The following is a 112,575-nucleotide window of genomic DNA, read 5'->3' as shown; positions in this document are numbered from 1 at the left end:
GCGAGTGGCATAGACCACCATCTGACCATTTGGCGAGAAGCTAGGTGATTCGTCCAGGCTGGTTGGCGTCAGGATATTGGTCACACCTGAGCTAATATCCTGTACAGCCACTTTATAGTTACTGCCACTTGGACGATGAACCAATGCAAGTTTCTTACCATCTGCACTTAAGGTTGCACGGGCATTAAATGCGCCACGGAAAGTCAGACGTTTGGTACTTTCATTATTAAAATCATAGCGGTAAATCTGCGGAGAACCACCACGATCTGAAGTAAAGATAAATGATTTTCCATCCGGCGCATAACGTGCTTCTGTATCAATTGCGCTATCGTTGGTCATGCGTTTTAACTGGCGTGTTTCCAGATTCATCTGATAGATTTCCGGGTTACCATGCATAGACGCCGTAAATAGCATGCTCTTGCCATCTGGAGAGAAGCTTGGTGCACCGTTTAATCCACGGAAGCTGGCCAGCTTTTCACGTTGACCAGTCGCCAGATCCTGTACATAAATGGCCGGACGTTTGGTTTCAAAAGATACATATGCAATTTTTTTCGCGTCCGGTGTCCAGGCAGGTGACAGGATTGGATCACGTGAAGTCAAAATGGTCTTTGGCTGTTCACCATCCGTATCGGCAATCTGCAAGGTATAACGCTGATCAGGCGTTGCCGGGTTACGCAAGACATAAGCAATACGGCCAGTGAAATCTCCCGGAATACCAGTTAATGCCTGATAGATGGCATCACTGATCATATGGGCTGCCTGACGGGTACGTGATGCAGGAACAGTCAGCAACTCATTCAATAAGTATTGACGTTTTTCGACATCATACAATTGATACTGAATGCTATAAGAACCATCCGGATTGGTTTTGGATGAACCGGTCACCACATAAGGTACGCCTGCAGCTGCCCATGCTTCAGCATTTGGCGAATTCAGTTGTGCTGTAGCAGGTAAATTCTTCGAGGCACTGGCAAATTTTCCAGAACGATTCAGGTCATTTTCCACCACCGGATAAATACTCTGATCCTGGCTAAAAGGCACAATGGCAATTTTAGGGGCAGCTTCAGGAGCTTTGGTAATTTCCAGATGCAGTTGGGCCTGAGACTGGGTCGCAGTGACGGCACCCAAAGTGGTCATGATTGCAAGGCAGAGTAGGTGTTTGCGTGTCTTTTCCATCATTCGTTATTTACTCAAATCAACGGAGTTATTTATAAGTGATTGGGCTACATCATTGCATGGATTTATGCGAAATAGACCACGAATTTATCATCAAACTGTTATATCACTATGGAGAGTGATTATTATTTAATCTGTTTCAATTGAAGTTTAACTCAAAAAAAACAGCCATAACACTTTTTCTTTATTATGGCTGTTTCTTATTAATGAGCTGTAAAGGTTGAAGTAAAACTTCGTGCTTCACGGCGTGCATCCGGATCTGAAGGCATTGGATAAGGTGCAGCAGCACGTACTGCCGCTTCTACACTGGCTTTCATATCTGGATCACTGGCACTCACCACCACAGAAACCACAGAACCACTATCGCTTAAAGTGACCCGAGCAGTCGCTTTCTGGCCTGAAGAGCCCACTGGGGTATCCCATGCACGTCTGATTTTATTTTCGAAATCACGTTTTGCAGTAGAGGCAATTCGTTTAGATTCCGCTTTTTTCTGTGCAGCTTCTTCAGCAGCCTGTTTGGCTGCAGAGGCTTTGGCATCAGCTTCTGCCTTGGCTTTCGCATCTGCATCTGCTTTAGCCTTTGCCGCAGCGTCAGCTTTATGTTTAGCATCCGCCTCTGCTTTAGCTTTTGCAGCGGCATCAGCTTTATGCTTGGCATCAGCATCCGCTTTGGCCTTCGCAGCCGCATCAGCTTTACGTTTAGCTTCGGCATCTGCTTTAGCCTTCGCAGCCGCATCAGCTTTACGTTTAGCTTCAGCCTCTGCTTTGGCTTTTGCCGCAGCGTCAGCTTTATGCTTGGCATCAGCATCCGCTTTGGCCTTCGCAGCCGCATCAGCTTTACGTTTAGCTTCAGCCTCTGCTTTAGCTTTTGCAGCGGCATCAGCTTTACGTTTAGCTTCGGCATCTGCTTTAGCCTTCGCTGCCGCTTCAGCTTTACGTTTAGCTTCGGTATCTGCCTTGGCTTTTGCCTCGGCTTTTTGCTTGGCGGCTAAATCAGCCTTTTTCTGCGCTTCAAGTTTGGCTTTTTGCGCAGCATCGGCTTTACGCTGTGCTTCTACTTCGGCCTTACGCGCTGCCTCAGCTTCAGCCTTAGATTTTTGTGCAGCCTCTGCTTTGGCTTTGGCAGCAGCCTGTTTTGCCTGTTCGGCGGCTTCAGCACGTTTTGCAGCTTCGGCTGCTTGTTGGGCAGCCTTGGCTTGAGCAAGCTCTGCTGCTTTTGCTTCTTGCTGAGCTTTTTGAATATCGATCTGTGGGGGTGCTGGTGCAGGCTGCGGTGCCGGAGGTGCCGGTGCAGCTGCCGTTGGAACCACAGGCGCGGGCTCTACACTCGGTTCAGCAGTTTGGGTAATTTCTTCTGCAATATTTTCATGTGCAGTTTCTTCAAACTCGGTTTCTTCACGAGTCACTGGCTTGAGGTCTTCAGGTTTAATTAAGACCGTTTTAATCTGTTTTGGCGGTTCAGGTGGCTTACTCATGCCCAGAAAAAGCAGGCCCACCAAAGCAACTGCATGGATTCCTAGCGTAAACCCAATTGCAATTGCTTTCTTCTGAAACGGTGGTTTCTGATAATTTTTCATACTTTATTCTAATGGCTTGGTTAGTAAGCCCACTTGGGATAAACCGGCATCCTGCAGGCTTGACATCAAGGCCATCACATCGCCATAAGGGCGAGTAGTATGACCATTGATCACGACATTTAGGATCTTGTTTTCACTTTCAGCAGTGCTTTGCGCTTCTATCAAAGTCTGCGTCAAAGCCTCTAGGGTGACAGGACCTGTGGTCTGATTTTTATATTCCAGAAAATAAGTACCATCTTCTTTTAAAGTGACAATAGTAGGCGCATCTTTGGATTCGATTGGCAAGCCATTGGCCTGCGGCAAATCGACCTTGATGCCACTGGTAATCATTGGGGCAGTCACCATGAAAATGACCAGAAGTACCAGCATTACATCGATGTAAGGCACTACATTCATGTCACTTTTCAGTGGTTTTTTAATACGCTCGAAGCGTCCTGAACGTTGAATGGCCATTAGTCATTGTCCTGCGTAGCGCCCACAGATTGACGTTGCAGTAGTGCCACCATTTCTTCAGCGAACAGAGCACGGTCAGAGTACAGTGCTTCACCTTTAGATGTGAAATGGTTAAAGGCTAAAACCGCAGGAATTGCAGCAAATAAACCAATCGCCGTTGCAATCAGGGCCTCTGCAATACCAGGTGCGACAGTGGCCAAAGTAACCTGATCGACATCTGCCAGACCAATAAAGGCATTCATGATGCCCCAGACGGTACCAAACAGACCGACATAAGGAGCGACTGAACCAATACTGGCCAGCGCACCCAAGCCTTGTTCCAAATGTCCCTGATCACGACTTAAACCCACACGCAGAATACGTTCAGTTCCTTCAATTGACTGGGCAGTTGGAGCATGGCGTTTTTTGAGTTTAAGGAACTCGCCCAGACCCTGATAGAAGATATCTTCCAGACCAGTACGTTTGGAATTGAGCTGGGCATTGTTATAAAGCGTCTTGAGTTCGGCACCTGACCAGAAAATTTTCTGGAAACGATCGTCGTCAGCCTGAGCCTTTTTATAGCTCATGGTTAACTTGGCAATCAGATACCAGCTGTACAACGAGGCTAACAGGAGAGAAAGCATCACCAGTTGTACGACAGGGCTTGCTTGTAAAATAAGATCTGAGACTTGAAGAGATGATTCTAACTGAGTTGCCATAGCTGTTACGTGTGCCAATAAATTTTTTTAGTCTTGTTCCAATTCTTTTTGAATTAGTTCGCGGATTTCATCCGGGAGTCGACGTGGTCGCATCTCTGCACTGATACATGCCAACTCAACCTCACCTGATGCAAGCATGATTTCACCACGATAAATATTTTGTTGCAATACAAATGATGAAGCTTTACATGAAATGACACGTGCAGTCACGGTAATCAGGTCATCCATGAGGATTGGGCGCATATATTTGACGTTAATTTTGTGCACAACAAAGTTGTAGTCGGACTGATGCCAGTAGTGACTCACTCCGGAAGCACGTAACCATTCAGTACGGGTACGTTCCATATAGCGAATATGGTTAGCGTGGTAGACAATGCCACCCGCATCAGTATCTTCAATATAGACGCGGATATTGAATTCAAAGTGATTCGCCATAGTTTTGTTCCATGCAGATTTTACGAAATTATTGCTTGTTTTTAGAGGCTGGAGCAGGCTTAGAATTTGCCTTATTCATTCCAAAAGTCAAGCAATTTAGCGCGTCAAAGTTTAGCACTGTGAGCTTTGAGACCAATGGCACAAGATGTCAAATCTGGATGGAGTAGGGGCTAAGCCAGTACGGAACGGCCAATTGCTTATTAATACGGCGAAGTAAAAGCATGAATGAGACCAGTCACTCATGCTTGAGGAACTAAGAATCAGCTTTTGTTATTTTGTTTCCAGCTTGCTTGTACCTGATCAGCCACTTTCGGATAATCCAGAATAAAGCGGATATGACTTTCTACGCCGGTTTTTAAAGTCGCATCATCGACTATAAAATTCGGGTTATGGTTCGGTGCTGCTTTGGCTGGATCCTGATCTGCTGGCGTTGCACCTACGAACACAAAGAGCGATGGCATCAGCTTGCCATAATACGCGAAGTCTTCACTGGCACTGGCATTGTTATCAAGTAGATGCAGTTTATTTTCACCGTTCACTTTAGCCAGAGTCGGGCGCATCAACTCGGTCAAGGTTTTATCATTGGTGGTAACAGGTGCATAAGGTGCAATTTCTACTTTGACTTTGACATCATTGGCTGCGGCATTGTGTTCCAGCATTTTCGGCAAGTCTTTTAAAATACCTTGACGGACATCTTCACTATTAGAACGAATCGTACCGACCATATTCACCTGATTAGGAATTACGTTTCCTGTGGTACCCCCCTGAATACTTCCAATACTGACCACGCCCATGCCTTTGGTTAAATCAGCTTTACGACTTACCAGACTTTGTAAATTATTAATCATTTGTGCAGAAGCATAGATGGGATCACGACCTGCCCAAGGCATTGAACCATGTACCTGATGGCCATCTACCTGAATACGTAAATGATCCGCGCTATTGAGAATCGCACCATCTTTATAGAAAATATTGCCGCTTGGCATACCAGCCATCACATGCATTCCAAAAATGACTTCAGGCTGGGGATTCTTGAGTGCACCATCGGCAAGCATTTTACGTGAGCCGATCTGATCGCCTTGGCTAAAGTTATCAATATCTGCACCGCCTTCTTCAGCAGGCTGGAATACAAATACCACGGTTCCGGCAATCTTATCTTTATTGGCAGCGAGCACTTTGGCGGCACCTAGTAGCATTGCAGTATGCGCATCATGACCGCAGGCATGCATCACATAAGTTTCCTTACCTTGATAAATGCCTTTCTGCTTGCTGGCAAAAGGTACGGCTGCCATTTCCTGGATCGGCAAGGCATCCATATCTGCACGTAATGCCATGACTGGGCCAGGTTTTGAACCTTTTAAAACGCCGATCACACCTGTTTTGGCATAACCTTTACGTACTTCAATGCCATAAGACTTTAATTCTTTTTGTATTAATTCCGAGGTTTTAAATTCCATATTGCCCAGTTCAGGATATTGGTGAATATGCTGGCGTAGTTTGATGGTATGCGCTTCGGCTGCTTTAACTGATTCATCTACCCAATCTGCTAAAGCTAGTTGACTACAAAATAGAAGAGGGAGACAAAGTGAAAGCGTCTTATGCATGTTCATATCAGGGAGAACCTTAAAAATCTGAATAGAGTTAAAGTGATGCCTGAGGATTACATAATGCACTACATTTGACCAAAACCCTCTGAGTATGGGTTTCATACCTTTTTGGTACATTTATTTTTAGTACTTGCTGATAAAGGGAATTTTACAGAGGTAGATATTGTAAAATTATGTAATTATAAAAATCTAATGGTCTATTTTATTTAAAAAAATTCAAATGAATAGGGAATTGTTGAAGGAAATTTATATCTGATTTAAAAAATCTCTTATTATATAATTTTTAACTATCCCTCTAAGTTAAATACTATTTTGGCATTAAAGTTGCTTTGGTTATTTCATAATTATTATTGATAGAATTTTTAAAAGAAATAGCCTAAGTATTTGTTTGAAGGGCAATAATTATATAGCTAAATAAACTACTTAATAATAAAGATTTGAGTTTGTGCTTTTGGAGCTAATTGATTGCAGTAGTCAATTAGCTCTTTTTCTTTGCGATAAAAAATGGCTAAGCCAAAAGAATTTTATCTTTACTTTGGCTCAGGGGGCGTCATGCCAAATTGTAAATAAGCCATATTGGTCGCAATACGACCGCGCGCAGTACGCATCACATAACCTTGCTGAATCAGATAAGGCTCAATCACATCTTCCAGAGTACCTGAATCTTCTGCCATTGCTGCTGCCAAAGCTTCTACACCCGCCGGGCCACCATCAAAGCGTTCCAATAACATCGACAGGTAACGACGGTCAAGCGTATCCAGGCCATCTTTATCCACGTTCAACATATCTAATGCACGTTGAGCCATTTCCTGAGTGACTTCACCTGTGCCTTTGACTTGAGCATAGTCACGTACACGACGTAATAAACGATTGGCAATACGCGGTGTACCACGTGAACGACGTGCAATTTCTTTTGCGCCATCTTCGGTCATTGGCACATCCATCAAACTCGCAGAACGTTTCACGATATGGGTCAGATCATCAACCGAATAGAATTCCAGACGCTGCACAATCCCGAAACGGTCGCGTAGTGGAGAGGTGAGTAGACCAGCACGTGTGGTTGCAGCGACCAAAGTAAATGGTGGTAAGTCCAATTTAATCGAACGGGCAGCAGGGCCTTCACCAATCATGATATCCAGCTGGTAGTCTTCCATGGCTGGATAAAGGATTTCTTCAATCACGGGTGACAGGCGGTGAATCTCGTCAATAAATAGAACATCACCTTCCTCAAGGTTGGTCAGCATTGCCGCCAGATCGCCCGCACGTTCTAGTACTGGGCCAGAAGTCGATTTCAGGTTACCCCCCATTTCACGGGCAATAATATTCGCTAATGTCGTTTTACCCAGACCCGGAGGTCCAAAGATCAGGGTATGATCGAGAGCTTCAGCACGGCCACGGGCTGCACCAATAAAGATTTCCATTTGCTCACGTACCACAGGTTGACCGATATAGTCATCGAGGGAAGTTGGGCGGATGGCACGATCAAAATGATCTTCGGGTTTTTCAGAACCACTGATGAGACGGTCTTGCATATCTTTTGAGTCAATCTCTATGGTTTATTTGAGGTGAATAAAGTCATAGCCTCAAAATGCATTAAAAATTCAGATGCCATTGTGTAGGCGTTGTCTTACTTTTGAAAGATCAAAAGTAACAAAAATCTTTTTGTTGAGTTGAAGGTACGTCCTGTACCCCAACTCAACTGGCGACATGGATGTCGCCAGTTGAGTTGAAGGTACGTCCTGTACCCCAACTCAACTGGCGACATCCATGTCGCGAGTAATTTATATAAATAGGAGAATAAACAGTCTTATTTAAAGTAAAGTCATTTTCCTATTATCTATTCATCGACTTTAATGCAGCACGGATGATGTCGCTGGCTTCGGTAAATTCACCTTTAGCTGCATTCACCAGTTTTTGCGCTTCAGCCGGTTTATAACCGAGAGACTGTAATGCAGCTTCCGCTTCAGCCATGGCTGAATTGCCCATAAACTGAATTTGTGGAGCTGTCGAATTGCTTGGAGCAGTGCCCGCAGACATGGCTTTAAAGCGGTCGCGCAGTTCAATCATCAAACGTTCAGCCGTTTTTTTGCCGACTCCAGGCACTTTGACCAAGGTATTTACATCTTCATTTTCAACAGTATGGATCAGCATCTCAACACTTAAAGTTGAAAGAATGCCAAGTGCCATTTTCGGGCCAACGCCGTTCACTTTTAATAAAGTGCGGAAAATGGTTTTTTCCTGAGCATTTAAAAAACCATACAGTAATTGTGCATCTTCACGTACGGCCAGATGTGTCCACAGGGTAATTTTCTGGCCTTTTTGCAACTGGCAAAAAGTGGTAAGCGGCGTATCAATTTCATAACCTACACCATTCACATTTAATAATACAGTCGGTGCTTCCAGCGCCAGCACTTCACCAATCAGGCATCCAATCATCTTTTGTCATTACTCAATTCAGTTTTGCAGCATAGTAGTCAGCATTTTCAGGAAAGGCAAAATCTCCTTCTGCAAAACAGGTGATTTTGCTGCAATAAGCATCTAATCTAGCCAGATGTTTTATAACAATCCGGCTTTATTGCCTTGCAATTCCTGTGACAGGTTATAAGCCTGATGATCCGAAAATTTCGAGATAATATCCAGCACCTGCATGATATTGTCATAATGGCTGTCTTTAAAATTCGCCCCTGAACGTTGCAGAATCGACATTAAACGCTGTTCTTTAAAACTCAGGTTTTTATGCGGTGTGGTCAGAGGAATAAAAGCATCCAGAATATTTTGCAGACTTTGATGGGCAATGATTTCTAAGCCTGCTTTCTGTGGATGTTCAAAAATCTTGTCACGTGCCAGTTCTTTGGCGCGATTAATACCGCTTTCAATATCTGATGAACAATACTGCAATAAAGTGCCTTGTAACTGGCCAGATAGAATCTGGTCATGGTGACGTGCAAAAGCAGTGGTCACTTCATTCACCAGACGTTTCATCACACGGCCACGCAGTGCAGCAATTTTCTGTTGCCAGGTCGTGTCAGGCATGCCGATTTCAGAAGGCGTGCCATAATCTCCGAGCAGATTTAAAAATACCGGTTCCACTTCAGCATAGCTGAGTATGTTCAAGCTGATGCCATCTTCTAGGTCAATCAGGGCATAGCAGATATCATCGGCTGCTTCGAGTAGATAGGTCAGTGGATGACGACAATATCGATACTCGCCGAGCTGGATTAGTCCAAGCTCTTCCGCAATTTGCTTTAAAATCTCTTTTTCTGCCTGATAGCAGCCAAACTTGGCGCGGCTACTGGCAGGCAAATCTACTTGTGATGCCATGGTTTTTGACAGCCACGGATATTTTAAATAAGCACCTAAAGTGGCATAGGTCAGGCGCATGCCACCATCATTTGGATGATAGTCAATTTTGGTAAGCAGGCGCAGGCCTTGGGCGTTACCTTCAAACTGACGTACATCTGCTTCCTGTTCAGGACTTAAATCTTTTAAGAAGTCAGTATGTGATACATCATCAAACCATTCCCGGATCGCATATTCACCGGCATGGCCAAAAGGCGGGTTACCAATATCATGCGCCAAACAGGCAGCTTGAATGATGGCACCTACATCAGCGGGTGACACCCAAGGGGGAAGCTGATCTTTAATTTTCTCTGCGGCCAGCATCCCTAGCGAGCGGCCAATACAGGAGACTTCCAGTGAATGCGTCAGGCGAGTATGAATACCATCGTGCTGGGTTAAGGGATGCACCTGGGTTTTACGGTTGAGCTGCCGGAAGCTCTGGGAAAAAATAATACGGTCATAATCTTTGTGGAACGGGCTACGTGCCAGTTCAGTGCTCTGCTTTTTACTACCAATCCGAACTGTCGAAAGCAGTTCCAACCAACGCATTTGAGTCATTTATCATTATTCAGTTCTCTACTTTCTGCATCATGCCAAAAAAGAGCGTAAAGCACTAGGGCAGTGCGACATGAAATGTTATTTTGAATTAGCTTAGCTGAAATACAGCGAAAGATTGTCAATTTGGTGACAGGATTGAGCCAGCAATTTCAGGCAAATTACCACCATAATAAAATCAATTTGCAGACCAAATATGACCACAGCACAAACTACTCAACCAAATATTTTACTCATCGTCGCTGATGATCTGGGCTTTTCTGATCTGGGTGCATTTGGTGGAGAGATCCAGACACCACATTTAGATGCGATTGCCCTGGAAGGATTACGTTTAACTAATTTCCATACTGCATCGACCTGTTCAGCCATCCGTTCCATGCTGCTTTCCGGCACAGACCATCATCTGGCAGGATTGGGTTCCATGGCCGAAGCCATACGACCTGAACAGAAAGGTCAACCGGGTTATGAGGGGTATTTAAATGATCAGGTTGCGGCTCTACCGGAACTGTTACATGATGCAGGCTATTACACCATCATGTCTGGAAAATGGCATCTGGGCTTAACTCCACCGTTTTCCGACACGCCGTGGTTTTGAAAAGTCATTTACCTTGCTCCCGGGTGCAGCCAATCACTATGCGTTTGAACCGGATATTCCAGAAGAAGAAACCCCGGAATTGTTGAAAGTGATTCGTGGGCTCTATGCAGAAAATGATGAATACATTACTGCATTGCCGGAAGATTTTTATAGTTCAGACTATTTTACAGATCGCTTGCTGAGTTATCTGCAAGATGATGAGAGTCGTGCAGAACACCCATTCTTTGCCTATTTACCATTTTCAGCACCACACTGGCCTTTGCAAGCCTACCCAGAAGATATTGCCAAATATAAAGGTACGTATAATGAAGGTCCTGAAGTATTACGTCAGAAGCGTTTAGCTAAAATCAAAGAGCTCGGTTTAGTAGGTAAGGATGTTACGATTCATCCAGTATTGGCAAAAACTAAATTTTGGGACAGCTTAACGGATGAAGAAAAGCAGTTCTCGGCACGTACCATGGAAGTCTACGCAGCAATGGTTGATCGCATGGACCAGAATATTGGTCGTGTGATTAAACATTTAAAACAGACTGGTCAATACGACAATACCATTATTATTTTTCTTTCGGACAATGGGGCAGAAGGTGCGCAGCTGGAAGCATTACCAGTCTTTGGTCCTGATATTGAGACAGTGATTGCCAAATATTATGACAATCGTCTGGAAAATATTGGCAAGGGTAATTCCTATGTCTGGTATGGTGAGCATTGGGCACAGGCGGCCACAGCGCCATCTCGACTTTATAAAGCGCATACCAGTGAAGGTGGAATTCGTACACCGGCATTTATCAAGCATCAGGGCTTTGCACGTCAAAATGGCATCAGTCATGAGTTTTTAACGGTGATGGATCTACTGCCTACTTTACTGGAAACATTAAATATTCAGCATCCGGGACAGCAGTATAAAGGTCGGAAACTGGTGACACTACGTGGTAAAAGCATTCTGCCGTATTTGCAGCAACAGCAGGCCTATATTCATGCTGAAGACCATGTCACGGGTTGGGAACTCTTTGGGCAGAAAGCCTTACGCAAAGGGATTGGAAAGCCTTGTTTATTCCTGCACCGAATGGCCCAAACAAATGGCAACTCTATAACCTGGCAGAAGATGTCGGTGAAACAGATGATCTGGCAGAGCGTTATCCAGAAAAATTACAGGAGCTGCTGGCCGACTGGAAAGTTTATGTACGAGAAAATGGTGTGATAGAAATTGAAGGCGGGGGAATTTTATTAAATAAAACTGCTTGAGCTAATCTTATTAGGGTATCGAATTTCAAAAATAAACGGATATTCGTGAGAATAAACTAAAAATAAAAAACAGGTCAAACGGCCTGTTTTTTTATAAAGCAATAATTTTGATAGAAAGTAAATCTTAATCTGTAAGCTGAATAGTTAGGGTGTGTTGACACTTTTAGCTTAAAAAATAGCGAAGTAGTAAAATCAAATCGCCAAACCCAATTTTACTATTCGCCATGCCTCGTACCATGCTGACAGATCAACACTGGCAAAAGTTGAAAACTATTTTGCGTAATTTATCTATTCATCACAACTCAAACTTACGTAATTTTATTGAAGCTATTCTCTATAGAATTAGAACAGGCTGTCCGTGGCGAGATATTCCTTCCTATTTCGGTCAATCAAACTCTATTTTCAAACGTTTTAATCGTTGGTCAAGCAGCGGTAAGTTGCTTAGATTATTCAAATTATTAGCATCATGCCCCGATATGGAGTGGATTTTTATTGATGGCTCTCACGTACGTGCTCATCAACATTCTGCCGGTATAGCGAATCAATCCATTTCTAAAAGTGTAGGAGGAAACTCCTCAAAAATACATTTGATTGTTGATGCAAATGGCAATCCTGTTGATTTCATGATTACCGATGGAACCACACATGACGTCAAAGTTGCACCTAACTTAATATCAACATTAGACTTAAAAGAGACAAAAGTGGTCTGCGCAGATAAAGGCTATGATTCAGAACCACTGCGTGAACAGGTCAGAAAAACAGGGACTAAAGCGAATATACCAAAGAAAATAAATAGCCAATCGAACAATGATCATATGGACTGGTATTTATATAAAATCAGGCATTTAGTTGAAAATATGTTTTGTAGATTAAAGCAATTTAGAGGAATAGCTACTCGATATGACAAGCTCAAAAGAAATTATCAAAGTGCTGTTGCCTTAGCCTGTATACTTTTATGGCTACCTTTATAGGTTTAATTATGAACAGTAAATGTCAACAGACCCTAATATAGTTGATCATTATTCAGACAGATGGCAAAAAGCAGCGCAGCTACCTATTTTTGATCAAGAAATAATAAAGAAGTCAATCCCTGGCTCATTTTTATTAAAAATAGAGATTAAATTTTAAACCGCTTGATATAATCAATAGTGTTGAAAAATAATACAAAATTTTTAAGTTGAATTATTCTTGACGGGTTTTAATTTTTCTTTAAAAACTTGTGTTAAGCTGTGCGACTACATTCAATTTTCCTACCTGAAAATAAACGAAATATTTTAAAAGTCCAAGATATTTCAGACGTAGTTTTCTGATTTGACATCTAGCCGATTTCCTTATTTCACAGTAGAATATGCGCTCTCTCAAGTCACATTGTGGCATGGTCGCTCGATCATCCCGTGGAGCCAAAATCAGCATGTTTATCGTTGCCGGTGCACCTGCACATTCTTCTTTTAAGAAAGCTCAACTACTCACACGTTTATCGTCAATTAGTTCTGTTCAATCACTAGAAAGTCAATTTGTTTATCTTTTTGACCAAGCGCTCAACGAGCAACAACAGCAATCCGCTTTACAGCTTCTCAACGATGGTCAATCATTTGAACTGCGCCAGGCTGCAAGTGATGAAATCCAGATTCTGGTGACACCGCGTGTCGGCACGATTTCACCGTGGTCATCAAAGGCAACTGATATTTTTGCCAACTGTAATACACCGGTTCATCGTTTAGAACGCGGTGTTTTGTTTACTTTGAAGGGCGAAAAAGAGCTTTCTAAAGAAGCATTACAGATCTTGCATGACCGCATGACTGAAAGCGTTTTCAATGCGATTGAAGATGCTGCAGTATTATTTACTGAAACTGCTCCGAAACCTTTGAACTCGATTGATATTCTGGGTCAAGGTAAAGAGGCATTGGTTAAAGCCAATAATGAATTCGGTTTTGCGCTGTCTGAACAGGAAATTGATTACCTGACAGAGGCATTTACTAAACTGGGTCGTAACCCGAACGACATCGAACTGATGATGTTTGCTCAGGCAAACTCAGAGCACTGCCGTCATAAAATCTTCGGTTCTGAATGGACGATTGATGGTGAAGTTCAACCATTGTCATTGTTCCAGATGATCAAAAATACCTATAAAGAATCACCAACAGACGTATTGTCGGCTTATAAAGACAACGCATCGGTGATTGTTGGTTTTGATACGCAACGTTTCTATCCAACTCAAGAAGATAACGGTCAACACGTTTATAAATACAAGAGTCAAGCCGCTCACATCCTGATGAAAGTGGAAACTCATAACCACCCAACAGCGATTGCACCATTTGCTGGTGCCGCAACAGGTTCAGGCGGTGAGATTCGTGACGAAGGCGCGACTGGTCGTGGTGGTAAACCTAAAGCGGGTTTAACTGGTTTCACCGTATCTAACCTGAATATTCCTGGCTTCGAACAGCCTTGGGAAGAAAACTACGGCAAACCGTCACGTATGGCATCTCCATTGCAGATCATGATTGAAGGTCCATTGGGTGGCGCAGCGTTTAACAACGAATTTGGTCGTCCAGCGCTGACTGGTTATTTCCGTACTTTCGAACAAAACGTCAATGGCGAAGTGAAAGGCTTTCATAAGCCAATCATGATCGCGGGTGGTTACGGTAACATCCGTCCAGACCACGTTGAGAAAGATGCTATCCAGCCGGGTGATCTGTTAATCGTTCTAGGTGGTCCAGCCATGCTGATCGGCCTTGGCGGTGGTGCAGCATCTTCTGTAGATAGCGGTAAACTGGGTGAGAACCTGGACTTTGCTTCGGTTCAACGTGAAAACCCGGAAATGGAACGCCGTTGTCAGGAAGTGATCGATACTTGCTGGCGCATGGAAGATGGAAACCCAATTGTTTCTGTACATGACGTCGGTGCGGGTGGTATTTCGAATGCGATGCCTGAGCTGGTAAACGATCATGAGTTAGGTGCAGTACTGGATCTTCGTAAGATCCCATCGCTTGAGCCAGGCATGTCGCCAATGGAAATCTGGTCAAACGAAGCGCAAGAGCGTTATGTGCTTGCGATCCGTCCAGAATCTTTACCATTGTTTGAATCTATCTGTGCACGTGAACGCTGTCCGTTTGCGGTACTGGGTGAAGCAACTGAAGCACGTCATCTGACTGTTGAGGATCCATTGTTCGGCAACAAGCCTGTGGATATGCCAATGCAAGTGATGCTTGGTGGTACACCACGTATGAGCCGTTCATATGAAACTGCTCCGCGTAAAGGCGATGACTTTGATGCGTCTAAAGTCACTGATCTGAAAGATGCGATTTATCGCGTGATCAAGAATCCAACAGTTGCATCTAAATCATTCCTGATCACCATTGGTGACCGCTCGATTACCGGTATGGTTGCACGTGATCAAATGGTTGGTCCATGGCAGGTTCCTGTAGCAGATGCTGCAGTAACGACTACCAGCCTTGTCGGTTACACGGGCGAAGCAATGGCAATGGGGGAACGTCCACCAGTTGCATTGTTAAACCCAGCGGCTTCTGCACGTTTATCAGTTGCTGAATCGATCTCGAACATCATGTCTGCGAAGATTGATCAGATCAGCGACATCAAACTGTCTGCAAACTGGATGGCGGCTGCAGGTCAACCGGGCGAAGACCAAGCCTTGTTTGAAGGCGTAAAAGCCATTGGTATGGAAATGTGTCCAGCGCTGGGCATTGCAATTCCAGTCGGTAAAGACTCATTGTCAATGCGTACCACCTGGAATGACGAAGGCGAAGACAAATCTGTTACTTCTCCAATGTCAGGCGTGATCACTGCATTTGCACCTGTAACTGATGTTCGCAAAACATTAACCCCTGAGCTGAAAAATATTGAATCTGTACTGGTTCGTATTGATCTGTCTAAGGGTCAGTTCCGTTTAGGCGGTTCGATCTTGGCTCAGGTATACAAAGCAATTGGTTCAGTGACTCCTGATGTCGATAGCTTTGATGACTTCAAAGCATTCTTCGCACTGGTTCAAGACTGGAACAACCGTGGTCTGATCAAGGCTTACCATGACATCGGTGATGGTGGTTTACTGGCAACTGTTGCGGAAATGATGTTTGCTGCACGCCTAGGCGTAGCGCTAGAAGACCAATCAGTTGAAGCATTGTTCGCTGAAGAAATCGGTGCAGTTCTGCAAATAGCGAAAGCAGATTGGGAAGCATTACAAGCAGAAATCACTACTTCTACTCTAAAAGATGCGATCTCTGTAGTAGGTACAGTGAACAGCTCTGACCAGTTATCTGTAAATGGTTTAGTACTTGACCGTGCTGATTTACAAGTCGCTTGGACTGAAGTTTCTCATCAAATCCAGCGTCTGCGTGACAACGTAGAAACTGCAGATCAAGAATTTTCGTTGGTTACTGACAAATCACACAAAGGTTTGATTGCTCAACCGACATTTGATCTGAACGAGCAAATCGAAGCGCCGTACATCAATTCACGTCGTCCAAATATGGCAATTTTGCGTGAACAGGGTGTGAATGGTCATGTAGAAATGGCAGCAGCATTCGACAAAGTCGGCTTCAATACTGTTGACGTACACATGAGCGATCTTCTAGCTGGCCGTATCAGCCTGGATGACTTCGAAGGTCTGGTCACATGTGGTGGCTTCTCTTACGGTGACGTATTGGGTGCAGGTGGTGGCTGGGCGAAATCAGTATTGTTCAATCAGCAACTTCGTGACCAATTCGAGAAATTCTTTAACCGTCAGGAGACCTTCTCTCTAGGGATCTGTAATGGTTGTCAGATGCTGTCACAATTAACTCCACTGATTCCAGGTGCAGATGCTTGGCCTCGTTTCCATCGCAACAAGTCAGAAGTATTTGAAGCACGTAGCGTTAATATTCGCGTAGAGAAATCTCATTCTGTATTGCTAGAAGGTATGGAAGGTTCAATTCTTCCAATCGCTGTGGCACATGGTGAAGGTCGTGTGGTTGCATCAGCTGAAAGCATTGCTGCATTGAATGCCAATAACCAGGTGATCATGCGCTATGTGGATAGCCAAGGTAATGCGACTGAGCAATATCCATTGAACCCGAATGGTTCGCCTGAAGGGATCTCTGGTGTAACTTCGAAAGATGGTCGTGCGACGATCCTGATGCCACACCCTGAGCGTAACTTCCGTGCGATCCAGCACTCTTGGAAACCAGAAGACTGGGATCAGGACGGTGCATGGTTACGTATGTTCCGTAATGCGCGTAAGTTCATTGGCTAATCTGATTTAGCTTCAAAAAAGGGTCGCAGTAGCGGCTCTTTTTTATTATTAGAATTTTAAGTGACCCAGCAAAGCTAGAAAAATCATTTACTTTTGTTTAGACTAGCTTCATCAATTGCCACCAGTGGGTGGCTTTTTGCTTTTTAAGCAGTTTGAAACATTTATTTAATTTTCTCCCGCTGAACTGGTTTAGATTTTGCTTTTATATCTGCACAGAAATGATATTGTGTAAATAATGCACAATATTTATGCACTTTAAAGGAAAGATGGTATAGATCAGTTCAGTATCAACACTCAAGAATGAGGTGATGACATGGCTAAGACGCTCAGAATAATGGATAGAACAGAATTACGTCAGAAAGGTTGGTGGTTATTTGGTTTTGTTGTTGGCCTACAGGTACTGTTCTTGGTAGGTAGTTATTTGCTACAGGGTTCTTGATCAACAGATTTAAAAAAGCCACCGAGAGGTGGCTTTTTCATTTTTAAAATTATATATTTGTTGAAAATGGGTGAAAAATATAAGATGGATAATCAGGAAAAATTAATAAAAATAGAAACTATTCAGAATTTACTTATAGCTCGTGCTACAGGTAGTAATGAAAATACTAGCGAATATGAAACTTTAAGATTCTATTTATTAAAAGAAGCTGATATTAAAAATTTATTACCAAAATACATTCTAACGTGTAGAAATCTACAGCAATTTTGGCAATTTATTAAATTTGAATATGCAACATATGCTGAAAGACGGGATTTCATTTGGAAGTCCTTTCAACCCATATTAGAAAAACTAGAATTTAGTAGTGAAGTCCCTTCTGATCAAATTATAAAGAATGTCGTTCAAAATATAGATTCATATTATATCCATACAATCTGGAACAAAGCCTTAGAAAGAAGAACGACTGATCCAGATGGTGCAATTACTCTGTCTAGAACTCTTTTAGAGTCAACATGCAAACATATCCTAGATGAGCTAAGTGTAGAATACGGTAATGCTCCAGATATAAACCAGTTGTATAGATTAGTCAGTAGTAATTTAAACTTGTCTCCATCACAGCATACAGAGCAGATATTTAAGCAAATCTTAGGTGGCTGTAGTGCGATAGTTGAAGGTTTAGGCTCATTAAGAAATAAAATCAGTGATGCTCATGGTCAAGGTAAAAATAATGTGAAGCCTTCTCCTAGACATGCTGAGTTTGCAGTAAATTTAGCAGGAACAATGGCAGTTTTTTTATTTTCTACTTGGGAAATGAAAAAAGAAAAGACATAAAACAGACTACCTTTTGATGGTCTTTGACAGGATACTTACACAGCCAGTTGAATTTCCTTTAACCTCACCTTCAGCGTATTTTCATAATCAAACTGATCATTGGTACTATCCTATAACGCCAAACTACATAACCATCCGGACGAACCAGAACTGCCACAGATTCATGAATTTCAGACTTAGCAATCCAGGTGCTATACACATCATGAGAAACAATCCGAATCACATCCAAATATGGCAAGTTCAGTGATTCAGCTGCCTGACCCCCGCTTTCACCCGATTCAGTGTCGAATACTGTGTCATGCAAGACACCATGTGTAAACTTGATACAGGCATAAATGTATGAGGGGGCAAAATCTAGCCATGTATAAAAGGTAGTTATATGAGTATTAGCATAAGCTATTGATCTATTAATATTTTCAATATGTTGGCCTAAATCGTAAGATAAGTACCTATTTTTTGAAGTGAGCAATCTATGGAACTTAGACATTTACGCTATTTTATTACCGTGGCGCAGGAGCAGAGTTTCACTAGGGCTGCTGAAAAACTGTTTACGGCTCAACCTTCTTTAAGCCAGCAGATTAAAGATCTGGAGCAGGAAATTGGTGTTAACCTGTTTGAACGTTCTTCACGAAAAATACAGTTAACCCATGAAGGCAAAGCCTTTTTAATCTATGCAGAAAAAGCTCTGGAAAATGCCAAATTGGCTGTTGCATCAGCACGACAGGTGGCCCAGCAGAAAAATAATCAGATTCATATTGGCTTTCTGAATGTTGCCGAACTAAAAGTTATGCCACATATTTTGGCCAAGCTGAAAAAGACCATGCCAGATTTAAAAATTCATCTGCATAGCCTGTTCTGTCTGGAACAGCTTCAACATCTAAAAAATGCTGAATTAGATCTAAGTATTACCCGTTTTCAGCTGGATCATCCGGATTTTGAAAATATCCATTTATTGACGGAACAAATTCACTTGGTTGCAGCCAAGCATTTGCACCCAACCGATCGGATACTGAAATTACAGGAACTAAAAAATCATACAATTATTATGTGTGATCAGAATGCATCACCCATATTTTACGAAAGACTCAATGCCTTGATGTCCTTTGATCAGCTAAAGCATGATCAGGTGCTGTGAACGACCAATGTGCTACAGCATATTAACCTGATCAATATGGGGGTGGGTTTTAGTTTTGCTCCCGATTATCTATTACGTTTCCTGAATGATGAAGTGAAAGTGATCCAGACAGATCGACCTTTACCCCAGGTAGAACTATATGCAACATTTAACAAGAAATCTCAAAATCCAGCATTGAATATTATTACCGACGCCCTTAACAATACGGTAAATGCTTGAAAAAATTGTAGGGATATATGCTTAAACTGATTTATTACGTACCAGATGAAAACCTGGAGGAAACCAAGAAGGCCGTCTTTGCAGCAGGTGCGGGTGGGATTGGTGAATATACCGATTGTGCCTGGCAAGTGCTGGGAACTGGACAATTTAAGCCGCAGCAAGGCGCAGATCCTCATATTGGGGAAATCGGCCAATTGGAAAATGTGGAAGAATGGCGGATCGAAATTCTTGTACCTGATGAAAAGGCGGTTGAAGTGGCTAAGGCTCTAAAAGACAGTCATCCTTATGAAGAACCGGCATTTGAATTTATCCAGCTCTTAGATATAAAAGTTTAAATTTTAGAAGTGATATAAACCGACGGTGCATTAGTGTTGATGTGCCGTCTATATATTAAAAACACCTAATCTGCTTTTATTATTATAAAATTTATCAGAACAACTTAAATAAAAGAATAAACTAAGGAGTATAACAATGCAGTTGCCAAAACCGCTGAGCATCATACGGCTTTGTTGCATAAACCTAGCCTAGAAAGATTATTCAGTCCTATAATTTCAATATGAATAAACCTGCTCCTAAAATTTATCGTATAACCAATTGGTCTTCATATAACCGAGCACTCATTAATCGTGGAAATATTGCCATTTGGTTTGATCCTGCTACGCAATGGTATGCCCCATCAAAAGGCAAACAAGGACGAAATCAAACTTACTCTGACACAGCTATCCAATGTTGCCTAATGATTAAATCTCTCTTTCGATTGTCCTTACGTATGGTCACTGGCTTTGTTCAAAGTCTCATCCATCTTTGTGGGTTAAATTGGGTAGCGCCAGACTACACTACAATTTGTAGACGACAACAGCGTATTGATACTACGATTGGCTATCAAAAAAGTAGTGATGGACTACATCTACTTGTCGACTCTACTGGCTTAAAGTTTATAGGTGAAGGTGAACGGAAACGAAAGAAACATCAGCCTGAATATCGTCGACAATGGCGCAAACTTCATATTGGTATTGATATGCCGACACCTTGCAAATACGTGCAGTACAGCTCACTACAAATAATGTGAGCGATTCACAAGTACTCGATGATTTAGTTACTCAAATTCCTTTAGACGAACGAATTGATTCGGTCTATACCGATGGTGCTTATGATACGAAGTACTGCAGACAAGTCATTTTAGATCGAGATGCACATGCGGTCATTCCACCAAGAAAAAATGCGAAGCCATCGAAAGATAAAAAGATGGGCTCGCTAGAACGCAATGAATTGCTTCGAACAATTAAGCGTTTAGGAAGAACTATTTGGAAGAAATGGTCAGGCTATCATCGGCGAAGTTTGGTTGAAACCAAGATGCATTGCATCAAATTGTTGGGGGATAAACTCAGTGCGAGAAATTTTCAAAGCCAAATCAATGAGATTCATGCACGTGTGGCAGTATTAAATAAATTTACGGACTTAGGCAGACCACATACCCGAGTTGTCACTTAAATTTGAGTAGATATGAGAAATCTTTACTTTTAATTCTTTGTGCAACAAAGCCTTTTTCTAATATACTTAATTAATCGACATCCATGTCATCAAATATTAAGTAAATTAATATTCTTAAATCCTTTAAATACTATTTTTAAACTCAAACCTTCTGAATAAACAGCTCACGATCAAAACGATACTGTGGGAAGAACACACCATCTTTGGCACGTTCACCAGCACCAATCACCATCACTGGATATTGCTGGTCATTCAGATCTAGAAGTTCACGAACCATTGGTTCATCGAAGCCTTCCATCATACAGCTATCAAAACCATAAGCACGTAAAGCCAGAACCAGATTTTCACATGCCAGTGCTGTGGTTTTACTTGCCCATAGCTTGGCATCGGCTGGACTAAATGCAGAAACTGGCATTTGTTTATCGAGTGTACGAGCTACTTTGAAAGCAACTTTCTTAAAGTTACCAAAGGCATTCAAATAACCGGTCTTGTAGTTGTAGGGAATGTACTTATAGTACTTTTTAATGGCTGGAGGCGCCTCAGGAAATGGAAACTCGCTGATATTCAGTTTTGCCATTTCATCTATACGGTCAGTACGTGCCACACAGACAATCAGCTCTGAAGCCGTTTTAGCAGCAAGCTGGCTCATACATGCTTTAACCAGACGTTTTTTCTTGGATGGGTTCTGCACCACATAAAAAGTCCACGGCTGCAGGTTTGAGGAGTTTGGCGCCAGCAAGGCTAAATCCAGACAGGCATCGAGGACCTCGGCAGGAATTGGCTTTTTGGTAAATTTACGTACAGAACGGCGGCTTTCGATGACCTTTCGGAAATTGTCTACATCAATATCCTGAGGAGCAGGTTCATAATAACGTTTCTTTTCAGGATTTGAACTATCGGTTGTTTGAGAAGTCGTTTGGTAGTTTTCATTATTCATAAGCTAGATTCTTTCAAAAAAATAAAAGATTGAGGCAGTCTAAACTGCCTCAATTAAAAGATAAGTTTCAGAATTAGTTGAATTGTGTGAAATCAGGTTTCCGTTTTTCCATAAAGGCCTGAACAGCTTCCGTCATTTCAGGTGAACCCACACGTTTCATAAATATCTCAGCTTCATCATCAATACACTCGATAGTTTCAGCCAGATTATGCTTCATCAGTGCTTTGGTTTGTTTAATAGAAGCCAGGGGTAAAGCAGCAAGAGTTTTTGCCTGTTTTTCAGCAGCAGCATAGACATCTTCTTCAATGCTATTTACCAGACCTGCACCCAATGCCTTTTCACTATTAAACCGTTGTGCAGTAAGTAACAGTTCAGCTGCTTTATGATAACCCGCTTGTTGTACCAGCAGCTTGCTTGAAGCACCTTCAGGCGACAGGCCAAGGCTAACAAACGGAATCTGGAACAGGGCAGTATTGTCACTATAAACCAGATCAGCATGCAGCAGAATCGTTACCCCGATCCCAATCGCAACGCCACGAACGGCAGCAATTAAAGGCTTGGAAAATTTTGCAGCGGACTTCAACAGCACAAAAGGAGGGGTATCGCCAGCCTTACCTTGTAGAGGCGTCTGAATAAACTTCATGAAGTCCTGCATGTCATTGCCGGCACTAAAGTCTGCATCCTGACCACGTAGAATCACGACACGCACACTACTATCCTGATCTGCTTCATCCAGTGCCTGTGCGATCCATAGATATAGTTCGCCGTAAAGCGCATTTTTTGCCTCAGGACGGTGAATGGCTAAGGTCAGTACGCCATTGTCTAAATTCGCATTTAAATGCTGATGCGGTTGTTGAATACAGCTCAGTGTCATCGTACTATCCTTGCTTTATTAATATGAATTTATTGGCGCTTATTATGTCGCAAAAAATTCCCTGTGGCATAACTGATGCGTTCATAAAAGTAAGATGTGCTATGAAGTATAAATTTGATTACCTAGTGTTTATTGGTCGTTTTCAACCTTTCCATCTGGCCCATATGCAAACGATTAAAATTGCCTTGCAGCAAAGCCAGCAGGTGATTCTGGCATTAGGCTCAGCACAGCAAGAACGCAATATTAAAAATCCATTTCTAGCCACTGAACGTGAAGAAATGATCCTGTTGAATTTTTCTGAAGCAGATCAGAAGCGCATTAAATTTGTCCATGTCATTGATGTCTATAATGATGAAAAATGGCAAAAACTGGTGAAATCGCTGGTGTCTGAAGTAGTTGAACCAGAAGCAAAAGTTGGTCTAATTGGACACTTTAAAGATGAATCTTCTTATTATTTAAGTTTATTCCCTGAATGGGAAATGGTGGAACTCGATAGCTTGGTCGGTGCAATTTCAGCGACTCCTTTACGTGAAGCGTATTATCGCGGTGAAGTGGTGGAATCAGCTTTTCCTTTAGGCACCAGTGAATTTTTACATAAATTTAAAAATAATGAGATTTATCAACAATTGGTCAACAAGTTTGAACTAAATGATAAAACAAATCTGGGCTGAAACCGTTTTAAGGTAGTGAGTTCATTTGATTGTTAAGGATGAACACAATGAATCTATTGCTGAAACATATAGCTTATGCGGGCGCTCTATCTGCTATGTGTATATCGGCTGCGTATGCTAAAAGCTGGACATTGACGCCTCAAAGTAGTGTCGGCTTTAGCATTAACTCCTTGGGTTTGAATGTTGTAAAGGGAAATTTTCAAGAGTTCAAGGCAACCATGCAGTTTGATCTTGATCGGCCACAACAGTCATCTACTGAGTTCACTATGCAGGTCGATAGCCTAGAGGTTTCCAAACCTAGCCTTAAAAATATGATTATGGGTGAGGACCTGTTTCATGCATCTCGCTATAAAACAGTCAATTTCAAAAGTACGCAGTTTAAGCCAAATGGTACGAATCGTTATCAGGTCATGGGTCAACTCACTCTAAGAGGTGTTACTCGACCAGTGGTATTCGATACCACGCTGACACCGAACAAGGGTAATCCTAATTTACTCGATGTGAAATCCACCACGGTGATTAATCGTTCAGATTTTGGGATGAAGAAAGCCACTGCAGGCGTGGGTGAAAAAGTTAATATTCATTTAATGGGACAGTGGAAAACCCAATAATGTGATATTCAATTTCTGTGAATTCGGCAGGACACAATAGAACTGTTTAATGAACTGGATTATTCATACATTGTTCTGCCTGTTCCAGAATGACTTTGGTTAACTGTTTTAGAGCGGGAGACTGCTGTTTCCAGTGATGCCAATATAAAGGTACATCACAACTGCATTCAGGTAGTATCTCGATCAGTGTCCCATTTTGAATCCGGTCCGCAATTTGATAGTCCGGCACTAAACCGTATCCTAATCCTGAAAAAATAGCATCCGCAAAGGCGGTCGAGGAGGGGATATAGTGAAAAGGAAAACATTGCTGGTTTAAGCCAAATTGAGCCAACAGTAGATGGCTATGTAAATGATCCTGATCATTATAAATCACAGCGGGTGCCTTACGCAGTGATTCCCGGTGAATGCCTTGTTTAAACCAGGAATGCACAAAGGCAGGTGTTGCGACCATTCTATAATGCATCTGTCCAATAAAATGAGCCTTACAGCCCGGCATGGCTTCACTTTCACTGCTAATACAGGCATTGACTTGACCCTGCTCTAGAAGCTTATGAGTTTCACTTTGAACAGCAACCTGAAGATTCAAAGTAATTTTCTCTGCAAGCAGAGTGGTGTTCAGACAGGGAAATAACCAGGTCGCAAGAGAATCCGCATTTACCGCAATATGAATCGAGCTAAATTCTGCTTTATTTTGACCATTTAATTGCTGGATCAATTGCTGCTGTAACAGGCGTTGATGCTGCAAATAATTCAGTAAGGTTTGACCGGCATTGGTCACTTTACAAGGACGCTCACGTAGCACCAGAACTTGCCCCAAATCTCTTTCCAGATTCTGTACTCTTAAAGTGACTGCTGAAGCCGTAATATTTAATACTTTTGCGGCAGCATCAAAACTTTGGGTTTCTGCGACGGCTAAAAAAGCATCACAGTTTTTAGAATTAAGTGGCATAGTTTACCTAAATAAAATTTAGTCTGAATGATATTTTCCTAATTATATTTAATTGAAAAGAATAACATAGATAATGATCTCCATCTTTATAATTCCATGATATTCCAATGTTAAATGCATATATACAAGGTCTGGCGGTAGGCTTTAGCCTGATTATTGCCATTGGTGCGCAAAATGCTTTTGTATTGAAACAGGGCTTGAAACAGCAGTATGTCTTTGCGATCTGTATGTGTTGTGCCTTATCTGATGCGATATTGATTTTTGCTGGTGTTCTGGGATTTTCACAATTGATGCTGGTCAATCCGCACTGGATCAATATGGCGAAATATCTAGGCGCGACTTTTCTGGCGATCTATGGCGCTCAGCATTTTTATCAGGCCTGGAAGAATGAGCAGCGTCTGAACACAGATCAAAAAGATGTGCCTTCTTTATATAAAGTTTTGCTGATTTGTTTGATGCTGACCTGGCTCAATCCGCATGTCTATCTGGATGCTTTGGTCTTGATTGGTTCCATCTCCACCCAATATTCCAATGCACAGATACAATTTGCCTTAGGAGCGATTAGTGCGTCCTTTGTATTCTTTTTTGGACTGGGCTATGCAGCACGTTATTTGCAACCTATTTTTCAGCGACCACAAGCCTGGAAAATATTGGATATACTTATTGGCTGTGTAATGTGGTCGATTGCGGTTTCTTTAGTGAACTGAATTATTCTTTGCAGCAACTCTAAAGAAAAAGGCATGATATTTCTATGCATGCCTTTTTGATTCTATGAAACACCTTAAGCAGCCTGTAAAGCTTTCAAATCTTCTAAAACCTGTTCAGCATGGCCAGCAGCTTTCACCTTACGGTATTCTTTGACCAGTTTGCCATTATGGAAAATGAAGGTAGAGCGCTCAATGCCCATCACTTTCTTGCCATACATATTCTTTTCTTTAATGACATCAAAGTGTTTACATAACACTTCTTCTTCATCGCTGATCAGATTAATGATCAGATTCTGTTTTTCAGTAAAGTTCTGGTGCGCTTTAACCGAATCACGTGATACGCCCAGAATAGTCGTATTCAGTGCATCAAACTGATCTTTTAAACAAGAGAAACCGACTGCCTGAGTGGTACAGCCAGGTGTCGAATCTTTAGGATAAAAATAGATAATTAACCATTCTGCATCCAGTTGGGCCAGATTAATTTCACCTGTAGTGGTCGGAAAAGTGTGCTCAGGTAAGCTGATCTCAGACATGATCTCTCCAATTTTTCTAAATTTTTTCAAAAAAATAAGCCACATTATAGTGGCTTATTCTAGAAAAATATCCGTCAGGATTATTTCTTTTGAGCGGCTTTATTGGCTTCTGCAGCAAGTGAGTTTAATTTACCTGCGAGCTGTGGGCCTACACAAGACTGCACATTCTGGCTTTGTTTTTTAACAAAGTCTAAAGTAGCAGGGTTTTTCTTCTGGTTAATGGTGCTTTGAATCTGCCATTTCTGAGCTTGAGTCAATTTACCTTCTGCATCCACTTCACATGTACAAAGCTTATTCACATCAGACTGAGTCAGTTTTTTGTACTTCACTGCCTGTTTGTAGGGAATAGCGCAGGCTTTAATTAAACCGTCACGCACATTTGAACTGCTTCCAGCATTTTTCATGGCAGTTGTATATTCTTTTTTCATCGCCTCAAATTCTGCTTTTGCCTTAGCTTGATCATTATTTGCAAAAGATGCAGTTGAAAATAGGGCAGACAAAGAGAGTAGGCTAGTCGCAAGTAATTTGGCTTTAATATTCATAATATGGATTTATAACCTTGATCGATTTTAAAGGTAATAACGTGTCGGGTCTTCAACACCTGCATCAGCAAAACCTTGCTTGCGTAAACGACAACTGTCACATGTTCCACACGCACGTCCTTGGTCATCTGCTTGGTAGCAAGATACCGTTTGACTGTAGTCTACGCCATGTTCTAGGCCTAAGCGAATGATATTTGCTTTGGATAAATGTAACAAAGGTGTTTCAAATTTCAGGGCTTGACCTTCAACACCGACCTTGGTTGCAAGGCGTGCCATATTGGCAAAAGCTTCAATAAATTCCGGGCGGCAGTCTGGATAACCTGAATAATCCACCGCATTAATCCCGATCACAATTGCCTCTGCACCGAACACTTCTGCAGCGGCCAAAGCATAAGATAAGAAGATGGTATTTCGTGCAGGCACATAGGTTACAGGAATACCTTCCTGCAATTGATCCGGTACCTCAATGCTATGATCAGTAAGGGCTGAGCCGCCCAGGTTACCTAAATCAATATTGATGACACGATGTTCTACTCCCGAGCGTTGAGCCAGCGCACGAGCTGCATCAAGTTCTGTAGTGGAACGTTGGCCATACATAAAACTCAGTGCGATACATTCATAGCGTGCCTGCGCCCAAGCCAGACAGGTTGTTGAATCTAATCCGCCAGATAACAATACAATGGCACGAGGGCGCATAACAAATACTCCAATATAGTAAATTTACAAAAATTAACGACCAGTTTCATCATTCCATAACAACTTGTGCAGCTGCAGCTGGAAACGAACAGGGAGATGGTCTTCTAAAATCCATTGAGCCAGATCACGTGCCAATTGTGGCAAGCGCGCAGCTCCTTTTTCAACTGCAAATGCAGGGGAGAACCAGACCGTGCTGACTTTTTCATTTAACTGGTACTGTTCTACCTGCTGTTTTGACCATTCATAATCTTCACGATTACAGATTACAAACTTAATCTGGTCATGCTGAGTTAAATGATCCAGATTTGTAAGCAAATTTCGTGCAACTTCACCTGAAGTTGGTGTTTTTAAATCTAGAACTTTGGATACACGTGTATCCACTTTAGAAACATCTAACGCACCACTGGTTTCTAAAGAAACTTCACAGCCTAAATCTGCAAGTCGTTGCATCAGAGGTAGGGCGTTCGGTTGCGCTAATGGTTCACCACCGGTTACACAGGCATAAGGCGTTTTAAAATCAAGCGTGGTCTGGATGATGTCATCTAAAGATTTGCGTTCACCACCTTCAAAAGAATACGTAGTATCACAATAGGTACAGCGCAGCGGACATCCGGTTAAGCGAATAAATACGGTCGGTAAACCTGCGGTATTGGCTTCACCTTGTAATGAATAGAAGATCTCCGTAATGCGTAAGCCCGCAGACGGATCAGAAACTGGAATTGCGGAAGATCGAAGCGTATTCATAACAACATTAACCACTGAAAAATAAATAACAATGTATAAAAATAAAAATCCCTACGATCATTGCTGACCGTAGAGACGAGGAGCGGTTGAAGCTCCGAGGAACACAAATGTTTCCTCTAAGTTAAGACATCTTAGTCTTCGCGTAGCAGATCGTTCAGGCTAGTTTTAGCACGAGTTTTCGCATCTACTTTTTTCACGATTACAGCTGCATATAAGCTGTATTTACCACATTTAGATGGCAGGCTGCCTGATACCACAACAGAACCAGCAGGTACGCGGCCATAATGGATTTCGCCAGTTTCTCGGTCATAAATCTTGGTAGATTGACCAATGAATACGCCCATTGAAATGACAGAACCTTCTTCAACGATTACGCCTTCAACGATTTCAGAACGTGCACCGATGAAACAGTTGTCTTCAATAATTGTTGGGTTAGCTTGAAGCGGTTCAAGAACACCACCGATTCCTACACCACCTGACAAGTGAACATTTTTACCGATTTGAGCACATGAACCTACAGTTGCCCAAGTATCGACCATCGTACCTTCATCTACATAAGCACCGATGTTCACATAAGAAGGCATCAGTACCACGTTTTTCGCCTGGAAAGAACCTTTACGCGCTACCGCCGGAGGAACAACACGTACGCCAGCAGCTTTAAACTGCTCATCAGTCCAGTCAGAGAATTTAGTATCTACTTTGTCGTAGAAGCGAAGATCACAAGCTTCCATTGGTTTGTTATCGTTTAATTTAAATGATAACAATACCGCTTTCTTAATCCATTGATGAACAACCCATTCACCTTCGATTTTTTCAGCAACACGTAAAGTACCATTGTCCAGGCCAGCAATTACTTCCTCAACTGCTTGACGGATTTCAGCAGGGCAATCTGCTGCTGTGAAATTCGCACGGTCTTCAAACGCTTGTTCAATGATTGTTGAAAGCTGAGACATGATCTTCCTTCCAGAAAAAAATTTCCGATATTTTACACTATATTGCTCTAAAAAGATGGAAAACTAAGAAGGGTGCTGAATTAAATTCGCAAGTAAAGTGATTAGTATCATTTTCGTATTTTAGATATGTACAAACATTGTTTAAAAAAGGCTTATCATTCAACAAGAAAAATTAATATGTATCAAAAAATAACAAAAGCCCAGCAAAACACGAATAAAAAATATTCATTGGCTCCTTTATATTGAGCTCATCACGAATAACTAATGATGAAAAAAAAGTTCTTTTGAGGAGAGAAATAATGAAAGCTTTATATCAACTTTTAGCAGTATCCGTTCTAGCTGCCACAGCTGGATCTGTCATGGCTGCTGATGAGACAATCGTAACAGATGAAGGCGTAGCTGAATTCTCTTTCTTTAAACCTGCAGCTGTTCGTGCTGAAGTCGGTACTACCGGTTACGGTGGCGCGATCTCTTGGAATGCTAACCCTTATGTAGGTGTTACTCTAGGTTATAATGGTGGTGATATTTCTTGGACTGATGATTTATCAATCAATGGTACAAAATATGACCTAGATATGGATAATAACCTGACTTACTTGAATGCTGAGATTCGTCCTTGGGCGAACTGGTTCTATATGGCTGCCGGTGTAGCATATATTGATAATGATTACGATCTATCTCGCCGTATTGGTAGTGGTGAAACTTTAAGCATTGATAACAATGACTATCAACTTGCTGCTGGTGCTACAGAAGGTCGTGTAAATGGTAAGTTATCTTACAAAAATAATATTGCTCCGTATGTAGGTCTTGGTTTCTCTCCAGCAATTACTAACCGTTGGGGTGTATTTGGTGAAATCGGCGCATACTACAATGGTAACCCAACTGTGGATTTAACTGCTACAGGTCTTGCACCAGTAGAAGGTTCTCCTAGCGTAGGTACAGCGATTGAAAATGAAGAGCGTAAAATTCGCGAAGATAATAAATATGAATGGTTCCCAGTGGCAAAACTGGGTGTAAGCTTCCGCTTCTAAGCTGTAGCTGCTAAGCCTAATAAAAAAACGAGCTTCGGCTCGTTTTTTTATTTATTAAAAGCTATTGAAAATGATAGCCCAACTTCATACCTAGGATCCAGGCACTGTTATCAGAAACTGCGGATAAACCTGCGATCTGCGGCGTAATAGGTTCGGATAAGGAAATTTCAGGTTTTTGAAACTTTAAATAATATAGTCCTGTAGCAATATCCCAGGTTTCTTGAATCTTATAAAGATGACCTAGTCCGATGCCCCAATAGCCATCACTCGGATTCAGGGTTGAAGCCGGATTTCCTGTACCAGAATCCCATAAGAGTTCGATAGAATTTATGCCAAAAGATGGCCATTGATGAGCAAGTCCGATTTTTCCAGACCATTGATCCTCACGATAATCAATCATCCTGAATGGTTTTACTTCCGGAAACTGTAAGGCCGCATAGTCAATTACAGCGCCAAATTTAGGCGGCTGGATCACGAAATTTTGCCAGTTTGACCAACGCAGCGTGCCATAGAGCGCATTTCGATCAGTTAAAGCTGTCTGAAAATCCAAGTTCACAGACTGTGGAGTTTGAATTTCTGTATAAGGTGCTGGATTCGTACCTACAATAATCGACTCAGTGGTTTTATTGTGATGAGTAATTGCAGAGCGATAGGTCAGTGCGGTTCTAAAAAAATATTCTGGAATCTGATAACTGATTCCAGCAAGCCAGCCCCGAGCGGCATCTCGTTCAAATGTGGCCCGATAACCATTGAATATATAAAATGTCTGTCCGGATAAATATAAATTTCCTTCTAAGCTTTGATAACTTAGCCCTGTATAAAAATTCCAGTTATCGTTTGGTTGAAAGCCAATTAATGAGGTCAAATTATGGCTCTCAAACTGAATGGTAGCAGCCTCAATTGGAAGTGTTGCACCTGCAAAAACAGGATCATAATGATAAGCGATATCTATAGAATAAGGCTGATCGTAAATCAGTCCCCACGACACTTGAGGATTCAACTGGAATTTTAATGCGACATTAGAGATCAATTGGTTATGGACAAGATTTCATGTTGAAAAATCCGTGATGCCTAATTGTTGCAGCTCTTCGGTATGTTGTACCTGACCGCTGATATCAGGGCGAACCCAAGCCAGTGAAACTTCAGCATAATTATTTTTTTCAAAAAACGATTGGATGCTTTGGTTAGATTGTTCAAACGCTGCTGCATAACCTGACCCGGAGAAAAACAAGCCCACGGAGAAAAGAGCAAATTTATTATTGATCATCTTGGTATAATTCAATTTATTATGTACGTGATTATGCTTGATATTTATATTCTTTATCCACTCAAAAAATAAAAAAGAGGCAATACGCCTCTTCAATTTAGAAAGTACAACCCATATTATTCATCTGGATAAGCGACTTTTTTCAGTGCCTTGATATCTGCATCTGGTGAGCATAAAGAAATAAACTCATAACCATAACCACGTAATAAATGACCTTTACGTACTGCAATCCAGGTAGTATTTACCCCAAAAATATCGGTTTTAATCTGTTTCAGACGATAGTCACGTTCTGGATCATAAGCCAGATCATTGACAATGCCGACACCCATGTTGAGCTCGACATAAGTTTTAATCACATCGGCATCCAGAGCTGACATTACAATATCCACATCTACACCGGCTTCTTCAAAGGCTGAGTCGATTTTAGAACGGCCTGTGAAACCACCATGATAAGTAATAATCGGATAGCCAGCGAGGTCTTCAATACGAACCTGTTCTTTGCTATTCAACGGGTGATTTTGCGGCGTAATAATACTGTGCTGCCAGTTATAATAAGGCACACTCGCTAGATTTTCTTCAGTCGTTAAAGCTTCAGTCGCGATTCCGATATCTGCTTCACCCTGAAGAAGCATTTCGGTAATTTCCATTGGACTGGCTTGTTGCAAAATCAGATGAACTTTCGGAAATTCTTTTTTGAACTGATTCACGATTGGCGGTAATACATAACGTGCCTGGGTATGTGTCGTTGCAATCGTTAATGTACCTTCATCGACCTTGTTAAAGTCATCTGCAAGACGTTTGATATTGTCTGCATCAACCAGCATACGCTCTACAATGCCGAGAAGTGCCTGACCTGGTTCAGTCAGTCCTAATAGGCGTTTACCTTTACGGATAAATAGCTGTACACCAAGCTCATCTTCTAAATCTTTAATATGCTTACTGACACCTGACTGCGAAGTGTAAAGCGCGGCTGAAGCTTCAGTTAAGTTAAAATTCTGTCTAACAGTTTCTCGAATAATTCTTAATTGTTGGAAATTCATAATTCTTTACCCTATAAGAGGATGGGGCATTTAAAAGCCCCATCTTGCAGTCTTACGCGACCTGGTTTTCAAATAAATGCAGATTTAATGCACTCAACCAAACAGTTTGATCCGGACGGAATTGATGAGCGCGAGCTTCTTCTGGTGTCAGTGAAATTTCAATCAGATTACCTTGGCGGTCATTCAGTTCCGCAACAACTTTTCCTGCAATCCAGAGTTCACGAATAAACGTGGCCTGAATCGTATTCTCTTGTGGTTGTGCATGAATACGCAGTTCATCCGGGCGAGCGAATACAATGACATTACCCTGAGCTGCCTGTTTGGCGGCATCGAACTGGATACGGTCTTCACCTAGCTGAAGTATGCCGCCATTATTCTGGCCTTCGAAACGGTTAGCTTGTCCCAGGAAGTCAAACACGAATGGTGTTTTCGGTGTTTCATACACTTCACGTGGTGAACCGATCTGTTCCACATTGCCTTTATTCATCACTACGATCTGATCAGCAACTTCTAAGGCTTCTTCCTGGTCGTGAGTGACAAAAATTGAAGTAATGTGCAGTTCATCATGCAGGGTACGTAACCAGCGGCGCAGTTCTTTACGGACTTTGGCATCTAGTGCGCCGAACGGCTCATCCAGTAACAGTACACGTGGCTCAACGGCTAGTGCACGCGCAAGTGCAATACGTTGACGCTGACCACCAGAAAGCTGAGCCGGATAACGGTCTGCCAGGAAGCCAAGTTGTACCAGATCAAGCAAACGGGTCACACGTTTTTTAATTTCTGCTTCTGATGGACGGGTTGAACGTGGGCGTACACGTAGACCAAAAGCCACGTTATCGAATACGGTCATATGACGGAACAGGGCATAGTGCTGGAATACAAAACCCACTTCACGTTCACGTACGTGGACATTGGTTGCATCCTGGCCTTCCAGAATCACCTGACCACCGTCAGCAGATTCAAGACCTGCAATAATACGCAGTAGAGTCGTTTTACCGCAGCCTGAAGGGCCGAGCAGGGCAACCAGCTGACCATCTGGGAAATCCAGAGAAATGTTTTTAAGTGCATGGAATGCACCAAAGTGTTTTTCAATATTTTTAACTTGAATACTCATGTGGGCATTCCTTAAGAAACTGTTGAATCGTCATTACGTTTGTCTTGTTTTTCCTGGCGCAGTTCGACCCAGGTTTTCAGAACCAGAGTCACAATTGCGAGGAGAGCCAGGAGCGATGACACGGCAAACGCAGCACTAAAGGTATATTCGTTATATAGAATTTCGACGTGTAGCGGCAAAGTATTGGTTTCACCACGGATATGGCCAGAAACCACTGATACTGCACCGAACTCACCCATGGCGCGGGCATTACACAGAATTACGCCGTAAATCAGACCCCATTTGATATTTGGCAGGGTCACTTTCCAGAAGGTTTGCCAGCCAGATGCACCTAGTACAATCGCAGCTTCTTCTTCTTCAGTACCTTGCGCTTCCATTAAAGGGATCAGCTCACGTGCTACAAAAGGTACGGTAATGAAGATCGTTGCCAGAACAATCGCAGGAACAGCGTAAAGGATCTTGATGTCATTATCCATCAACCAGCCACCCATCCAGCCTTGAGTACCGAAAATCAGTACCAGCATCAAACCTGCAATAACAGGTGATACCGAGAAAGGCATATCGATAATGGTGGTCAAAATTGATTTACCCGGGAAGTTAAACTTCGCCACTGACCAGGCTGCAGCTACGCCGAATACTACATTCATCGGTACCGCGATCACAGCCGTTAGCAAGGTCAGTTTGACCGCAGATAAAGTATCTGGATGAACGAGGGCTTGCGTATATACGCCAACGCCTTGTTTAAACGCTTCAACAAAGACCAGAACCAAAGGCAGAATCAGGCAGCTTAAAAAGAAGATCAGTGCAATCGCAATCAGGGTATAACGTACCCAGGTCGGCTCACGAGTCGCATCGCGGGATTGCAATTTTTCAGCCAGCGCATTGCTGTTGGTATTTAAACTCATCGTGCAGTTCTCCCGGTACGACGGCTCGCCCAAGCTTGCAATAAGTTAATCAGGAAAAGCATCACAAAGGAAATGAGCAGCATCACTACAGCAATTGTGGTCGCACCTGCATAGTCATATTCTTCCAGACGGGAAATAATCATTAATGGCGCAATTTCAGTTTCAAAGGGCTGGTTACCGGCAATGAAAATCACTGAGCCATATTCACCGACACCACGTGCAAAGGCCAAAGCAAAACCTGTGATCAGTGCTGGCAGCAGAATTGGAAAAATGACTTTGGTGACGATCTGAAAACGGTTCGCACCGAGTGCAGAAGCCGCTTCTTCCAGTTCAGTTTCTAAATCAGAAAGAACTGGCTGTACCGTACGGACCACAAAAGGAATACCGATAAAGATCAAAGCCAGGGTAATACCGATCGGAGTATAAGCCACCTTGATGCCAATTGGATCTAAATACTGACCAATCCAGCCCGTCGGTGCATATAAAGAAGTCAGAGCAATACCGGCAACTGCAGTTGGTAGGGCAAAAGGCAGATCGACCAGTGCATCGACAATACGTTTACCCGGAAAGCTATAACGCACCAGACACCATGCCAGTAACAGGCCAAAAACTACATTAATCAAAGCAGCGATAATGGCTGAACTAAAGCTTAGCTGTAATGATTTCAAGATACGTTCAGAGCTCAGGATTTCCCATAAACCTTCCCAGCCAATGCCGAGTGATTTAATAAAAACGGCAGATAACGGGATCAGAACGATTAATGACAAATACGCTAGGGTAAAGCCTAGAGAAAGACCAAATCCTGGCAGCACTCGGGATCGCTGCGACATGATTACTCCTCAAAAGAGAGAATGCTGGTTAAAGTTAACCAGTGAAAATTAGAAAATAGAATCGGCACAAGCATAATTTGCAGGGACTAAAATGCAAATTTAAAATAATACTTGCTCTCATTAACTTTGCTGATATGGTGCATAGCCTTTTCTGAAATCAAATATTGTTCAATTTCAGGGAAAGGACCAAAACCGGAAGCAACATTGACATGGCCTACAACTCCCAGATTAATCGGTTTGATATTCCAGGCTTTCGCCAGAACCTGGGCATCTTCAAAACTTAGCCATGGATCATTTTCACTGATCAGCAAAGTCGTTGGAGCCTGAATCTTGAGCTGCTGGAAATAGGCGCTGTAATCCGTCTGGCTATCACGGGCAAAACCATTTTCCCCAAAACGTGCCGGATTGGCAGGTGCAACCAGAACCAGATTTTTGACTTTAGTATTCAGTTCAGGATGCTGGGCCAATGATGCCACGCTGGTCAAACAGCCAAAGCTATGTGCCACAATTTGTACATCATCTGGAATGACTTGCAGAGTTTTAACAAATTCTGCGACCCATACATCCAGTACCGGATGATTCCAGTCCTTTTGCTGCACACGAGAGCAACGCATGAGCCGGTGTTGCAGGCAGGTTTGCCAGTGATTGTATTCACTGCCACCCACACCGGGAACAATAAGCGTATGAGTCATGTCGATGCTCCTGTATGAAATCAGCTTAAATTAATTTTTTGCGCTGTTAGCTTTAACGATCTGGTCAAAAACACCACCATTTTCAAAGTGGGCTTTCTGTACTTTATCCCAGCCACCAAACTCCTGATCAATAGTCACCAGTTTTAATGGCTTAAAGACTTGGCTATATTTCATCAGCACTTTTTCATTACGTGGGCGATAGAAGTTACGTGCTGAGATTTCCTGACCCAGTGGTGAGTACAGGAAGTTTAAATAACCTTGGGCCAGGTATTTGTTACCTTTTTTATTGGCATTCTTTTCAACAATTGCCACGGGTGGCTCAGCTAGAATTGACAGGGAAGGAGTCACAATTTCAAACTTGCCCGGTTGTTCACGAAGGGCTAAATGTGCTTCATTTTCCCAAGCCAGTAATACGTCACCGATGCCACGTTCAGCAAAAGTGGTGGTTGAACCACGCGCACCTGAATCAAGTACTTTGGTTTGTTTATAGATTTTACGAACAAATTCTTGTGCAGTTTTGTCGTTACCGCCCGGTAAGTGTTTTGCATATATCCAAGCTGCTAAATAGTTCCAGCGTGCACCGCCTGAGGTTTTAGGATTTGGTGTGATAATCTCTACACCCGGTTTTACCAGATCACCCCAATCCTTGATGCCCTTTGGATTGCCTTTACGTACCAGGAATACGATGGTAGAAGTATATGGTGTTGAGTTTTGTGGTAATTTTTTCTGCCAGTCTGCAGGTAACAGTTTGGCTTTTTCGACCAGTACATCAATGTCAGCGGCTAATGCCAACGTTACGACATCGGCATCCAGACCATCAATCACGGCACGCGCCTGTTTACCTGAACCACCATGTGACTGTTTGAAGTTAATGCTTTGGCCAGTACGGCTTTTCCAGTATTTACCAAATTCTTTATTGACGTCTTCATAGAGTTCACGCGTCGGATCATAAGAGACATTCAGAAAGTCGCGCGCTGCAGCAGAAAACGAAGTTGCTGAAATAACAGCAGCCAGAACCCCTAGTTTTAGTTTTGTTGAAATGCTCATGTGAACCTCACACTCTTACACGTTTTGTAACATGAGTGAAGAATAAACCTAATCTTTATGCATAAAAAATAATTAAAAATGAATTTTATATGAAAATATAAGATAAAAGATTTTATAAGTATTTGAAACAACAATGGCCTTATTCAATAAGGCCATTGCATAGACATTTATTATTACGATTTTGTGCTATTTGCCTTTACGATCTGGTCAAAGATACCGCCATTGGCAAAGTGTTTTTTCTGTACTTTGTCCCAACCGCCAAACTCTTTATCAATGGTCACCAGCTTCAGCGATTTAAAGACATTACTGTATTGTTTTAATACTGCCGCATTACGTGGGCGGTAGAAATTCTTTGCAGCAACCGTTTGACCCGCAGGTGAGTACAGGTAGTTCAGATACGCTTTCGCCAGATTTTCATTACCATCTTTTTTGGCATTCTTTTCAACGATTGCCACTGGTGGTTCAGCCAAAATCGATAAGGAAGGGGTAATAATTTCGAACTTGCCAGGCTGTTCACGAATCGCTAAATGCGCCTCATTCTCCCAAGCCAGCAATACATCACCGATACCACGCTCAGCGAATGTAGTAGTCGCACCACGTGCACCAGAGTCGAGTACTTTGGTCTGTTTATAAATCTGGCGAACAAAGTCTTGAGCTTTAGTATCATTACCACCAGGCTGATGTTTCGCCCAAGCCCACGCTGCTAAATAGTTCCAGCGTGCACCACCAGAGGTTTTCGGGTTTAGTGTAATGATTTCTACGCCCGGTTTCACCAGATCCCCCCAGTCTTTAATGCCTTTAGGATTACCTTTTTTCACCAGGAAAACGATGGTTGAGGTATAAGGTGTCGAGTTTTGTGGGAATTTTTTCTGCCAGTCTTTAGGTAGCAGGCCGCGTGCTGCAATCTCATCAATATCTGCAGCTAGAGCCAAAGTCACGACGTCCGCATCCAGACCATCAATGACAGCACGTGCCTGTTTGCCTGAACCGCCATGTGACTGTTTAAAGTTCACATCTTGGCCAGTAGATTTTTTCCAGTAAGCACTGAATTCTTTATTAAAGTTATCGTACAATTCGCGAGTTGGGTCATAAGACACGTTCAGGAAGTCTTTTGCAGATACGCTAAAAGCGGTTGCTGAAATAAGTGCTGCCAATACCCCAATTTTTAATTTACGGATGTTCATATTTGTCTCAAATGTTTCTTTGTTTTGTTGGATGGGGCAAGAATAGCTGGAGATTTTTTGCATAAAAAATAATTAAAAACGAATTTTATGTGAGTAAAACAGATATATAGACAGAGTTTATATTTCATCGCTCTATCCGTCACCAGAGAGGCCTTAAAAGCATGTTGTATTTAAAAAATGCTCAACTCGTCAAAGATATAGATGTGCTGGATCGTGCCTTTCATTATGGTGATGGCTGCTTTACTACCGCCCGCATACGTCGAAACCAGATCGAGTTAGCAGACCGTCATCTAGCCCGTTTAAGGATGAGCCAGCAAAAATTAAGTTTGCATGCTGATCTGGACCTGATTGAAAAAAGTTTGCAAGCGTTATTGAAATCAGAAGCTGAACTGAACGGAACCTTAAAGATTGTACTGAGTCGTGGTATAGGACAGCGTGGTTATAGCCTGCCAGACCATCCGGCAGATCTTTGGGTGTTCTATTATCCGAAAACTCTACAGGACTTCAGTTATGAGCAGATTCAGGCGGGTGTATTGCAACAGGCCATTGGCCTCAGCATGCCGAATCTGGTGGGGTTGAAAACCTTAAATCGTCTGGAACAGGTCTTGCTTAAACAGGAAGCGGATCTGCATGGCTGGCCGGAAGCACTGGTAACTGATGTGCAGGGTACAATTGTTGAAGGGGTGAGCAGTAATTGCTTCATTCGTATAAACAATACATGGATTACACCAGAACTTCGTTATAATGGCGTCTTCGGTGTAATGCGTGCAGAAATTTTGCAACGTATGCAGGATCAGGGCATTATCTGTCAGCAGCGTGATGTGGAAATGGATGAAATTCCCCATATCGACAGCTTGTTTTTCTGCAATGCGCTCAGTCCGATGAAAATTGCCACTCAATTTGAGCAGCGTACTTTAAATGTAGATGCTTGTATTGAACTTTTTAACCGTCTTCGATTGAATCAGATGCCTTATTAATATGTCAGCTTCCAAGTCTAAAACCAAAAAGAAAAATAATTCCAAACGCCCTGGTTTCATGAAGGGGATAGCTTTATTTCTAATCGGGATACTCCTGGTTCTAGGGCTGATCCTGAGAGCCAGCCTATGGAAAGATTATCCTGTAGAAGGTCAAAAACAGTTACTGGCAATTAGTAATGGTGAAACCTATTCTGGATTTATTGATCGGCTGGCCAAAGAAAATCATGTCAGCTTTCCGGTTATTTTAAAGCTGTATCAGCGCATCATGATTCATGACACCATGAAGGCGGGTGTTTATGAAATTCCTCAAGGTATGAGTATTCGTGCAGTACTGGACATGATTTCCAATGCAGAAAATGCTCAGATGAACCGGATTCTGGTGATTGAGGGCACGACTTTTAAACAGCTGATTGATGCCTTAAAGAAAGATGATCTGGTGACTAAAGAAGTGGTGAATTTGCCAACCGATCAATTGCTCAAAGAACTCAATATTCCATTTAATCATCCTGAAGGTCTGTTCGCTCCGGATACCTATTTCTTTGCCAAAGGCGAAACAGATCGCAAGATTCTGACCGATCTTTATCAGCGCCAGATGAAATCTCTGGATCAGGCTTGGGAAAAACGTGCTTCAGATCTGCCATATCAGAATAAGTACGAAGCGCTAATCATGGCATCGATCATTGAAAAAGAAACCAGCCTGGATAGCGAGTTACAACAGGTATCTGGTGTATTTGTGCGCCGTTTGAAAATAGGCATGCGTCTACAGACAGATCCAACTGTTATTTATGGTATGGGTGAGAATTACAAAGGTAATATCACCCGTCAGGATCTACGCACTCCAACACCCTATAACACCTATACCATGGCTGGCTTACCACCGACACCGATTGCCTTGCCAAGCAAGAAAGCCATTGAAGCAGCGATGCATCCGGACAATTCACAAAATATTTATTTTGTTGCAACGGGTAATGGTGGGCATAAATTCAGCAGTAGTCTGCAAGACCACAATAGAGCAGTGCAAGAATATCTCTCTGTTTTACGTTCAAAAAATAAGGAATGAGCATGTTTATCAGCTTTGAAGGCACTGAGGGTGTAGGGAAAACCACACTCATTCGTCGTATCTATGATGATTTTATTGCTCAAGGTAAAGAGGTCGTGCTGACCCGCGAGCCGGGCGGTACACCGATGGCAGAACAGATTCGTTCGCTATTGTTGGCCGTAAACCACGAAGAAGCGATGTGCCATGATACAGAGTTATTGCTGATGTATGCGGCACGTGCCCAGCATCTGACACAAGTGATTCTACCCGCTTTAAATACTGGAAAAATTGTCTTATGTGATCGCTTCAGTGATAGCTTATATTCCTTTTTCTCTAATGTAAATGTAATAAGTAGGCTATAATATGCATGTTTTTTAAAAGATTTTTATTTAATACCTTGTTTTAATGTAAACATGTAAGATTTTTAGAAGTTTGTTTGTTAGTGGAAACCTTGGTAACTGTATTTATAACGAGAATTTAGCTATTTATCTTCTATAAATGTAAACACAATTTAAACTTAATTAGCTTCAGGAAGTGTTGTAAGTCTTTTTTCAACTGGATTTTGAGTTTATGGCTTTTAACTCAAAATACAAAAGTTCTAAATTTAATGCTCAATTTCTTGTATTAAAAAACAACTTTCAAAAATTCTGTATAGATTGCAATGGCATAAATTTGCATGATCGCAATATCCTCACTGTAATTTCATACGATCTTCCAAAAATGTGAATTCTCAATGTTTAATTTTTCATAGATAGAAGCAATTTCATCATTTAGTAATATGAAAGTATGGAAATATGCTTTATTTAGAGAGAAATGTTTTTTATGCCTTGGCGACATGAAAAAAGAACGAGCTGATCAGTGTATGTTTGATGAAAACTTTAATCCAGTAACATTAGATGAATTTAGGTTGAAGTAAGCTTATCATCGTCATAGGTTCTAAGTATCCAAAAATATACTGATCCAAATTCAAGCTAGAAGTATCAGCTTTAATGGAGAGTGAGGGAGTTTAGGAAAAATATCTTTCTTTGCTTAGAGGTTGCTCGCTGGGAAATTCTTGAATAAACCTTGCAGCTTTAATTTCATCTAAAATGAAAGATACAGATAGAGCCTCTATCTTATGATTTTGGAAAAAATCCTTATCCATGATCCGAGTTAATATAGTAACTGTTATAAATGTTTATTTTTATTAAATTTTTATTAGAAATCATCTGTTGTGTATTTTAATAATCTTATCTATTGTTTTTATTTTTAGGTTGCAATAATCAATCTGATAATCAATTTCTTCTCTATATTTTTTTATTGAATAGCAAAATTCTGGGTAAGATAAAGTTAACTCATTAATGAATTCAGCCTGTTTTATCAAAAAAATTAACTCTTTTTTTAGTTTGTTCTTTTGAATATTTAAAGGATTTCTTGATTCATTCTCGATCAACTGCTTTCTCAATTCTTTTAATTTTTGAGTTTCACTATATAAATAAGATTTTTTCTTAAATAGCGATCTTTGAGCAACTAAGTAGTCATTTTTTGATAATAATTTTATAGCTGCATACATCTCTTCTTTTAAGCTTTTAATATTGGAAGAATCCAACTGATCTGTTTGTCTAATAATCTCCCAAAAACACTTAGCTTCCCAATCCTCAATTTCATAATTTTTTATTATTTCAAGAAGTTGGTCAGCCAATGGAATATTAAATTTAATCATTGTGGAAACCTTTAGAAAGTAAAAGGGGATTATAGTCCGTGGATGTTTAGTCCTCAATTGGTGATATTTCTTTTTTTTGAGCAGTTTGTTCTAAATGTCAGAATTATCGAAAGTAATTGGTTGTTCAATCCGTAACAAAAGAAAAGAGAAAAATATCACTCAAGAATCACTCGCATTGCAATGTGGAATTGATCGTAGTTATATGGGACGTATTGAACGTGGTGAGGTCAATATCACGGTAGAAAAACTATATGAAATAGCATCAGCTTTGCAAATTTCAGCCAAAGATTTGATTCCTTAGTTTCATTCAAATAAAAACTAAAAATCTAATTTAGGTTTAAAACTACCAACCTAAATTAGGTGTATCTGTTTTATTTTTATTATTGCCTGAAGCTCTTTTTCTTATTTTTCCTCTTAATTTTAAGAGTTCTATTGGAGATAAAGGAGGCTCTGGCAGAAATGAATTAATCTCATCTAACATTTCCAAAGCCCGTAAAATAGCTATCAGGTCAGCCAATCGAACATCTCCTTTCTCTGCTTTTAGCACTGTCCTTTTTGAAACCCAGGCTCTGTCTGCGACTTCTACTTGTGTCATGTCTCGGTTTAATCGTGCTCGCTTTAACCGTAGCCCAATTACTTCGGCAATGTAGGAAGGATTATCACTTTTATGAAATTTCATTTCTTAAATTTGAAGTATTAATAAACTAACTTAAAGATATTCTTTCTACATGGAATCACCAAATATCCCTGAAGTTAACGTTAAGGGCCAAAATCTGTACTTATCAGAGATTTTCATAAGATTAAGTGCAAGATATTGCACCTAATAGCATACCCAGCATCCAAATTATTTTAGTAGAAATCTTAATTTACTTAAATTTTGTTTAATCCAATAATATAGAAGAAATACATAAAATCGAACATGATAGTTGAAAGCATACGTTGTGTAATTATCTGATGGTTTCAACTACCTTTTATATATTCTGTTTGGGGCTTCTATGTTAGATATTGCAAAAGCAGTTCAGGAACGGGTAAAAGGATTTCGCCTTGGGCATGTCTTTTCTGTGGATGAGTTTGAACAGTATGGAAACACTGATGTAGTTTATCAGGAGCTTCATCGGTTAACTGAGCAAGGCGTGATTAATAGTATTCAGCACGGTATTTATTATAAACCTGAACCAAACCGTATGTTGAAGGGGCGATACCTGAGCCCTGATGTTTATGAAGTGGTCAAAGTGATTGCTGAAAAAAATGGTGAACTCATCCAGATTCATGGAGGTATGGCCGCAAATCGGCTTAAATTAAGTACTCAGGTTCCAGTAATGGATGTGTTTTATACTTCAGGTTACTCTCGTGAATTTAAGATTGGCGGCACTCAGGTAAGATTGTTGCATACTAAAAACAGCAAATTTTTCCAACATCCATTTGGTAGCCATGTAGGAATGACCATATCAGCATTACTCTTTTTAGGAAAAGAAATTGTTGATTTAAATATGGTTGAAAAGCTTGAAAAGACACTTACATCTGAAGAGTGGATATTACTTTATCAGTCCTCTTTGCCTGCGTGGTTGCATAAGATATTGGATGATCAGAAGACAAAATTCTGCTTTTAATCCCAAGTTATTTGCATTCCTTATCCATAGCTTTTCATATTTAAATCTACCACAATACCCTCAAAGAAATTTGAGAGTCATCAGCGTGATTACAGGCGAAATAAAAAGCAAAATTGATCAAATTTGGGATGCATTTGCAAGTGGTGGTATTTCTAATCCTCTAGAAGTCATTGAGCAAATGACTTATCTGCTCTTTATCCGTCGACTTGATGAAATTCAGATCACTAAAGAAAAGAAAGCCAACCGTCTAAAAACTGCTGTAGAAAAGCCAATTTTCACACCTGAGCAAGATCATTTACGCTGGTCTAAATTTATTACGCTAGGTGATCCAACGCAGCTTTACAGTACCATCGCCAATGAAGTTTTCCCATTCATTAAAAGTATTGGCAGTGAAGATGACACCACTTATAGTCATCATATGAAGGACGCTCGTTTTACAATTCCAAATGCTGCGCTTTTAACAAAGGTAGTTGATCTATTGGCTGCTGTACCAATGGATGATAAAGATACCAAAGGTGATATTTACGAGTACATGCTCGGTAAGATTGCATCAGCAGGTCGTAACGGCCAGTTTCGTACTCCTCGTCATATCATCAAGATGATTGTTGAACTGATGCAGCCAAAACCAACAGATACGATCTGTGACCCTGCGTGTGGTACAGCAGGTTTCCTTGTTGCAGCCAGTGAATACTTAAACGAACATCACAGTACTGAGATTTTTGCCAATCCTGAAGCAGCGAAACGCTTCAGTGAAGAAACCTTCTTTGGTTATGACTTTGACAGTACCATGCTTCGTATTGGTTCGATGAACATGATGCTGCACGGTGTTGAAAACCCAAGTATTGAAAATCGTGACTCTTTAAGCGAAGCGCATTCACATATTGAAAGTCAGTTTAGTTTGATTCTTGCCAATCCACCATTTGCAGGCAGCCTAGACTATGAAAGCTGTGCCAAGAATATTCAGGCGATTGTAAAAACTAAAAAGACTGAATTGCTATTCTTAGCTTTGTTCCTACGGCTGAGGTGGATAAAACTAAAAAACAAGCTAAGCTAATTCATGAAAAAGTACTTTCATCAACTGAAGGGATTTTTGATCGAGTTCGTAAAAGTAGTTCTGAGTTAGGACAATCATGGCAACAGTTTGACCAACTAAACAAAGCAGCTATTCAGCAGCCTCCAGAGTTTAGTCTAAAACCTCTAGGTATAGATAATCGATTCGCTGAACATACTAAAATATTAGCTAAGGAACGTACTCAAGATCGAGAAATGGCTCATCTGACAGGACAAATGACAGCACAGTCGGCAAAAACGCTTCAGGAGCTTGCGGAGGCTGCAGCTACAATGTTGGAAAGACTAGATCAGAGAGATAAAGAAGCAAAACATACTACGAAGATACAATTATGGTTTGCAGTTGGTTCATTAGTTATTTCAACTCTAATTGCAGGAGCATCTGTTTATCAAGATTATCGAAACAATAAGTCTGGTGATCAATGGCAAGCTACAGTTTTAGATGAGTTTCATCAACTGAATTCACAAGAAAAATATAAGGATAGAGAAATACAGGTTGTCAGGGAAGAAAATCAAAAGTTAGAAAATCGTGTTAAATTTCTGGAATCACAGTTGAACGAAGAAAAAAAGATTCACCACTTTATTACTAATAGCAAATAATATAAAAAGATCCCATATAGAGATATTTTTTATTAACTAATACATTTTTGTATATTCTTATTCAAATAGACACTAGGCTTCTTTCATAAATCATTTTTTACACAGTTCATATGAAAGAAACTCAGGACGGTGTAACGTAAGCGTCCGCTGAATCCCATGCCTATTTTTTAATTTTGGTCGGATTTCCAGCGGTGTGGCAGTAATTCTTCTATTTGGGTGACTTTATGCGTCGGCAGCCTTTTCAGCACATCACTTAAATAGGCATACGGATCCAGTCCATTCAGCTTTGCTGACTGGATTAAAGTCATGATATTGGCAGCTCGTTGGCCGCTGCGCAGCGAGCCAGCAAACAGCCAGTTCTTACGTCCCAACGCCCAGGGGCGCATCTGATTTTCAATCCAGTTATTATCTATAGGCAAATTGCCATCATCCAGATAGTGGCAGAGTGCCTGCCAACGTTTTAGGCTGTAATTGATCGCCTTGGCAGTTGGAGAACTCGATGGCACCGCCAGATAATGTTGGTTGAGCCATTCATACAGTTGTTGCATCACCGGTTGGCTATGCTGTTGCCGGTATTCGCGGCGATGTTCTGCTGTACCATCGGTCTTTTTCCTGAGTTCTGCTTCTATGGCATACAGTTTCTGAATCAGCACTAATGCCTGTTCAGCGATCTGACTTTTCCCGGTCACATGCAGTTCATGGAATTTACGACGTGCATGTGCCATGCAGCCCACCTCAATGACCTGGCCTGATTTAAAGCGTGCTTTATAACCACTGTAATCATCACAGACCAGATGGCCCTGCCAGCCATTCAGGAACTCTTCAGCATGCTGACCTGAACGGCTATCCTGAAAGTCATAGATCACCGCTTGAACTGGATTGTACTGTGTGGTGGCATAGGCCCAGACATAACCTTTCTTCGGTTTTTTCTCATTCTCACCCATCCGCATGATGGTGACCGGCGTTTCATCGGCATGGATCACCCGCTGTTGCAACACCACCTGTTTTAAGGCATTAGCCAGAGGTTCCAGTTCCACACCGCAGCGACCAATCCAGTCAGATAAAGTGGATCTGGACAGATCAATGCCAGCCCGCTGATAGATCAGGCGCTGACGGTACAGCGGCAAATGATCGGCATACTTCGATACCAGCACATGGCTGAGCAATTCAGGTGAAGCAATGCCTTTATCAATCACATAGGCGGGCATCGCTTGCTGAGTCAGAGTGTCGCACTGATCACAGACCCATTTGCCACGGACATGCTGTTCCTTGTAGAACTGTGCCGGTCTGAAATGCAGTTTTTCACTGATATCTTCGCCGATACGACGTAACTGGCAGCCACAACTGCATTGGGTTGATGCAGGTTCATGCTCAATACGGATGGTGTGTAGATGATCTGGCAGCAGTCGACGTTTAGGTTTGTTGACTGTGGCTTTCTGTGTCGCTGCATCGGTTTTATCTGCATTTAATCGTTCTAATTCCAGATCAACGGCTGCGATATCTTCTTCGACCGCTTCGTCCCATAGATGGATTTGTTTTGCCGTTAAGTGTTCATTCTTTTGGGCGAATTTGTGCTGTTTAAATAGTGCGAGTTCATGCTCGTATTTTTGATTGAGAATAGAAAGATGCTGAACTTTGGCATCCAATTGCTGGTTTGATTTTTCTAATTCTTGATTTGATTGTGCCAGAGACTGATGCTGCATCGCCAACTGCCGGGTAAATTCCAGCAGTTGTTCATGGGTCAGTTGGCTTAAATCAGGCAGCATTTTCATGACTGCAGTATGCCTGAGGTCATGACGCAGAGGAAATAGAACGTTTGGAGAATAGCAGAATGTAGCAGCCTGGTTTAGAGCATTGTTACCACTTGCTGTCGTCCAATGCGCTGCCAGGGCAAACCCTGAATTAGTGCCTGTAACTGTTCTGGACTGAGAGCTACGTTTTCACCCTGGTGAACTTTAGCCCAGTGGAATTTTCCCTGTTCCAGCCGCCTGGCACACAGCCAGATGCCTAGTCCATCATGTACCAGCACTTTCATACGATGGCCACGTTTATTACAGAACAGGTAGGCGCAATGCGGTTTGATTGAGCCAAAGGCTTTCATAATCTGCGCCATGGCCGTATCCATACCCGCACGCATGTCCATGGGCTGGGTAGACAACCAGATTTCATCGATACGGATCATTTGATCAAGCCCTGAAGTAAAAGCAGTAATTCAGTTGCAGACCCCACCGGCCATTCGATTTCGATCATCTGATCCCTTACTGAACCTTGTTCATCATGTAATGGAATCCTAATATGAGCGGTAGCTTTCTTCTCTGGCACAGGTGGCGGAGGTGCTTCTTGTTTGACTGGCGTCGGGTGAAGAATGACGGGAAGGAAGTCGGTCTGTGGAATGGATGAGATTGTTAATGATGGAACCATTGATCTGGACTGACGAATCCATTTATGCAACAGATTGGCATTGATCTGATGTTGCATTGCGACCTTAGCCACCGATGTATCTGGCTGCTGGCATTGCTGAATAAGTTGATGTTTAAATTCAGCCGTGAAGGTTCGACGGGGCTTTTTTAGCGTTGGTGCAGTGTCTATAACTGTCTTTAAATCCATAAATAGGTGTCCACTTAAATTTTAGTGGACACTATCGCGGTATTAATGAGTTAGAAAAAGTGGGGCTCAGCGGACGCTTACGGTGTAACTGGACCATATGTGTGTGTGCGGAATGTGGTGGTAGACATGGTGGTATCTACTCACCAAATTACTGTCAGTATTGTTACATTAAGCTATAATAGTAATTTAACAAAGATAGGAGTTTAAATCTTACTCCTATCTTTTATTCTAGAGACAAATATATGACTAGTAATCCTAAAATTGGACCACACGAAGAAATAGAACTTGAGTTAATGAGAGTAAATCAAAAAAAAATTGCATTATTTGATTTTTTTCCAGAAGAATTCAGAGAACCTTGTGACAATGGTGAGATAAATTTAATTTTTAGTAAGATTAAATCTAGACTGAAAGACTTAGAGATTGGTGTATATATTTTTTATTTACCTAATGAAAAAGATAATGCTTATAGATTATTAGACTTAATTAATAAACAATTAAATATCAAAAAAATAAATATTGATTTAGAGCGAGAAATTGGGCATATTTTAGGCTACAAAGAAAAAGATATTGATTTTTATATTGATAAAATTCAAAAAGCAAAATAGGTAAATTGTGAAAAAATTTGTATATTAACTCTAATTCCCATTAATAATTTCGCACAACCATTTATATCGTTAGATGATGAGTTCAATAAAACAGGTAAAGTCTCAACCTCCATTTACTCTTCACTTTTCATAGATAACTCATCAGATTTTTTATTCCGAAACCCTGGTTACCAATTAAAAAATAATGAAAAAACCACTCAAAACTACAATTCTTTTAATATTACTCCATCTATTAACTACAACTTATATAATAATTTCATTATAAATACTACTGTTAGTGGAAATATAAGTAATTCTAATCTTAGAAACAATACAGATTTCCAAAAAGAAAGCGAATTTTATTTTATGCCTTGAACATGAGTCTTATTGCGAAACAGCTAGAGCAATATGCCCCTCTTGATCCACCAGCTCAGAAAATGATTGAACTGGCACAGTAGAAACTGAATTTATCAGCACGAGGTTACCATCGGATTTTGCGTGTTGCCCGAACCATTGCCGATCTTCATCAAAGTCCAGATATTCAGACTGGGCATTTATCCGAAGCCTTGTCTTATCGCGGGCAGCACGTTTGAATAACTTAATTTGAGAATCCAAACAATAAAAAAGGCGACCTAAAGTCGCCTTTTTTATTCAGAGAAAATTAGAAGCTATAACCTAGTCCGAATACTACTTTGTTCTTTTGTTTCACATCCATACGATCATAACCACCGATGATGTAATTGATGCTTGCAGTAACACCAGTATCTGCAAAAGGTTTAATAATTTTAAAAATATAAAGTCAAGGTAAATTGGCAACTGAAAAGGCCTAATTTGTGATTCTATGTAATATATTCTGCTATTTAAAAATGGTTTTTTCGTTTTTATATTTAATGATCTAATTTTTAGAAAATTAGATTAAACATGTATAAGAAATTATAATTTTAAATAATTAATAAAATTCAATATCTTATAAATAGATATCTTTCATAAATCAAAAAACGATCTTCTTTTCGGTTAATATTTGCACTCCGGATTTCTTAGCATTCGTGCATAATCTGCGGATGAAATACATCGATTCAAACAAGCTTTCTGATCCTCAGTTCAAGCGATACACAGGCATCTCATGGTCAACTTTCTATTTGATGGTTGAGCAATTGCAGAAGCATGTCTCTGCCAAAGGCAGACCGCCCAAGTTAAGCCTGGAGGATCAGGTTCTGCTCTGTCTGAGCTATTGGCGGGAATACCGAACCTTATTTCACGTTGCGACGAGTTACGGGGTTTCAGAGCCCACAGCCTCAAGAATTGTCCGTCATGTTGAAGACTGCCTGATTCGGTCCAATCTGTTTAATTTACCCAAAGATTTACCCGAGGGCGAAGGCATCGACTGGAATGTTGTAATCGTGGATGCCACGAAAATTCCAATCCAAAGGCCTAAAAAAACAGAAGAAAAGCTATAGCGGCAAGAAAAAGACCCATACCTTTAAAGTACAGGCCATGATTCACTACAAAACTCAGCAAATTCTGAGTTTATGTACCAGTCGCGGTGCAGTGCATGATTTCGAGTTGTTCAAACGCAATTTAAACCAGATTCCTTTTGGGGCTTTTATCCTTGCAGATAAAGGCTATCAGGGGATTTATGTGTTGTATCCGAATAGCCTGTTGCCATTAAAAGCCAAAAGACACTGTAAATTAGATCCTGAATTGAAAATCTATAATCAAGAAATCAATAAAAGAAGAATCGGAATTGAGCATGTATTTGGCAGCCTGAAAACCTTCAAAATCCTTGCTGAGCGTTATCGAAATAGAGGTAAAAGGCTTGGTTTGAGATTCAATTTAATCGCTGGAATCTACAACTTGGAACTGAGCAAAAAATGATTTATGAAAGAGGTCTACTTAATGATAAATTATATTGGACACTTTGACTTACTACAAAAATATCCTAGAATTAAGTACTAACAGTTCAATATTTTAACTCTAGATTTGGTCTATTATCAGAGAACGTAATCTTCCCATAATTAACCGAAGTTAAAAGTTGAGATTAAGTATTCATTCGAGGGAGCCTCCCTAGTTTATCTTTTTAGAAATATGAAATGAATCGAATTGCATTTTCTTAATCCTTGGTTAGACTGAACTTACTATAAGTTTAGTATCCATACTAAGAATGATGAATCACCTTCCTAAAGTCATTGTTTTTGATGCTTTCGGTACACTTGTAAAAATTGGTACAAGCCGATCTCCATATCGCAAGTTAATGAAGTGGCTAAAAGATAATGGTAGAAAACCAAGCACCAAAGATGCAAGTGTTATTATGTCTAATCCTGTTGATATTGCACAATTAGCTATGCTCTTTGGAAAAAATATTCCCCCTCAACTTTTGCACGAAATAAACGATGATCTCCTATTTGAGTTAAGTACAATTGAACTTTATAAAGATACGACATCCACATTACAAATATTAAAAGAGCATGGATTTAAAATTGCACTATGTTCTAATTTAGCCATGCCTTACGGAGAGCAACTTAAAAAGCTGCTTCCAAATGTATTTGATGCGCTTTTTTTAAGTTATGAAATTGGGGCTATAAAGCCTGAAGATAATATCTATGAAGTTATTAAAAGCCATTTCAGTTGTGAAATGTCAGAAATACTATTTATTGGAGATCACCCAATTCTAGATGTTGAAAAACCCATTTCTTTAGGAATGGATGCACGTTTAATTCAACGTCATAAGAAGCAACTGCTGACGAATGTAATAGGCGATCTAATTTTAAGGTAGTGAAATCCGTCAAACGGCACATAGCTTGTCATTAGCATGATAATCAATTCAGTATCTTAGTTCTTCTAACGAATAATAATGACATCATACTGCGACTCAACCAATGTCATTATGAGTGTAAGACGACCAATCTGTGTCATTTTTCGATAAATGATTTTTTTAGACTTAAAATCTTTAACGTGATCTTTCATATAACAGCTTTAGGTTGAACAAAATATCAATTGTATTAACATATGGATATTCGTATATACGAAATAGCATATAAATGAGTGTTAAAAATGGATCAAACAGGTTTCTTTAAATGTCTATCTGACCCAACTCGCTTGGATATCTTAAAGCTTGTTATGGCTAAGCAGAATATCTGTGTATGTGAACTTACTGAACGTTTGCAGCTTAGTCAGCCTAAGATTTCCAGACACCTAGCATTACTTAGAAACCTTTCAATTTTGCTAGATCAGCGACAAGGACAATGGGTCTATTACCGTCTGAACCCAAATCTTCCTGAATGGGCTAAAGCTGTACTAAATATCATGTCGAATCAAAATGAAGACATGATTAACAGCACTTCTACTGATACCTCTATCTCAATTCATTGTGATTAATAACTATGAAATTCGTTTTCTTATGTACAGGCAATAGTTGCCGCAGCATCCTCTCAGAAGTGTTATTTAACAGTCGTGCTTCTGAAGGATGGAAAGCTTATAGTGCGGGTAGTAAACCTACAGGCAAAGTCCACCCCTTAACGATTAAGACTCTGGAAAACTTGGGGCTATCTACAGAAGGCTTATCAAGCAAAACAATGGATGACTGTGAACGATACCAACCTGATGTTGTGATTACAGTATGTGATTCGGCTGCTCAAGAGTCATGTCCCCTATATTTGAATGATGCAATTAAAGCTCATTGGGGATTAGCCGACCCATCACATTTAGACCTTCCTGAAGAAGAAAAACTTCAAGCATTCTTAAAGACTGTTGATCACATTAATAGACGCTTAGACGCTTTATTTGCACTGTAAGCGTCCGCTGAACCCCATGTCTATTTTTTAATTTGAGTTGGATTTCCAGCGGTGTGGTAGCAATTCTTCTATTTGGGTCACTTTATGGGTCGGCAATCTTTTCAGCACATCACTTAAATAGGCATACGGATCCAACCCATTCAGCTTTGCTGACTGGATTAAAGTCATGATGTTTGCCGCTCGCTGACCACTACGCAGCGAACCTGCAAATAACCAGTTCTTACGTCCCAACGCCCAAGGCCGCACTTGGTTTTCCACCCAATTATTGCAAATCGGTAGATTGCCATCATCCAGATAGCGGCTTAAAGCTGGCCAACGCTTCAGAGTGTAATTGATGGCCTTGGCGGTTGGAGAACTCGATGGCACCGTCAGTTGATGCTGGTTGAGCCATTCATACAGTTGTTGCATCACCGGTTGGCTATGCTGTTGTCGGTATTCGCGGCGGTGTTCTGCTGTACTATCGGTCTTTTTCCTGAGTTCTGCTTCTATCGCATACAGTTTCTGAATCAGCACTAATGCCTGTTCAGCGATCTGACTTTTCCCAGTCACATGTAGCTCATGGAATTTACGACGCGCATGCGCCATGCAGCCCACCTCAATGACATCGCCTGATTTAAAGCGTGCTTTATAACCACTGTAATCATCACAGACCAGATGGCCCTGCCAGCCATTCAGGAACTCTTCTGCATGCTGACCTGAACGGCTATCCTGAAAGTCATAGATCACCGCTTGAACTGGATTGTACTGTGTAGTGGCATAGGCCCAGACATAACCTTTCTTCGGTTTTTTCTCATCATCACCCATCCGCATGATGGTGACTGGTGTTTCATCGGCATGGATCACCCGCTGTTGCAGCACCACCTGTTTTAAGGCATTGGCCAGAGGTTCCAGTTCTACACCGCAGCGACCAATCCAGTCAGATAACGTGGATCTGGACAGATCAATGCCCGCCCGCTGATAGATCAGGCGCTGACGGTACAGCGGCAAATGATCGGCATACTTCGATACCAGCACATGGCTGAGCAGTTCAGGACTGGCAATACCTTTATCAATCACATAGGCGGGCATCGCTTGCTGAGTCAGGGTGTCACACTGATCACAGACCCATTTGCCACGTACATGCTGTTCCTTATAGAACTGTGCCGGTCTGAAATGCAGTTTTTCACTGATATCTTCGCCGATACGACGTAACTGGCAGCCACAACTGCATTGGGTTGATGCAGGTTCATGCTCAATACGGATGGTGTGTAGATGATCGGGCAGCAGTCGACGTTTAGGTTTGTTGACTGTGGCTTTGTGTGTCGCTGCATCAGTTTTATCTGCATTCAGCCGTTCCAGTTCCAGATCAACAGCGGCAATATCTTCTTCGACCGCTTCATCCCAGAGATGGATTTGTTTTGCGGTGAGATGTTCGTTTTTACTGCCGAATTTGTGCTTTTTAAACAGCGCAAGTTCATGCTCGTATTTTTGATTGAGAATGGAAAGATGCTGAACTTTGGCATCTAATTGCAGATTGGATACTTCAAGATGCTGAACTTTGGCATCTAATTGCTGGTTTGATTGTGCCAGAGACTGATGTTGCATTGCCAACTGTCTAGTAAATTCCAGCAGTTGTTCATGGGTCAGTTGGCTTAAATCAGGCAGTGTATTCATGACCGCAGTATGCCTGAGGTCATGAGAAGAATGAAATAGAACGTTTGGAGAATAGCAACTTGGACCAAGCTAGTTTAGAGCATTGTGACCACTTGCTGTCGTCCAATGCGCTGCCAAGGCAAACCCTGGATCAGTGCCTGTAACTGTTCTGGGCTGAGGGCTACGCTTTCACCCTGGTGAACTTTAGCCCAGTGAAATTTTCCCTGTTCCAACCGCCGAGCACACAGCCAGATCCCCAGTCCATCATGTACCAGCACTTTCATGCGATGGCCACGTTTATTACAGAACAGGTAAGCACAATGCGGTTTGATGTAGCCAAAGGCTCTCACCACCTGAGCCATGGCCGTATCCATACCTGCACGCATGTCCATGGGCTGAGTAGACAACCAGATTTCATCGATACGGATCATGTTGTAAGTGCCTTGAGTAATTTTGCTAAAGCAGACATTTCTGATACTTGCCATTTCAAGCCAATTTCTGCTTTTGAGTGGGGTAAAGTAATTTGAACCGTTAACATGCCAGTAGAAATAGGATCTAATGGTGCAGAGCAAGATAAGGCAATAAATGCAGGTTTATTCGGTAGTAGTGAGCGATCATTCCCTGGCTTAGCATCAATTAAGCGAATCCATTTGGATACAAGATTTGTATTCAATCCATGTTGCAAAGCGACCGAAGCAATTGAAACCTCCGATGCTTTACACGCCTGAACGATCTGCTGTTTAAATTCAGCACTATATGTTCTTCGTTTTATCGTAAGAGATGCGATGGATGTCTGGTTATTTGTAGTCATAAATTTAAGTTCCCACTTGTTTTTAAGTGAGGACTAAATTAAGGCTTATAGGACGAATTCATAAGGTGTGTTCAGCGGACGCTTACTTTGCACTTGATGTAAATAGCCTTTCTCGTTCTGAATTAATCAATGAAATCAGCAAGATTTCTAATATCGAGTAAGCTATGTCTAACTCAAGACTTTCATTTCTAGACCGAAACCTGACCCTATGGATTTTTATTGCCATGGCATTAGGGGTAGGCATTGGCGTGTTCTTTCCTCAAGCCTCTGTTGCACTGGATAGGTTAAGCGTGGATTCAGTGAATATTCCTATCGCAATAGGACTAATTCTGATGATGTATCCACCGCTTGCTAAAGTCGATTATGCAACTTTGCCAAAAGTGTTCGAGGATAAACACACTCTGACTTTATCCCTTGTTCAGAACTGGCTGATAGCTCCATGTCTGATGTTTATCCTGGCAATAGTTTTCTTACATTCCTATCCTGAATATATGACCGGTTTAATCCTGATCGGTCTGGCTCGCTGTATTGCTATGGTGCTTGTATGGAATGGATTAGCCTGTGGCGATAATCAGTATGTTGCCGCACTGGTGGCTTTTAACAGCATTTTCCAGATTTTGTTTTTTAGTACCTATGCTTGGCTTTTCCTGACCTTCTTACCGCCTTATTTTGGTGTGGAAGCACAGGTTGTTGATGTGAGCTTTTGGACAATTACTCATGCTGTCCTCGTTTATCTCGGCATACCATTCCTACTTGGTTTCTTAACCCGAATGATTTTAGTGAAGCAAAAAGGGTTGCTATGGTATCAAACTAATTTTATTCCCAAGATCAGTCCACTTAGTCTGATTGCGCTCTTATTTACGATTGTAGCCATGTTTAGCCTTAAAGGTGGTGAAGTAGTCACTCTACCTCTAGACGTGCTTAGAATCGCAATTCCTTTAACCATCTACTTCATTGTGATGTTCTTCATTAGCTTCTTTATGAGCAAATGGATGGGCAATGACTACCCTAAAACCACCGCTATTTCCTTTACCGCGGCAGGAAACAATTTTGAATTAGCACTTGCTGTCGCTATTGCCACTTTTGGCCTAGCTTCACCTGTAGCCTTCACGACAGTCATTGGGCCATTAGTAGAAGTTCCCGTATTAATCACTTTAGTTACAGTGTCTTTATGGCTGAGAAAAAAAGTTTTTAAAGAGGTATAAATCTGATGAATTTACCAAATATTGATTTAAGTCTTTTAGAAAAGCCTACTTTAGAAAAAGTTCAAGCCAAAGAGCTGGATCATCCACCAAGAATACTGCTTCTGTATGGTTCAAACCGTGATAGATCGTTTAGCCGTTTAGCTGTTCAAGAAGCTGGCCGAATCCTAGAGTATTTCGGTGCCGAGGTTAAAATTTTCCATCCTAAAGGTCTGCCTCTCCCTGAAGATGGAGATATGGAACATCCTAAAGTGAAAGAGCTTCATGAACTCTTAGCATGGTCAGAAGGTATGGTGTGGTGCTCTCCTGAACGTCATGGCTCAATGAGTTCCATCTTGAAAGCTCAAATCGACTGGATTCCACTTGCCGCAGGTGCAATACGTGCAACTCAAGGTAAAACCTTAGCTGTAATGCAAGTTTGTGGAGGTTCTCAATCTTTTAATGTGGTCAATCAATTACGTATTTTAGGGCGCTGGATGCGGATGATCACGATTCCAAATCAATCATCAGTACCTAAAGCATTCCTAGAGTTTGAAGAGGATGGTCGTATGAAGCCTTCTTCTTACTACAACCGTATTGTTGATGTAATGGAAGAGTTATACAAGTTTACTCTCTTAACGAGAGGACAGTCCTCATACCTAACTGACCGTTATTCTGAACGTGTAGAAAGTGCTGAAGAGTTATCGAAACGAGTGAATCAGCGTAGTTTATAAGTATTTAGCTTATAAAAAAACCGCCATTAATAATGGTGGTTTTTTTATGACAAACTATGAGTCGCATGACGTTAATCTTGAAGGTGAATCTATGTATAAAAAGAGAGGTAAAGCAGTAGAGTAATATTTAGTTTTTGTCCAAGTAAAGGAACACCTTAATTTATCAAAGAATTTATTAAAGTGTCCAACTTGAATAAGAATGGATGGTCAATTAAATGTTGATTTTACAAATTTTAATAAGCTTTGCTATTTCATTTCATCTAACATTTCTTGAACTGTTTTTTGAGGTGAGACAAGTAATTCATGAACAGTCCTTTGATGTGCTGAATATACTAGTCTTGCCATATCGATATAGTATTTGTAGGTGGTTTCTAAATCCTCATGTCCCATCTGATTCTTTAATGCTTCAGCAAAAGCTGCATAAAGAACCTCTGAGGAACTATCGAGAAGCTTTTCCTTAAAAAACTCAAGTGCAAACATAGTGGGCCACCAATGCCTAGCTTCATAAAATGTAATTTTTTCTCTAAAGTCTGGATAAAATTTCATTGCTCTTAATTTGGCATCATTTGAGCGTTTGGAAATCATTGTTGGCGTTATAGGTTTCCCCACTTTATTTAAAAACAAGATTGATGGTGGGCACTCAATTCCATATTTTTCTCGATATAATTTTCTTCTTTCATTGTAAAAAGGCTTGATATAAGTATTATCTAATTCTTTAAGATCTTTGATATTAATTCTGACAGTTCGAAGCTTTTTCCCTTTGCCTATTACTTCGAACCCGATGGTGGGATTATCTTTATCCATCTCAGAATATGGCATTATATGTTTATTCTCTCCATTTCCAAGGTATGGGAATTGGACAAGTTCTATAGGACGCATACCAGTGCCAAGAGATAGCTTAAACAAGGCAGAGTAGGCGGGATCGGTATAAGCCTTAATCAACGCCTTAATCTCTTGATTTGTAATAAGAGACTTTGAAGAGCTCTGTCGTCTTTCTTTATCTAGAACTTTTATATTTTTCGCATCTATAACCTGTTTAGCTGTTTGTTGAATATAATTGAGCATTCTTTGATTTTTGAAATTAACAATCCAATTCTTATGCTGTATAGATACATTAGTGACGTATCCAGAATTATGTAACCATTTGAAATAAAGTAAAATAATTTTTGCATCTTCAAAAATCGTCTTTGAAGTAGGTTTATTAGACTGTTTTTGTACTCTTTTTATTTGACGATAAATTTGCCATTTTCTGATGTCACGGTTATCAGTAAGAACATGATATTTGCTGATCTCAATATCCCGGAACTTTTCATCTGTAGATAAATATGAATAAAATTGAGCTAAGATATTTGCATACCGCTTGGATGTGTTAATTGCTCTATTTGTTTCGTAGTATAGAAATAAATTAGGATGGCTAAGTAATATTTCTTTATCACCAGGAAGTATAGCTTTTAAAACAAAATGCTGACTATCACTAAGTGTATCGACGCTTTTATATTCGATCAGTATGGACTGTATTGTTATCATTAATCCCCCTGATTTATTCGATATAGGCATACTTTATCAAAACCATCCTGTACTGAAGGTATGAATGGTTTATCAGCTGCCTGAAATTCAGAATTAGGAATATTTCTGAAAAAAAATTGACGTTGTGATTTAGTGATTGCCTCTGAATCTGAATGTGGAATGTAGATTTGTATTCCTGATTGATTGTTTAGTTTTTTCAAAATTAATTTTAATTCTGATCTTGAGTGGATAGGAAGTCTGACAAATAAATGGAGGGTATCGGAATTAAATACATAATTTTGGACAAATTTATTAAAACTGCATAGATACCTTTCCATAAATATGATAATAACTACTTTTCTATTAACTGAAAGTTTATTCAATTTTGTTATTATGCGATTAATAGCACTATCTTTTTCATCTTCGAAAGTGTCAATATTTTCAGTATCTTTATAATTTTTAAAAATCGATTCAAAATTTTCTTCTAAGACTTCAAATTTAGCAGAGTTAGCAGAGAAAGAGGGAATTGCAGAATTAGTACTTTGCATTATTTGTTGTTTACTTAATTCATTCTGTAAAGTATTGATCTTCTCTAGTAGTTTGTCGTTGTGTAAGCTTTGCTTCTGCAACTGTAATCTAATAGCATCTGCATCAAATGAAGTAAGATCATTGTTCATTAATGAAGTTGTCATATTATTTTTTATTTTAGCTATTTCTTTACTATGGACTTCTTCTAACCCATTAAGTTTATTCTGAAGTTCAACAATTTTTGATTGGTAGCTAGATAATAATTTGTCGGAAGAAATTTCCTCCTCACCCTTAATTAATTCACTAATAGGTTTTTCACCGTTCATATAGGGTTTCAAATCAGAATAATATCGATTAAATGATTGTCTAGATATATCTACAATTGTACAGATATCCTGTATTTTTAATTTAACACTAGGATTTTTTACATTTTCTTCAATGATAGCATTAACAATTTTAGATCTTGTTGTTGAACTCATAATTGTACCACTTCCATTTTTAGAGCCTTTTTAACTTTGTGATGATTCATATCTAAGGTTTCTAGATGTTTTTCATTCGCTGCAAGTTTTTTACGGATCATTGCCTCTGCTTTCTGGCCAATGTTATCAGTTGACTCTAAAACACAGTGATAGAAGTTGATGTTGTCGGAGATAGCTTTCCTCGATTTTTCAAGGACAACGCAATATTGACAATCCAAGTGACAATTATTCACATCAGGAGTTAAAGAAGTTCCCAAATTGTTTTTTTCTAAAAGGCATGGAAGTAGATCATCCTTTTCTATTTCACCACTATAAATACAATAGGAGCCTAAAGCAGATCTGTGGATAAACCAAATCTCTCCACTAGAAAGCATGTGTGATACATAATTCATAATTTGAAATTTAAGTTGTTTTCCAACAAATTTTTCTGGAATTGAGATCATTGTATCTGCAATTCTTTCGGCTAATTTCCCTGAATAAGACTCATCTCTAATATTGCGTACTACCTCATGAAAATCCTCAGTAAAATGTACTTCAATAGCTTCTGCAATTGCATTAACCATAAAAGGATTTCTAGCTATATATTTCAGAGTCATGGCATAGCTTTCATGTCCAAACAGCATTCGGATTAAATCGATATTTTTTTCACTTCTATTAATTAATATTTCAGCTACTGTTTTTCTAAACCGATGAGTGTGAGGACTTTCGATTCCAGTAAATTGTCTAATTTCATTCGTGATGAGCTTAATTTGTCCGCTTGTGAAATTATTTAGTACTTTTCTGCTTTTGTTTGACTGAAATAAATAACCTTCCTTATTAAAATTAGATAAGCTTTTTAAATGTTTAAAACAATCTATGCAGTTACCGATAAAATAAGGAATAGGCATTACTTCGGTTTCACCCTGATAATTTGGGTCATTGGTGGTTTTAAATCTTGTAATATTTATCCAATATTCATCATTTTTATCTTTGTAGGTATCGTCTAGCATGATTTGCCCAATTTCTCTTGCTCTCATTCCTACAGTAAGACCAACTAAGATAAACAAAGCATTCCTAACATGATCTAAAGCTATTGCATATTGATTTTTCCATGTATATACGTAGGGCTTACTATGGCTTTGAAGGCTAGTTTTTTGAAAACTTCTAATGCTAGACATTACATTTATTCCATCAATTGTAATGTTTGTAAGTCTTTCAAATTCTTCGTTTGGTGCCCATGAATAGAAAGGAGCATGGCTGGTATTTGATAAATCTAGGCCATCAATATAATCACGTACTTTTATCAATTCTGGTAATGCAATTTCGAGCCAGAATAATGAATACTCCATTAATTTTGAGAGTTCATCCTCAGAAAATGGCAGCCAAGTAGATAATGTACCTTGAAAATGATTAAGAACATCCTTAGATCGGCGTTTATTATCAACAGATATTGGATTTATCTTTAGTCTGTAATTCTCCGGTATGGCTTCTTGATGAGATAATGATAACCATAATCTAATGATACGAAATAGGTCACAATAATGACTTGGAGTGTCTTGATTGTTTTTTGCTCTATCGAGTGCATCGTTTAATATAGCTGGACTAATACAATCTATATCAGAAGGGTCATCTGGAGATAAATGATTATAGTGAAAAATATAGGATAGAAAGAGGTTAAAAGTTGAATTATAAGATCTAGTGGTGGCGTAACTTCTAATGTTGCCAAATGCGCAAAAATCTGGGATTACGTAATATAACAATGCACGTTTTAAGCCATTGTATTTTGTATCTTCTTTTCTGAAGTTGATTTTTACAGGGTTGCTACCAGTGGGAAATTCAAGTAACCATACATCATCTTTATATGAAGAATAGTCAGAAATAGGAAAGTCTTGATCAGGATATTCACTTAGTTTTATAGATAGTGAAATAACTGAGCTAGATATTCTCCCTCCAGTGGTTTGTAAAACATGATTGAATTCTTCACTAGCAGCCTCAGCTTGATCCTGCAGCAACGATTCAGTGGTAAAATATTCATCAAGATCAAGCATAATCATCCTCAAAAATTACTTTCAAATCATTTAAGTTTCTAGGTAACAGAGGTGCATTTTTTCTTTGGTACCGTGCGGATTGTTTAATATGATCATCATCATTCCAGTTATCTAGAATTGACTCAATAATCAATTTTTCTTCAATCAATGTTGAATCAGGCTGATATATATCGCTCATTGAATCTTCTAGATGTTGTAGTCGTTCCATTAGATAAGGAACAGATTCTTCAAAAAGGCGAATTTGTTTGCAGAAAATACAATTTTGAATTGAATAACATTTTTTTCCCTCAGGAATCTCATTTTCTGAGCCGATCCATGTTGGTTCATATTGATTAGAACACCCCCATAAAGAATTTTTTTGTCCTGGAATATGGAAAATTTTTAATCCTAGATTTGTAGTCGCATTTTGATTAGCTTGTGTTCCGATAATTCCTTTAAATTCTCGATGCCTAAGTAAAGTTACGATTTTTTCTTGTTCAATCCTTAAACGTTTTACTCTATCTTGTTTTGCTATACCAGAATTGTCGTAATATCGGTCTGTAGTATCTTTGGTCGTATGTCCTTGTATCAGTCTAATAACTGTTAAAGGAAGTTTTTTTCGTTTATTTTGCATCCACGTAATGCGAAGTCTTAAAGTAAGATCACCAATTGCTGAAATTTGCTTTCCATGTTCTTTAATTTCATGCTTGTTAATAAAATGTTTAATTGCGGTTTGAAAAGCTTTATTCTGAGATAATGAAGTATGTCTTCCTCCTTTAGAAACCCAGTCAGCCCAATATCTAAGGCATATAAATAGAGGGTTTAAATCCTCTTCTTTATGGTGCATAGGGATATAATCAAACGAATAATCCTGAAGAGGTGCTGTAATCTTTTTTGCTAATTGAATAATATTATAGATCGAATATCTATCATCTTTGTTGCTAGGAGCTATAAACTCCTTTGAACAACTGTAGGGAAGATTAGAATCTTGGCTTCTATGTTTTTCTGAAAATATAATAGACTGGTTTTCACTCAAGGTTCCACTTAATACATGCTCATAATTGTTAGGGTCAATTGATAAAATAGTCTCTTTATTCCAGCCAGTTTGAATTGCTAGCATTAAGTAGATTGCAGCTGCATCAATCATAGATGGAAAATACATTCCTAAAAAAGCATCCCAATTGTCTATTTCAGGGTGTTTAAATTTAGATTGAGCCCGAGATATACGTAATATTAATAGTTGAATAATATCCTCACACTCTCCCATATTTATGCAAGAGTCAGCCGCATATTTGACATTAATTTCATCTAAAGTCTTATGCATTGGATAGCCGTTAACAATTAATGTTTTTAATCCTCTTGCAACATCGAAATTCCAGTGTCTTAATCCAAACCCTTGTTGTTTCCTTAGCTGTTGAATTTCTTTAGAGGTATCTATTAATTCTTTATCTCTTTCATAAATAGCTTTGAATTTATCAATCATTATAGAATTAGGCTGGTTCATTAATTCTAAAAGTTCAGGATCGATACATTTTTTTAATTTTATAGGTAGGCTTTGTACCGTAAGTTTACTAATAATTTCTTTATTGAGTATCATCTCATACCATGCGAATACACGCTCTTTAGTCATGGGTGGAGTTATGTCTAAATGAGCTTCTGATAAGGTATATGGCTCTACCTGATTAACTTTTTCAATAAAGTTTACTTTTTCGTAAAGTCGATTTATTTCTAATTTTAATGCATTAATTAAATCATTATAACAAATTTCATCTAAAGGTTCTGTTGGCTTGCTCTTGGTTTTAAAAGCAGTGACATTAGGTAATAAAGGTATTGGTATTAACATTGTATTTTGAGCAAAATCTAAAATTGCTGATTTAAGCTTTGAGGGAAGCTCTAGGCTTAATTTATTTTTTTGACAATATCTTATATAGGCTCTAAAAATTTCCGAGTGTACTTTAGCAAGAGTGTCTATTTTTAGTCTGTCAGGCTGTCTCTCATTATATTTATTTATAAATTCAAAGAATGTTTCAATTGCTTGAATTAGGAGATAAGCGGATGAAGAAATTCTATCCTTAGAGTGAAAAAGGAACATTCTATGCAAATCAAAGCAAAGTTTATTATCAAGATCAAAGCCTTGAAGGTTTAAGTATCTAGCCTTTATAACATGACTAGAAGATGTTTCAACTGATCTAACCCCCCGAATATTTATATCATTCACGATTAATTTTTTCCCATTCCTTTTCAACGAGTAATTTCAAATCCATTAAGGAACCATTGTTATAAATAATAGTATCCCCGCGTTTGATTTCTATTCCTTTTTCAGAAGAGTGGTTTATAACTTTTGCAGCATTATCTCGCTGAACGTGCCATATTGTGCCGTTATGAGAACGAATAAAATCAGCTTCATTCTCAAATCGAATATCTTTGATTATTACAATATTGTTTTTGCCGTAGATGGGTATTTCTTTTGACGGAAGAACCAAAGGTCTTTTAGATCTTAAAAAGTGATAATTACTAAATTCTTTGAGGGCATGATCCTGAAGAAATTCGATCATTTCATTTGGTGTCATGTCCCAGTATTTGATTTTTTTATTCAATAATGAAGGGTTCCAGGACTCTTCTTGAGTAATTCCAAAAATAGCTTGCGCTGCTAACTTAAATGGAGCTTTAGGATCAGTGAAGTCAAGTTGTGATTTATCAGGTTCATTAGTTTTATATTGGTTGAAAGCCAAATTTGCTCTTAATAACCAATGATCCGAATTTAACTCTCTAAGCCAATCTGTTCCAACTGTTTGAAAAAACTTTCTAGGTGACCATCCCCAATGAGGGATTACTTCTTCTTTTATATTATCATGCCAAGTCTCTGCATCAGTTAACCCAAATAAAATTTGGCATCCAATTTTAAGCGGGTCAGCTAAAGCATATGTGGTTACACCTTCATGTTTTAATAACATAGAAGCTACTGTGTCTTTACCTGATCTAGCTACAGCTGCAAGTCCAATGATTTGGGTCATTTTTAATTTGATTCCTAATACCTAAGCTCAATTAATATAAAACATCTCTAAGCTAGATTCTTTTAGACTTTAAAGAAGTTCATCATTTCGGTAATACTTGTATAGTTTACATTATATAGTATTAGGATATAACTACTTTTGTTTACAAATTAATATAAAGGAATATAAGATGCCAGTTTTGCCTATCAATGTGCAGGGCGTGGACTCAGTGAAGACAAGTTGAATCTGTTGAATCAAAATTTCGTGGAACGTATGCCGGATATTACGTTCTGGCTGGATGCACCGATTGAACTGGGTATGAATCGCGCACATGCCCGAGGTGCGTTGGATCGGTTTGAGCAAGAGAAAGTTACTTTCTTTGAGAAAGTTAGCGCTGGATATGCAACACTATGCCAGCGTCATCCAGAACGGATTAAATGTCTGGATGCAACTCAAACACCGGATCAGGTGTTTGAACAGGCGCTGTCTTATTTAAAATAATTTTATTCTAAAGACATTTTTGGCATACTTTTCTCTAGTTATTTCAAGGAAGAATCTTCTATATTGGAAGAAATCAGGAAGATAAAACATGATGAAAAGTACAAGAGAAGAAATCATCCAGTTTTTACAGCAGGAATTTCCACAGAGCCTGGAAAAGTGCCAGATCGAAGCTGTAGTGCCTCAGGGTGCAACCTTACTGTATCGAGTGAGTGAGCAGGAATTACGTCCCGGCGGCACAGTGTCTGGCCCCACCATGATGACCTTAGCTGATCTGGCTTTATATATTGCGATCCTCGGTGAGATTGGACTGGTTGGCCTGGCAGTGACTACGAACTTAAATATTAATTTTCTGCGTAAACCTTCGGGTGGTGTTGATCTGCGAGGGGAAAGTAAATTGATGAAAGTGGGTAAAGCGCTCATTGTGGGAGAAGTCTGGATTTATTCGATTGATCAGGAAGAGCCGGTTGCCCATGTGACAGCGACCTATTCGGTTCCACCACGTAAAGAACACGTGCATTCCTTAAAATGCTGATTAATTCTTACAAATCATATGCTTTATTTAAATCCTGATTATTCTAAAAACTTAAAAAATCAGAGCCAAAGAAAAGGCAGATAACATTCAAAAATATTATCTGCCTATATCTTTAAGCATTCACCAAAGGAGTTTCTACTTCAAAACTTGGTGGAATCAGTACAGTTTTACGTAGTTCAGGCAGTAATTCTGGATAATCCAGGGTGAAATGCAGGCCACGAGATTCTTTACGTTGCATGGCACAACGCACAATCATCTCAGAAACCAGTACCAGATTACGCAGCTCGATCAAGTTTTTGCTCACCTGATAATCCTGATAGTATTCGGTAATTTCTTTCTTTAACATCTCAATCCGGTGCAGGGCACGTTCCAGACGTTTAGTCGTGCGGACGATACCCACATAGTTCCACATGGTCTGACGCAGCTCGTCCCAGTTTTGCAGAATAACTACATCTTCATCAGGATTAGTGACCTGAGAATCATCCCATTCTGGTACCTCAGGGATAGCTTGATCTGCCTTGAAATTTTCCTGAATATGTTTGGCAGCACTCATGCCATATACAAAACATTCTAAAAGTGAGTTACTAGCCATACGGTTAGCGCCATGTAAGCCGGTATAGGACGTTTCACCAATGGCATAGAGTCCGGCAATATCGGTCTGACTGTTTTCATCTACGACCACACCACCACAGGTATAATGCGCAGCAGGAACCACAGGAATCATTTCCTTGGTGATGTCGATGCCAAGTTCTAACAGACGTGCATATAAGGTTGGGAAGTGTTCTTTGATGAAGCTTTCATCTTTATGGGTAATATCTAGCCAGACATGACGAATGCCCAGACGTTTAATCTCATAGTCAATTGCGCGTGCCACAATATCACGTGGTGCTAGTTCAGCACGCTCATCAAAACGCAGCATAAAACGCTCACCATCAGGTAGGCGTAAATATGCACCTTCACCACGCATAGCTTCTGTGATCAGGAATGAACGGGCTTGTGGATGATATAAACAGGTCGGATGGAACTGGTTGAATTCCATATTGGCAACCCGGCAACCGGCACGATAGGCCATCGCAATCCCATCACCAGTCGCGATATCCGGATTGGAAGTATAAAGATAAGCTTTCATCGCACCGCCACAAGCCAGGGCAGTAAATGGTGCTAAGAAAGTATGAACTTGTGCACTTGCTTCATTGAGTGCATATAAACCTAAGGTGCGATTTTCACCATCTAGGCCCAGTTTTTGTGAACAGATCAGGTCGATCGCAATGTAATTTTCAAAGATGGTAATATTTTCTTTTTCCTGAGCACGCTGTACCAACGTGGTAGAAATGGCACGCCCAGTAGCATCAGCCGCATGAATGATTCGGCGCTGTGAATGGCCGCCTTCACGGGTCAAATGTAATTGTTCCTGCTCATCCAGAGTAAATTGGACGCCGTGTTTCAGCAGAAAATCCACCGAAGGCTTACCACCTTCAACCGTCTGCTTCACCGCATCCATTTCACACAGATGTACACCTGCAATCATGGTGTCATCAATATGCTGTTCAATCGAGTCTGTCTCATCCAGTACTGCTGCAACACCGCCTTGAGCATAATAGGTACTGGCATCGGTCAGGGTAGATTTGGCAAGAACTGCAATATTAAAATGTTCAGGCAAAGAAAGTGCTAGACTTAGGCCGGCACCACCACTGCCCACAATGATCACGTCAAAATGATGGGTAAGGGGAAAATTAGACATGTCCATCAGCTAATTGAAAAAAGTCCGGTAATCAGAGCGCTTTTTTGTACAAAAGGCAAGCGTTTAAGTGCTCATTTATTGATGAAAAAAATTAATAAAAGCTTTAACTTAATGCTTTAGAAAAATTAAAGGTTGCTAACATTCAAGCTTTCGAACATATTGTTACTTAAAATATATGAAGTTTGTGATAAAACCTATTTACATAAATTTATCAACAATTTGGGTGAATAATTTATATGAAAATTCTGGATTTAAAAAAAGGATTATTTGCAGCGACTGTTACTATGAGTGCTGCTCAGTTACAGGCAGTAACACCCGTCGATTTTTCTAACCTGGTTGATCAGGTCAGTCCGGCAGTGGTCAGTGTAAGTGTTGTCAAAAAAATGAGCGAAGAAGAGCTCTTGCAACAACAGGTTCCTGAAATTTTACGCCGTTTCTTTGGTAATCAAGTGATTATTCCGCAGCCACGTGTACCGCAGGAAAAAACCGGATATGGGAGTGCCTTCTTCATTAGTAAGGATGGCTATCTGCTGACCAACCACCACGTAGTTGAAGATGCGTCTAAAGTGACAATTACCTTGAATGATCGTCGGGAAATTGATGCGACAGTCGTGGGAAGCGACGAGCGTACTGACGTCGCTTTATTGAAAGTTAATGGTTCAGGTTTCCCGGAACTGCGTACTGGTGATGTCGATAAATTACGTGTAGGTGAACCCGTATTAGCAATCGGTTCACCTTTTGGTTTTGACTACTCCGCTTCTGCCGGCATTGTCAGTGCCAAGATGCGTAACATGATGGGCGAAACAGCCGTACCATTTATTCAAACTGACGTTGCCCTCAACCCGGGAAACTCGGGTGGACCGCTATTTAACCAGCGCGGTGAAGTGGTGGGGGTGAACTCACGAATCTTCAGTGGTACTGGTGGTTATATGGGGCTGTCATTTTCGATTCCCATTGATGTCGCTATGGAAGTCGCTGACCAGCTGAAACGCGATGGTAAGGTGACCCGTTCTTATTTGGGTGTAAGCCTGCAAGATATCGACCGTACTTTGGCTGAATCTTACAAATTATCTAAGCCAGAAGGTTCTTTAATTACCCAGGTGGCACCAAACTCGCCAGCAGCTAAAGCGGGTCTGCAAGCCGGTGACGTGATTTTAAAATACAACGGTACTGATATTTCACGCACTAGCCAGTTGCTGAACTATTTGAACCGTTCTGCGCCTAAACAGCAGATTCAGCTGGAAGTATTACGTGATGATAAACGTCGTAATATCAATGCAACCTTAACAACTGCACCAGATGAAACTCCAGCCAAAGCAGGTAATCAGGCCCAGCCAAATAAAGGGCCGGTATTAGGCGTTACTATTCGTGAATTAAGCCCGGCTGAAAAAGAACGTTTAGAGATTAAGGGTGGTGTAGTCATTCAGGACGTCCGTAGAGACGGGATCGCAGCTCAGGCACGGATCATGCCAAATGATGTCGTGACTCAAATCAATGGTAAAGCGATATTGAACAGTAACCAGTTTGTGGAAGCGGTGGCAGATCTAAAAAAAGGTAGTGTTGCCCGTGTCGGTCTGATTCGTCAGGGTCAACGTGCCATTGTCGGGATGCGCATTTCATAAAATAAATGAATCTTCAATAAAAGACCGCTTGTATAGGCGGTTTTTTATTTTTCGCAATTTACCCGAGGCATAATTTCTGTAGACTCTGTACATGGAAAAAATTGCGATAAAGGATAAGAGAAAAGTGACTGGTATTTTTGACCAAGTTTTAAAGGTACAACCTGAACATATCGACCGTTTAGGACATGTGAATAACGTCATTTATGTGCAGTGGATGCAGGATGTGGCCTCGGCCCATATCGAGCAATTAGGACTCGGTTTAAATGAGTATCTGCAACTTAAACATGCCATGGTTGCAGTTGAACATCATGTCCAGTATCGCAAGGCGGCATTTGAAGGGGATGAGCTGATTCTACGAACCTGGTTAAGTGATTTGAATGCCTTATATTCATTCAGACAGTATGCTTTTTATCGTCCACAGGATCAGAATGTCCTATTTACCGGTAGCACACAGTGGGCCTGTATCGAAATTGCGTCGGGTCGCCCGAAGCGTATGTCGCCAAGTTTTACCCAAGCTTATCAGCCTCTCTCAGACAGTATTAACCCTTATGATTTTTCTACTTTATATTTGAGTGAAGAAGTAAAGGCGATAAGAGAAGAATCAATCTAATAAAGTGATGATATCGAGATTGAATAGAGGGGAGCTACCAAATAGGAAGCAGTCCATTTAATAAGCTGTTTTCATGGAAAAAAGCTGAGGAAAAGAAAATAAAAAATAAAGCAGTTACGTATTTAAGATAAGCGAGAGAGAAGAAAGATAATTCTTTTTCTGTATCTCCATTCTGCTATAATCCTCGGCAATTTCTATTCGGCTTTTGTTATGCAATGACTTTTTAAATTGCATGGCGCGTTTTTTTCTCAAGGTAGCCCATGGCGCAAGCTAAAAAATCTGTTGATATTAAAAACATTCGTAACTTCTCGATTATTGCGCATATTGACCACGGTAAATCGACTCTGGCAGACCGTTTTATTCAAACTTGTGGTGGTTTGCAGGATCGTGAAATGCAGGCTCAAGTTCTTGATTCTATGGAACTTGAACGCGAACGTGGGATTACCATCAAAGCGGCTTCGGTCACCTTGTACTATACCCATCCAAATGGTCAAGAGTATCAGTTGAACTTCATTGATACCCCGGGACACGTGGATTTCTCTTATGAAGTTTCACGTTCTTTAGCGGCCTGTGAAGGTGCACTTCTCGTTGTGGATGCAGCGCAAGGGGTAGAAGCGCAGTCTGTAGCAAACTGCTATACCGCGATTGAGCAGGGTCTGGAAGTTTTACCAGTACTGAACAAGATTGACTTGCCACAGGCTGAACCCGAACGTGTAATTCAGGAAATTGAAGATATTATCGGGATTGAAGCGACTGAAGCACCGACCTGTTCAGCAAAAACTGGCCTAGGTATTGAAGGTGTACTTGAAACGCTGGTGAATGTCATTCCTGCACCAACAGGTGAACGTGATGCACCGCTGCAAGCGTTGATTATTGACTCATGGTTCGATAACTACTTGGGCGTGGTATCTCTAGTTCGTGTGAAACAGGGGCGTGTTCGCAAAGGCGACAAGATGCTGGTGAAATCGACGGGTCAGACACATATCATCACTTCAGTCGGTATTTTCAATCCGAAGCATACTGAAACCGATATTCTTGAAGCGGGTGAAGTTGGTTTCGTAATTGCCGGTATTAAAGACATTTTTGGTGCACCAGTGGGTGATACCATTACACTGGCAACTACTCCAGAAGTTCCAACATTACCTGGTTTCAAAAAAGTAAAACCACAGGTCTATGCGGGCCTGTTCCCAATCGATTCCAGTGATTTTGAACCTTTCCGTGAAGCATTGCATAAACTGCAAATCAATGACTCTGCGCTGTTCTTCGAACCAGAAAGTTCTGATGCTCTAGGCTTCGGTTTCCGCTGTGGCTTCTTAGGTATGCTGCACATGGAGATCGTACAGGAGCGTCTAGAACGTGAATACGATCTGGATTTGATCTCTTCAGCACCAACGGTAATTTATGAAGCAGTGATGAAAAATGGCAATACCATTTACATCGATAGCCCGTCAAAAATGCCAGATGGCTCAACTGTTGAAGACCTGCGTGAACCAATTGCAGAGTGTCATATCCTCGTGCCACAGGAATACCTGGGTAATGTCATGACCTTATGTATTGAGCGCCGTGGTGTACAGAAAGACATGAAGTTCATGGCGAATCAGGTATCTGTTACTTTTGAAATTCCAATGGCCGAAGTGGTGATGGATTTCTTTGATAAATTGAAATCTTGTTCACGTGGTTTTGCGTCACTAGATTACAACTTTGTGCGTTTTGAAAGTTCATCACTGGTGAAAGTGGATGTCCTGATCAATGGTGAAAAAGTCGATGCTTTAGCAATGATTTGCCATCGCCAGGATGCACGTCATCGTGGAATTGCACTGGTTGAAAAAATGAAAGACCTGATTCCTCGTCAGATGTTTGATGTGGCAATTCAGGCGGCTATTGGTGCGCAAATTATTGCCCGTTCTACTGTAAAAGCAATGCGTAAAAACGTATTGGCAAAATGTTATGGTGGTGACGTATCACGTAAGAAGAAACTTCTTGCAAAACAGAAAGAAGGTAAGAAACGTATGAAACAGGTGGGTAGCGTTGAAATTCCACAAGAAGCGTTCTTAGCTGTACTGAAAGTCGAACGCTAATACTATAAGGATAATAAGCCCATGGATTTTGATTTTAATTTAATTCTTGTTCCTGCGACCTTATTTTTCGTCGCGGTTTGGTTGCTAGATAAGTTTGTTCTGAAACAACGACAGACCAAAGGTAAGGGCAATGAAAATTTCATTATTACCTGGGCTTATGATTTCTGGCCGGTTTTGGCGGTCGTTTTAGTTTTGCGTTCTTTCCTGTACGAACCTTTCAATATTCCATCAGATTCCATGGTTCCAACCCTGGAAACCGGTGATTTTATCCTGGTCAATAAATTTGACTATGGTGTGAAATTACCAATTGTAAATACAAAAATTCTGGATACAGGTAGCCCGGAACGTGGTGATGTCGTGGTCTTCCGCTATCCGCCACAACCAACGATTAGCTATATCAAACGTGTAATTGGTTTGCCAGGTGATCATATTGTTTATGATCATGGCCAGTTAACCATTAATGGTGAGAAAGTAGCAAAAGTTTCAGTAGAATTCAGCCGTGAAAAAGATCGCCTAGATACGCCAAATTCGATTTATCATAAAGAAACCATTGGCGAACATACTTTCACTATGCGTGAACTGGAAGGAGTAAATGTAGCTCGTCAGGCTCCATTCCTTAACTATATAGAAAATGGTAAGTTTTCAGCTGAAAATGGTTTATATTGGGAAGTGAAAGTTCCAGAAGGCCATTACTTTGCGATGGGGGATAATCGCGATCAAAGTGCTGACAGTCGTTTCTGGGGCTTTGTTCCGGAAGAAAACTTAACAGGTCGCGCATTCTATATCTGGATGCATAAAGAACCTGGCTTTAAACTGCCATCGTTTAGTCGAAACGGAATAATCGATTAATTATTTCAGTCAGGAAAATAAAAAATGAAACATCAACAAGGTGCTTCGTATATTGGAATTTTATTTGCAATCGTGGGGTTTGCTTTTCTTGCCAAAGTGGCGATTGCAGTTTGGGGGCCATACTTTGATGATCGTATGGTGGACAATCAGATTGAGGAACTTTTAAAGAGTTCTCCGGCAAATATTGCGCCAGAAAAATTTCGTCAACAGATGGGGCAGCGTTTAGAAATGAACAATATTCGTGATCTGAAATTTGATGAAATTGCCAAAGTAACCAACACTGATGGTTTACAGGTGCACAAGAATTATGAAATTCGCAAGAATTTCATATTGAATATCGATTTAGTGATGAAGTTTGAGAAAGATTTTGATCAAAGCACAGTCAAAACTAAATGATGAGCGTCTTGCCAAACGGATCGGCTATCAGTTTAAACAAGCTGATCTGTTAAAACTGGCACTGACCCATCGTTCAGTCAGTCATAAACACAACTATGAACGCCTAGAATTTCTAGGCGATTCTCTTTTAGGGATGATCATAGCCAATTATCTCTTTACTGCTTACCCGCAGGAAAATGAGGGCCGTCTGACGCGTATGCGTGCGACTCTTGTCCGACAGGAAGCGTTAGGGAAAATTGCCAATGATCTAAAATTGAGTCAGAACTTGATTCTCAGTACGGGTGAACTGAAATCGGGTGGTCATCATCGTGAGTCTATACTTGCCGACACGGTCGAAGCTATCATTGGTGCAATTTATGTGGATTGCGGTGATCTCACTGTACTACAGGCGATTGTGCTAAAATGGTACGAACCATATTTAGACAATATTGAGCCGACTGACCAGCTGAAAGACCCTAAATCACGCCTACAGGAATATTTACAAGCACGTAAAAAACCTCTCCCAGTTTACGAGGTTGTAGATATTCAGGGTGATGCCCCGAACCAGCATTTCAAAGTGGAATGCCAGGTAGAAGGCTTGCCGGTCATGGCCGGTGAAGGTTCAAGTCGACGATTCGCTGAACAGGCGGTTGCGGCAGATATTTTAAAACATTTGGAGCATAAGTCTTAATGACTACTCATTCCGATCACATTGATGCTGATCACGAGTCGCAAAGCGACAGCAATGACTTGATTAGTCAATTTTTCAGTGCACAGGGTACTGAAATTCCTTCTGATTATCGTAGCGGTTTCGTGGCGATTGTCGGACGTCCAAACGTAGGTAAATCGACCTTGATGAACCACTTACTGGGCCAGAAACTTTCGATTACTTCACGTAAGCCACAAACTACACGTCATAAAATCGTAGGGATTGATTCACGTGAAAAATCTCAGGCAGTATTTGTTGATACACCGGGGATGCATAAGAAAGAAGTGCGTGCCATCAATAAAATGATGAACCGAGCTGCGCACTCTGCACTGCGTGACGTAAACCTGGTACTGTTTGTAGTTGACGCACAGAAATGGACCCAGAACGACGAGCTTGTTCTGGAGAAATTAAAAAATGCGGATATGCCAGTAATTCTGGTAATCAACAAGCTGGACACGTTTGAGAACAAGAATGAGGCCTTACCGCTGATTTGTGAACGTGCCAAACTGATGAACTTTGCTGAAATCGTACCGGTATCTGCACTTCGTGGTGCAAATCTCGAACACTTACGCGATACGATTGCCAAGTACCTGCCATTCCAGCCCCCACTGTATTCACTGGATCAGCTCACTGATCGTTCAGAGCGTTTCCTGGCCTCTGAAATTATCCGTGAAAAGATCATGCGTCAGTTAGGTGAAGAACTGCCATACGATTTAACTGTTCAGATCGAATCTTTCAAAACTGAAGAGCCGACCCTGAATGAAAAAACAGGTCGTATGAAGCCGGCATGTACTTATATTGATGCCACTATTTTTGTTGATCGTGCTGGCCAAAAAGCCATTGTGATTGGTGAAAAAGGCTCCAAGCTGAAGAAAATCGGTATGGATGCACGTGTCGATATGGAAAAGATGTTCGAACAGAAAATCATGCTAACGCTTTGGGTGAAAGTCAAAGGCGGCTGGTCTGATGATGAGCGAGCCCTGAAAAGTCTAGGTTATAGCGACATTTAAATTGGATAGGAACGGATCATGATGAAATTTCTGGCAGTTATTGCATGTGTTTTATTTTTGCAGGGCTGTATTCATAAAGTAGTGACCGTTCCTGCCAAAGTTGCCTATAAAACCACAAAGTACGCGGTCAAAGGGACCGCGGCTGTTGTGGGTGCCGCCATTCCCGATGGGGATGACGAAGAAGACGAGAAAAAATCAAAAAAGAATAAAGACTAAAGAAGCAGCCTATGCGTAATGAAGTGCTGCATGGATACTTGATTCATCATCGTAAATATCGCGATCGCAGTCATATTGTGCATTTATTTACCCAGGAATATGGCCGTATTGACGGAATACTGAGACAAAATCCTCCACCACAATATCAACCCATCAGCTTGCTAGCCTCTGGCAAATCTGAACTCAAAAACTTCACCAAATTAGAAATTGTTAATCAGCCGATCTTTTTTTTTGGCGATGCCTTCTTTTCTGGCTTTTATCTAAATGAAATCCTGTTGCGTTTATGTCCGCTTGAAGTGCAAATGCCGCTGACCTTTGCCAAATATGGCGAAACGTTGAATGCCTTGCAAAAACTCTCCGATCAGGAAAATCCCAATACTTATTTAAAACAGGTTCTGCGTCAGTTTGAACATATCTTATTAGAAGAACTGGGCTATGAACTGGATTTTTCGGTCGATGCCAATCAGGCACCAATCAATCCCTTGCAACATTACTATTTTCAGTTGAATGAAGGTTTTATGCCTTCGGCCAAGGCCTTGCGCTCAACCATGTCGGGCCAGCAGATTTTAACAATGCAGCACTATGAAAATGGTAGGGATTTTAATCCAGAACAGTTACAATTACTGACGAAGCTATATCGACAGGTGATCACTGCTTTGCTTGGTGACCGACCACTGAAAAGTCGACAATTGTGGATCCAAAATTCTCAATCTCAATCGTAGTTAGGAAAATATTATGGCTGCATTACTTGGTGTCAATATTGACCATGTCGCAACTTTAAGACAAGCACGTGGTACGACCTACCCAGACCCAGTCAATGCTGCATTGATCTGTGAGCAAGCCGGTGCAGAGGGAATTACCCTGCATTTGCGCGAAGACCGCCGACATATTCAGGACGAAGATGTACGTCGTATGCGTCCGGTATTGACCACGCATATGAATCTGGAAATGGCCGTAACTGATGAAATGGTGACGATTGCTAAAGAAATCCAGCCGCAGCATGTCTGCTTTGTACCGGAAAAACGTCAGGAAGTGACGACTGAAGGTGGTTTGGATGTAATTGGTCATTTTGAAGATGTAAAGAAGGCTACTCAGGAACTGACTGCGATTGGTTGTGATGTGTCGCTATTTATTGATGCTGACTTTGCCCAGATTGATGCAGCAGTGGCTTGTGGTGCACCTACAATTGAGCTTCATACAGGTGCTTATGCCGATGCAGCAACACCTGAAGCACAGCAGGTTGAATTGGAGCGCATTATCAAAGGGGCAGAGTATGCGGCTTCTAAAGGTCTGGTGGTCAATGCAGGTCACGGTCTGAACCTGGATAATGTCACTCCAATTGCTGCAATTCCTCAAATTCATGAATTAAATATTGGTCACTCGATTATTGCAGATGCAGTTTTTATTGGTCTAGCGCAAGCGGTTCAACAAATGAAGGCTGTAATTAAAGCTGCGCGTTAAGATTGCAAGAAACATATGTCAAATATTGATTATGATGAACTGATGAAGCCTGTCATTGGCTTCCTGGGTTGTGAAACACCAAAAGCCTGGCTCGATGAGGCATTACAGAATCTGGAGATCCTGATGCAGGATCATGCTAACTGTGAGAAGAAAGCAGCCAGTACAGCAATGAACCTGATGTTCCGCTATAGCTTCTTTGTAGATTTGCAGGTGAAACTGGCGCAACTGGTACGTGAAGAAATGCTGCACTATGAACAGGTGCTGGAATTCATGAATAAGCGTGGCCAGCAATGGATTGGTCTCAGTGCAGGGCGTTATGCGAGTGGTTTGCGTAAGGAAATCCGGACCTATGAACCAGAAGCATTAATTGATGTGCTGGTGATTGGTGCTTTTGTAGAAGCACGCTCTTGTGAGCGTTTCTATGCGCTTGCTCCGCTGGTGGATGACGAGTTAGGACGCTATTACCGTTACTTGCTCAAATCTGAATCTCGCCATTTTGAGGACTACTTGGCCTTAGCTTTGGATGTGGCTAAAACTGCAAAACTGAAAAATCCGCAAGAAGATATTCAAAGCCGAATTGAGCATATCCGGGAAGTAGAAAAGAATCTGATTCTCAGTCCAGATGAAATGTTCCGTTTCCATAGTGGTGTGCCAACAAAAGCAGCTTAAGAAGCTACTTTATTAAGACATCAAAGAAGATCCTCCAAATCGGGGGATTTTTTTATAACTATAAAGAATCTGTAGCTAACTTATTTATTAAAAGAATTTAAAATAGCCTAAGCGATATAAAATTTAATCTGATGTTTCTTACAGTAAGAGTGGAGAAATTAACATCATGCAAGATAGTAAACGTTGTTATCAACTAAAAATAAGTATGTATAAACACATTTGATTAAATGAAAATATAGTCCAATCTAACTAGGTAAATAAAAGGGCAGAGTAAGAATATATAAGAGAAAAGAAGAATCGAATCATTTTATAAATGAAATTTCAGGCAATAAAAAAGCCCGCTTTAATGCTGCGGGCTTTCTTGAATTTGGCTCTCCCACCTGGGCTCGAACCAGGGACCTGCGGATTAACAGTCCGTCGCTCTACCGACTGAGCTATGGGAGAATCTGAATGCGATTATAGAGAGATTTCATCAAGGGTCAAGCAAAAACTGTCATATTTATTACAAATTGCACTTATCTGATTTTAATTTAAACGATTGCATTAATTTCTTAAAAAATGCTTGTCAGAACAAATTTCACTTGCTAGATTGAAAACATAAAGTCGTTTGACCAAATGGTCAAACAGTGTGGATTTAAACCTACTTGCCAGCACAAAAATGGCTAAACCGGAGAAAGCGAATGAATACGCTCACTATCCCTCAAATTTTCTCTCAACTGTCTTTTTATCAAGATCATTATCTCGAAATTATTCAAGATTCTGCTCAATACTTTACCCCTGTGGCTGGTGCAGAAATCCGTTTATGGCCCTTAGCGACTAAACAGTTATATCTGGGTGACTTGTTGCAACTATGGTTTGCAGAAAAGTGGCTGGTCGAAAAAGAACGCCAATTTAGTTTTGAGATTTTTCTGAACATGCCTGAAGCTCAGAAAAAAGATCTTTATATTTATGAGCTTGCTGGCAATCTTCTGACCGGATCGAACCAGTCTAAAGTGTGGCAAGCTTCTGCTAAAGAAACTCAGGTACTGAGTGTAGCGAATGTTTCTAAGCATTATTTCGAATATCGGGCATTGACCCAGCCGAAACTGGTAAAAGCACCGCAAGGGAAATGGGGCGTACTTTAAGCCTTAAACACGTTAATGGTCGGAATTGAGAAAAATCATGCAGGTTGCTGTGGCATGGGCATAAATACGGCCTTCGTCATCCAGAATTTGACCCTCAGAAATGCCTAGATTTTTACTGAGATTAATTGATTTTCCGATTGCTTTTAGTTCTTGGTTGTGAGGAATTGGAAGGCACATTTTTACATTCAGATCAATTGTGCCATAACCGACACCGGCTTCAAGTAAAGTATGAATCGCGCAGCCTGTTACCGTATCTAAAACAGTTGCAGCAAAACCGCCATGTATACCTCCCATAGGATTCAGATGGCGTTCATCAGCTTTTACAACAAAGGTCACGTGTCCCGGTTCGACTTCGCTTGCAGACATGGGAATAGTGGTTGCCATAGAAGGCATAGGTAGGTCGCCCTTAAGCATCTCTTGCATAATCTGCAAACCTGAAAGATTCTTGAGATTCATAGCTTGTCCTTATTATTTTAAATACTGGATTTGAATGACAAGTTTAGGCAGATGGTGCTTCGATCAGCAATAAAAAATTGTATGAGGAAATGTACAAAGCCTTTTACTTATAATGAATCCGGTAAAATAATAATACCGAGGAAGAATAATCATGAAAGCGAGATGTTTATGCGGTGTGACTCGATTTGAAGTTCAGCTTAGAAGTTATGAAGTGGCCGCCTGTCATTGTTCCATGTGCCGCCACACAAGTGGGCCTCTCATGTCGATTGATATAGAAAATATTCACTTTATTGATCAGCAGCATTTATCTGTTGCAAGTACTTCTGAATGGGCAGAGCGTGGTTTTTGCAATGCCTGTGATACTTTTATTTTCTGGCGGACCAAAGATCATTCCTTTGCCAATATTAATGTATTTACTTTGGAGCAACTGCCAGAGGATCTGGATTTCAATTTAGAAATTTATATAGATCATCAGCCAGCATTTTATTCATTTAACAATCAAACCAAAAAAATGACAGAAGCTGAGGTCATTGCCATGTTTCAGCAACCTGATTCCTGAAATAAATATAATCAGATAAAGGAAGAGCAAGTCTGGTGATTTTATCTGATGAAAATAGTGATTAGCAGGTTCGTATTTCAAATAGCGTTCTACTTTTCATGTTGTGATCATTCTTTCTTTTTATTAAATTGTTAAACATTAGAATGAAAAACTCATAATTTCTGAGCTTAAAAAATTATTATTTTCTATAAGCGAACTGAAGATAGAGACTGAACTTTTTTATAAAAATCAATAAATATAAAGATTTATGGCACAAGGATTGTATGTGATTTCCACTGTATATCTCAGTTTTAAATAATTCAGTTTAAAAATAAAACCCGAGAAAAAAATTAAGAATATAGGACTTACGCACTATTATTTATAGATTCTCTGTGGTAGCAGATGATTTTTATCGAGAATAAAGTCATCAATGAAGTTTTTGATAATTGGTCTAAATAATTTCTTCTGCCAACGATATACATTTTCAAAGATCCGCTCAAACTGGTTCTTTTGTATCTCAACGTAGGCCATCAAGGCTGAAAAAATATGATTCAAAATCAGTTTAGATCGTCTTACTTGAAACTTTTCAATATGACAAACCTGTTTAATCACCCGGTGATATTGCTCTATTTTCCAATGACTTGAATGTAATTCATGAAAACCCTCAAAGGACAATAAATCATCTTCATCTTGATGCACAATATAAAACCTCTGCTGTTCTTTTAACTGAGTCTTAAATAATTGTACAAAGCCAAAATCTTTGAGCCAGACCACTTGACCCTGATGGAAATCTGGCAATAAACGCAGTTGAAACCATTGTCCTTTTTCTGGGGAAACCTTACGGTTACAGTCGATACCAAACATAAATCGAATACCATATTTTCTTATGGTTTTTAGATTTCCAGTCGATGAATACCAACTATCACCTGTAATAAATTGAATCTTTGCACCCCAACTGAGTACTTCACTTAACATATCCATAAAGTAATCATTCTTGGTTTTACTTTCAGATTTGTCATAAATTCGGAAATTAATTGGAATATTTTGACCATTTTGATCTGTCGCATACAAGGTAATGAGATTAATACCCTTGACGGATCGGTGGTGTTTGCCTGACCAAAAATAGCTAACCAAGTCCATATGTTGACTATATGGTTTATCTAAAACAGTATCATCAATACTGACTATAAGTTTATTATTATCAATATGTTGAATTGATTCTTGATATAGGTCGTGAGGTGTGTAGTCTTCACGCTCTAGAAAGCGATTTACACTATCATGCGAGATATTATAAGTCTCGGCAAGTTGTGTGCAGCTAATAGAGTTCGGTTCTGTCATGAGAAAGCCCATATAAATGGGTAATGTACAAGTTGCTGTAGAAGCATGTTTAATTCGTCTAATCACAGATACTTTATAAAGTATTTTAATACTTTTTTGAATCCGTCAATGCGTAAGTCCTAGAATAGAGTGATTTTGCAATGAAACAGTTTTTGCATCTTTGGGTGCCTATTTTTTTGAGTAATAGCATCATAATGTTGGCCGGAATATTTGACATGATTTTCCTGTCTCATTACTCACCGCAACATGTGGCTGCTATGGCTGTGTGTTTATCTATTTATTCTTTATTATTTGTTTCGGGGACGGGGATCTTGCAGGGTATGATGCAGGAACTTGCTGAAGCATATGGGCGACGTGCTTTTGATGATATTCAAAAAATCCTGAAACAGAGCATCCTTATTGTCGGTGTCCTGTCTGTCTTTGCAGGATGGTTATTGACTCATGCGGATCCATTGCTGCATTTATTAAAAGCAGATAGTGCATTACAGGCTTTGATTCAACCTTGTTTATGGTTACTGGCTTGGACGCTTCCAGCACATTTGTTAGTGCGTATTTTATATATTTTAACGCAAGCCTGTGGTCAGGCGAAGCGTGTATTCTATGCCAATATTTTTTATCTGATATTCAAAGTGAGTTTGGCTTATTGCCTGATTTTTGGGATTCAGGGTTATGTGCCCGCCTATGGGGTTGAGGGAGCTTTTATTGCTCATCTGACTGTTCAATGGGCACTATTAGTGGTCTATTACCTGATATTTCTGGAAAAGCAGTTGCGTGTGCACTGGTCGGGACAATTTTTCCATTTTAAGACTTTGCTAAAAATTTTAAGAATCGGCTTACCCTCAGCAATTGTCGTATTTATTGATGTCTTTACAATTAGTGCGATTGCATTATTGATCTTGCCTTTGGGGGAGATAATGGTGAATGCGCATCAAGTAGCGAGGGGTTTGGCTGGCCTGCTGTTTATGGTGCCATTTTCGATGAGCTCTGCCTTTAGCATTCTGGTCTCTACTAGGATTGGTGCAAATCAAGTGCAATCTGCCTGGGCTTTAACTTTTAAAGCGTTACGTGTGGTGGTTGCAAGCGCAGTTGTTCTGGCGGTCTTGATCGCAATTTTTCAGAAACCGATTGTGGCGCTATTTAGTGATCATACGGATGTGCTTACGGTGAGTCTGGCATTGATGTTCTTATTATGCTGGATGCATATTTTTGATGCGATTCTGGTGATTAGCGTCAATATGCTACGCTGCTGGAAAGTGGTGATCTTCCCCATGTTTATTTTTAGTGGTGTACTGCTATTAGGTGGATTGGGCGGAGGCTGGTATTTGGCTTATCATCCAGTGTCGCTCTTCAATCTCAATCTGGATGTTTCGGGAATAAGTGGTTTCTGGTGGATGCTGGCTATTTCCTATACCTTTGCCGCATTGATGTGTTTGCTTTGTTTGGCACTTAAATACCGTAAGCATCTACAAACTGCATAAAAAAACCCGCGATGATCGCGGGTTTTTTTATCTAATCAATTAGATTATTTCGCAGCTTTTTCAGCTTCGATCGAAGCAATCGCCTCATCAACGCCTTCAATAGAATCAGCAGCTTTTTTGATACGTGCAAGTGCATCAACTAATACTTCGTCAGCAGTTGCGTAAGAGATACGCATGAAACCACCTAGACCGAATGCATCGCCAGGAACGACTGCAACGCCAGTTTCTTCTAATAACCAAGCAGAGAATTCTGTGCAAGAGTTCAGACCTTTCGCACGAATCAATGGTTTGATGTTTGCGTATGCATAGAATGCACCATCAGCAGGTAGACAAGAAATACCTTTAATGTCATTCAAGCCATTCACAACTAGGTCATGACGACGTTTGAACGCTTCAACCATTGGTACAAGAACGTCTTGAGGACCATTCAATGCAGCTTCTGCAGCAACTTGTGAAATAGAAGTTGGGTTAGAAGTTGATTGAGACTGGATTTTTTTCATCGCACCGATCAGTTTAGCAGGACCTGCTGCATAGCCGATACGCCAGCCTGTCATTGCATAGGCTTTAGACACACCGTTTAATACGATAGTGCGGTCGTAAAGGTCAGGCGCAACAGTTGCGATGTTGTAGAATTCATCTTCCCAACGGATTGGTTCGTACATGTCATCAGATGCGATGAATACTTCTGGGTATTTACGCAGTACTGCTGCTAAAGCTTCTAATTCAGCTTTAGTGTAGATCATGCCAGTCGGGTTAGAAGGACTGTTTAATACCACTAGACGAGTTTTGTCAGTGATCGCAGCTTCTAATTGCTCAGGAGTAATTTTGAAACGTTGTTCTTCACCACATTTCACGATTACTGGTGTGCCTTCAGCAATGATCACCATGTCTGGATAGCTTACCCAGAATGGAGCAGGGATGATCACTTCATCACCTTTGTTTAACAAAGCAAGTGCCAAGTTAAAGAAAGACTGTTTACCACCACAAGAAACCAGGATTTGGTTCGCTTGATAATCAAGGTTATTGTCACGTTTTAATTTAGCAATAATTGCTTTTTTAAGACCTGGCGTACCATCAACAGCGGTGTATTTGGTGAAACCGTTGTTAATTGCTGCAATTGCTGCATCTTTGATGTGTTGAGGGGTATCAAAATCTGGCTCACCTGCGCCCAAACCAATAACGTTGTGACCAGCAGCTTTCAGTTCAGCAGCCTTGTTTGTCACAGCAAGCGTAGGGGACGGTTTGATGGCATTCACACGATCAGAGAGACGTACGTCCACGGCAGTATTCCTTCTTATAGGGATTAAAAAATAAAAAGCACATTATCTTAGCCTAAAATGGTGCACATTGGGCAAAAGAATTTGGAAAAATATACGAAAAAAATGCTGAATCAGTGCAACCTTATCTTGAACATCGATAGATAGTTTAGATAGACGGGAACTAAGAATATGCTTTGAGAATGAGAATAATAGGGGAAATATAAACTAAAAATGGCCACTTTAAAGTGACCATTTATATGAGGAAGTGTTGTTATTATGCACTAAAACGTGACAAATCTTCTTCAGGACGAGCAGTCAGCACTTCAATGCCATTTTTTGTTACTAAAAGAGTGTGCTCATATTGAGCTGATAATTTATGGTCTTTAGTGACCACAGTCCATTTATCACCCAGCAGTTTGGTTTGCCAAACACCAGCATTTACCATTGGTTCAATCGTAAAAGTCATACCTTCTTCAAGCACCATACCGGTATCTGGCTGACCATAGTGCAGCACCTGCGGTTCATCATGGAAAGTTGTGCCGATTCCGTGGCCACAATATTCACGAACAACGCTAAAACGTTCAGATTCAACATATTTTTGAATCGCATGACCAATATCACCAATCGTTGCACCTGGTTTCACTACCGCCATACCACGATACATAGCTTCTTGAGCGACTTTACATAGACGGTTTGCTAAAATTGAAGTTTCACCACCCACGATGTACATCATATTGGTATCCCCATGGAAACCATCTTTGATGACAGTGACATCAATATTTAAAATATCGCCTTTTTTCAGGATCTTGTTTTCAGATGGGATCCCGTGACAGACCACATGGTTTACAGATGTACAGATTGTATGCTGGAAAGCAGGGCGGCCAGGCGCTGCACCATAACCTAAACATGCAGGAATGGCATTCTGCACATTTACAATATAGTCATGACAAATCGTATCCAATTCCAGTGTTGTTACGCCGGGTTTGATATGCGGTTTGATCATATCCAACACTTCTGCAGCCAGTCGTCCAGCGATACGCATCTTTTCGATATCTTCTGCGGATTTGATTAAACGACGGGGAGCTTGATAAGTAGTGTTCATGATCTCTAAAAACTTTTGGAAATTTGTATGTGACTATGGTATAAATAGCCGCCCATTTTATCAAATGCTTTTTCGTGAATATATTTGCGAGGCTGATTGAATGGTGTATTAAAAATCCGCACATATATCGTCACATTACTCTGGGTGCCCGCAAGGGTGGAGAATGCGGATATATGGAGGCCTAACCCAAACTTTAAGGTAAAGAAAATGGCAGATTACAACGTAAGCATGCGCGACCTTCTACAAGCTGGTGCGCACTTTGGTCACCAAACTCGTTTCTGGAACCCAAAAATGCGTCAATACATCTTTGGCGCGCGTAACAAAATTCACATCATCAACCTTGAGCACACTGTTCCTGCGTTAAATGATGCTTTGAACTTCGCTAACCAACTGGCTAGCAAAAAGAACAAAGTTTTGTTCGTTGGTACTAAACGTGCTGCTTCTGCAATCATCCGTGAACAAGCTCAACGCGCTGGTCAACCATACGTAGATCACCGTTGGTTAGGTGGTATGTTGACGAACTGGAAAACTCTTCGCCAATCTATCAACCGTTTAAAAGACCTTCAAACTCAATCTCAAGACGGTACTTTCGCTAAACTTACTAAACGTGAAGCTTTAGAACGTAGCCGTGAGATGGAAAAACTTGAACGTGCTTTAGGCGGCGTTAAAAACATGGGTGGTTTACCTGACGCATTATTCGTAATCGATGTTGATCACGAAGCGATTGCAATCAAAGAAGCTAAAAACCTTGGTATTCCTGTAATCGGTATCGTTGATACTAACTCTAACCCAGACAACGTAGACTACGTTATTCCGGGTAACGACGATGCGATCCGTGCAGTAACACTTTATGCTTCTGCTATGGCTGATGCGATTCTTGCTGGTAAAGAATATGCTCAATCACAAGCAAATGCACAAGCTAAAGCAGAAGAAGCTCCTGCTTCTGAGGCTTAATGCGTTAGACGCTAGCTTGTCATTTTTGCGACACGTGATGGTGGCAAAGTAAGCGTTATGTATGCAGGCGGCCCATGAGAATCCTCTGGGCCGTTTCTGTTCTAAAAAGAATTCATTTTCTACCGAATTTAGGAGATAAACATGACTGCAGTTACAGCAAGCATGGTTAAAGAACTGCGTGATCGTACTGGTCTAGCAATGATGGAATGTAAAAAAGCTTTGACAGAAGCTGGTGGTGACATCGAATTAGCGATCGACAACCTTCGTAAATCTGGTCAAGCAAAAGCAGCTAAAAAAGCTGGTAACATTGCTGCTGACGGCGCGATCACAATTGCTCAAGAAGGCAATAAAGCAATCCTTCTAGAAGTAAACTGCCAAACTGACTTCGTTGCTAAAGACGAAAACTTTGCTGGTTTCTCTGCGAAAGTTGCTGCTGCTGCACTTGCTGCAAACGAAACTGATGCTGCTAAAATCGCTGAACTTAAACTTGAAGATGGCGCTACTGTAGAAGAAGCTCGTATTGCGCTAGTTCAAAAAATCGGTGAAAACATCCAAGTACGTCGTGCGAAAATTGTTGAAGGTGAAAACCTTGCTGTTTACAAACACGGTCTTCGTATCGGTGTTGTTGTATCTTACTCAGGTGATGCTGAAACAGGTAAAGGCTTGGCAATGCACATTGCTGCATTCAACCCGGTTGCTGTAAACGCTGAACAAGTTCCTGCTGACCTTATCGCGAAAGAAAAAGAAATCGCTGAAGCAAAAGCACTTGAATCTGGCAAACCAGCAAACATTGTTGAGAAAATGGTTGTAGGTTCTGTTGAGAAATACCTGAACGAAGTTGTTCTTGAGCGTCAACAATACGTAATCGACAACGACAAGAAAGTTGCTGAAGTTCTTAAAGCGACTGGTACTACTGTTGCTAACTTCGTTCGTTTCGAAGTGGGTGAAGGTATCGAGAAGAAAGCTGAGCTTTCTTTCGCTGAAGAAGTTGCTGCTGCTCAGGCTGCTGCAAAATAATTCGGTAACGGATTAGAAAAAAGCCCCGAATGGGGCTTTTTTTATGACTAAATAAAGAATAATCAAGGAGGAATTATGGCAAATAAAACCAATATGGGGATCGGGGCTGTCATTGCACTTTTGGTGGCTGCTTATTTAGGTCTGGATTTATCAGAATCTAAACAACAGACCAATACTTTTATACCTTCAGCAGAAATTGCGCTTCAAGAGCAGACTAATGTTCAAAAAAGTACGCATAAGCTTTCTGATGATACCCAGCGTATAGAGCAAGCTTACCAGCACAGACAAAGTGATCTTCAGGTTCAAGCGAGTGGTAAGGTGGTAGTGTTATTGAAAGATGATAATGAAGGTTCCCGTCATCAGAAATTTATTCTGGAATTATCCACTGGTCAAACTGTATTAGTTGCGCACAATATTGATCTGGCGCCACGCATCCAGAATATTCAAAATGGTGACCAGGTTGTGTTTTTTGGTGAGTATGAATATAGCGACAAAGGTGGGGTGATTCATTGGACCCATCATGATCCATCCAATAAGCACATCAGTGGTTGGTTAAAACACCAAGGAAAAACCTATCAATAAGGGAATTTTCCTTGGTTTTATAAATGTAATGATATTACATACGCTTTAAGCGCACTGTATTGCCTCAGATTGACGAGATTTCCATTTAGGTAGGACTTTGCCTAAATAGGCATCCATGCACCATAACGGGCCAATGAGAAGGAATTGAAGGTCTTTGAAGAAAGAAGGCTTTTTACCTTCAACTTTATGTCCATAAAATTGCCCAATCCAGGCAAAAACAAACAAGGCAATAAAGAAGCCGATACCTACAGGTAAAACCCAGATGAACCAAGCCATCATCAGGGTTAGCGCTGCCATTGCTACAGCCAGTACGATGTCTAAACGTGCATAAAACACAAAAGCCAGAACCAGGAGCAGAGCAGTCAGTAAAGCGCTAAAGTGCGCCATGATGCCAATAATGGAAAAATAGATGGTAGGCACGCAGACCCAATGGATCAGTTTGTTGGTTTTGTTTTGATGACTTTCACTATATTCATCTAACCATTCGGATATTGTTTTCATTCTATCGCTCCCATCCATGAACGTACTGTCGGTTTTCAAAATATAAAACAGTTTGGAGGTATGGTCAAAATGAAATCGATAGTGGGTTGATAAGGGTTAGAGAAAGCTTATACCTGAATGGAATAACATCGACAGTATTAAGGATAAAAGCAAGTCGAATGCTTGCTCTACATCACCAAATAAAAAAGCCACATGACTGTGGCTTTTGAGTTAAATGTAGAGCGGTCAAATCTTATGAGTTTGGACCATCTACACGCTCAATATTGACATGTGCAGTACCAGCATTGGTAATACCAAGCTGTTTAGCAGCACCGTAAGATAAATCTAGAACACGGTTGCCATGGAATGGACCACGGTCATTCACCTTCACAACAACACTCTTACCATTGTTTTTGTTAGTCACGCGGATAAAGCAGTTTAATGGCAGGCTACGGTGTGCAGCAGTCATTGCATTCATATCGAATGTTTCACCACTGGCAGTTTTACGGCCATGGAACTGACGACCATACCAAGATGCTGTACCTGTCTGACTGAATTTACGAACTGTGTTTGAAGCAACATTGTTCAGTTTCTCAATCACTGAAGGCTCTTCTGCAGGAATTGCAATTTTTGCTGCAATAGTTTGACGACGAACTTTATCGCCAGAACGCTCAGTGATTGAAAGGCTGTTCAAATTTGTGAAATTTGAATTGAAGCTTTGAGCTTCTTTGTTTAATACACGCGCTGCAAGACGCGAATTGTCATGATCATTATTGAATGATGATGACTGAACCATATCTGCTTGCGATTGCGTTAGGGTAACGGTCGCGGCGATGGCCATAAAATACTTCAGAAAAGAAGAATGCATTGAATCAACTCCTAACAGCATGTTTCATTAGATTGGACCTAAGTAGCTGATAACCCTATAAACATGCCTGATATTTAACTTATGCAACTACATTTAACGAATTGGATAATATTCATGCTGGCAACTGGCTGTCTAGTGTTTAATTAAAATAGTTAAAAAAAGTACGCAAAATAAACAATGAGTGATTAAAAAATAATCAATATTGTAACAAAGCGTAAAAAATGCCTAAAATTTAGACATTTTGTTTAATAAAAATCTTGACTTTAATAATATGTAGTAATTTTTACTGTTATCGGTTCGTAATTTCTGTACCTAAAAGCCACAATGCAGTGGCATACATACGACTACGATTGTACGTGGTAATCACTTGAAAATTCGGAAAAGTAATATAGTAAATCGGTCCGTAATTTTCTTGTAATTGAATGACATTGACCATATCAAGATCATCAACACGAACAATCGGATTCATCGGACTGATCCCTTGGGTTTTGATTACTCCATAAGGCGTTGGCTGTGTGAGATCCTTGGCGATGACAGAATCAGGATTCGAACCGCTATAACGGGCAGGAAAGGCAATTGGCTGATCTCGTTGCCAGCCATTCTGAGCCAGATAGTTTGCAATTGAACCAATCGCATCTACCGCAGAATTACGTAGATCGATATGGCCATTACCATCATAGTCGACCCCATACTTTGGAATATTACTTGGCATAAACTGCGGATAGCCGACAGCACCTGCATAAGAACCGACGATTGAGGATGCTGACACACCATCCTTATATGACCATGCGATCAATGCCGCCAGTTCATCCTGGAAGTATTGCGCACGACGTTCATAACCAAAGCCAAGAGTTGCCAGTGCATCACGGGTCACAAATGAACCCTTGTTGCTGCCAAAACCGGTCTCTACCCCCAAAATACCCAGAATGATCGATTGTGGTACACCAAACTGCTGCTCAGCGCGATTTAGTGTTGCAGCATATTGCTGCTTGAAACGTACACCACGTTGAATCGTGCCTTCTGACAGAAAATTGGTCTTATAGGCATACCAGGGCTTACTTTCACCTGGACGATTCATGATATTGATAATATTTGGAAGATTTTTTGCTCCCGTCATTGCACTGTCTACTTGCTGAGCACTTAGACCATAGGTCTGCATGGTATTCTGCTTGAAACTGGCATAAGAGGGATGATATTGAAAATCGTTGGCCAGGCTTAAACTACTGAGTCCGAATGCACTGACAAGGATCGAAAGCTGCTTCAATTTTTTATAAAAATTCGATTTCAACATCTTGGTATGATTTCCAATTTTTTGGTAGGTTTGTGGCTATGTCATTTGAATCGTGCCATGAAAAAGATCAATTCACTTTTCTCAATTTTCTGGCATTAGAGGCAATATTAAAGATAACATTCTGATGAATAGGAGTCATATAAACTCCCTTAAAAACAGGAAAAGTTTGGTTGTTTTTTCAGCATTTTGTATTTTAGTTCACAATAACTGTAACAAGCTATTTCTTAAGCCACAGAAAAGCCTGACCGAAGTCAGGCTTAATCTGCATTTTTTAATAAATATGCGGCTTTATTCAGTAAAAAATAAAGTGTCGTGATATTCTGCCATTGCCTGCAATTCATCCTTATTTAAATTCAGGATGATTTTATCTGCTGCAATATTAATCGCCTTGATTACTGCTGAAGCACCAATATCAGCAGCCTTGCGTTTAATCATGCCTAAATCTAAGGTTTTATTAAAGTCGACCATAAAATGACGTACAGTCGCTTCACCAAACTGTTTGTACAAATTGCTGAGACTTTGTTTATCGACACTTTGGCCAGCTTTTAATTCTGCATAATGGTGTTTTAGATTGGTGACCAGATTGGCATCCAGAGGTTCACCAATACGGAAATTTCCTTCCGGATCTTTAAACAGGCTGCGTTCAGAGAAAGCGATCGACTCCTTGACGACTTCATTTGGTGCTTTACCTAGTAACTGTTTGAGTAACACTGCCACAGTAGACTTGATATAGCCCGCCAATTTTTCTGCCGTATCGCGTTTTTCGCTTGCCGGAAAACGGCGTACCAGTTCCGTGAGAATTGCATCAATAATTTCATCATTAATCATTAATGCAGTTTTATCACGCAGTGGATAAAGCGGTTCACTCGAGTTTTTATTTTTCTGTGCAGTCTGAATTGTATTTAATAGTTCTGCAGAAGGAATAAAACCAAAAAAAGGCATTTTTAAACCTCAATGTTTTTTATTGTCGCGCTAAACGAATAGGGCGAGGCATCCATGTGGAATCCGATACACGACAAGGGTTGATATCCAATCCACCACGGCGTGTATAGGTCGCATATACCATCAACTTTTCCGGTTTCAGATTTTGCCAGATATCGGCAAACATCTGTTCCACACATTGTTCGTGAAAACCGTTGTGCTGACGATACGAAATAATATAAGCCAAAATACTCTTATAACAAGGTTTTTTGCCCTGATAGCGTATAAATACTGTACCCCAATCCGGTTGTCCAGTGACTGGGCAGTTACTTCTTAATAAATGTGAATAGAGTTGCACTTCGATATTTTCATCGCTGTGCCGATTTAAAGACAATAAAGAAGCATCTGGATGATTTTCCAGGCGTTCCGGAGTTAGGTCATCAATACAGATACCTTCAGGCTTGGAAATTTCCAGTTCATCAACATGGAAAAGATCCAGTGTGATTTCAGCACCGGCAGCTTTTGAGAGGTCTTTTTCTACAGTTGTAATAAAGGCCTCTTTCGAATCAAACTTGGCAAAGTTCAGACTATTGAAATATAGCTTTAAAGATTTTGATTCAATGAGATTTGGGGAAAATGCTGGCAGGGTAATTCGACCAATTGCCACTTGAGGTACGCCGGCAGCATTTAACCAAGAAATTTCAAATACATGCCACCAGTCTTTACCTTGCTGAATAGCTTCAACATGGGCATATTTTTCACGGGCAGGCGCACGGGAAATCGGGAACAAAATATCGGGTTGATACTCTGTTGGATAGTTGGTGTCTTTACCAAGGAGAGAATGTTCTACACTCATTATTCACGCATTCCTGAACCACGAGACAATAAATAGTAAGCAATACCGTAAAGCACGGCACACCAGAAAGTAATCACGACCAATGAAATGGAAACATTGACATCACTATGACCTAAAATGCCGAAACGGAACGCATTGACCATATACACGATCGGGTTAACTAAAGAGAGATTTTGCCAGAACGGACTTAAGGCTGAAATCGCATAAAATACACCGCCTAAATAGGTCAGTGGTGTAAGTACAAAAGTCGGGATGATCGAAATATCATCAAAAGATTTGGCATAGACAGCATTAATAAAACCGCCTAGAGAGAATAATAGCGAGGTAATGAGTACTGTATATATAGTCACAAACCAGTTAGTAATATAAAGGTCTGCAAAAAACAGGCTCATGGCACTGACAATAATGGCAACAAACAGACCACGAATTATACCACCCAATACATAGCCCCATAAAATGGCATGTAAAGGTACAGGGCTCATAATTAGCTCTTCAATGCTTTTCTGAAATTTTGAGCTAAAGAAGCTGGAAGAAACGTTGGCATAACTATTAGTAATCACCGCCATCATAATCAGACCAGGGACAATAAACTCCATATAACTATAGCCGCCCATTTCCCCAATACGTGAACCGACTAGATTACCGAAGATCACGAAATATAGACTCATGGTAATGGCAGGTGGCAACAGGGTTTGTGGCCAGATCCGCATAAAGCGGCGAACTTCTTTATGAACGATGGTATATAAGGCGACGCCGAGCTGATTTATATTCATTGTGCAGCTCCATCCAGATTTTTCTCGACCATTTTCACAAACAGTTCTTCTAAGCGATTTGACTTGTTACGCATACTGCGTACTTGAATATTCTGAGATTCCAGTAACTGGAACAGGTCATTCATGCTATGAGCTTTATCCAGTGTCACTTCTAGGGTCATTGGATCAACTAAATTAAATTTCACACCAATAATTTCAATATTTAATGGCTCAATAGGCGCAGCCAGATCGAAGATAAAGGATTCTTCATTAAGCTGATTCAGGAAGTTCTTCATGGTGGTATCTTCTTTGATCACACCACGGTCGATAATCGCAATCCGACGACACAACATCTCTGCTTCTTCCAGATAATGAGTCGTCAAAATAATAGAAGTACCATTATTGTTCATTTCATTAAGAAAATCCCACATGGAACGACGCAATTCGATATCCACACCGGCGGTCGGTTCATCCAGAATCAATAATTTTGGTTCATGCATCATCGCACGGGCGATCATCAGGCGACGTTTCATACCACCTGAAAGCATGCGAGCTTGAGTAGCGCGTTTTTCCCAAAGACCCAGTTTATTTAAATATTCTTCAGCACGCGCTTGAGCAATTTTTTTAGAAATACCGTAATAACCAGCTTGAGTGACCAGAATATCAAAGGTCTTTTCAAACTGGGCGAAGTTAAATTCTTGGGGTACTACGCCTAAACATTGTTTGGCTTCAGAAGGGTGGGTATCCAGATTGTGACCAAAAATCTCAACAGTTCCAGAGGTTTTTCTTGTTAATGAACTGATAATACCAATAGTAGTGGACTTGCCCGCGCCATTAGGTCCTAACAGGGCATAGAATTCACCTTCAGGTACAGTTAAGTTGATTCCTTTAAGTGCCTGAAAACCATTTCCATAGGTCTTCGACAAATCCCTTAATGTCAGCGCATCAGTCATAGAGATCTCAAATGGTGAAAAGTTGAGATATTGTGAGTGATCTTGCAAAATAAACCAAGTCATTCACATGGAATTCTCTGTTGCTGTTTTGGCACACTGTATAAAGGATAGGCATAAAAATAACGAAGTTATAGATAGTTGCTTTACCTTATGCGAATTTTTGTTATGATGTGCATCGCGCGCTCATAGCTCAACTGGATAGAGTACAGGTCTCCGAAGCCTGTGGCGTGGGTTCGAGTCCCGCTGAGCGCACCACTACTACCTATAAAATCAATAACTTGTAATACCTTTGGCGTAATTCTGGCGTAATCCATATTTTAATCAAGAAAAACCCCGCTATATTTTGCGGGGTCTGCCTACTGCTTTTTTTAAATCTTCCGGTCTTTCACTCAACCAGTCAGATAATTTTTTTAAATTCCATCTTCGACCTTTTGTGGTTTCTGTAATGTATCTTGGTTTTGGAAAACCTTTTAAGCAAATAATGGATGATTTGAAATACACACCACCATATCCTAAAAATTCTGCCGCCTGGTCATCTGTCAACCAAATGTCTGAAGGTGGCAGGGCAACAACCAAGCTACCCATGTTCGCCATTGCTGTCATTTATTCACCTCCAATCTTTTACCTGCTTTTATTTCTGCATCGTTAGCATGATCAATGTCTGAATATGGGTGTTTTTCAGTGAATGTTTTTGCTCCCATCTCATCCCATAATTCATAAACAACTATTTCATCATCACCAACATACCTAACGCTAAACAATCTTTCGTGCGGCAAGTTGCGATAAACCACCTTATCCCCAACCTCATAAATATTGTGCTGGCGGCGGTATTCGAGAAGACCTATTTCAATCTCTCCAATCTCCTTGATAATTTTGCCCACATATAAAAGGCGCGGGTCTGCTGCCATCTTAGACAACTCTTGCTGTCTTGCTTTGGCAGAGTCGTAGCTGCCGTACCTCTCAATCAAATTCACGACACTTCTCCCAAAGCCAACACCACACCACTCGGCAACTTGCTCAAATAGCAGGTGAATAGGTGATACAACTTATCCGCATTACTTTCATCTACTGTGATAATTCCACCAGTACCGCTTTTAACTCGTTGACGTGACCAGCCGCGCATGTTGTAAGTAAACTCATTGTCATAATCCACCGCGTTTAAAATCGCATTAAATGAACCTACATCACCGGCCGACCATGTTTCGTTGTATGGCTTGTCTTTGGCCACAAGGTTGTCGATCTGAAGCTGGGCGAACTGAACATTGGTTAGCTGAATTTCAGTCATTGGCTTCATCCTCATCCCAAACAATATCACTACGCTCACCATCAGCATCCATTTCGCCTTTATTGCCACACTTCAAGCAAGTAACGACATCACCATCCATAAACTCATAACCGCTATTGCTTTCTGCTGTGGAATGAATGGCAGCTTCGTTATGGTTGCATTTTGGGCATTCCATCCCCCAATCGATGTTCATTTCAGTCATTGGCTGGCTCCTGTGCTTCAATCATGGCTTTGTTTGAAGCCACAATTTTTTCAGCTTCTTCATGCGAATCAACCAATATAAATTTGCTGTGAATATCCGTAGGGCTATTTGATTTCCAAACACCAAATACTTTTCTGGTACTGATGTGCGCTGATTCATGAATATTCACAGCAATAATGTCGTCATCATCCAAGCAGTCACCAAGGCAATCTAAATCGGATTCAGAATTGCAGAAGTTTTCAGGCTCATCATCATCTTGATGCCATGTGCGAACTTTTGATTTTTCCACCAAAACAAACCCTTCCGGCACCGCTTGGGCTTTGGCTGCTTGCCAACCTGCAAAAGCATTAAATGTTTTACCGTCTTGATAGCACCCCATTATCCAAGTTAAATCCCAACCCTTTTCAGCTGTAAAAACACTTTCAAAAGCTTCACGTTCTTTCTGAATATCCATCACGCCACCTCATAGAAGCGCTTGGCTTCTTCAAAATCAGAAGTAATTAACTCAGCATCATCTTTGTAGCAGTGCACGATTTCACCATACTTAAAAGCTTGTTCAGCCTGCTGCATGTTTTTGCACTGATACATTGGCTCTTTAAACCAGTCTTCTGTGTAAAACATTTGTTCCTGGTGTTCTTCAGCTGTGCCTTCCCATTCTTGAACCTGAAAGTACTCACCAAATGATTCAATCATGAACTGATTACCTTCAGCTTTAGTCATAGCTCTGTAGCGAGCCAAAGCACGTTCAGCAATTTCTTTTGATGCAGCAGGTGACTGCTCATGAGGACTATCATCTTCAGGGCAGATTCCTACGCACCACAATTTTTGATTTTCCATCACGCCGCCTTCATAATCCGATTAGCCACAATCTTTGCTAAGTTTTCGCTGGTTTCACTCGAAACATTTGGGCAGCGCAGATGCATTTCATATTCACCAAATAGCATCTGGCATGCTGCATTGCCTGTTAAATCGTTCTTTAAAAACACATAGCTCAGTGCTTTACGTGTGCCTTTGCCTGAAAAAGTAGAGCTACCATCTGCAAGTTCTTTCTTTGCATAACCCAGCTTTTCCAGCCAAAGTTTGAAACCAGCTTCATGTTTCTTTTTAATTTTGAAAATCATGCTTATATACTCCAGATGCACCCCGAAGAGGGGTGCAATCACAATCCTTATGGTGTAAGTGCTGCTTCTTGGGCTTCATAAGCAGAATTAATTTGTGCGATCTGCTCGTCAGTCATCTCGCCTGATGCTGGCTCAAATTCGTTTTCCATAATCTGGTTGAGAGCATTCATGTCCGAAGCATCATTGATCTGGTCGACAATCGACTGAACAAGCAATTTCACTTGCTCTTTCAATTGACGGCGTTTCTCTTTAAATACTTCGCCAATTTCAGACTTGGCTGGTTCGCCAAGGTTTAGTGCTGCAATTTCTTCACCCACTTTTTCAAGCTGGTTTAATGTGCGTGCATCCTTGATGTTGATGTAATACACACTCAGATCCAGCTCTTTAGCTGAAGAATCAACAGCATCATTTTTCTTTTTCAGGCGGCTTTTCAGAGCAGATGCGCCTGTATTCGGCTTGGTTTCTGTTCCAGGTGCGCCAGCTGGTGTTATATCGATTTCTTTATCCTGCTCTTCCTCAGCAATCGCCATACCTTTCAACACATCTGGGAATACATCGCGAAGGGCATAAGAACGAGCACGCAACTTCATCATGCGTTTTGGATACTGTGTCCATGGGCCTTGCTTGCCGGATAGACCAGCACGTTTAGCATCTTCCATGCTGAATTCGGATACAGCAGGTTCTTCACCTTTACGCTTCACAGTACAGATAGCCTTTTGACCGTCTTCGGAAAGTTCTTCACGAATAAAGTCAAGCAAGCCAGATCCACGCACAAGGGCGAGCATTGCGTCACCCCAAATAGAAGGGCGGCCATTAATCACCGCAATGTTTTGCATTGCTTGAAGTGGTTGCAAACCAATCTCAGCACCCCATTGCATGGCAACAAGAATGTTGCCTGGCTTACGTTGGTAGTCTTTAGGCACGATGTCAGAACCGGCAAGAATTTCAGCAATTTGCATTGCTTCCTGCAGATTGTTAGGAGTTAAGAAATTAACAGCGGTGTTCGGGTTTGTTTTAACAATTGAGTTCATATTCTTTTACCTATAAATCTTAATTAATGCGCAGCACACGGGTGCTTGAAGTCTTAACAAATTGCTCGTAGATGTCAGGATGGGCTGCTTTCAGAGCCTTGCTATCCAGCGTGTTACGTTCCTGATATTTGAATGTTGCAAGGCGTTTATCCTCAGCTATGATCATTTCTGCATCTTCCATACGGGTGCAGATTTGCAGCTTCAAATCATCCAGTTCAGCGCCAGCTTCTTTGATGGTCTTATTTAAGTCCTTGTATTCAGCAACCAGATTGGCAAGTTCGTTATCTGCCTGAACAGCCTGGTCGGGATTGTGTGTAGACCAACGATGCAGCACATCATCAAACGTGGTTGGAGCAGGAGGCACATCGTTTTGCACATGCTCAAGCCAGAACTTGGAGCACTCTTCTGTCAGCATTTCAAACAGCTCTGGATCAAATGCCACCTGATAGCTACGGAACTTCTGACCACCGATCAGAACACCTAGACCACACATTGATGCACCTGTAATACCCATGTACCACTGCACTTGTGTCAGGTAGTAATCTGGCACCTGTTCAGACTGCTCATCACCCCACAATTTCGCCAGGTACTGGTTAGCAGTCTTGCATTCCAGAATATGGTCAGTGGTCAACTTTCCATCTTTGATACGAACGTTGCCTGAGATATCGGGATTGATAATGGCGCGGTCAATATTGGCACGCATCCAGTCATATTCGGGATGCACCAGAGTTGCATTCACACGCTGGATCTTCACGCCATTGCGCTTGGCATATTCTTTTGCCACGATATCTTCAAGGGTATTGCCCCAGTAAGACGCCTCACTTTGAGAATCTTCGACGTCTGTACGACCCGTTTTATCCAGCCATAATTGATATGGGGAGCGGTATTTGCTTAGACCTAAAATTGCCGCTACATCTGAACCACCAATGCCCAAACGGCGTGCTTCCAGCCATGTTTGACGTGCGCTTTCAACTTCTTGCAGATTTACTTGTGTATTCATTTTTTATTATCCTTCTCAGAATGGGAGTTCGCCGTCGATTAAAATGCGAAGTAAATGCTTAACAGTTAAAGGTGATTTGCTCACATCAATACCGCGTTCTTCTTGGATTCTTTTAATCAGATCCAATTTGATGCTATGCACGCTTTCACTTGAACCTTTTTCGCGTTCAGCAACCATTGCATCAGCTTGCTTGTAAGCTAGTTCAGCCACTTTTTCTTCAGTGCGACCCATCATTATTAGGGCTGGCATTGCAGCCATGGCTAATTGATCATGAAGGTTTGTCATTTCACACCCCCAGCAATCGCAGCATTAATCTTTTCAATCTCATAACGATCAACATAGGCATTAATCGTTTTGTCAAAATGGACTACGTTCAGAATATCCAGAAACTCTACTGAGCCGTCATCCAGCGCATACTCGACATAGATGCTGTATTCGTCAGCTTTGACAGTAGCGACACAGATCTGATTGCAATTCACGCTTTGAACTTCGTATTGCTGTGCAGCGATGTTGATTTGCGGCTCTGCTAATTCATCAGCAGTTTTAGCCGGCTGGAAAGCGTAAGCTACTGCTATCCCCGCGCTGATTGATGCTGCAATGAATGCAGACTTGAGAATATTGGATTTAGTTGTCATACTTATCTCACTCAGTAGGGTGATGGGTCACGCTCCAGGTTGTTGCTGCAACGCTGGGGCTTTTTGTTGTCTGTGAGATATAATTTAGTATTTACTAAATATTAAGTCAATAGTATTTACTAAATAAATTTAGTGAATATTAAGTTTTTACTAATTTTATGCTTTAATAGACAAAAGAAAACCCACCGCTGGGGTGGGTTGGTTCACAAAAATAACACATGGCTAGTTATCAACTAGACCCTTATACCCTAAATAATTTACACCAATCATTGTTAATATAAGTAATTGAAATATAAAAAATAATGTAATTAAGCTGATGGTGAAGAATACTGATACAGAGACATAACCACCATTAGTTACTGTAATAAAATCACCGATAGCCTCGATTGAATAAATGAAACGCACAAGAGTTAGAAAAAGTGCTAATAACAGACTAAGAGCTGATAAGTAGGCAAATAGCATTGTTAGAAAAATTCGGCGAGTCAAAACTTGTTTAAACTTTTCAGTTCTATTGGGTTCTGATTTCATTAAGTATGGCGCTGATTTCGAATTAATTAGCTTGTCTATAGCCTCCCTATTAATTGCTGCTATCGCAGATAATGAAGCGATGTAGAATCCTGGCAGAATAGCTAACAAAGTGAATAAGTCACTAAATCTATTACTATTAAAATAATTCCCATCCTCAAAGTTCACAGCACACCAAGTGGCTATGCCGCTCACTAGTACTGCCGCATAAAAAGGATAAATGTATAAAGCCTTCAGCTGCGAGTTGTCTGGATATTTGATCTTCAGGAAGCCAAAAACGTTGGCTGCTTGACTCAACATACGACCTCCCTAAAAGGAAATATTAAAAATTATCAATCATTTTATCATAACACTGGTTGATGGCCGTCGGGTCTTTTTTGATTAAAGCCTTTGTGGTTTCTGTGTTTCTATCTTCCCAATTAAGATAAGCTCTCTTTATTAAGCCAGTGGTTACATCATCTGTATAGGGGTATTTAATTTCCCCTTTGTTTTGTGGACTTTTTATTATCAAGTAAACATTAGGATCGCCATCAAACTGATTTTGGCTTTTACTTTTTATACTATCTATCCAATTTTTAAAAGCAGTAGGAGATATTTTCTCAAAAAATGATCGCTTATCATCTACCTTAATACCAAGTGTTTTTGTCACGTCCTTAAGTACATTATTCTCATCAAATCCAGAGTCTACTTCCGATTGCTCTACTAGTTGCATACTATTTAAGAGCCCCTTATTAACTGCATCAATAATGCTACTAGTAGTCACAGGATCAATTTCAACTTCTGGTTTACATTTCACATTCTTTTCAGTTACAGGGTCTTTCTCCAACCAAAAAGAATCATCATAAATCATTGAAAATAGTTCACAGAATAAAGATTTTGTATAATTGCCACTTAAACCTGAGACTGTCTGAATACATAAGTTTGAATATCTTCTATTAATTACATTTTTTTTGATCACTATATGTAGGAGCGTTCTTAATCCATGGGTATCAGGAATCTCTTGGGCTAAGACATCTTTTTCTCTGCTTTCTAATACCCTTGGATCCACCTGCTTATCATTAAATGTGAATAATAGTTTGCAATAGTTATCGTTGTTCTCTATTGATACCCATTTAATCCACTTATTTTGATTATTAAACTCTTTAATTAAAAGACCATTTTTATCAAATTTATCTTTATGAAGATCAAAATACTCCTTTAACTTTAAAATAAAATCATCTAAATCTATTTTTCCAAAATAATTTTGACCATTTTTAACTTTTCTTTGACGTGCTTTATCAGCTTTTAAATGATAGTAATCAAACCTGATATTAATTGACATATTTACCCTCAAAATAAATACTTAAAAAAACTATATAAAATACCCAAGCCGCATATAGCGGCTTTTATTATTTAATTTTTTCTTAATCGTGGTTTGGCGTGGTAAACGTAGCGCACACAGTCCACCACCTGACCCACAAATTGGCACTCCTCATCAAATTCAATAATATTTGGCTTGAAATCTGGATTTAATGCCTGAAGGTATCTTTTTCCATTTGTCTCAATGACCAATTTTTTAAAAGTAGCATCATCACCCCGGCGAACTACAATCATGTCACCAGACTGCATGTCTCCATAATAGGCATCTGGATTTACAACAATATAGTCACCCTCAATAAAATCTGGAAAATTACTTACACCTTGAACTCTAAGAAAAAAGCAGTTTGAACACTCATCTTCTGGCAAGGGCAACCATTGTGAAACCTGACTCATGTCAACTGCTGCCACATTGGTAAAGTTACCAGCCTGCACCCAAGATAAAACAGGAGCCATGCGCGCCTTAACTCGGGGAACATTAGCTAAAGGCTCTTCCCCAAAAATATTTTTTGTCGATTCTTTGTCAAGCAAACCTGCTTCCCACCCGACCTTTTTCTCAAGATTACGCGCGGCACGCTCACCAAAACTCCCATGACCTTTCACAAGTTGAGATATATGGCTTGGATTTAGGTCGTAATACTCACAGAAAGCAGCATCCGAAGAAAATCCCTCAGATTTTATTTTGGCATCAATAGCCTGGCGCAGATTGGCGCGTCTTAAAGAAATTATGTCCATTTCTGTATTTCACATATGTTTTAGTAAAAAGTAAATTCGTAAACACTAAATCTTTATTGACTTATTAAGTGATAAAAATTAGTATTTACTAAATGTCACTAATAAGGAGATTTAAGATGTCTTCTGCCAACACAACACAACTAAGGGCTTATCTAGCCCGGCTTTCCGCAGAAGAGCGCAAGGCCTTTGCTAAACGCTGCCAAACCACCTTGGGTTACCTCAACCAAATCATGTATGGCAACAGCAAGTGCAGCGCATCTTTAGCAATAAAAATTGATAAAGAGAGTTTTGGCGAGGTGAGCTGTGATCTGCTTTGCCCGGAAGCTGATTTTGATTACGTCCGCAACCAAGCACTGAGTGCATAAAGGTGAAGTTATGAGTCTTGAAAAGAAATCTACGCATGTTCGCTTGTCTCCCGAGAACCATGAGCGCGCTAAGGTTCTCTCAAATATCAAAGGTAAGGACTTGGCCCAATATCTGGCTTATCTCCTGGAAAAGGAAATCGCCGGTGAATGGCATGTTCTTAATTTACAAGCAAAATCTTTTGAGCGCTTGGGAGTCGCAGCTTTATTGCGGGATTTAAGTACAGAGGTTCAATTCCATGAGGGATCGGAAGGGATTCACGGGGATTCAGGTAAAGAAAAAGCCTGATTTCGTGGATCAGGCTTTTAATATTCAAAAGGTTGGAACCCATTATGAACAATCAAATTTTAACCGAAATCGAAGTAAATAGAAAGATTTACTTGTTCCAAAAAGCAGTCGAACGATACATGGCTGAAAAAACCATCGCTAATTCTCAAGCGGTAGCTAAAGCGAAAGCTGAATTATGCAAATTTGCAATGTAGGTGGTGTCATGAACATTGGACTGGATTTTGAAAAACTAACAGAAAAGGCAGTCATTGTGACGGAACAGTACTCTAGAACGCCTAATTTTGTCATTGATGACATGTATATGGCGCAGCTTAGTGATAAGGCGTTCAAGTGCTATATGCTCATTCTGCGTCAAACTGTGGGCTTTAATCGCAGCAAGACATCGATTGCTACAGATACCTTTAAAAAGTATTGCGGCATCAAGCGAGATGAAACCGTTTACGCTCGTATTCGTGAACTTGAACAGCTTAAATTAATCTCTGTTACCCGCACAACTGGCACAACAAATCAGATCACTATTCTCCCAAACCCATCCCAAACAACCGTAGTACTAACAAACGATACTGGTACGGTTGAACCGCATGGGGGTAGTACGGTTGAACCGCATGGGGGTAGTACGGTTGAACCGCATGGGGGTAGTACGGTTGAACCATACCCTATAAAAGAAAATATTAAAGAAAATATTAAAGAGAGCGCAAACGCAAAAAATTCACCGGATGAAATTCTGAATCTCTGGACACCAGATTTACATTCTCTGAATTCTTGGTTACAGCGTTCTGGATTACCAAAAATCACTCAAGACCAAGCTGAAGAAATTTTGCTTGAAATTAATCCTCACTACGAAAACAAAATTATCACTGGTGCAGTAGGTGATGCCCAGATGTATTCAAATTTTGTGAAGTGGGTTAAGCGTGATTCAGGTCTTACTGAAAAACTCATGCAGCAAGCCAATCCGCAGAATCAATCTATCGACACCCAAAACCTTCAAGCCGACATGGGGGATTGGTAATGATCGATATTCATAACAACTCCATCGAGCAATGTGTGCTTGCTGCACTGATGACCGTTCAGAACTCACTTGAAACTGTGATGAACGATCTGGACGAAAATTGCTTCTTTGCAAACCGTCATCAAGAGATCTACAAGGCCATTACTGACCTTGCCAATGAGAACAAACCATACGATGTGGTTTTCGTTGAACAGAAACTGAATGAAAAAAATTCACTGGTTGGTGTAAGTCCATCTGAATACCTGATGACACTGATGGCAGATGCACCATCAAGTTTCTACAATCTGGAATCTTATGTTGCTGAACTCAACAAGCTGAAAGCGCATCGTGAAGTTGAAAAGATGGGCCGAAGCATTCAGGAAGTGGCAAGAGATTTAACCGTACCTGATGTGCATAACGCTGCTGAAAATATCCTGAACAAGGCAACCACCAATGAGAAACTGGAAAAGTCCAGCTTTACGTTTGAGGAAGCATTAAAACGCGCTGGTGATCAGTTAATCCAGAAAGCAGAAGCAAAAGCCAAAAAGCAGTACACAGGGGTTAAGTTCAACCTGCCTCATCTGGACAACGTAGTGGGCAGCATTCAGCGCGGACACTTTTGTGTGATTGGTGGTAGACCTGGATCAGGAAAGTCCACTCTAGCGCAAATGGTGGCGATTCAAACCGCTATGCAGTTCAAGGAGGCAGTACTGGTTGTATCTGCCGAGATGGATGTAGAGACATTCACGAATCGTTGTATCTCAGCACTCACTCAGATTCCATACGACAATATTCACAATGCTGACCTGTACGACGGGATGATTCAGGAGTTTGCGGGCGCTCAGAATCGTTTTAGCAAGCTGCCAATTCATGTTGAAGATAAGCAAAAGCCGACCATTGCAGAGATTCACTCTTATGCACGTAAGGCCAAGCGCAATTACAAGAAATTAGGCTGCATCATCATTGATTACCTGCAACTGGTACGTGATCCAACCAAGAAAGACCGCTATCAGGAAGTCAGTTCAATCAGTCGTGATTTGAAAGCGATGGCAAAGGAATTCGATTGCCCTGTAATCGCACTGGCACAGCTCAACCGTGAGTCTGAAAAAGGTAAACGTCCGAAAGCATCTGACTTGAAAGAGTCTGGCCAGATTGAGCAGGACGCGGATCAGATTTTATTAGCCCATCCAATTGTGAACAGTGATGACGAAATGCCAAGCGGTATTACAGAAATCATCATTGCTAAAAACCGTCATGGCAAGAAAGGCGTAGTTCGGGTGATGGATCGTTTGGATATTTGTCGCTTTGCATCGGTACGAGTAGAGGAAAGCGCAGGGGGTGGGGTGTGAAGATTTTAATCGCATGCGAGAAATCCGGAGCTGTCCGTGATGCATTTATCAAGCTTGGTCATGATGCAATTTCATGTGATATGCAGCCAAGTGATTCTGATTTCGGGCCGCATTACCAGGGTGATGTACGCGACCTCCTGGATTATCCGTTTGACATGATGATTGCTCATCCACCGTGTACACATATTGCTGTGAGTGGAAGTCGTCATTTTGAAAAGAAGATTCATGATGGCCGTCAGCATGCGGCAGTGAGCTTTTTTATGATGCTGGCCAAGTGCGACATTCCGCGCATCGCCATTGAAAACCCTGTCTGCATCATGTCAAGCCTTTGGAGAAAACCGGACCAGATCATCCAGCCATGGCAGTTTGGTGAGGAAGCTCAGAAAACAACATGCTTATGGTTAAAGGGCCTGCCACCACTCAAGCATACGAATATTGTTAATAAGGGGGAATTTGTTGTGTCTCCAAGCGGTAAGCGTATGCCGAAATGGTATTCAAATGCCAAGTTTTCAGACCGTTCAAACATCCGCTCTAAAACATTCCAGGGAATTGCTGATGCTATGGCTATGCAGTGGGGCGGCGATGTACGCCAGGGTGAGCAGGAAGATTTATTCGGAGGTGCAGCATGAACGAAATCCTTCAACAAAGAATTGAGGCTGTGCAGGCTGGGAAGAATATAACTCATGCTCAGATCGAAGCTAAACGCAGTCTACGTGAGCAACTTGAAAATGATGTGGAAGCATTTCTGAAAAATGGCGGGAAAGTAGAAACTCTGCCACAAGGTTATTCAGGTGAGTTTTCGCAATTCAATGGTCGACCTGTAGGAGATACCCAAAAGACTATGCGAGCAGTTATGGCAGCAGCTATAGCATCAGCCAATGCAAGACGTAATAACCCGAATGTGATTGCTCGCAACAAGGCCAGAGAGGAAGGTCAAAAGCATTTCCATGGTGCTGAATGTGTGACCTGTGGTGGAACACTTCGATATACCAGCACTAATAGCTGTTTTTCATGCAACAAGGCGTCAGCAGTCAGGAACTATAAAAAACGGATGGAGAGAACAGCATGAATTTAACAATCGAACAAATGCGGGAAATTGTGGATGGGGCGCCTGAGCTTGGGCGCTATTGGGAGGAATATGGGATTGATACCAATAGGTATTATGGGTACGACGATTTTGATGGCTCTTGGTATGAATACTGGGATATACCGAATGCCCCAATGTGGCAAAAAGTATATTCAAGAGAAGACTTCTCATTTAATCGTGTGCCGCTTAAAGACCTCCGCGCCGCTCTAGATGACCACGACCGCACGGACTTTGTGACTGATATCAAGAACCATATCAGCCCAACTACAGTGGTGATTGAGAGATGAGCAATATAAATACAACTTTAAACGAACGTGGCGCTCGCTATGGCAATTATTCAGACGTTGCAGGTGTAACTCAAGCTTTAGTGTCTATTGTTGAATCAGGCGCAAGCTACGAGCATTTAAACGCAGAGCAGAAAACCAGTCTTTTTATGATTTGCAACAAGATTGCTCGGGCTGTAAATGGCGACCCTCAATATTTTGATAATTGGCGTGACATTGCCGGTTATGCAACTTTGGCAGAGAAAGCGTGCGAAGTGATTGAAAAACCCGAAGCGATTGCAGATTACAAACCAAATTATGCGGGGCTGGTTCATGAGTGATTTTAAAAAGTGGTTTAAATCCTTAAATGAAAATGGCCGAGTTACTTATTTTCTTGGCCAAGAAGGCAGGATTTCAGAAGAAGCATGGAATCACCAACAAGCCATCATCGACGAGCACACCGAGGTTATCAAACTTCAAGACACTGACCTGCGAAAGTATGAGAAGCAGATCGAAAACCTGAAAGCCCAGCTCAACAACATGGAGCAGTGTTATATCGAGAAGAAGAAGGAGGTTGAGGACCAGCAGAAGAAAGTTGATGAAGTTCTCGAATATCTGGATGGTGAAAGCGCTAACCGTTGGGGCTTATGGAAAGAAAAAGCGGACATGCTTGATCAAGGTGCAAGTAATGCATTTGAGGAAGCGTATTGGATGGCTAAGAAAGCCCTGCGAGGTGAGTCATGAATAAATTCCAACAAGAAACTGCGGTGCTTTTGATTTGCAATACCGTTCTCTTTGCGGAGTTCAGGGCCGTAATTCCGGGTGTATTGATGATTATTCTTATGGCTTGCTTTGTTGTGATGATATGGCGAGGTGCCAATGACTGACCTGATTATCGGCATCGATCCAGACTTGGAAAAATCAGGAGTGGCTGTCTTAGGGCAGTCACTGGAACTTAAAAATTTAACCTTTGCTCAGACTGTGGAGCTATTCCGAAGCCACCAGGATGAAATTAAGAAAGTGGTCATTGAAGCGGGTTGGTTGAATAAGAAATCAAATTTCCGTTTCGGCCATTCTAAGATCGCAGGAGAGAAGATTGCCAAAAATGTAGGGGAGAACCACGCAACAGGCAAATTGCTCGCAGAAATGGCAAAAGAATGCGGTTTGGCGGTGGTATTGGTCAAGCCGACGCGCACAAAGTTAAAAGCAGAAGATTTTAATCGAATTACAGGCTGGCAGGGCAGAACGAATCAAGAGCAGCGTGATGCTGGAATGCTGATTTGGGGGATGAAGTGATGATTAAGGTGGTTTTTATTGTCGGGACAATTCAATTAGTAATCTCCTGTCTTTTTACAAACGATCAGGCTGTTACCAGGAATACAGCATTCTTATGGTCTTATGGCTGCATTGCAATTGATTTGGTGGTTTTAGCTTTAGCACTACGAATGAAAAAGATTTAAGAGGGAATAGGGATGAATGCGATGGTTGGTAGAAAACACTTTTCAGTAGCTATTAATTGGGCGGAGCAGCCTATTGAATGGCATTTAGAGCAGTACGGGTCATGGCTTTTGGTTGATGAAAACTATGTGTGTTTAGGGGCATCAAGTATTTTGGGGCATCTGATTGATACAGTTAATGGGGTGTGTGTTGATAAGCGGGAGCGTGTGGCACCACGGTGTAAAATTAATGATGTGCATGCTGACGCTGTGAGTGACATGCTGACCGCTCTAATGAAGAATGAAAATTCCAAAGTTCAAAAGTGGCTTAAAATTGTGATTATGTTTTATGTGGAATTTAAATCAGAAGCCACTATTGCAAAGCAACTTGGAATATCTGAATTCTCAGTGGCTCGTGACAAGATGCTGGGTATGGTTCGACTGGCAACCAAGTATCAATTCAGAAGTCGCATAATTGGGGCTTGAAAGTCAGGGTGTATATTGATATATTCATGTTATAGTGACCGAAGTGTACGTTGATGCACTAAGTTGATTTAAAAGCTCATCGAAAGGTGGGCTTTTTTGACATTATTTATTCATAAAATTAAGTGATAATGCCTTTTTGTTTTTGAGCTCTAATTGAAATGGCGATTTTAACTGTTAAAAAACTAGAAGATACTCTCTGTAAATTAGTGACTGAAGGCGAAAAGCCTGTAAAGATTTTATTAGGCTATAAAGCGTATGGCGAGCTAATGAATGATCGTAGTTTTTTTGAGGAAGTGGCTGGCTCGGCAATGGATCCAAACAAACGAAAATATAAAAATATTAAAATTAAGGTCACTCAAGACGAATACCAGTTTAACGTGAAATGTCAAAAATAGGTTTAAGCATCAAGGAAAGCTCGCCAAATGGTGGGCTTTTTTATTGCCCTGAGAAATACTAGTGTAATCATACCAAATTAAAATGCTTGATTAACCAGGAATGAATCTTGCTTAGTTCGACAAAGTTAATGACATTATTTCAGTAATGAATATTATAAATTTATGTTTTATAAGTGAAAATAACTGACATTTCTTGCGACATGATTGCTTGATTGTCCAGGAGTAAAATCATGCTTAGATTACTGATGTGTTTATTCGGCTTCCACGGTGCGACTAAGGTTGACTACACAATTGATGATGAAGAAATCAAGGTGTGTCGTGATTGTTTGAAAGAAGTTAAATAACAATCACTCAAGCAAAGAGCTGTTTCATAAAGCTGTAATACTTAAGCAATATAGTTGCTCTGCAAAAGAAGAAAGACGTTGTAACGCAAGTCAAGCCCGTTTAATTGGAGAGAGTTAAGCGGGCTTTTTTATTTCAAAATCGCCGAACGTATTACGGCAAACAAAGCCCCTCGCATTCTAGATGTTGAGGGGTTTTTCTTTTCTTATTGGTGGTACCTATGACAGACAAAGTACAAGCTAAACAAGACTTAGAATTTTGTAGTGCTGAGCTGTCTAAATATCAGAATCTCAGTCGATCCGGATTAACGCTTAGTGAGTTGCATGCGATTGACGGCATCATGATTAAGCTGAAAGAGCGTATTAAGAATTTGCGTGTGGCGCTTTACTCTTAAGTTATAAAAATCCGCTTATATTTAGTATTATTCCCTTAATGAAAGGGGGATATATGAAAAATCAAAAATTTAAAGAAAAGATAAATAAAATTTGTAAATGGACATTGGTTTTCATGGGGGTTTATTTAATTGTTGGGGCATTTTTATTGAGGCTCGGAACAAACTTCGACCCAAATAAAGCTTATGATTTAATTAAAGATGCCCTAACTATTTCAGCATCTTTCCTTGCACCAGTAGCAGCGATTGTGCTTTTTAATGATTGGCGTGAAGAGCATAGAGTTAAATCACTATCATTAAGTTTAGACTTGATTAATAGTAAAGCTATTGAAATAGAGGAGTTAGTATTTGATTGTTTGGAATTCATTTTAAAAGATGAAAAAATAGATCACATTGAAATAATTTTTACAAAACCATTGAACCAATTAAGTTTACTTTATAGGGAAATAAGAACTGAAAAAAATATTGAAAAATTTTTATATTTAGTTAGTAGCTTACATACAGAAATTCGATATTTTAATAGGCTCTCAATCGAAATGAATGAGAATTTAGAGATAGTGAAAAAATTCGAAGAGTTAAATAAGACAAAGGATATTGATGATCAGATTTATCCAATTCCTCATAAAGATAAATATGAATCAAATCGTCAAGAGCTTATATTGCTCGCACCGAAGATAGAAAATTTAATTAATAATATGATTGATCAAACTAAAATTATAAAAGATGAATTGTAGTTAAGGGTCCTATCAAGGAGTGATGTGGTTATTAGATATGGATCAAAAGACCTACAAACTTTTCACCCAAAAAATCCCGCCAAAAAAGAAATCACGTACAAGACCATTACCAAAAGCATCTGGTAAGTATTTAGAAGCATTCGATCGACTAAAAGAAATCCTTGATCGAATGGAAATCAAATACGAAGAATATTTTCATTTTAAAACCACTAAACACTGGCGTTTTGATCTACACCTGGTTGGCTACCTTACTTTGATTGAAATAGCGGGTGGTCCTTGGTCTGGTGGACGTAAGGGTAAGCTGGCTACTAAGGCATGGAGCATTGATCGTTATGATCATGCTGAAGAAATGGGATATCGGTATATACGCTTCGAAGTCTCGGATATTTCATCATCCAGCAGGGCTATACAATGGCTTAGAAATTTAAAGGCATCACATGGAACAGTTCAGACCATTCCCACCGACAGATCTGATTGATCAGGCCGAAGAAGAGGAAGCCATTCGCTTGGCACCTGCACCCGAACTTAAAGAATGGGTCGTAAATAACTGGCTTACTTTAGGTGGTGAACTACATAACCCGGATCATGACCATATTGCAGAGTTACTTCATGACAATGAAGAGTTCCTTGCATTCGCCTGGGCTTCATCTGCCGCCATAGCGAAAAAACGTATGGTGCTTGGCCAATGTGAAAAGGTCATGTTTAACGTGGGTGGCTGGAAGAAAGCACGCCAGGAACAACAGATGCGAGACTGGTTTGGTTTCGTACCTCAATATCTGATTACTGTAGATGCCACTTATTGCGAACAAGCTACAGATCGAGACTTCTGCCGGTTGATTGAGCATGAGCTTTATCACATCGGTGTAGAGCGTGATGAAGATGGCGAAATCATTTATAGCGATATGACTGGGCTGCCTAAGCATTACTTAGCTGGCCATGACGTGGAAGTGTTCTTTGGAGAGACTAAACGATGGGGAGCTGATGAGTCAGTGAAACGTCTCGTTGAAATTGCCAAGAATGCGCCGTTTGTTTCTGAAACAAGTATGGCTGCATGTTGTGGCAATTGTGTCATCGGTTAAATTTTTTTGCCTATCTTGCTATACGTAGCTATACAAAAGGGGTGTTTATGGCAGCACTTAAAGAGCCTGTAAAAATGTTTATAGTTCAGTCTCTTGCTTGCTTTGAAACACCTCAACAAGTAGTGGAAGCAGTAAAGCAAGAATATGAGATTGAAATTACCAGACAGCAGGTTGCACTTTACGATCCAACCAAAGTGGCTGGGCGTAACTTAAGTAAAAAACTAAAGGAATTGTTTGAGCGCACTCGTAAGGACTTCCGAGAGAATATTGAAGATATTGCAATTGCCAATAAAGCCTTTCGTTTGCGTGAACTCCAAAAGATGTATGAAGATTCTGGAAAAAATAAGCGAGCAAAACAAAACCTGCTCAAGCAAGCCTTTCAAGAAACAGATGGCCGTGTGACCAAGCAGGAAATTACCGGTAAAGACGGCGGCCCTATCCAGCAAGAAACTAAATCAACACACCAGTTCACACCGGAAGAGCTTGCCGGCATGACTGCTCAAGAGCTTTCACGTTTAGCAATTAATGGCAAGTTATGACTTATGCAATTGAAGATATAGCGCCACTAATTAAAGAGTGGACGATCAACACACGTCTACCTGAAGTCATTGAAGAGATGACAAGGCGTTACTACTACCGAATGCTAATAGAACAGAATGAGTTAAGCATCCAGGCTGAAATCTACAAATGCAGAAATGATCCAGCGCATTGGTTTAATCATTGGGTGTGGACCTATGATCCGCGTGGTATGCCTTTTGGATTGCCGGCAAACATTCCTTTTGTATTGCGCCCTGGTCAGGTTGAGCTGGTTGATTGGCTATTGGAACGCGAAAGCACACAAACGCATGGCTTGATTGAAAAAAGCCGTGATGAGGGGATGAGTTACGTTGTCTTGGGTTTCTACTTGCATCGCTGGCTGTTTGTAGATGGGTTTGCTGGTGGTGTGGGTAGTCGCAAAGAGGATCTAGTTGACAAGAAAGGCGACCCAAAAACATTACTCCATAAGTTCCGGGATATGTTTTCAAAGTTGCCCGACTGGATGAAGCCTAAAGGCTTTGTCGAGAAAGTGCATGATAACTACATGCGGATCATTAACCCGGACAACGGCGCAACGGTTACGGGTGAGGCTGGTGACAATATTGGCCGTGGTGGTCGTACCACAATGTACTTTCTGGATGAATGGGCATTCGTAGAGCGGCAAGAAGCTGTTGATGCTGCCATTTCTCAAAACACAAACGTACATATCAAGGGATCTACACCAAACGGTATTGGGGATAAGTTTCACCAAGATCGTTTTAGTGGACGTTACGCCGTTTTCACAATGGCATGGCGTGATAACCCAGATAAGAATTGGCAGGTCGAATTTAATGGCAAATTAATTTACCCCTGGTATGAAAAACAATTGGCCACACTAGACGATATCGTTCTAGCTCAAGAAGTTGATATTGACTATGCTGCGTCGGTCGAAGGTGTGTTGATTCCATCAGCATGGGTGCAAGCTGCCGTCGATGCTCATCTTGAATTAGATATTCAGCCGTCAGGCGAACGGATGGGTGCACTTGATGTGGCGGATGAAGGTAAGGATAAGAACTCTTTTGCTGCACGTCATGGCATCGTACTGCAGTATTTGGATACCTGGTCTGGTGTTGGTGATGACATTTTTGGCACGACTCAGAAAGCTATTGATGCTTGTCTTGATCTACGTTTGAACTCGTTTTATTACGATGCCGATGGTCTTGGTGCTGGTGTACGTGGTGATGCCCGAGTCATTAATGAGCAGAATAGATCCAAAGGTATTCCGGAGATCGAAGCAAATCCATTCCGAGGCTCAGGTGCGGTGCACAACCCGGAGCAGGAAATGGTTGAGGCGCGTAAAAATGTAGACTTCTTTGCCAATCTTAAAGCTCAGATGTGGTGGTCACTGCGCATAAGATTTCAGAATACTTATCGAGCCTTACAAGGTATGCAATATGACCCAGACAATCTTATTTCGCTCTCTACCAAAGACATAAACAAGCAGGAGCTTGAACAGCTCAAGCGAGAGTTATCACAACCCACTTATACAAAAAATGGTGCAGGCAAAATCCTAGTCAATAAGCAGCCTGATGGTGCCTTATCTCCAAACCGAGCAGACGGCGTCATGATTTGCTTTAGTGATATCCGAGAGCGAAAACGGAAAAAACCTGCAGGTGCAGGTAGTCGAACCTATTAAAAGGAAAACATATGGCAAAGTCTAAAAAGGACAAAGCGTCAAAAAAGGCTTTGTCTTACGGCAATTTATACACTCAAGAAGCAGTCACTCAGTTTTTGGTGAATTTTGGCAAGCAACCAGATACGGATGAAGTGTTGCGCAAAGCGGGTATTACTCGTCATAGATTACGTGTATTGCTAGATGATGATGAGATTGCACAAGTAGTTGAAACACGGATTGATGCACTTTTAGCAACACCGTTGCGAATTGAACCAAATGATACGGATGAAGCGGAAAAGCTGAATCTCATCCTGAAAGAATGGTTCCATGAAATTGCGACTGCTGCCATGAGTGCACTGTTCTTCGGGTACTCGGTTCAGGAAGCTGTATATGAGTTAAAGCCGGAAGGTTATGTGGGTATCCAGTGGATTGGTGAAAAACCGATGCAGTGGTTTGAGCCTAAGAATGATGGTCGGCTAATCTATCGTCAGGATGGAAACAATGCAGAGCATGAGGTAGATCAAGCATTCAAATTCTTCTTAACACGTCGTAAAGCTACATACGAACAGCCATACGGTAAAGCACTATTAGCCACGCTGTATTGGTTATTCTTCTTTAAGCAGAATGGCTTCAAATTCTGGGCTAAATTTCTGGAGCGTTTTGGAACGCCAATCTTACTGGGTAAGTGTAAAGACACTGAAACCGAGGACATGAGCAGAGCATTACTAAATGCGCATGC

The 112,575-nt window shown here is 40.7% G+C and carries 125 protein-coding genes, 2 tRNA genes and 8 pseudogenes (2 of these 135 running past the window's edge); 69 read left to right on the top strand and 66 right to left on the bottom strand.

The window, feature by feature from the left end:
• The 9 genes from tolB to FOC32_RS15085 all read right to left on the bottom strand — a co-directional run.
• A protein-coding gene (gene tolB / locus FOC32_RS15125) for a Tol-Pal system beta propeller repeat protein TolB (protein ID WP_175968221.1) crosses the window boundary here: on the bottom strand, positions 1–1,176 show its 5' portion. It extends 108 nt beyond the left edge of the window; 1,176 of the gene's 1,284 nt are visible here — the first part of the coding sequence; its start codon is at positions 1,174–1,176; its stop codon lies off the left edge, out of view.
• A gap of 203 nt (positions 1,177–1,379) precedes the next feature.
• Entirely contained in the window at positions 1,380–2,753 is a 1,374-nt protein-coding gene (tolA, locus tag FOC32_RS15120) for a cell envelope integrity protein TolA (RefSeq protein WP_175967937.1), read from the bottom strand.
• 3 nt (positions 2,754–2,756) lie between these two features.
• Positions 2,757–3,206, bottom strand: coding sequence for a protein TolR (gene tolR, locus FOC32_RS15115; RefSeq protein WP_034170925.1), 450 nt, complete (start codon positions 3,204–3,206; stop codon positions 2,757–2,759).
• A complete protein-coding gene (gene tolQ / locus FOC32_RS15110; RefSeq protein WP_034170924.1) occupies positions 3,206–3,904 on the bottom strand; it encodes a protein TolQ in 699 nt (232 codons plus the stop codon). The genes tolR and tolQ overlap by 1 nt, the downstream gene beginning before the upstream one ends.
• A gap of 27 nt (positions 3,905–3,931) precedes the next feature.
• Positions 3,932–4,339, bottom strand: a complete 408-nt coding sequence (ybgC, locus tag FOC32_RS15105; protein WP_034702794.1) for a tol-pal system-associated acyl-CoA thioesterase — start codon at positions 4,337–4,339, stop codon at positions 3,932–3,934.
• Positions 4,340–4,599: 260 nt separating this feature from the next.
• A complete protein-coding gene (locus FOC32_RS15100) occupies positions 4,600–5,949 on the bottom strand; it encodes an amidohydrolase (RefSeq protein ID WP_411580330.1) in 1,350 nt (449 codons plus the stop codon).
• 527 nt (positions 5,950–6,476) lie between these two features.
• On the bottom strand, positions 6,477–7,478 hold the full coding sequence (gene ruvB / locus FOC32_RS15095; protein ID WP_034170977.1) for a Holliday junction branch migration DNA helicase RuvB: 1,002 nt from the start codon (positions 7,476–7,478) through the stop codon (positions 6,477–6,479).
• A 301-nt stretch (positions 7,479–7,779) separates the two neighbouring features.
• On the bottom strand, positions 7,780–8,382 hold the full coding sequence (gene ruvA / locus FOC32_RS15090; RefSeq protein WP_175967936.1) for a Holliday junction branch migration protein RuvA: 603 nt from the start codon (positions 8,380–8,382) through the stop codon (positions 7,780–7,782).
• A 120-nt stretch (positions 8,383–8,502) separates the two neighbouring features.
• Entirely contained in the window at positions 8,503–9,843 is a 1,341-nt protein-coding gene (locus FOC32_RS15085; protein WP_034702787.1) for a deoxyguanosinetriphosphate triphosphohydrolase, read from the bottom strand.
• A gap of 193 nt (positions 9,844–10,036) precedes the next feature.
• Between FOC32_RS15085 and FOC32_RS15080 the strand changes: the two are divergent.
• The 6 genes and pseudogenes from FOC32_RS15080 (at position 10,037) to FOC32_RS15060 (ending at position 18,192) form a co-directional block, all read left to right on the top strand.
• A pseudogene (locus FOC32_RS15080) lies at positions 10,037–11,677 on the top strand (arylsulfatase).
• 224 nt (positions 11,678–11,901) lie between these two features.
• On the top strand, positions 11,902–12,648 hold the full coding sequence (locus FOC32_RS15075; RefSeq protein ID WP_175967934.1) for an IS5 family transposase: 747 nt from the start codon (positions 11,902–11,904) through the stop codon (positions 12,646–12,648).
• Positions 12,649–12,667: 19 nt separating this feature from the next.
• Positions 12,668–12,805: a hypothetical protein gene (locus FOC32_RS15070; protein WP_175967932.1), complete on the top strand. Its 138-nt coding sequence runs from the start codon at positions 12,668–12,670 to the stop codon at positions 12,803–12,805.
• Between the two features lie 283 nt (positions 12,806–13,088).
• Positions 13,089–16,922 carry a phosphoribosylformylglycinamidine synthase gene (purL, locus tag FOC32_RS15065; protein WP_175968219.1) on the top strand — a complete coding sequence of 1,278 codons (3,834 nt, stop codon included), beginning with the start codon at positions 13,089–13,091 and terminating at the stop codon, positions 16,920–16,922.
• A gap of 313 nt (positions 16,923–17,235) precedes the next feature.
• Positions 17,236–17,361 carry a KGW motif small protein gene (locus tag FOC32_RS17135; protein ID WP_253144109.1) on the top strand — a complete coding sequence of 42 codons (126 nt, stop codon included), beginning with the start codon at positions 17,236–17,238 and terminating at the stop codon, positions 17,359–17,361.
• Between the two features lie 84 nt (positions 17,362–17,445).
• A complete protein-coding gene (locus FOC32_RS15060; RefSeq protein WP_175967930.1) occupies positions 17,446–18,192 on the top strand; it encodes an abortive infection family protein in 747 nt (248 codons plus the stop codon).
• A gap of 70 nt (positions 18,193–18,262) precedes the next feature.
• Here FOC32_RS15060 and FOC32_RS15055 read toward each other — a convergent pair whose 3' ends face one another.
• Positions 18,263–18,496, bottom strand: a complete 234-nt coding sequence (locus tag FOC32_RS15055; RefSeq protein WP_034171716.1) for a hypothetical protein — start codon at positions 18,494–18,496, stop codon at positions 18,263–18,265.
• A 168-nt stretch (positions 18,497–18,664) separates the two neighbouring features.
• Here FOC32_RS15055 and FOC32_RS15050 point away from each other — a divergent pair.
• From FOC32_RS15050 to FOC32_RS15040, 3 genes and pseudogenes are all read left to right on the top strand, one after another.
• Positions 18,665–19,546 (top strand): annotated as a pseudogene (locus FOC32_RS15050) (LysR substrate-binding domain-containing protein).
• 17 nt (positions 19,547–19,563) lie between these two features.
• Entirely contained in the window at positions 19,564–19,881 is a 318-nt protein-coding gene (locus FOC32_RS15045) for an NGG1p interacting factor NIF3 (RefSeq protein ID WP_175967928.1), read from the top strand.
• A gap of 221 nt (positions 19,882–20,102) precedes the next feature.
• Positions 20,103–21,037, top strand: a pseudogene (locus tag FOC32_RS15040) (IS5 family transposase).
• Positions 21,038–21,179: 142 nt separating this feature from the next.
• Here the strand turns inward: FOC32_RS15040 and FOC32_RS15035 are convergent.
• Both FOC32_RS15035 and FOC32_RS15030 read right to left on the bottom strand, forming a co-directional pair.
• Complete coding sequence (locus FOC32_RS15035; protein WP_034171199.1) at positions 21,180–21,974, bottom strand: nitroreductase family protein; 795 nt, start codon at positions 21,972–21,974, stop codon at positions 21,180–21,182.
• 73 nt (positions 21,975–22,047) lie between these two features.
• Positions 22,048–22,848: an enoyl-CoA hydratase gene (locus tag FOC32_RS15030; RefSeq protein WP_034171200.1), complete on the bottom strand. Its 801-nt coding sequence runs from the start codon at positions 22,846–22,848 to the stop codon at positions 22,048–22,050.
• 101 nt (positions 22,849–22,949) lie between these two features.
• Here FOC32_RS15030 and FOC32_RS15025 point away from each other — a divergent pair, with 101 nt between their 5' ends.
• Both FOC32_RS15025 and FOC32_RS15020 read left to right on the top strand, forming a co-directional pair.
• Positions 22,950–23,519, top strand: coding sequence for a nicotinate-nicotinamide nucleotide adenylyltransferase (locus tag FOC32_RS15025; protein WP_175967926.1), 570 nt, complete (start codon positions 22,950–22,952; stop codon positions 23,517–23,519).
• A 47-nt stretch (positions 23,520–23,566) separates the two neighbouring features.
• On the top strand, positions 23,567–24,130 hold the full coding sequence (locus tag FOC32_RS15020) for a YceI family protein (RefSeq protein WP_175967924.1): 564 nt from the start codon (positions 23,567–23,569) through the stop codon (positions 24,128–24,130).
• A 46-nt stretch (positions 24,131–24,176) separates the two neighbouring features.
• Here FOC32_RS15020 and FOC32_RS15015 read toward each other — a convergent pair whose 3' ends face one another.
• Positions 24,177–25,079 (bottom strand): LysR family transcriptional regulator ArgP, encoded by a 903-nt coding sequence (locus FOC32_RS15015; RefSeq protein WP_175967922.1) that lies wholly within the window; start codon positions 25,077–25,079, stop codon positions 24,177–24,179.
• A 107-nt stretch (positions 25,080–25,186) separates the two neighbouring features.
• Here FOC32_RS15015 and FOC32_RS15010 point away from each other — a divergent pair, with 107 nt between their 5' ends.
• Positions 25,187–25,786 carry a LysE/ArgO family amino acid transporter gene (locus FOC32_RS15010; protein WP_034171204.1) on the top strand — a complete coding sequence of 200 codons (600 nt, stop codon included), beginning with the start codon at positions 25,187–25,189 and terminating at the stop codon, positions 25,784–25,786.
• Between the two features lie 74 nt (positions 25,787–25,860).
• Here the strand turns inward: FOC32_RS15010 and FOC32_RS15005 are convergent, their stop codons facing one another.
• The 5 genes from FOC32_RS15005 to dapD all read right to left on the bottom strand — a co-directional run bounded on the left by FOC32_RS15005 (position 25,861) and on the right by dapD (position 29,254).
• The gene (locus FOC32_RS15005) at positions 25,861–26,319 is read right to left on the bottom strand and encodes a peroxiredoxin (RefSeq protein WP_034171205.1); all 459 of its coding nucleotides are present in this window, start codon (positions 26,317–26,319) and stop codon (positions 25,861–25,863) included.
• 80 nt (positions 26,320–26,399) lie between these two features.
• The gene (locus FOC32_RS15000) at positions 26,400–26,861 is read right to left on the bottom strand and encodes a hypothetical protein (protein WP_034171206.1); all 462 of its coding nucleotides are present in this window, start codon (positions 26,859–26,861) and stop codon (positions 26,400–26,402) included.
• 27 nt (positions 26,862–26,888) lie between these two features.
• Positions 26,889–27,557: a 7-cyano-7-deazaguanine synthase QueC gene (gene queC / locus FOC32_RS14995; RefSeq protein ID WP_034704975.1), complete on the bottom strand. Its 669-nt coding sequence runs from the start codon at positions 27,555–27,557 to the stop codon at positions 26,889–26,891.
• Between the two features lie 33 nt (positions 27,558–27,590).
• Positions 27,591–28,301 (bottom strand): 7-carboxy-7-deazaguanine synthase QueE, encoded by a 711-nt coding sequence (queE, locus tag FOC32_RS14990; protein ID WP_175967920.1) that lies wholly within the window; start codon positions 28,299–28,301, stop codon positions 27,591–27,593.
• Between the two features lie 131 nt (positions 28,302–28,432).
• Positions 28,433–29,254: a 2,3,4,5-tetrahydropyridine-2,6-dicarboxylate N-succinyltransferase gene (gene dapD, locus FOC32_RS14985; protein ID WP_004784553.1), complete on the bottom strand. Its 822-nt coding sequence runs from the start codon at positions 29,252–29,254 to the stop codon at positions 28,433–28,435.
• Between the two features lie 299 nt (positions 29,255–29,553).
• Here dapD and carO point away from each other — a divergent pair, with 299 nt between their 5' ends.
• Positions 29,554–30,285: an ornithine uptake porin CarO type 6 gene (gene carO / locus FOC32_RS14980; RefSeq protein WP_034171210.1), complete on the top strand. Its 732-nt coding sequence runs from the start codon at positions 29,554–29,556 to the stop codon at positions 30,283–30,285.
• A gap of 61 nt (positions 30,286–30,346) precedes the next feature.
• Here carO and FOC32_RS14975 read toward each other — a convergent pair.
• The 8 genes and pseudogenes from FOC32_RS14975 to FOC32_RS14940 form a co-directional block, all read right to left on the bottom strand.
• Positions 30,347–31,552, bottom strand: a pseudogene (locus FOC32_RS14975) (OmpP1/FadL family transporter).
• 116 nt (positions 31,553–31,668) lie between these two features.
• Complete coding sequence (locus FOC32_RS14970; protein WP_004784546.1) at positions 31,669–32,592, bottom strand: CysB family HTH-type transcriptional regulator; 924 nt, start codon at positions 32,590–32,592, stop codon at positions 31,669–31,671.
• A 52-nt stretch (positions 32,593–32,644) separates the two neighbouring features.
• Positions 32,645–33,706, bottom strand: coding sequence for a sulfate/molybdate ABC transporter ATP-binding protein (locus tag FOC32_RS14965; RefSeq protein WP_034171211.1), 1,062 nt, complete (start codon positions 33,704–33,706; stop codon positions 32,645–32,647).
• An 11-nt stretch (positions 33,707–33,717) separates the two neighbouring features.
• Positions 33,718–34,611, bottom strand: coding sequence for a sulfate ABC transporter permease subunit CysW (cysW, locus tag FOC32_RS14960; RefSeq protein WP_034171212.1), 894 nt, complete (start codon positions 34,609–34,611; stop codon positions 33,718–33,720).
• Positions 34,608–35,441: a sulfate ABC transporter permease subunit CysT gene (gene cysT / locus FOC32_RS14955; RefSeq protein WP_004784537.1), complete on the bottom strand. Its 834-nt coding sequence runs from the start codon at positions 35,439–35,441 to the stop codon at positions 34,608–34,610. The genes cysW and cysT overlap by 4 nt, the downstream gene beginning before the upstream one ends.
• An 86-nt stretch (positions 35,442–35,527) precedes the next feature.
• Positions 35,528–36,133 carry an RBBP9/YdeN family alpha/beta hydrolase gene (locus FOC32_RS14950; RefSeq protein ID WP_034171213.1) on the bottom strand — a complete coding sequence of 202 codons (606 nt, stop codon included), beginning with the start codon at positions 36,131–36,133 and terminating at the stop codon, positions 35,528–35,530.
• A gap of 30 nt (positions 36,134–36,163) precedes the next feature.
• Positions 36,164–37,180: a sulfate ABC transporter substrate-binding protein gene (locus FOC32_RS14945; RefSeq protein WP_175967919.1), complete on the bottom strand. Its 1,017-nt coding sequence runs from the start codon at positions 37,178–37,180 to the stop codon at positions 36,164–36,166.
• A 173-nt stretch (positions 37,181–37,353) separates the two neighbouring features.
• Positions 37,354–38,364, bottom strand: a complete 1,011-nt coding sequence (locus tag FOC32_RS14940) for a sulfate ABC transporter substrate-binding protein (RefSeq protein ID WP_175967917.1) — start codon at positions 38,362–38,364, stop codon at positions 37,354–37,356.
• Positions 38,365–38,525: 161 nt separating this feature from the next.
• Between FOC32_RS14940 and pabC the strand changes: the two genes are divergently transcribed.
• The 3 genes and pseudogenes from pabC to tmk form a co-directional block, all read left to right on the top strand.
• Positions 38,526–39,341, top strand: coding sequence for an aminodeoxychorismate lyase (gene pabC, locus FOC32_RS14935; protein ID WP_175967915.1), 816 nt, complete (start codon positions 38,526–38,528; stop codon positions 39,339–39,341).
• Between the two features lies 1 nt (position 39,342).
• Positions 39,343–40,401: an endolytic transglycosylase MltG gene (gene mltG, locus FOC32_RS14930; RefSeq protein WP_175967913.1), complete on the top strand. Its 1,059-nt coding sequence runs from the start codon at positions 39,343–39,345 to the stop codon at positions 40,399–40,401.
• 2 nt (positions 40,402–40,403) lie between these two features.
• Positions 40,404–40,709: pseudogene (gene tmk / locus FOC32_RS14925) on the top strand (dTMP kinase); the annotation flags it as partial.
• Between the two features lie 875 nt (positions 40,710–41,584).
• On the opposite strand, the gene FOC32_RS14920 reads toward tmk, so the two are convergent.
• The gene (locus FOC32_RS14920; protein WP_034683224.1) at positions 41,585–42,082 is read right to left on the bottom strand and encodes a hypothetical protein; all 498 of its coding nucleotides are present in this window, start codon (positions 42,080–42,082) and stop codon (positions 41,585–41,587) included.
• A 94-nt stretch (positions 42,083–42,176) separates the two neighbouring features.
• Here FOC32_RS14920 and FOC32_RS14915 point away from each other — a divergent pair, with 94 nt between their 5' ends.
• The gene (locus tag FOC32_RS14915; RefSeq protein ID WP_034683227.1) at positions 42,177–42,383 is read left to right on the top strand and encodes a helix-turn-helix domain-containing protein; all 207 of its coding nucleotides are present in this window, start codon (positions 42,177–42,179) and stop codon (positions 42,381–42,383) included.
• Positions 42,384–42,425: 42 nt separating this feature from the next.
• Here FOC32_RS14915 and FOC32_RS14910 read toward each other — a convergent pair whose 3' ends face one another.
• A complete protein-coding gene (locus FOC32_RS14910; protein ID WP_175967911.1) occupies positions 42,426–42,761 on the bottom strand; it encodes a helix-turn-helix domain-containing protein in 336 nt (111 codons plus the stop codon).
• Between the two features lie 316 nt (positions 42,762–43,077).
• On the opposite strand from FOC32_RS14910, the gene FOC32_RS14905 reads away from it, so the two are divergent.
• The 3 genes and pseudogenes from FOC32_RS14905 (at position 43,078) to FOC32_RS14895 (ending at position 45,360) form a co-directional block, all read left to right on the top strand.
• Entirely contained in the window at positions 43,078–43,692 is a 615-nt protein-coding gene (locus tag FOC32_RS14905) for a DUF6088 family protein (RefSeq protein WP_175967910.1), read from the top strand.
• Between the two features lie 85 nt (positions 43,693–43,777).
• Positions 43,778–44,713: pseudogene (locus FOC32_RS14900) on the top strand (type I restriction-modification system subunit M); the annotation flags it as partial.
• A gap of 2 nt (positions 44,714–44,715) precedes the next feature.
• A complete protein-coding gene (locus tag FOC32_RS14895; RefSeq protein WP_175967908.1) occupies positions 44,716–45,360 on the top strand; it encodes a hypothetical protein in 645 nt (214 codons plus the stop codon).
• 167 nt (positions 45,361–45,527) lie between these two features.
• On the opposite strand, the gene tnpC (FOC32_RS14890) is transcribed toward FOC32_RS14895, so the two are convergent.
• The 3 genes from tnpC (FOC32_RS14890) to tnpA (FOC32_RS14880) form a co-directional block, all read right to left on the bottom strand.
• Positions 45,528–47,132, bottom strand: coding sequence for an IS66 family transposase (gene tnpC / locus FOC32_RS14890; RefSeq protein WP_175965973.1), 1,605 nt, complete (start codon positions 47,130–47,132; stop codon positions 45,528–45,530).
• 74 nt (positions 47,133–47,206) lie between these two features.
• Positions 47,207–47,542 (bottom strand): IS66 family insertion sequence element accessory protein TnpB, encoded by a 336-nt coding sequence (tnpB, locus tag FOC32_RS14885; RefSeq protein ID WP_004783682.1) that lies wholly within the window; start codon positions 47,540–47,542, stop codon positions 47,207–47,209.
• Positions 47,539–47,967, bottom strand: a complete 429-nt coding sequence (gene tnpA / locus FOC32_RS14880; RefSeq protein ID WP_175965975.1) for an IS66-like element accessory protein TnpA — start codon at positions 47,965–47,967, stop codon at positions 47,539–47,541. Before tnpA (FOC32_RS14880) ends, tnpB (FOC32_RS14885) begins: the two co-directional genes overlap by 4 nt.
• A 242-nt stretch (positions 47,968–48,209) precedes the next feature.
• Here tnpA (FOC32_RS14880) and FOC32_RS14875 point away from each other — a divergent pair, with 242 nt between their 5' ends.
• The 7 genes and pseudogenes from FOC32_RS14875 to FOC32_RS14845 all read left to right on the top strand — a co-directional run bounded on the left by FOC32_RS14875 (position 48,210) and on the right by FOC32_RS14845 (position 52,342).
• Positions 48,210–48,572, top strand: coding sequence for a hypothetical protein (locus FOC32_RS14875; RefSeq protein WP_175967906.1), 363 nt, complete (start codon positions 48,210–48,212; stop codon positions 48,570–48,572).
• Positions 48,573–48,922: 350 nt separating this feature from the next.
• Positions 48,923–49,144 (top strand): annotated as a pseudogene (locus FOC32_RS14870) (magnesium chelatase); the annotation flags it as partial.
• A gap of 468 nt (positions 49,145–49,612) precedes the next feature.
• Positions 49,613–50,008 (top strand): transposase family protein, encoded by a 396-nt coding sequence (locus tag FOC32_RS14865; protein ID WP_175967904.1) that lies wholly within the window; start codon positions 49,613–49,615, stop codon positions 50,006–50,008.
• Positions 49,956–50,426 carry an IS5/IS1182 family transposase gene (locus FOC32_RS14860; protein ID WP_004809604.1) on the top strand — a complete coding sequence of 157 codons (471 nt, stop codon included), beginning with the start codon at positions 49,956–49,958 and terminating at the stop codon, positions 50,424–50,426. The genes FOC32_RS14865 and FOC32_RS14860 overlap by 53 nt, the downstream gene beginning before the upstream one ends.
• 289 nt (positions 50,427–50,715) lie before the next feature.
• Positions 50,716–51,324, top strand: coding sequence for an HAD family hydrolase (locus tag FOC32_RS14855; RefSeq protein WP_175967903.1), 609 nt, complete (start codon positions 50,716–50,718; stop codon positions 51,322–51,324).
• A gap of 278 nt (positions 51,325–51,602) precedes the next feature.
• Entirely contained in the window at positions 51,603–51,926 is a 324-nt protein-coding gene (locus FOC32_RS14850; RefSeq protein ID WP_175967901.1) for a metalloregulator ArsR/SmtB family transcription factor, read from the top strand.
• 5 nt (positions 51,927–51,931) lie between these two features.
• Complete coding sequence (locus FOC32_RS14845; protein ID WP_175967899.1) at positions 51,932–52,342, top strand: arsenate reductase ArsC; 411 nt, start codon at positions 51,932–51,934, stop codon at positions 52,340–52,342.
• A 27-nt stretch (positions 52,343–52,369) separates the two neighbouring features.
• Here FOC32_RS14845 and tnpC (FOC32_RS14840) read toward each other — a convergent pair whose 3' ends face one another.
• The 3 genes from tnpC (FOC32_RS14840) to tnpA (FOC32_RS14830) all read right to left on the bottom strand — a co-directional run bounded on the left by tnpC (FOC32_RS14840) (position 52,370) and on the right by tnpA (FOC32_RS14830) (position 54,785).
• The gene (tnpC, locus tag FOC32_RS14840; protein WP_175965981.1) at positions 52,370–53,995 is read right to left on the bottom strand and encodes an IS66 family transposase; all 1,626 of its coding nucleotides are present in this window, start codon (positions 53,993–53,995) and stop codon (positions 52,370–52,372) included.
• Between the two features lie 74 nt (positions 53,996–54,069).
• Positions 54,070–54,405 carry an IS66 family insertion sequence element accessory protein TnpB gene (tnpB, locus tag FOC32_RS14835; protein ID WP_004642106.1) on the bottom strand — a complete coding sequence of 112 codons (336 nt, stop codon included), beginning with the start codon at positions 54,403–54,405 and terminating at the stop codon, positions 54,070–54,072.
• The gene (gene tnpA / locus FOC32_RS14830) at positions 54,402–54,785 is read right to left on the bottom strand and encodes an IS66-like element accessory protein TnpA (protein WP_005100737.1); all 384 of its coding nucleotides are present in this window, start codon (positions 54,783–54,785) and stop codon (positions 54,402–54,404) included. The genes tnpB (FOC32_RS14835) and tnpA (FOC32_RS14830) overlap by 4 nt, the downstream gene beginning before the upstream one ends.
• Before the next feature lie 164 nt (positions 54,786–54,949).
• Here tnpA (FOC32_RS14830) and arsB point away from each other — a divergent pair, with 164 nt between their 5' ends.
• Entirely contained in the window at positions 54,950–55,990 is a 1,041-nt protein-coding gene (gene arsB, locus FOC32_RS14825; protein WP_175967898.1) for an ACR3 family arsenite efflux transporter, read from the top strand.
• Positions 55,991–55,995: 5 nt separating this feature from the next.
• Positions 55,996–56,700, top strand: a complete 705-nt coding sequence (arsH, locus tag FOC32_RS14820; protein WP_175967896.1) for an arsenical resistance protein ArsH — start codon at positions 55,996–55,998, stop codon at positions 56,698–56,700.
• A 246-nt stretch (positions 56,701–56,946) separates the two neighbouring features.
• Here the strand turns inward: arsH and FOC32_RS14815 are convergent, their stop codons facing one another.
• From FOC32_RS14815 to FOC32_RS14795, 5 genes are read right to left on the bottom strand one after another with little or no spacing between them, the layout of a single operon-like run.
• Positions 56,947–58,227 (bottom strand): site-specific integrase, encoded by a 1,281-nt coding sequence (locus FOC32_RS14815; protein ID WP_175967894.1) that lies wholly within the window; start codon positions 58,225–58,227, stop codon positions 56,947–56,949.
• Complete coding sequence (locus FOC32_RS14810) at positions 58,227–59,213, bottom strand: hypothetical protein (RefSeq protein ID WP_175967892.1); 987 nt, start codon at positions 59,211–59,213, stop codon at positions 58,227–58,229. Before FOC32_RS14810 ends, FOC32_RS14815 begins: the two co-directional genes overlap by 1 nt.
• Positions 59,210–61,240, bottom strand: a complete 2,031-nt coding sequence (locus FOC32_RS14805; RefSeq protein ID WP_175967890.1) for a tyrosine-type recombinase/integrase — start codon at positions 61,238–61,240, stop codon at positions 59,210–59,212. The genes FOC32_RS14810 and FOC32_RS14805 overlap by 4 nt, the downstream gene beginning before the upstream one ends.
• Positions 61,233–63,437 (bottom strand): hypothetical protein, encoded by a 2,205-nt coding sequence (locus FOC32_RS14800; RefSeq protein WP_175967888.1) that lies wholly within the window; start codon positions 63,435–63,437, stop codon positions 61,233–61,235. Before FOC32_RS14800 ends, FOC32_RS14805 begins: the two co-directional genes overlap by 8 nt.
• Positions 63,430–64,233 carry a hypothetical protein gene (locus tag FOC32_RS14795; protein WP_052026687.1) on the bottom strand — a complete coding sequence of 268 codons (804 nt, stop codon included), beginning with the start codon at positions 64,231–64,233 and terminating at the stop codon, positions 63,430–63,432. The genes FOC32_RS14800 and FOC32_RS14795 overlap by 8 nt, the downstream gene beginning before the upstream one ends.
• A gap of 168 nt (positions 64,234–64,401) precedes the next feature.
• Between FOC32_RS14795 and FOC32_RS14790 the strand changes: the two are divergent.
• Together FOC32_RS14790 and FOC32_RS14785 are read left to right on the top strand one after the other, a co-directional pair.
• Positions 64,402–64,713 (top strand): annotated as a pseudogene (locus FOC32_RS14790) (dTMP kinase); the annotation flags it as partial.
• 91 nt (positions 64,714–64,804) lie between these two features.
• Positions 64,805–65,245, top strand: coding sequence for a PaaI family thioesterase (locus FOC32_RS14785; RefSeq protein WP_171248473.1), 441 nt, complete (start codon positions 64,805–64,807; stop codon positions 65,243–65,245).
• Positions 65,246–65,357: 112 nt separating this feature from the next.
• Here the strand turns inward: FOC32_RS14785 and nadB are convergent, their stop codons facing one another.
• Positions 65,358–66,986, bottom strand: a complete 1,629-nt coding sequence (gene nadB / locus FOC32_RS14780) for an L-aspartate oxidase (RefSeq protein ID WP_175967886.1) — start codon at positions 66,984–66,986, stop codon at positions 65,358–65,360.
• 236 nt (positions 66,987–67,222) lie between these two features.
• On the opposite strand from nadB, the gene FOC32_RS14775 reads away from it, so the two are divergent.
• From FOC32_RS14775 to FOC32_RS14725, 11 genes are all read left to right on the top strand, one after another.
• The gene (locus tag FOC32_RS14775; RefSeq protein ID WP_034171221.1) at positions 67,223–68,608 is read left to right on the top strand and encodes a Do family serine endopeptidase; all 1,386 of its coding nucleotides are present in this window, start codon (positions 67,223–67,225) and stop codon (positions 68,606–68,608) included.
• A gap of 124 nt (positions 68,609–68,732) precedes the next feature.
• Positions 68,733–69,218 (top strand): acyl-CoA thioesterase, encoded by a 486-nt coding sequence (locus FOC32_RS14770; RefSeq protein ID WP_175967885.1) that lies wholly within the window; start codon positions 68,733–68,735, stop codon positions 69,216–69,218.
• A gap of 260 nt (positions 69,219–69,478) precedes the next feature.
• Positions 69,479–71,296: a translation elongation factor 4 gene (lepA, locus tag FOC32_RS14765; protein ID WP_004784519.1), complete on the top strand. Its 1,818-nt coding sequence runs from the start codon at positions 69,479–69,481 to the stop codon at positions 71,294–71,296.
• A 21-nt stretch (positions 71,297–71,317) separates the two neighbouring features.
• Complete coding sequence (lepB, locus tag FOC32_RS14760) at positions 71,318–72,145, top strand: signal peptidase I (protein WP_175967883.1); 828 nt, start codon at positions 71,318–71,320, stop codon at positions 72,143–72,145.
• 24 nt (positions 72,146–72,169) lie between these two features.
• Positions 72,170–72,541, top strand: coding sequence for a DUF4845 domain-containing protein (locus FOC32_RS14755; protein ID WP_034703931.1), 372 nt, complete (start codon positions 72,170–72,172; stop codon positions 72,539–72,541).
• The gene (rnc, locus tag FOC32_RS14750) at positions 72,513–73,211 is read left to right on the top strand and encodes a ribonuclease III (RefSeq protein ID WP_004784515.1); all 699 of its coding nucleotides are present in this window, start codon (positions 72,513–72,515) and stop codon (positions 73,209–73,211) included. Before FOC32_RS14755 ends, rnc begins: the two co-directional genes overlap by 29 nt.
• Positions 73,211–74,239: a GTPase Era gene (gene era / locus FOC32_RS14745; protein WP_175967880.1), complete on the top strand. Its 1,029-nt coding sequence runs from the start codon at positions 73,211–73,213 to the stop codon at positions 74,237–74,239. The genes rnc and era overlap by 1 nt, the downstream gene beginning before the upstream one ends.
• A gap of 18 nt (positions 74,240–74,257) precedes the next feature.
• Positions 74,258–74,455 carry an NF038104 family lipoprotein gene (locus FOC32_RS14740; protein WP_034171227.1) on the top strand — a complete coding sequence of 66 codons (198 nt, stop codon included), beginning with the start codon at positions 74,258–74,260 and terminating at the stop codon, positions 74,453–74,455.
• Between the two features lie 11 nt (positions 74,456–74,466).
• Positions 74,467–75,177 (top strand): DNA repair protein RecO, encoded by a 711-nt coding sequence (recO, locus tag FOC32_RS14735; RefSeq protein ID WP_175967879.1) that lies wholly within the window; start codon positions 74,467–74,469, stop codon positions 75,175–75,177.
• 13 nt (positions 75,178–75,190) lie between these two features.
• Positions 75,191–75,916, top strand: coding sequence for a pyridoxine 5'-phosphate synthase (gene pdxJ, locus FOC32_RS14730; RefSeq protein ID WP_175967877.1), 726 nt, complete (start codon positions 75,191–75,193; stop codon positions 75,914–75,916).
• A 15-nt stretch (positions 75,917–75,931) separates the two neighbouring features.
• Positions 75,932–76,585, top strand: coding sequence for a tRNA-(ms[2]io[6]A)-hydroxylase (locus tag FOC32_RS14725; protein WP_175967875.1), 654 nt, complete (start codon positions 75,932–75,934; stop codon positions 76,583–76,585).
• Between the two features lie 368 nt (positions 76,586–76,953).
• Here FOC32_RS14725 and FOC32_RS14720 read toward each other — a convergent pair.
• Positions 76,954–77,029, bottom strand: a tRNA-Asn gene (locus FOC32_RS14720).
• Positions 77,030–77,265: 236 nt separating this feature from the next.
• Here FOC32_RS14720 and FOC32_RS14715 point away from each other — a divergent pair.
• Complete coding sequence (locus FOC32_RS14715; RefSeq protein WP_034171231.1) at positions 77,266–77,709, top strand: hypothetical protein; 444 nt, start codon at positions 77,266–77,268, stop codon at positions 77,707–77,709.
• A 12-nt stretch (positions 77,710–77,721) separates the two neighbouring features.
• Here FOC32_RS14715 and FOC32_RS14710 read toward each other — a convergent pair whose 3' ends face one another.
• A complete protein-coding gene (locus FOC32_RS14710) occupies positions 77,722–78,165 on the bottom strand; it encodes a PaaI family thioesterase (RefSeq protein ID WP_175967874.1) in 444 nt (147 codons plus the stop codon).
• 151 nt (positions 78,166–78,316) lie between these two features.
• Between FOC32_RS14710 and FOC32_RS14705 the strand changes: the two genes are divergently transcribed.
• Positions 78,317–78,724: a GFA family protein gene (locus FOC32_RS14705; protein WP_175967872.1), complete on the top strand. Its 408-nt coding sequence runs from the start codon at positions 78,317–78,319 to the stop codon at positions 78,722–78,724.
• A 354-nt stretch (positions 78,725–79,078) separates the two neighbouring features.
• On the opposite strand, the gene FOC32_RS14700 is transcribed toward FOC32_RS14705, so the two are convergent.
• A complete protein-coding gene (locus tag FOC32_RS14700) occupies positions 79,079–80,107 on the bottom strand; it encodes an IS701-like element ISAba11 family transposase (protein ID WP_081402725.1) in 1,029 nt (342 codons plus the stop codon).
• Between the two features lie 149 nt (positions 80,108–80,256).
• Here FOC32_RS14700 and FOC32_RS14695 point away from each other — a divergent pair, with 149 nt between their 5' ends.
• On the top strand, positions 80,257–81,519 hold the full coding sequence (locus FOC32_RS14695; RefSeq protein WP_228761268.1) for an MATE family efflux transporter: 1,263 nt from the start codon (positions 80,257–80,259) through the stop codon (positions 81,517–81,519).
• Between the two features lie 44 nt (positions 81,520–81,563).
• Here FOC32_RS14695 and FOC32_RS14690 read toward each other — a convergent pair whose 3' ends face one another.
• Positions 81,564–82,799, bottom strand: coding sequence for a pyridoxal phosphate-dependent aminotransferase (locus FOC32_RS14690; protein WP_005236666.1), 1,236 nt, complete (start codon positions 82,797–82,799; stop codon positions 81,564–81,566).
• Positions 82,800–83,052: 253 nt separating this feature from the next.
• Positions 83,053–83,880, bottom strand: coding sequence for a type I methionyl aminopeptidase (gene map / locus FOC32_RS14685; protein ID WP_004784494.1), 828 nt, complete (start codon positions 83,878–83,880; stop codon positions 83,053–83,055).
• Positions 83,881–84,087: 207 nt separating this feature from the next.
• Between map and rpsB the strand changes: the two genes are divergently transcribed.
• From rpsB to FOC32_RS14670, 3 genes are all read left to right on the top strand, one after another.
• Positions 84,088–84,834 (top strand): 30S ribosomal protein S2, encoded by a 747-nt coding sequence (rpsB, locus tag FOC32_RS14680; protein WP_004784492.1) that lies wholly within the window; start codon positions 84,088–84,090, stop codon positions 84,832–84,834.
• A gap of 141 nt (positions 84,835–84,975) precedes the next feature.
• Positions 84,976–85,851 carry a translation elongation factor Ts gene (tsf, locus tag FOC32_RS14675; RefSeq protein WP_004784491.1) on the top strand — a complete coding sequence of 292 codons (876 nt, stop codon included), beginning with the start codon at positions 84,976–84,978 and terminating at the stop codon, positions 85,849–85,851.
• A 75-nt stretch (positions 85,852–85,926) separates the two neighbouring features.
• Positions 85,927–86,433, top strand: coding sequence for a DUF3465 domain-containing protein (locus FOC32_RS14670; RefSeq protein WP_034171234.1), 507 nt, complete (start codon positions 85,927–85,929; stop codon positions 86,431–86,433).
• Positions 86,434–86,478: 45 nt separating this feature from the next.
• On the opposite strand, the gene FOC32_RS14665 is transcribed toward FOC32_RS14670, so the two are convergent.
• From FOC32_RS14665 to FOC32_RS14635, 7 genes are all read right to left on the bottom strand, one after another.
• Positions 86,479–86,934: a DUF962 domain-containing protein gene (locus FOC32_RS14665; protein ID WP_005236656.1), complete on the bottom strand. Its 456-nt coding sequence runs from the start codon at positions 86,932–86,934 to the stop codon at positions 86,479–86,481.
• A 232-nt stretch (positions 86,935–87,166) separates the two neighbouring features.
• The gene (locus tag FOC32_RS14660) at positions 87,167–87,781 is read right to left on the bottom strand and encodes a septal ring lytic transglycosylase RlpA family protein (protein WP_004784482.1); all 615 of its coding nucleotides are present in this window, start codon (positions 87,779–87,781) and stop codon (positions 87,167–87,169) included.
• 289 nt (positions 87,782–88,070) lie between these two features.
• Positions 88,071–89,072 carry a lytic murein transglycosylase B gene (gene mltB, locus FOC32_RS14655; protein WP_034171235.1) on the bottom strand — a complete coding sequence of 334 codons (1,002 nt, stop codon included), beginning with the start codon at positions 89,070–89,072 and terminating at the stop codon, positions 88,071–88,073.
• A 288-nt stretch (positions 89,073–89,360) separates the two neighbouring features.
• A complete protein-coding gene (locus FOC32_RS14650; protein ID WP_004784477.1) occupies positions 89,361–90,014 on the bottom strand; it encodes a hypothetical protein in 654 nt (217 codons plus the stop codon).
• 19 nt (positions 90,015–90,033) lie between these two features.
• Positions 90,034–90,849: an NADPH-dependent 7-cyano-7-deazaguanine reductase QueF gene (gene queF, locus FOC32_RS14645; protein WP_034171236.1), complete on the bottom strand. Its 816-nt coding sequence runs from the start codon at positions 90,847–90,849 to the stop codon at positions 90,034–90,036.
• On the bottom strand, positions 90,849–91,622 hold the full coding sequence (locus FOC32_RS14640) for an ABC transporter permease (RefSeq protein WP_175967870.1): 774 nt from the start codon (positions 91,620–91,622) through the stop codon (positions 90,849–90,851). Before FOC32_RS14640 ends, queF begins: the two co-directional genes overlap by 1 nt.
• Positions 91,619–92,554, bottom strand: a complete 936-nt coding sequence (locus tag FOC32_RS14635; protein WP_004784471.1) for an ABC transporter ATP-binding protein — start codon at positions 92,552–92,554, stop codon at positions 91,619–91,621. The genes FOC32_RS14640 and FOC32_RS14635 overlap by 4 nt, the downstream gene beginning before the upstream one ends.
• Before the next feature lie 179 nt (positions 92,555–92,733).
• On the opposite strand from FOC32_RS14635, the gene FOC32_RS14630 reads away from it, so the two are divergent.
• Positions 92,734–92,809: transfer RNA gene (locus FOC32_RS14630), tRNA-Arg, on the top strand.
• 81 nt (positions 92,810–92,890) lie between these two features.
• On the opposite strand, the gene FOC32_RS14625 is transcribed toward FOC32_RS14630, so the two are convergent.
• The 14 genes from FOC32_RS14625 to FOC32_RS14560 form a co-directional block, all read right to left on the bottom strand.
• A complete protein-coding gene (locus tag FOC32_RS14625) occupies positions 92,891–93,157 on the bottom strand; it encodes a hypothetical protein (protein WP_175967868.1) in 267 nt (88 codons plus the stop codon).
• Positions 93,154–93,528 carry a hypothetical protein gene (locus tag FOC32_RS14620; protein WP_175967866.1) on the bottom strand — a complete coding sequence of 125 codons (375 nt, stop codon included), beginning with the start codon at positions 93,526–93,528 and terminating at the stop codon, positions 93,154–93,156. Before FOC32_RS14620 ends, FOC32_RS14625 begins: the two co-directional genes overlap by 4 nt.
• Entirely contained in the window at positions 93,525–93,848 is a 324-nt protein-coding gene (locus FOC32_RS14615; protein WP_228761267.1) for a hypothetical protein, read from the bottom strand. Before FOC32_RS14615 ends, FOC32_RS14620 begins: the two co-directional genes overlap by 4 nt.
• Positions 93,832–94,041, bottom strand: a complete 210-nt coding sequence (locus tag FOC32_RS14610) for a hypothetical protein (protein WP_004782410.1) — start codon at positions 94,039–94,041, stop codon at positions 93,832–93,834. Before FOC32_RS14610 ends, FOC32_RS14615 begins: the two co-directional genes overlap by 17 nt.
• Complete coding sequence (locus tag FOC32_RS14605) at positions 94,034–94,495, bottom strand: hypothetical protein (RefSeq protein WP_175965993.1); 462 nt, start codon at positions 94,493–94,495, stop codon at positions 94,034–94,036. Before FOC32_RS14605 ends, FOC32_RS14610 begins: the two co-directional genes overlap by 8 nt.
• The gene (locus FOC32_RS14600) at positions 94,495–94,878 is read right to left on the bottom strand and encodes a hypothetical protein (RefSeq protein WP_175967864.1); all 384 of its coding nucleotides are present in this window, start codon (positions 94,876–94,878) and stop codon (positions 94,495–94,497) included. The genes FOC32_RS14605 and FOC32_RS14600 overlap by 1 nt, the downstream gene beginning before the upstream one ends.
• Entirely contained in the window at positions 94,878–95,162 is a 285-nt protein-coding gene (locus tag FOC32_RS14595; protein WP_228761266.1) for a hypothetical protein, read from the bottom strand. The genes FOC32_RS14600 and FOC32_RS14595 overlap by 1 nt, the downstream gene beginning before the upstream one ends.
• Before the next feature lie 47 nt (positions 95,163–95,209).
• Positions 95,210–96,121 (bottom strand): recombinase RecT, encoded by a 912-nt coding sequence (locus FOC32_RS14590; protein ID WP_228761265.1) that lies wholly within the window; start codon positions 96,119–96,121, stop codon positions 95,210–95,212.
• Positions 96,122–96,212: 91 nt separating this feature from the next.
• Positions 96,213–97,193, bottom strand: a complete 981-nt coding sequence (locus FOC32_RS14585; protein WP_175967860.1) for a YqaJ viral recombinase family protein — start codon at positions 97,191–97,193, stop codon at positions 96,213–96,215.
• Positions 97,194–97,208: 15 nt separating this feature from the next.
• Positions 97,209–97,478, bottom strand: a complete 270-nt coding sequence (locus tag FOC32_RS14580; protein WP_175967858.1) for a hypothetical protein — start codon at positions 97,476–97,478, stop codon at positions 97,209–97,211.
• A complete protein-coding gene (locus FOC32_RS14575; protein WP_175967857.1) occupies positions 97,475–97,828 on the bottom strand; it encodes a hypothetical protein in 354 nt (117 codons plus the stop codon). The genes FOC32_RS14580 and FOC32_RS14575 overlap by 4 nt, the downstream gene beginning before the upstream one ends.
• Before the next feature lie 222 nt (positions 97,829–98,050).
• Positions 98,051–98,653, bottom strand: a complete 603-nt coding sequence (locus tag FOC32_RS14570; RefSeq protein ID WP_175967856.1) for a hypothetical protein — start codon at positions 98,651–98,653, stop codon at positions 98,051–98,053.
• A 22-nt stretch (positions 98,654–98,675) separates the two neighbouring features.
• Entirely contained in the window at positions 98,676–99,674 is a 999-nt protein-coding gene (locus tag FOC32_RS14565) for a hypothetical protein (RefSeq protein WP_175967855.1), read from the bottom strand.
• Between the two features lie 71 nt (positions 99,675–99,745).
• Positions 99,746–100,444 (bottom strand): LexA family protein, encoded by a 699-nt coding sequence (locus tag FOC32_RS14560; RefSeq protein ID WP_175967854.1) that lies wholly within the window; start codon positions 100,442–100,444, stop codon positions 99,746–99,748.
• A gap of 116 nt (positions 100,445–100,560) precedes the next feature.
• Here FOC32_RS14560 and FOC32_RS14555 point away from each other — a divergent pair, with 116 nt between their 5' ends.
• From FOC32_RS14555 to FOC32_RS14460, 20 genes are all read left to right on the top strand, one after another.
• Entirely contained in the window at positions 100,561–100,809 is a 249-nt protein-coding gene (locus FOC32_RS14555; RefSeq protein ID WP_175967853.1) for a hypothetical protein, read from the top strand.
• Between the two features lie 10 nt (positions 100,810–100,819).
• Positions 100,820–101,095, top strand: coding sequence for a hypothetical protein (locus tag FOC32_RS14550; RefSeq protein WP_005235482.1), 276 nt, complete (start codon positions 100,820–100,822; stop codon positions 101,093–101,095).
• A gap of 44 nt (positions 101,096–101,139) precedes the next feature.
• Entirely contained in the window at positions 101,140–101,289 is a 150-nt protein-coding gene (locus FOC32_RS14545; protein WP_175967852.1) for a hypothetical protein, read from the top strand.
• A gap of 8 nt (positions 101,290–101,297) precedes the next feature.
• The gene (locus FOC32_RS14540; RefSeq protein WP_175967851.1) at positions 101,298–102,104 is read left to right on the top strand and encodes a replication protein; all 807 of its coding nucleotides are present in this window, start codon (positions 101,298–101,300) and stop codon (positions 102,102–102,104) included.
• The gene (locus FOC32_RS14535) at positions 102,104–103,432 is read left to right on the top strand and encodes a replicative DNA helicase (protein ID WP_175967850.1); all 1,329 of its coding nucleotides are present in this window, start codon (positions 102,104–102,106) and stop codon (positions 103,430–103,432) included. Before FOC32_RS14540 ends, FOC32_RS14535 begins: the two co-directional genes overlap by 1 nt.
• Positions 103,429–104,061 carry a DNA cytosine methyltransferase gene (locus FOC32_RS14530; protein WP_175967849.1) on the top strand — a complete coding sequence of 211 codons (633 nt, stop codon included), beginning with the start codon at positions 103,429–103,431 and terminating at the stop codon, positions 104,059–104,061. Before FOC32_RS14535 ends, FOC32_RS14530 begins: the two co-directional genes overlap by 4 nt.
• Positions 104,058–104,501, top strand: coding sequence for a hypothetical protein (locus tag FOC32_RS14525; protein WP_175967848.1), 444 nt, complete (start codon positions 104,058–104,060; stop codon positions 104,499–104,501). The genes FOC32_RS14530 and FOC32_RS14525 overlap by 4 nt, the downstream gene beginning before the upstream one ends.
• Positions 104,498–104,806: a hypothetical protein gene (locus FOC32_RS14520; protein WP_175967847.1), complete on the top strand. Its 309-nt coding sequence runs from the start codon at positions 104,498–104,500 to the stop codon at positions 104,804–104,806. The genes FOC32_RS14525 and FOC32_RS14520 overlap by 4 nt, the downstream gene beginning before the upstream one ends.
• Positions 104,803–105,123, top strand: a complete 321-nt coding sequence (locus tag FOC32_RS14515; protein WP_175967846.1) for a DUF6378 domain-containing protein — start codon at positions 104,803–104,805, stop codon at positions 105,121–105,123. The genes FOC32_RS14520 and FOC32_RS14515 overlap by 4 nt, the downstream gene beginning before the upstream one ends.
• Positions 105,116–105,526, top strand: a complete 411-nt coding sequence (locus tag FOC32_RS14510) for a hypothetical protein (RefSeq protein ID WP_175967845.1) — start codon at positions 105,116–105,118, stop codon at positions 105,524–105,526. Before FOC32_RS14515 ends, FOC32_RS14510 begins: the two co-directional genes overlap by 8 nt.
• Before the next feature lie 135 nt (positions 105,527–105,661).
• On the top strand, positions 105,662–106,078 hold the full coding sequence (locus FOC32_RS14505; protein WP_175967844.1) for a hypothetical protein: 417 nt from the start codon (positions 105,662–105,664) through the stop codon (positions 106,076–106,078).
• A gap of 176 nt (positions 106,079–106,254) precedes the next feature.
• Positions 106,255–106,704 carry a hypothetical protein gene (locus FOC32_RS14500; RefSeq protein ID WP_175967843.1) on the top strand — a complete coding sequence of 150 codons (450 nt, stop codon included), beginning with the start codon at positions 106,255–106,257 and terminating at the stop codon, positions 106,702–106,704.
• Between the two features lie 158 nt (positions 106,705–106,862).
• Positions 106,863–107,099 (top strand): hypothetical protein, encoded by a 237-nt coding sequence (locus tag FOC32_RS14495; protein ID WP_005235506.1) that lies wholly within the window; start codon positions 106,863–106,865, stop codon positions 107,097–107,099.
• Between the two features lie 562 nt (positions 107,100–107,661).
• Complete coding sequence (locus FOC32_RS14490) at positions 107,662–107,835, top strand: hypothetical protein (protein ID WP_162835338.1); 174 nt, start codon at positions 107,662–107,664, stop codon at positions 107,833–107,835.
• 53 nt (positions 107,836–107,888) lie between these two features.
• Complete coding sequence (locus FOC32_RS14485; protein WP_052209090.1) at positions 107,889–108,566, top strand: hypothetical protein; 678 nt, start codon at positions 107,889–107,891, stop codon at positions 108,564–108,566.
• 37 nt (positions 108,567–108,603) lie between these two features.
• Positions 108,604–109,044, top strand: a complete 441-nt coding sequence (locus FOC32_RS14480; RefSeq protein ID WP_175968217.1) for a hypothetical protein — start codon at positions 108,604–108,606, stop codon at positions 109,042–109,044.
• Positions 109,004–109,645, top strand: a complete 642-nt coding sequence (locus FOC32_RS14475; RefSeq protein ID WP_175967842.1) for a putative metallopeptidase — start codon at positions 109,004–109,006, stop codon at positions 109,643–109,645. The genes FOC32_RS14480 and FOC32_RS14475 overlap by 41 nt, the downstream gene beginning before the upstream one ends.
• Positions 109,646–109,692: 47 nt before the next feature.
• On the top strand, positions 109,693–110,184 hold the full coding sequence (locus tag FOC32_RS14470; protein WP_175967841.1) for a DUF2280 domain-containing protein: 492 nt from the start codon (positions 109,693–109,695) through the stop codon (positions 110,182–110,184).
• The gene (locus tag FOC32_RS14465) at positions 110,181–111,857 is read left to right on the top strand and encodes a terminase (protein ID WP_175967840.1); all 1,677 of its coding nucleotides are present in this window, start codon (positions 110,181–110,183) and stop codon (positions 111,855–111,857) included. Before FOC32_RS14470 ends, FOC32_RS14465 begins: the two co-directional genes overlap by 4 nt.
• Positions 111,858–111,868: 11 nt before the next feature.
• On the top strand, positions 111,869–112,575 hold the beginning of the coding sequence (locus tag FOC32_RS14460) for a phage portal protein family protein (RefSeq protein WP_175967839.1). 751 nt of this gene lie beyond the right edge of the window; the window shows 707 of its 1,458 coding nt (coding positions 1–707); its start codon is at positions 111,869–111,871; its stop codon lies off the right edge, out of view.

Source organism: Acinetobacter sp. FDAARGOS_724 (assembly GCF_013364475.1).
Lineage (GTDB): Bacteria > Pseudomonadota > Gammaproteobacteria > Pseudomonadales > Moraxellaceae > Acinetobacter > Acinetobacter variabilis.
This window is presented reverse-complemented; position numbering and strand designations above follow the sequence as displayed.

What these genes read in the sequence shown, in the direction of transcription:
- tolA (WP_175967937.1), bottom strand. Translation starts at nt 2,753, where the DNA reads ATGAAAAATTATCAGAAACCACCGTTTCAGAAGAAAGCAATTGCAATT.
- tolR (WP_034170925.1), bottom strand. Translation starts at nt 3,206, where the DNA reads ATGGCCATTCAACGTTCAGGACGCTTCGAGCGTATTAAAAAACCACTG.
- tolQ (WP_034170924.1), bottom strand. Translation starts at nt 3,904, where the DNA reads ATGGCAACTCAGTTAGAATCATCTCTTCAAGTCTCAGATCTTATTTTA.
- ybgC (WP_034702794.1), bottom strand. Translation starts at nt 4,339, where the DNA reads ATGGCGAATCACTTTGAATTCAATATCCGCGTCTATATTGAAGATACT.
- FOC32_RS15100 (WP_411580330.1), bottom strand. Translation starts at nt 5,949, where the DNA reads ATGAACATGCATAAGACGCTTTCACTTTGTCTCCCTCTTCTATTTTGT.
- ruvB (WP_034170977.1), bottom strand. Translation starts at nt 7,478, where the DNA reads ATGCAAGACCGTCTCATCAGTGGTTCTGAAAAACCCGAAGATCATTTT.
- ruvA (WP_175967936.1), bottom strand. Translation starts at nt 8,382, where the DNA reads ATGATTGGATGCCTGATTGGTGAAGTGCTGGCGCTGGAAGCACCGACT.
- FOC32_RS15085 (WP_034702787.1), bottom strand. Translation starts at nt 9,843, where the DNA reads ATGACTCAAATGCGTTGGTTGGAACTGCTTTCGACAGTTCGGATTGGT.
- FOC32_RS15075 (WP_175967934.1), top strand. Translation starts at nt 11,902, where the DNA reads ATGCCTCGTACCATGCTGACAGATCAACACTGGCAAAAGTTGAAAACT.
- FOC32_RS15070 (WP_175967932.1), top strand. Translation starts at nt 12,668, where the DNA reads ATGTCAACAGACCCTAATATAGTTGATCATTATTCAGACAGATGGCAA.
- purL (WP_175968219.1), top strand. Translation starts at nt 13,089, where the DNA reads ATGTTTATCGTTGCCGGTGCACCTGCACATTCTTCTTTTAAGAAAGCT.
- FOC32_RS17135 (WP_253144109.1), top strand. Translation starts at nt 17,236, where the DNA reads ATGGCTAAGACGCTCAGAATAATGGATAGAACAGAATTACGTCAGAAA.
- FOC32_RS15060 (WP_175967930.1), top strand. Translation starts at nt 17,446, where the DNA reads ATGGATAATCAGGAAAAATTAATAAAAATAGAAACTATTCAGAATTTA.
- FOC32_RS15045 (WP_175967928.1), top strand. Translation starts at nt 19,564, where the DNA reads ATGCTTAAACTGATTTATTACGTACCAGATGAAAACCTGGAGGAAACC.
- FOC32_RS15035 (WP_034171199.1), bottom strand. Translation starts at nt 21,974, where the DNA reads ATGAATAATGAAAACTACCAAACGACTTCTCAAACAACCGATAGTTCA.
- FOC32_RS15030 (WP_034171200.1), bottom strand. Translation starts at nt 22,848, where the DNA reads ATGACACTGAGCTGTATTCAACAACCGCATCAGCATTTAAATGCGAAT.
- FOC32_RS15025 (WP_175967926.1), top strand. Translation starts at nt 22,950, where the DNA reads ATGAAGTATAAATTTGATTACCTAGTGTTTATTGGTCGTTTTCAACCT.
- FOC32_RS15020 (WP_175967924.1), top strand. Translation starts at nt 23,567, where the DNA reads ATGAATCTATTGCTGAAACATATAGCTTATGCGGGCGCTCTATCTGCT.
- FOC32_RS15015 (WP_175967922.1), bottom strand. Translation starts at nt 25,079, where the DNA reads ATGCCACTTAATTCTAAAAACTGTGATGCTTTTTTAGCCGTCGCAGAA.
- FOC32_RS15010 (WP_034171204.1), top strand. Translation starts at nt 25,187, where the DNA reads ATGTTAAATGCATATATACAAGGTCTGGCGGTAGGCTTTAGCCTGATT.
- FOC32_RS15005 (WP_034171205.1), bottom strand. Translation starts at nt 26,319, where the DNA reads ATGTCTGAGATCAGCTTACCTGAGCACACTTTTCCGACCACTACAGGT.
- FOC32_RS15000 (WP_034171206.1), bottom strand. Translation starts at nt 26,861, where the DNA reads ATGAATATTAAAGCCAAATTACTTGCGACTAGCCTACTCTCTTTGTCT.
- queC (WP_034704975.1), bottom strand. Translation starts at nt 27,557, where the DNA reads ATGCGCCCTCGTGCCATTGTATTGTTATCTGGCGGATTAGATTCAACA.
- queE (WP_175967920.1), bottom strand. Translation starts at nt 28,301, where the DNA reads ATGAATACGCTTCGATCTTCCGCAATTCCAGTTTCTGATCCGTCTGCG.
- dapD (WP_004784553.1), bottom strand. Translation starts at nt 29,254, where the DNA reads ATGTCTCAGCTTTCAACAATCATTGAACAAGCGTTTGAAGACCGTGCG.
- carO (WP_034171210.1), top strand. Translation starts at nt 29,554, where the DNA reads ATGAAAGCTTTATATCAACTTTTAGCAGTATCCGTTCTAGCTGCCACA.
- FOC32_RS14970 (WP_004784546.1), bottom strand. Translation starts at nt 32,592, where the DNA reads ATGAATTTCCAACAATTAAGAATTATTCGAGAAACTGTTAGACAGAAT.
- FOC32_RS14965 (WP_034171211.1), bottom strand. Translation starts at nt 33,706, where the DNA reads ATGAGTATTCAAGTTAAAAATATTGAAAAACACTTTGGTGCATTCCAT.
- cysW (WP_034171212.1), bottom strand. Translation starts at nt 34,611, where the DNA reads ATGAGTTTAAATACCAACAGCAATGCGCTGGCTGAAAAATTGCAATCC.
- cysT (WP_004784537.1), bottom strand. Translation starts at nt 35,441, where the DNA reads ATGTCGCAGCGATCCCGAGTGCTGCCAGGATTTGGTCTTTCTCTAGGC.
- FOC32_RS14950 (WP_034171213.1), bottom strand. Translation starts at nt 36,133, where the DNA reads ATGACTCATACGCTTATTGTTCCCGGTGTGGGTGGCAGTGAATACAAT.
- FOC32_RS14945 (WP_175967919.1), bottom strand. Translation starts at nt 37,180, where the DNA reads ATGAGCATTTCAACAAAACTAAAACTAGGGGTTCTGGCTGCTGTTATT.
- FOC32_RS14940 (WP_175967917.1), bottom strand. Translation starts at nt 38,364, where the DNA reads ATGAACATCCGTAAATTAAAAATTGGGGTATTGGCAGCACTTATTTCA.
- pabC (WP_175967915.1), top strand. Translation starts at nt 38,526, where the DNA reads ATGTTGTATTTAAAAAATGCTCAACTCGTCAAAGATATAGATGTGCTG.
- mltG (WP_175967913.1), top strand. Translation starts at nt 39,343, where the DNA reads ATGTCAGCTTCCAAGTCTAAAACCAAAAAGAAAAATAATTCCAAACGC.
- FOC32_RS14920 (WP_034683224.1), bottom strand. Translation starts at nt 42,082, where the DNA reads ATGATTAAATTTAATATTCCATTGGCTGACCAACTTCTTGAAATAATA.
- FOC32_RS14915 (WP_034683227.1), top strand. Translation starts at nt 42,177, where the DNA reads ATGTCAGAATTATCGAAAGTAATTGGTTGTTCAATCCGTAACAAAAGA.
- FOC32_RS14910 (WP_175967911.1), bottom strand. Translation starts at nt 42,761, where the DNA reads ATGAAATTTCATAAAAGTGATAATCCTTCCTACATTGCCGAAGTAATT.
- FOC32_RS14905 (WP_175967910.1), top strand. Translation starts at nt 43,078, where the DNA reads ATGTTAGATATTGCAAAAGCAGTTCAGGAACGGGTAAAAGGATTTCGC.
- tnpC (WP_175965973.1), bottom strand. Translation starts at nt 47,132, where the DNA reads ATGAAAATGCTGCCTGATTTAAGCCAACTGACCCATGAACAACTGCTG.
- tnpB (WP_004783682.1), bottom strand. Translation starts at nt 47,542, where the DNA reads ATGATCCGTATCGATGAAATCTGGTTGTCTACCCAGCCCATGGACATG.
- tnpA (WP_175965975.1), bottom strand. Translation starts at nt 47,967, where the DNA reads ATGGATTTAAAGACAGTTATAGACACTGCACCAACGCTAAAAAAGCCC.
- FOC32_RS14875 (WP_175967906.1), top strand. Translation starts at nt 48,210, where the DNA reads ATGACTAGTAATCCTAAAATTGGACCACACGAAGAAATAGAACTTGAG.
- FOC32_RS14865 (WP_175967904.1), top strand. Translation starts at nt 49,613, where the DNA reads ATGAAATACATCGATTCAAACAAGCTTTCTGATCCTCAGTTCAAGCGA.
- FOC32_RS14860 (WP_004809604.1), top strand. Translation starts at nt 49,956, where the DNA reads ATGCCACGAAAATTCCAATCCAAAGGCCTAAAAAAACAGAAGAAAAGC.
- FOC32_RS14855 (WP_175967903.1), top strand. Translation starts at nt 50,716, where the DNA reads ATGAATCACCTTCCTAAAGTCATTGTTTTTGATGCTTTCGGTACACTT.
- FOC32_RS14850 (WP_175967901.1), top strand. Translation starts at nt 51,603, where the DNA reads ATGGATCAAACAGGTTTCTTTAAATGTCTATCTGACCCAACTCGCTTG.
- FOC32_RS14845 (WP_175967899.1), top strand. Translation starts at nt 51,932, where the DNA reads ATGAAATTCGTTTTCTTATGTACAGGCAATAGTTGCCGCAGCATCCTC.
- tnpC (WP_175965981.1), bottom strand. Translation starts at nt 53,995, where the DNA reads ATGAATACACTGCCTGATTTAAGCCAACTGACCCATGAACAACTGCTG.
- tnpB (WP_004642106.1), bottom strand. Translation starts at nt 54,405, where the DNA reads ATGATCCGTATCGATGAAATCTGGTTGTCTACTCAGCCCATGGACATG.
- tnpA (WP_005100737.1), bottom strand. Translation starts at nt 54,785, where the DNA reads ATGACTACAAATAACCAGACATCCATCGCATCTCTTACGATAAAACGA.
- arsB (WP_175967898.1), top strand. Translation starts at nt 54,950, where the DNA reads ATGTCTAACTCAAGACTTTCATTTCTAGACCGAAACCTGACCCTATGG.
- arsH (WP_175967896.1), top strand. Translation starts at nt 55,996, where the DNA reads ATGAATTTACCAAATATTGATTTAAGTCTTTTAGAAAAGCCTACTTTA.
- FOC32_RS14815 (WP_175967894.1), bottom strand. Translation starts at nt 58,227, where the DNA reads ATGATAACAATACAGTCCATACTGATCGAATATAAAAGCGTCGATACA.
- FOC32_RS14810 (WP_175967892.1), bottom strand. Translation starts at nt 59,213, where the DNA reads ATGAGTTCAACAACAAGATCTAAAATTGTTAATGCTATCATTGAAGAA.
- FOC32_RS14805 (WP_175967890.1), bottom strand. Translation starts at nt 61,240, where the DNA reads ATGCTTGATCTTGATGAATATTTTACCACTGAATCGTTGCTGCAGGAT.
- FOC32_RS14795 (WP_052026687.1), bottom strand. Translation starts at nt 64,233, where the DNA reads ATGACCCAAATCATTGGACTTGCAGCTGTAGCTAGATCAGGTAAAGAC.
- FOC32_RS14785 (WP_171248473.1), top strand. Translation starts at nt 64,805, where the DNA reads ATGAAAAGTACAAGAGAAGAAATCATCCAGTTTTTACAGCAGGAATTT.
- nadB (WP_175967886.1), bottom strand. Translation starts at nt 66,986, where the DNA reads ATGTCTAATTTTCCCCTTACCCATCATTTTGACGTGATCATTGTGGGC.
- FOC32_RS14775 (WP_034171221.1), top strand. Translation starts at nt 67,223, where the DNA reads ATGAAAATTCTGGATTTAAAAAAAGGATTATTTGCAGCGACTGTTACT.
- lepA (WP_004784519.1), top strand. Translation starts at nt 69,479, where the DNA reads ATGGCGCAAGCTAAAAAATCTGTTGATATTAAAAACATTCGTAACTTC.
- lepB (WP_175967883.1), top strand. Translation starts at nt 71,318, where the DNA reads ATGGATTTTGATTTTAATTTAATTCTTGTTCCTGCGACCTTATTTTTC.
- FOC32_RS14755 (WP_034703931.1), top strand. Translation starts at nt 72,170, where the DNA reads ATGAAACATCAACAAGGTGCTTCGTATATTGGAATTTTATTTGCAATC.
- era (WP_175967880.1), top strand. Translation starts at nt 73,211, where the DNA reads ATGACTACTCATTCCGATCACATTGATGCTGATCACGAGTCGCAAAGC.
- FOC32_RS14740 (WP_034171227.1), top strand. Translation starts at nt 74,258, where the DNA reads ATGATGAAATTTCTGGCAGTTATTGCATGTGTTTTATTTTTGCAGGGC.
- recO (WP_175967879.1), top strand. Translation starts at nt 74,467, where the DNA reads ATGCGTAATGAAGTGCTGCATGGATACTTGATTCATCATCGTAAATAT.
- pdxJ (WP_175967877.1), top strand. Translation starts at nt 75,191, where the DNA reads ATGGCTGCATTACTTGGTGTCAATATTGACCATGTCGCAACTTTAAGA.
- FOC32_RS14725 (WP_175967875.1), top strand. Translation starts at nt 75,932, where the DNA reads ATGTCAAATATTGATTATGATGAACTGATGAAGCCTGTCATTGGCTTC.
- FOC32_RS14715 (WP_034171231.1), top strand. Translation starts at nt 77,266, where the DNA reads ATGAATACGCTCACTATCCCTCAAATTTTCTCTCAACTGTCTTTTTAT.
- FOC32_RS14710 (WP_175967874.1), bottom strand. Translation starts at nt 78,165, where the DNA reads ATGAATCTCAAGAATCTTTCAGGTTTGCAGATTATGCAAGAGATGCTT.
- FOC32_RS14705 (WP_175967872.1), top strand. Translation starts at nt 78,317, where the DNA reads ATGAAAGCGAGATGTTTATGCGGTGTGACTCGATTTGAAGTTCAGCTT.
- FOC32_RS14695 (WP_228761268.1), top strand. Translation starts at nt 80,257, where the DNA reads ATGATTTTCCTGTCTCATTACTCACCGCAACATGTGGCTGCTATGGCT.
- map (WP_004784494.1), bottom strand. Translation starts at nt 83,880, where the DNA reads ATGAACACTACTTATCAAGCTCCCCGTCGTTTAATCAAATCCGCAGAA.
- rpsB (WP_004784492.1), top strand. Translation starts at nt 84,088, where the DNA reads ATGGCAGATTACAACGTAAGCATGCGCGACCTTCTACAAGCTGGTGCG.
- tsf (WP_004784491.1), top strand. Translation starts at nt 84,976, where the DNA reads ATGACTGCAGTTACAGCAAGCATGGTTAAAGAACTGCGTGATCGTACT.
- FOC32_RS14670 (WP_034171234.1), top strand. Translation starts at nt 85,927, where the DNA reads ATGGCAAATAAAACCAATATGGGGATCGGGGCTGTCATTGCACTTTTG.
- FOC32_RS14665 (WP_005236656.1), bottom strand. Translation starts at nt 86,934, where the DNA reads ATGAAAACAATATCCGAATGGTTAGATGAATATAGTGAAAGTCATCAA.
- FOC32_RS14660 (WP_004784482.1), bottom strand. Translation starts at nt 87,781, where the DNA reads ATGCATTCTTCTTTTCTGAAGTATTTTATGGCCATCGCCGCGACCGTT.
- mltB (WP_034171235.1), bottom strand. Translation starts at nt 89,072, where the DNA reads ATGTTGAAATCGAATTTTTATAAAAAATTGAAGCAGCTTTCGATCCTT.
- FOC32_RS14650 (WP_004784477.1), bottom strand. Translation starts at nt 90,014, where the DNA reads ATGCCTTTTTTTGGTTTTATTCCTTCTGCAGAACTATTAAATACAATT.
- queF (WP_034171236.1), bottom strand. Translation starts at nt 90,849, where the DNA reads ATGAGTGTAGAACATTCTCTCCTTGGTAAAGACACCAACTATCCAACA.
- FOC32_RS14640 (WP_175967870.1), bottom strand. Translation starts at nt 91,622, where the DNA reads ATGAATATAAATCAGCTCGGCGTCGCCTTATATACCATCGTTCATAAA.
- FOC32_RS14635 (WP_004784471.1), bottom strand. Translation starts at nt 92,554, where the DNA reads ATGACTGATGCGCTGACATTAAGGGATTTGTCGAAGACCTATGGAAAT.
- FOC32_RS14625 (WP_175967868.1), bottom strand. Translation starts at nt 93,157, where the DNA reads ATGACAGCAATGGCGAACATGGGTAGCTTGGTTGTTGCCCTGCCACCT.
- FOC32_RS14615 (WP_228761267.1), bottom strand. Translation starts at nt 93,848, where the DNA reads ATGAAGCCAATGACTGAAATTCAGCTAACCAATGTTCAGTTCGCCCAG.
- FOC32_RS14610 (WP_004782410.1), bottom strand. Translation starts at nt 94,041, where the DNA reads ATGACTGAAATGAACATCGATTGGGGGATGGAATGCCCAAAATGCAAC.
- FOC32_RS14605 (WP_175965993.1), bottom strand. Translation starts at nt 94,495, where the DNA reads ATGGATATTCAGAAAGAACGTGAAGCTTTTGAAAGTGTTTTTACAGCT.
- FOC32_RS14600 (WP_175967864.1), bottom strand. Translation starts at nt 94,878, where the DNA reads ATGGAAAATCAAAAATTGTGGTGCGTAGGAATCTGCCCTGAAGATGAT.
- FOC32_RS14595 (WP_228761266.1), bottom strand. Translation starts at nt 95,162, where the DNA reads ATGATTTTCAAAATTAAAAAGAAACATGAAGCTGGTTTCAAACTTTGG.
- FOC32_RS14590 (WP_228761265.1), bottom strand. Translation starts at nt 96,121, where the DNA reads ATGCAAATTGCTGAAATTCTTGCCGGTTCTGACATCGTGCCTAAAGAC.
- FOC32_RS14585 (WP_175967860.1), bottom strand. Translation starts at nt 97,193, where the DNA reads ATGAATACACAAGTAAATCTGCAAGAAGTTGAAAGCGCACGTCAAACA.
- FOC32_RS14580 (WP_175967858.1), bottom strand. Translation starts at nt 97,478, where the DNA reads ATGACAAACCTTCATGATCAATTAGCCATGGCTGCAATGCCAGCCCTA.
- FOC32_RS14575 (WP_175967857.1), bottom strand. Translation starts at nt 97,828, where the DNA reads ATGACAACTAAATCCAATATTCTCAAGTCTGCATTCATTGCAGCATCA.
- FOC32_RS14570 (WP_175967856.1), bottom strand. Translation starts at nt 98,653, where the DNA reads ATGTTGAGTCAAGCAGCCAACGTTTTTGGCTTCCTGAAGATCAAATAT.
- FOC32_RS14565 (WP_175967855.1), bottom strand. Translation starts at nt 99,674, where the DNA reads ATGTCAATTAATATCAGGTTTGATTACTATCATTTAAAAGCTGATAAA.
- FOC32_RS14560 (WP_175967854.1), bottom strand. Translation starts at nt 100,444, where the DNA reads ATGGACATAATTTCTTTAAGACGCGCCAATCTGCGCCAGGCTATTGAT.
- FOC32_RS14555 (WP_175967853.1), top strand. Translation starts at nt 100,561, where the DNA reads ATGTCTTCTGCCAACACAACACAACTAAGGGCTTATCTAGCCCGGCTT.
- FOC32_RS14550 (WP_005235482.1), top strand. Translation starts at nt 100,820, where the DNA reads ATGAGTCTTGAAAAGAAATCTACGCATGTTCGCTTGTCTCCCGAGAAC.
- FOC32_RS14545 (WP_175967852.1), top strand. Translation starts at nt 101,140, where the DNA reads ATGAACAATCAAATTTTAACCGAAATCGAAGTAAATAGAAAGATTTAC.
- FOC32_RS14540 (WP_175967851.1), top strand. Translation starts at nt 101,298, where the DNA reads ATGAACATTGGACTGGATTTTGAAAAACTAACAGAAAAGGCAGTCATT.
- FOC32_RS14535 (WP_175967850.1), top strand. Translation starts at nt 102,104, where the DNA reads ATGATCGATATTCATAACAACTCCATCGAGCAATGTGTGCTTGCTGCA.
- FOC32_RS14525 (WP_175967848.1), top strand. Translation starts at nt 104,058, where the DNA reads ATGAACGAAATCCTTCAACAAAGAATTGAGGCTGTGCAGGCTGGGAAG.
- FOC32_RS14520 (WP_175967847.1), top strand. Translation starts at nt 104,498, where the DNA reads ATGAATTTAACAATCGAACAAATGCGGGAAATTGTGGATGGGGCGCCT.
- FOC32_RS14515 (WP_175967846.1), top strand. Translation starts at nt 104,803, where the DNA reads ATGAGCAATATAAATACAACTTTAAACGAACGTGGCGCTCGCTATGGC.
- FOC32_RS14510 (WP_175967845.1), top strand. Translation starts at nt 105,116, where the DNA reads ATGAGTGATTTTAAAAAGTGGTTTAAATCCTTAAATGAAAATGGCCGA.
- FOC32_RS14505 (WP_175967844.1), top strand. Translation starts at nt 105,662, where the DNA reads ATGACTGACCTGATTATCGGCATCGATCCAGACTTGGAAAAATCAGGA.
- FOC32_RS14500 (WP_175967843.1), top strand. Translation starts at nt 106,255, where the DNA reads ATGAATGCGATGGTTGGTAGAAAACACTTTTCAGTAGCTATTAATTGG.
- FOC32_RS14495 (WP_005235506.1), top strand. Translation starts at nt 106,863, where the DNA reads ATGGCGATTTTAACTGTTAAAAAACTAGAAGATACTCTCTGTAAATTA.
- FOC32_RS14490 (WP_162835338.1), top strand. Translation starts at nt 107,662, where the DNA reads ATGACAGACAAAGTACAAGCTAAACAAGACTTAGAATTTTGTAGTGCT.
- FOC32_RS14485 (WP_052209090.1), top strand. Translation starts at nt 107,889, where the DNA reads ATGAAAAATCAAAAATTTAAAGAAAAGATAAATAAAATTTGTAAATGG.
- FOC32_RS14480 (WP_175968217.1), top strand. Translation starts at nt 108,604, where the DNA reads ATGGATCAAAAGACCTACAAACTTTTCACCCAAAAAATCCCGCCAAAA.
- FOC32_RS14475 (WP_175967842.1), top strand. Translation starts at nt 109,004, where the DNA reads ATGGAACAGTTCAGACCATTCCCACCGACAGATCTGATTGATCAGGCC.
- FOC32_RS14470 (WP_175967841.1), top strand. Translation starts at nt 109,693, where the DNA reads ATGGCAGCACTTAAAGAGCCTGTAAAAATGTTTATAGTTCAGTCTCTT.
- FOC32_RS14465 (WP_175967840.1), top strand. Translation starts at nt 110,181, where the DNA reads ATGACTTATGCAATTGAAGATATAGCGCCACTAATTAAAGAGTGGACG.